At 70.5% G+C, this 115,343-nt stretch carries 92 protein-coding genes, 1 pseudogene and 1 riboswitch (2 of these 94 cut by a window edge); of the genes and pseudogenes, 50 read left to right on the plus strand and 43 right to left on the minus strand.

Annotation, left to right across the window (positions count from 1 at the left end; all coding sequences use genetic code 11):
- A protein-coding gene (locus ACIBH4_RS20125) for a serine hydrolase domain-containing protein (protein ID WP_399172562.1) crosses the window boundary here: on the plus strand, positions 1 to 1,182 show its 3' portion. 174 nt of this gene lie to the left of the window's left edge; the window shows 1,182 of its 1,356 coding nt (coding positions 175-1,356); its start codon lies off the left edge, out of view; the stop codon is at positions 1,180 to 1,182.
- 146 nt (positions 1,183 to 1,328) lie between these two features.
- Here the strand turns inward: ACIBH4_RS20125 and ACIBH4_RS20130 are convergent, their stop codons facing one another.
- From ACIBH4_RS20130 to ACIBH4_RS20150, 5 genes are all read right to left on the minus strand, one after another.
- Entirely contained in the window at positions 1,329 to 2,705 is a 1,377-nt protein-coding gene (locus ACIBH4_RS20130) for a xylan 1,4-beta-xylosidase (RefSeq protein WP_362507590.1), read from the minus strand.
- Between the two features lie 214 nt (positions 2,706 to 2,919).
- Positions 2,920 to 3,963: an ankyrin repeat domain-containing protein gene (locus ACIBH4_RS20135; RefSeq protein ID WP_362507593.1), complete on the minus strand. Its 1,044-nt coding sequence runs from the start codon at positions 3,961 to 3,963 to the stop codon at positions 2,920 to 2,922.
- Positions 3,964 to 4,137: 174 nt separating this feature from the next.
- On the minus strand, positions 4,138 to 5,451 hold the full coding sequence (locus ACIBH4_RS20140) for a phosphotransferase (protein ID WP_362507596.1): 1,314 nt from the start codon (positions 5,449 to 5,451) through the stop codon (positions 4,138 to 4,140).
- Between the two features lie 4 nt (positions 5,452 to 5,455).
- The gene (treS, locus tag ACIBH4_RS20145) at positions 5,456 to 7,159 is read right to left on the minus strand and encodes a maltose alpha-D-glucosyltransferase (protein ID WP_362507599.1); all 1,704 of its coding nucleotides are present in this window, start codon (positions 7,157 to 7,159) and stop codon (positions 5,456 to 5,458) included.
- Positions 7,160 to 7,205: 46 nt separating this feature from the next.
- Entirely contained in the window at positions 7,206 to 9,326 is a 2,121-nt protein-coding gene (locus tag ACIBH4_RS20150; protein ID WP_362507602.1) for an alpha-1,4-glucan--maltose-1-phosphate maltosyltransferase, read from the minus strand.
- A 351-nt stretch (positions 9,327 to 9,677) separates the two neighbouring features.
- On the opposite strand from ACIBH4_RS20150, the gene glgP reads away from it, so the two are divergent.
- The 14 genes from glgP to ACIBH4_RS20220 all read left to right on the plus strand — a co-directional run bounded on the left by glgP (position 9,678) and on the right by ACIBH4_RS20220 (position 30,208).
- The gene (gene glgP / locus ACIBH4_RS20155; RefSeq protein ID WP_362507605.1) at positions 9,678 to 12,260 is read left to right on the plus strand and encodes an alpha-glucan family phosphorylase; all 2,583 of its coding nucleotides are present in this window, start codon (positions 9,678 to 9,680) and stop codon (positions 12,258 to 12,260) included.
- A 651-nt stretch (positions 12,261 to 12,911) separates the two neighbouring features.
- Positions 12,912 to 15,029, plus strand: a complete 2,118-nt coding sequence (locus ACIBH4_RS20160) for a glycogen debranching N-terminal domain-containing protein (protein WP_362766386.1) — start codon at positions 12,912 to 12,914, stop codon at positions 15,027 to 15,029.
- 75 nt (positions 15,030 to 15,104) lie between these two features.
- Positions 15,105 to 16,235, plus strand: coding sequence for a glycosyltransferase family 4 protein (locus ACIBH4_RS20165; protein ID WP_362507611.1), 1,131 nt, complete (start codon positions 15,105 to 15,107; stop codon positions 16,233 to 16,235).
- A 65-nt stretch (positions 16,236 to 16,300) separates the two neighbouring features.
- Positions 16,301 to 17,071 (plus strand): enoyl-CoA hydratase-related protein, encoded by a 771-nt coding sequence (locus ACIBH4_RS20170; protein ID WP_362507614.1) that lies wholly within the window; start codon positions 16,301 to 16,303, stop codon positions 17,069 to 17,071.
- A gap of 87 nt (positions 17,072 to 17,158) precedes the next feature.
- Positions 17,159 to 17,557 carry a hypothetical protein gene (locus tag ACIBH4_RS20175; protein WP_362507617.1) on the plus strand — a complete coding sequence of 133 codons (399 nt, stop codon included), beginning with the start codon at positions 17,159 to 17,161 and terminating at the stop codon, positions 17,555 to 17,557.
- Positions 17,554 to 18,780, plus strand: a complete 1,227-nt coding sequence (locus tag ACIBH4_RS20180; protein ID WP_362507620.1) for a DUF6395 domain-containing protein — start codon at positions 17,554 to 17,556, stop codon at positions 18,778 to 18,780. The genes ACIBH4_RS20175 and ACIBH4_RS20180 overlap by 4 nt, the downstream gene beginning before the upstream one ends.
- A complete protein-coding gene (locus ACIBH4_RS20185; protein ID WP_362507623.1) occupies positions 18,765 to 19,619 on the plus strand; it encodes a M55 family metallopeptidase in 855 nt (284 codons plus the stop codon). The genes ACIBH4_RS20180 and ACIBH4_RS20185 overlap by 16 nt, the downstream gene beginning before the upstream one ends.
- A 232-nt stretch (positions 19,620 to 19,851) precedes the next feature.
- Positions 19,852 to 21,498 carry an FAD-dependent oxidoreductase gene (locus ACIBH4_RS20190; protein WP_362507626.1) on the plus strand — a complete coding sequence of 549 codons (1,647 nt, stop codon included), beginning with the start codon at positions 19,852 to 19,854 and terminating at the stop codon, positions 21,496 to 21,498.
- Between the two features lie 73 nt (positions 21,499 to 21,571).
- On the plus strand, positions 21,572 to 22,123 hold the full coding sequence (locus tag ACIBH4_RS20195) for a YbaK/EbsC family protein (protein ID WP_362507628.1): 552 nt from the start codon (positions 21,572 to 21,574) through the stop codon (positions 22,121 to 22,123).
- A gap of 131 nt (positions 22,124 to 22,254) precedes the next feature.
- The gene (locus tag ACIBH4_RS20200) at positions 22,255 to 24,675 is read left to right on the plus strand and encodes a protein kinase (protein ID WP_362766383.1); all 2,421 of its coding nucleotides are present in this window, start codon (positions 22,255 to 22,257) and stop codon (positions 24,673 to 24,675) included.
- Positions 24,675 to 26,636, plus strand: coding sequence for a serine/threonine-protein kinase (locus ACIBH4_RS20205; protein WP_362766380.1), 1,962 nt, complete (start codon positions 24,675 to 24,677; stop codon positions 26,634 to 26,636). The genes ACIBH4_RS20200 and ACIBH4_RS20205 overlap by 1 nt, the downstream gene beginning before the upstream one ends.
- A gap of 109 nt (positions 26,637 to 26,745) precedes the next feature.
- Positions 26,746 to 28,128, plus strand: a complete 1,383-nt coding sequence (locus ACIBH4_RS20210; RefSeq protein ID WP_362766377.1) for a serine/threonine-protein kinase — start codon at positions 26,746 to 26,748, stop codon at positions 28,126 to 28,128.
- Between the two features lie 328 nt (positions 28,129 to 28,456).
- Positions 28,457 to 29,236: an electron transfer flavoprotein subunit beta/FixA family protein gene (locus tag ACIBH4_RS20215; RefSeq protein ID WP_362766374.1), complete on the plus strand. Its 780-nt coding sequence runs from the start codon at positions 28,457 to 28,459 to the stop codon at positions 29,234 to 29,236.
- Between the two features lie 18 nt (positions 29,237 to 29,254).
- Positions 29,255 to 30,208, plus strand: a complete 954-nt coding sequence (locus tag ACIBH4_RS20220) for an electron transfer flavoprotein subunit alpha/FixB family protein (RefSeq protein ID WP_362766371.1) — start codon at positions 29,255 to 29,257, stop codon at positions 30,206 to 30,208.
- 79 nt (positions 30,209 to 30,287) lie between these two features.
- Here the strand turns inward: ACIBH4_RS20220 and ACIBH4_RS20225 are convergent, their stop codons facing one another.
- Together ACIBH4_RS20225 and ACIBH4_RS20230 are read right to left on the minus strand one after the other, a co-directional pair.
- Entirely contained in the window at positions 30,288 to 31,490 is a 1,203-nt protein-coding gene (locus ACIBH4_RS20225) for an MFS transporter (protein WP_362507646.1), read from the minus strand.
- A gap of 181 nt (positions 31,491 to 31,671) precedes the next feature.
- A complete protein-coding gene (locus ACIBH4_RS20230; protein ID WP_362766368.1) occupies positions 31,672 to 32,178 on the minus strand; it encodes a TetR/AcrR family transcriptional regulator in 507 nt (168 codons plus the stop codon).
- Between the two features lie 111 nt (positions 32,179 to 32,289).
- On the opposite strand from ACIBH4_RS20230, the gene ACIBH4_RS20235 reads away from it, so the two are divergent.
- Positions 32,290 to 33,453 carry a cysteine desulfurase family protein gene (locus ACIBH4_RS20235; RefSeq protein ID WP_362507652.1) on the plus strand — a complete coding sequence of 388 codons (1,164 nt, stop codon included), beginning with the start codon at positions 32,290 to 32,292 and terminating at the stop codon, positions 33,451 to 33,453.
- 169 nt (positions 33,454 to 33,622) lie between these two features.
- On the plus strand, positions 33,623 to 34,693 hold the full coding sequence (gene mnmA, locus ACIBH4_RS20240) for a tRNA 2-thiouridine(34) synthase MnmA (protein WP_362507655.1): 1,071 nt from the start codon (positions 33,623 to 33,625) through the stop codon (positions 34,691 to 34,693).
- 218 nt (positions 34,694 to 34,911) lie between these two features.
- On the opposite strand, the gene ACIBH4_RS20245 is transcribed toward mnmA, so the two are convergent.
- Together ACIBH4_RS20245 and ACIBH4_RS20250 are read right to left on the minus strand one after the other, a co-directional pair.
- Positions 34,912 to 35,553 (minus strand): MBL fold metallo-hydrolase, encoded by a 642-nt coding sequence (locus ACIBH4_RS20245; RefSeq protein ID WP_362507658.1) that lies wholly within the window; start codon positions 35,551 to 35,553, stop codon positions 34,912 to 34,914.
- Between the two features lie 9 nt (positions 35,554 to 35,562).
- Entirely contained in the window at positions 35,563 to 36,117 is a 555-nt protein-coding gene (locus ACIBH4_RS20250) for a MarR family transcriptional regulator (protein ID WP_362766365.1), read from the minus strand.
- 90 nt (positions 36,118 to 36,207) lie between these two features.
- Here ACIBH4_RS20250 and ACIBH4_RS20255 point away from each other — a divergent pair, with 90 nt between their 5' ends.
- A complete protein-coding gene (locus ACIBH4_RS20255) occupies positions 36,208 to 36,621 on the plus strand; it encodes a nuclear transport factor 2 family protein (RefSeq protein ID WP_362766362.1) in 414 nt (137 codons plus the stop codon).
- 274 nt (positions 36,622 to 36,895) lie between these two features.
- Here ACIBH4_RS20255 and ACIBH4_RS20260 read toward each other — a convergent pair whose 3' ends face one another.
- From ACIBH4_RS20260 to eccD, 6 genes are all read right to left on the minus strand, one after another.
- The gene (locus ACIBH4_RS20260) at positions 36,896 to 38,323 is read right to left on the minus strand and encodes a WXG100 family type VII secretion target (protein WP_362766359.1); all 1,428 of its coding nucleotides are present in this window, start codon (positions 38,321 to 38,323) and stop codon (positions 36,896 to 36,898) included.
- Positions 38,324 to 38,327: 4 nt separating this feature from the next.
- On the minus strand, positions 38,328 to 38,699 hold the full coding sequence (locus ACIBH4_RS20265; RefSeq protein ID WP_362507664.1) for a hypothetical protein: 372 nt from the start codon (positions 38,697 to 38,699) through the stop codon (positions 38,328 to 38,330).
- Positions 38,700 to 38,815: 116 nt separating this feature from the next.
- A complete protein-coding gene (locus ACIBH4_RS20270; protein WP_362507667.1) occupies positions 38,816 to 39,121 on the minus strand; it encodes a WXG100 family type VII secretion target in 306 nt (101 codons plus the stop codon).
- A 22-nt stretch (positions 39,122 to 39,143) separates the two neighbouring features.
- On the minus strand, positions 39,144 to 39,458 hold the full coding sequence (locus tag ACIBH4_RS20275) for a WXG100 family type VII secretion target (RefSeq protein ID WP_362507670.1): 315 nt from the start codon (positions 39,456 to 39,458) through the stop codon (positions 39,144 to 39,146).
- A 108-nt stretch (positions 39,459 to 39,566) separates the two neighbouring features.
- The gene (gene eccB / locus ACIBH4_RS20280; protein WP_362507673.1) at positions 39,567 to 40,994 is read right to left on the minus strand and encodes a type VII secretion protein EccB; all 1,428 of its coding nucleotides are present in this window, start codon (positions 40,992 to 40,994) and stop codon (positions 39,567 to 39,569) included.
- Between the two features lie 146 nt (positions 40,995 to 41,140).
- Positions 41,141 to 42,526, minus strand: coding sequence for a type VII secretion integral membrane protein EccD (eccD, locus tag ACIBH4_RS20285; RefSeq protein WP_362766357.1), 1,386 nt, complete (start codon positions 42,524 to 42,526; stop codon positions 41,141 to 41,143).
- 395 nt (positions 42,527 to 42,921) lie between these two features.
- On the opposite strand from eccD, the gene eccCa reads away from it, so the two are divergent.
- The 3 genes from eccCa to ACIBH4_RS20300 all read left to right on the plus strand — a co-directional run bounded on the left by eccCa (position 42,922) and on the right by ACIBH4_RS20300 (position 48,322).
- Positions 42,922 to 46,887, plus strand: a complete 3,966-nt coding sequence (gene eccCa / locus ACIBH4_RS20290; protein WP_362507678.1) for a type VII secretion protein EccCa — start codon at positions 42,922 to 42,924, stop codon at positions 46,885 to 46,887.
- Positions 46,888 to 46,985: 98 nt separating this feature from the next.
- Complete coding sequence (locus tag ACIBH4_RS20295) at positions 46,986 to 47,369, plus strand: hypothetical protein (protein ID WP_362507681.1); 384 nt, start codon at positions 46,986 to 46,988, stop codon at positions 47,367 to 47,369.
- On the plus strand, positions 47,366 to 48,322 hold the full coding sequence (locus ACIBH4_RS20300) for a hypothetical protein (RefSeq protein ID WP_362507684.1): 957 nt from the start codon (positions 47,366 to 47,368) through the stop codon (positions 48,320 to 48,322). The genes ACIBH4_RS20295 and ACIBH4_RS20300 overlap by 4 nt, the downstream gene beginning before the upstream one ends.
- A gap of 260 nt (positions 48,323 to 48,582) precedes the next feature.
- Here the strand turns inward: ACIBH4_RS20300 and ACIBH4_RS20305 are convergent, their stop codons facing one another.
- The 3 genes from ACIBH4_RS20305 to ACIBH4_RS20315 form a co-directional block, all read right to left on the minus strand.
- Entirely contained in the window at positions 48,583 to 48,921 is a 339-nt protein-coding gene (locus ACIBH4_RS20305) for a YbaB/EbfC family nucleoid-associated protein (protein WP_362766355.1), read from the minus strand.
- A gap of 29 nt (positions 48,922 to 48,950) precedes the next feature.
- Positions 48,951 to 51,185, minus strand: coding sequence for a serine/threonine protein kinase (locus ACIBH4_RS20310; RefSeq protein WP_362766352.1), 2,235 nt, complete (start codon positions 51,183 to 51,185; stop codon positions 48,951 to 48,953).
- A gap of 100 nt (positions 51,186 to 51,285) precedes the next feature.
- Positions 51,286 to 52,557: a S8 family serine peptidase gene (locus ACIBH4_RS20315; protein ID WP_362766349.1), complete on the minus strand. Its 1,272-nt coding sequence runs from the start codon at positions 52,555 to 52,557 to the stop codon at positions 51,286 to 51,288.
- 261 nt (positions 52,558 to 52,818) lie between these two features.
- On the opposite strand from ACIBH4_RS20315, the gene ACIBH4_RS20320 reads away from it, so the two are divergent.
- The 3 genes from ACIBH4_RS20320 (at position 52,819) to ACIBH4_RS20330 (ending at position 58,349) form a co-directional block, all read left to right on the plus strand.
- Positions 52,819 to 53,823 carry a methionine synthase gene (locus tag ACIBH4_RS20320; RefSeq protein ID WP_362507696.1) on the plus strand — a complete coding sequence of 335 codons (1,005 nt, stop codon included), beginning with the start codon at positions 52,819 to 52,821 and terminating at the stop codon, positions 53,821 to 53,823.
- A gap of 138 nt (positions 53,824 to 53,961) precedes the next feature.
- Entirely contained in the window at positions 53,962 to 56,142 is a 2,181-nt protein-coding gene (gene ligA, locus ACIBH4_RS20325) for an NAD-dependent DNA ligase LigA (RefSeq protein ID WP_362766346.1), read from the plus strand.
- Positions 56,143 to 56,267: 125 nt separating this feature from the next.
- Positions 56,268 to 58,349: an EAL domain-containing protein gene (locus ACIBH4_RS20330; RefSeq protein WP_362507702.1), complete on the plus strand. Its 2,082-nt coding sequence runs from the start codon at positions 56,268 to 56,270 to the stop codon at positions 58,347 to 58,349.
- A gap of 187 nt (positions 58,350 to 58,536) precedes the next feature.
- On the opposite strand, the gene ACIBH4_RS20335 is transcribed toward ACIBH4_RS20330, so the two are convergent.
- Positions 58,537 to 59,952 (minus strand): ATP-binding protein, encoded by a 1,416-nt coding sequence (locus tag ACIBH4_RS20335; protein ID WP_362766343.1) that lies wholly within the window; start codon positions 59,950 to 59,952, stop codon positions 58,537 to 58,539.
- A 465-nt stretch (positions 59,953 to 60,417) separates the two neighbouring features.
- Between ACIBH4_RS20335 and gatC the strand changes: the two genes are divergently transcribed.
- From gatC to gatB, 5 genes are all read left to right on the plus strand, one after another.
- Entirely contained in the window at positions 60,418 to 60,717 is a 300-nt protein-coding gene (gene gatC, locus ACIBH4_RS20340) for an Asp-tRNA(Asn)/Glu-tRNA(Gln) amidotransferase subunit GatC (RefSeq protein ID WP_350947603.1), read from the plus strand.
- Positions 60,714 to 62,204, plus strand: a complete 1,491-nt coding sequence (gene gatA, locus ACIBH4_RS20345; RefSeq protein WP_362507709.1) for an Asp-tRNA(Asn)/Glu-tRNA(Gln) amidotransferase subunit GatA — start codon at positions 60,714 to 60,716, stop codon at positions 62,202 to 62,204. The genes gatC and gatA overlap by 4 nt, the downstream gene beginning before the upstream one ends.
- A 70-nt stretch (positions 62,205 to 62,274) precedes the next feature.
- Positions 62,275 to 63,363 carry an AAA family ATPase gene (locus ACIBH4_RS20350; RefSeq protein ID WP_362766340.1) on the plus strand — a complete coding sequence of 363 codons (1,089 nt, stop codon included), beginning with the start codon at positions 62,275 to 62,277 and terminating at the stop codon, positions 63,361 to 63,363.
- Positions 63,360 to 63,929: a hypothetical protein gene (locus ACIBH4_RS20355; RefSeq protein WP_362507715.1), complete on the plus strand. Its 570-nt coding sequence runs from the start codon at positions 63,360 to 63,362 to the stop codon at positions 63,927 to 63,929. Before ACIBH4_RS20350 ends, ACIBH4_RS20355 begins: the two co-directional genes overlap by 4 nt.
- A 116-nt stretch (positions 63,930 to 64,045) precedes the next feature.
- On the plus strand, positions 64,046 to 65,551 hold the full coding sequence (gene gatB / locus ACIBH4_RS20360) for an Asp-tRNA(Asn)/Glu-tRNA(Gln) amidotransferase subunit GatB (protein ID WP_362507718.1): 1,506 nt from the start codon (positions 64,046 to 64,048) through the stop codon (positions 65,549 to 65,551).
- 240 nt (positions 65,552 to 65,791) lie between these two features.
- On the opposite strand, the gene ACIBH4_RS20365 is transcribed toward gatB, so the two are convergent.
- From ACIBH4_RS20365 to ACIBH4_RS20385, 5 genes are all read right to left on the minus strand, one after another.
- On the minus strand, positions 65,792 to 67,930 hold the full coding sequence (locus ACIBH4_RS20365; RefSeq protein ID WP_362507721.1) for a peptidase domain-containing ABC transporter: 2,139 nt from the start codon (positions 67,928 to 67,930) through the stop codon (positions 65,792 to 65,794).
- The gene (locus tag ACIBH4_RS20370) at positions 67,927 to 68,274 is read right to left on the minus strand and encodes a hypothetical protein (protein WP_362766337.1); all 348 of its coding nucleotides are present in this window, start codon (positions 68,272 to 68,274) and stop codon (positions 67,927 to 67,929) included. The genes ACIBH4_RS20365 and ACIBH4_RS20370 overlap by 4 nt, the downstream gene beginning before the upstream one ends.
- Positions 68,259 to 69,263: a TIGR04500 family putative peptide maturation system protein gene (locus ACIBH4_RS20375; RefSeq protein ID WP_362766335.1), complete on the minus strand. Its 1,005-nt coding sequence runs from the start codon at positions 69,261 to 69,263 to the stop codon at positions 68,259 to 68,261. Before ACIBH4_RS20375 ends, ACIBH4_RS20370 begins: the two co-directional genes overlap by 16 nt.
- On the minus strand, positions 69,260 to 70,282 hold the full coding sequence (locus tag ACIBH4_RS20380; RefSeq protein WP_362507730.1) for an MvdC/MvdD family ATP grasp protein: 1,023 nt from the start codon (positions 70,280 to 70,282) through the stop codon (positions 69,260 to 69,262). Before ACIBH4_RS20380 ends, ACIBH4_RS20375 begins: the two co-directional genes overlap by 4 nt.
- 151 nt (positions 70,283 to 70,433) lie before the next feature.
- Positions 70,434 to 70,571 carry a putative ATP-grasp target RiPP gene (locus ACIBH4_RS20385; protein ID WP_350947614.1) on the minus strand — a complete coding sequence of 46 codons (138 nt, stop codon included), beginning with the start codon at positions 70,569 to 70,571 and terminating at the stop codon, positions 70,434 to 70,436.
- A gap of 413 nt (positions 70,572 to 70,984) precedes the next feature.
- On the opposite strand from ACIBH4_RS20385, the gene ACIBH4_RS20390 reads away from it, so the two are divergent.
- Positions 70,985 to 71,368 (plus strand): SH3 domain-containing protein, encoded by a 384-nt coding sequence (locus tag ACIBH4_RS20390; protein WP_362507733.1) that lies wholly within the window; start codon positions 70,985 to 70,987, stop codon positions 71,366 to 71,368.
- Between the two features lie 178 nt (positions 71,369 to 71,546).
- Here ACIBH4_RS20390 and ACIBH4_RS20395 read toward each other — a convergent pair whose 3' ends face one another.
- Both ACIBH4_RS20395 and ACIBH4_RS20400 read right to left on the minus strand, forming a co-directional pair.
- Entirely contained in the window at positions 71,547 to 71,864 is a 318-nt protein-coding gene (locus ACIBH4_RS20395; protein WP_362507736.1) for a multidrug efflux SMR transporter, read from the minus strand.
- Positions 71,865 to 71,869: 5 nt separating this feature from the next.
- Positions 71,870 to 72,601, minus strand: a complete 732-nt coding sequence (locus tag ACIBH4_RS20400; protein ID WP_362507739.1) for an SDR family oxidoreductase — start codon at positions 72,599 to 72,601, stop codon at positions 71,870 to 71,872.
- An 83-nt stretch (positions 72,602 to 72,684) separates the two neighbouring features.
- Between ACIBH4_RS20400 and ACIBH4_RS20405 the strand changes: the two genes are divergently transcribed.
- The gene (locus tag ACIBH4_RS20405; protein WP_362507742.1) at positions 72,685 to 73,266 is read left to right on the plus strand and encodes a TetR family transcriptional regulator; all 582 of its coding nucleotides are present in this window, start codon (positions 72,685 to 72,687) and stop codon (positions 73,264 to 73,266) included.
- Positions 73,267 to 73,503: 237 nt separating this feature from the next.
- Here the strand turns inward: ACIBH4_RS20405 and ACIBH4_RS20410 are convergent, their stop codons facing one another.
- Genes ACIBH4_RS20410 through ACIBH4_RS20420 form a run of 3 tightly spaced genes read right to left on the minus strand, consistent with a single transcriptional unit; the run spans position 73,504 to position 76,655 of the window.
- On the minus strand, positions 73,504 to 75,000 hold the full coding sequence (locus tag ACIBH4_RS20410) for a tripartite tricarboxylate transporter permease (RefSeq protein WP_362766332.1): 1,497 nt from the start codon (positions 74,998 to 75,000) through the stop codon (positions 73,504 to 73,506).
- Positions 75,001 to 75,690: a tripartite tricarboxylate transporter TctB family protein gene (locus tag ACIBH4_RS20415; RefSeq protein WP_399172581.1), complete on the minus strand. Its 690-nt coding sequence runs from the start codon at positions 75,688 to 75,690 to the stop codon at positions 75,001 to 75,003.
- Positions 75,690 to 76,655, minus strand: coding sequence for a tripartite tricarboxylate transporter substrate binding protein (locus ACIBH4_RS20420; protein ID WP_362507751.1), 966 nt, complete (start codon positions 76,653 to 76,655; stop codon positions 75,690 to 75,692). The genes ACIBH4_RS20415 and ACIBH4_RS20420 overlap by 1 nt, the downstream gene beginning before the upstream one ends.
- A 171-nt stretch (positions 76,656 to 76,826) precedes the next feature.
- Between ACIBH4_RS20420 and ACIBH4_RS20425 the strand changes: the two genes are divergently transcribed.
- The 8 genes and pseudogenes from ACIBH4_RS20425 (at position 76,827) to ilvC (ending at position 88,921) form a co-directional block, all read left to right on the plus strand.
- Positions 76,827 to 78,527 carry a sensor histidine kinase gene (locus ACIBH4_RS20425; RefSeq protein ID WP_362765741.1) on the plus strand — a complete coding sequence of 567 codons (1,701 nt, stop codon included), beginning with the start codon at positions 76,827 to 76,829 and terminating at the stop codon, positions 78,525 to 78,527.
- Between the two features lie 53 nt (positions 78,528 to 78,580).
- A complete protein-coding gene (locus ACIBH4_RS20430) occupies positions 78,581 to 79,219 on the plus strand; it encodes a response regulator (protein WP_399172638.1) in 639 nt (212 codons plus the stop codon).
- 375 nt (positions 79,220 to 79,594) lie between these two features.
- Positions 79,595 to 81,373 (plus strand): VanW family protein, encoded by a 1,779-nt coding sequence (locus tag ACIBH4_RS20435; RefSeq protein ID WP_362507760.1) that lies wholly within the window; start codon positions 79,595 to 79,597, stop codon positions 81,371 to 81,373.
- Between the two features lie 84 nt (positions 81,374 to 81,457).
- Positions 81,458 to 82,366, plus strand: a complete 909-nt coding sequence (locus ACIBH4_RS20440; RefSeq protein ID WP_362507763.1) for a 2-hydroxyacid dehydrogenase — start codon at positions 81,458 to 81,460, stop codon at positions 82,364 to 82,366.
- 383 nt (positions 82,367 to 82,749) lie between these two features.
- On the plus strand, positions 82,750 to 85,410 hold the full coding sequence (locus ACIBH4_RS20445; protein ID WP_362507766.1) for a GGDEF domain-containing protein: 2,661 nt from the start codon (positions 82,750 to 82,752) through the stop codon (positions 85,408 to 85,410).
- A gap of 224 nt (positions 85,411 to 85,634) precedes the next feature.
- A pseudogene (locus ACIBH4_RS20450) lies at positions 85,635 to 87,374 on the plus strand (acetolactate synthase large subunit); the annotation flags it as partial.
- Between the two features lie 2 nt (positions 87,375 to 87,376).
- Positions 87,377 to 87,901, plus strand: a complete 525-nt coding sequence (ilvN, locus tag ACIBH4_RS20455; RefSeq protein ID WP_362507769.1) for an acetolactate synthase small subunit — start codon at positions 87,377 to 87,379, stop codon at positions 87,899 to 87,901.
- A 39-nt stretch (positions 87,902 to 87,940) separates the two neighbouring features.
- Positions 87,941 to 88,921 carry a ketol-acid reductoisomerase gene (gene ilvC / locus ACIBH4_RS20460; protein ID WP_362508255.1) on the plus strand — a complete coding sequence of 327 codons (981 nt, stop codon included), beginning with the start codon at positions 87,941 to 87,943 and terminating at the stop codon, positions 88,919 to 88,921.
- Between the two features lie 134 nt (positions 88,922 to 89,055).
- On the opposite strand, the gene ACIBH4_RS20465 is transcribed toward ilvC, so the two are convergent.
- Entirely contained in the window at positions 89,056 to 89,949 is an 894-nt protein-coding gene (locus ACIBH4_RS20465) for a CAP domain-containing protein (protein ID WP_362765735.1), read from the minus strand.
- Positions 89,950 to 90,318: 369 nt separating this feature from the next.
- Between ACIBH4_RS20465 and ACIBH4_RS20470 the strand changes: the two genes are divergently transcribed.
- Positions 90,319 to 91,698 carry an MFS transporter gene (locus tag ACIBH4_RS20470; protein ID WP_362765732.1) on the plus strand — a complete coding sequence of 460 codons (1,380 nt, stop codon included), beginning with the start codon at positions 90,319 to 90,321 and terminating at the stop codon, positions 91,696 to 91,698.
- A gap of 136 nt (positions 91,699 to 91,834) precedes the next feature.
- Here ACIBH4_RS20470 and ACIBH4_RS20475 read toward each other — a convergent pair whose 3' ends face one another.
- The gene (locus tag ACIBH4_RS20475) at positions 91,835 to 92,371 is read right to left on the minus strand and encodes a DUF1707 and FHA domain-containing protein (RefSeq protein WP_362507778.1); all 537 of its coding nucleotides are present in this window, start codon (positions 92,369 to 92,371) and stop codon (positions 91,835 to 91,837) included.
- Between the two features lie 88 nt (positions 92,372 to 92,459).
- Here ACIBH4_RS20475 and ACIBH4_RS20480 point away from each other — a divergent pair, with 88 nt between their 5' ends.
- The 3 genes from ACIBH4_RS20480 to ACIBH4_RS20490 all read left to right on the plus strand — a co-directional run bounded on the left by ACIBH4_RS20480 (position 92,460) and on the right by ACIBH4_RS20490 (position 96,557).
- A complete protein-coding gene (locus ACIBH4_RS20480; RefSeq protein WP_362507781.1) occupies positions 92,460 to 93,005 on the plus strand; it encodes a PadR family transcriptional regulator in 546 nt (181 codons plus the stop codon).
- Between the two features lie 152 nt (positions 93,006 to 93,157).
- On the plus strand, positions 93,158 to 93,865 hold the full coding sequence (locus tag ACIBH4_RS20485) for an ABC transporter ATP-binding protein (RefSeq protein WP_362507784.1): 708 nt from the start codon (positions 93,158 to 93,160) through the stop codon (positions 93,863 to 93,865).
- Between the two features lie 88 nt (positions 93,866 to 93,953).
- On the plus strand, positions 93,954 to 96,557 hold the full coding sequence (locus tag ACIBH4_RS20490; protein WP_362765729.1) for an FtsX-like permease family protein: 2,604 nt from the start codon (positions 93,954 to 93,956) through the stop codon (positions 96,555 to 96,557).
- A gap of 218 nt (positions 96,558 to 96,775) precedes the next feature.
- On the opposite strand, the gene ACIBH4_RS20495 is transcribed toward ACIBH4_RS20490, so the two are convergent.
- Complete coding sequence (locus ACIBH4_RS20495) at positions 96,776 to 97,630, minus strand: hypothetical protein (RefSeq protein WP_362507790.1); 855 nt, start codon at positions 97,628 to 97,630, stop codon at positions 96,776 to 96,778.
- A 284-nt stretch (positions 97,631 to 97,914) separates the two neighbouring features.
- Between ACIBH4_RS20495 and serA the strand changes: the two genes are divergently transcribed.
- On the plus strand, positions 97,915 to 99,504 hold the full coding sequence (serA, locus tag ACIBH4_RS20500) for a phosphoglycerate dehydrogenase (RefSeq protein ID WP_362507793.1): 1,590 nt from the start codon (positions 97,915 to 97,917) through the stop codon (positions 99,502 to 99,504).
- A 595-nt stretch (positions 99,505 to 100,099) separates the two neighbouring features.
- On the opposite strand, the gene ACIBH4_RS20505 is transcribed toward serA, so the two are convergent.
- Complete coding sequence (locus tag ACIBH4_RS20505; RefSeq protein ID WP_362765726.1) at positions 100,100 to 100,708, minus strand: C40 family peptidase; 609 nt, start codon at positions 100,706 to 100,708, stop codon at positions 100,100 to 100,102.
- Positions 100,696 to 100,929: riboswitch (cyclic di-AMP (ydaO/yuaA leader) on the minus strand. It overlaps the preceding gene by 13 nt.
- A gap of 140 nt (positions 100,930 to 101,069) precedes the next feature.
- On the opposite strand from ACIBH4_RS20505, the gene ACIBH4_RS20510 reads away from it, so the two are divergent.
- Positions 101,070 to 102,116, plus strand: a complete 1,047-nt coding sequence (locus ACIBH4_RS20510; RefSeq protein ID WP_362507798.1) for a 3-isopropylmalate dehydrogenase — start codon at positions 101,070 to 101,072, stop codon at positions 102,114 to 102,116.
- 174 nt (positions 102,117 to 102,290) lie between these two features.
- Positions 102,291 to 103,385: a branched-chain amino acid aminotransferase gene (locus tag ACIBH4_RS20515; protein WP_362765722.1), complete on the plus strand. Its 1,095-nt coding sequence runs from the start codon at positions 102,291 to 102,293 to the stop codon at positions 103,383 to 103,385.
- Positions 103,386 to 103,648: 263 nt separating this feature from the next.
- Here the strand turns inward: ACIBH4_RS20515 and ACIBH4_RS20520 are convergent, their stop codons facing one another.
- Both ACIBH4_RS20520 and ACIBH4_RS20525 read right to left on the minus strand, forming a co-directional pair.
- A complete protein-coding gene (locus ACIBH4_RS20520) occupies positions 103,649 to 104,239 on the minus strand; it encodes a Uma2 family endonuclease (RefSeq protein ID WP_362507804.1) in 591 nt (196 codons plus the stop codon).
- Positions 104,240 to 104,341: 102 nt separating this feature from the next.
- Entirely contained in the window at positions 104,342 to 104,995 is a 654-nt protein-coding gene (locus ACIBH4_RS20525; protein WP_362507807.1) for an O-methyltransferase, read from the minus strand.
- Between the two features lie 288 nt (positions 104,996 to 105,283).
- Here ACIBH4_RS20525 and cimA point away from each other — a divergent pair, with 288 nt between their 5' ends.
- Positions 105,284 to 106,858 (plus strand): citramalate synthase, encoded by a 1,575-nt coding sequence (cimA, locus tag ACIBH4_RS20530; protein WP_362507810.1) that lies wholly within the window; start codon positions 105,284 to 105,286, stop codon positions 106,856 to 106,858.
- 187 nt (positions 106,859 to 107,045) lie between these two features.
- On the opposite strand, the gene ACIBH4_RS20535 is transcribed toward cimA, so the two are convergent.
- Positions 107,046 to 108,725, minus strand: a complete 1,680-nt coding sequence (locus ACIBH4_RS20535) for a heparinase II/III family protein (protein ID WP_362507813.1) — start codon at positions 108,723 to 108,725, stop codon at positions 107,046 to 107,048.
- Positions 108,726 to 109,182: 457 nt separating this feature from the next.
- Between ACIBH4_RS20535 and ACIBH4_RS20540 the strand changes: the two genes are divergently transcribed.
- On the plus strand, positions 109,183 to 109,779 hold the full coding sequence (locus tag ACIBH4_RS20540) for an HD domain-containing protein (RefSeq protein WP_362507816.1): 597 nt from the start codon (positions 109,183 to 109,185) through the stop codon (positions 109,777 to 109,779).
- 32 nt (positions 109,780 to 109,811) lie between these two features.
- Here ACIBH4_RS20540 and ACIBH4_RS20545 read toward each other — a convergent pair whose 3' ends face one another.
- The 7 genes from ACIBH4_RS20545 to ACIBH4_RS20575 all read right to left on the minus strand — a co-directional run bounded on the left by ACIBH4_RS20545 (position 109,812) and on the right by ACIBH4_RS20575 (position 113,716).
- A complete protein-coding gene (locus ACIBH4_RS20545) occupies positions 109,812 to 110,234 on the minus strand; it encodes an antibiotic biosynthesis monooxygenase (protein ID WP_362507819.1) in 423 nt (140 codons plus the stop codon).
- A gap of 61 nt (positions 110,235 to 110,295) precedes the next feature.
- Entirely contained in the window at positions 110,296 to 110,883 is a 588-nt protein-coding gene (locus ACIBH4_RS20550) for a hypothetical protein (RefSeq protein WP_362507822.1), read from the minus strand.
- 5 nt (positions 110,884 to 110,888) lie between these two features.
- Positions 110,889 to 111,701 carry a DUF6286 domain-containing protein gene (locus ACIBH4_RS20555; RefSeq protein ID WP_362507826.1) on the minus strand — a complete coding sequence of 271 codons (813 nt, stop codon included), beginning with the start codon at positions 111,699 to 111,701 and terminating at the stop codon, positions 110,889 to 110,891.
- Positions 111,701 to 112,381, minus strand: a complete 681-nt coding sequence (locus ACIBH4_RS20560) for an Asp23/Gls24 family envelope stress response protein (protein ID WP_362507829.1) — start codon at positions 112,379 to 112,381, stop codon at positions 111,701 to 111,703. Before ACIBH4_RS20560 ends, ACIBH4_RS20555 begins: the two co-directional genes overlap by 1 nt.
- A complete protein-coding gene (locus ACIBH4_RS20565; protein WP_362508282.1) occupies positions 112,378 to 112,566 on the minus strand; it encodes a hypothetical protein in 189 nt (62 codons plus the stop codon). The genes ACIBH4_RS20560 and ACIBH4_RS20565 overlap by 4 nt, the downstream gene beginning before the upstream one ends.
- On the minus strand, positions 112,563 to 113,009 hold the full coding sequence (locus tag ACIBH4_RS20570) for a hypothetical protein (protein ID WP_362507832.1): 447 nt from the start codon (positions 113,007 to 113,009) through the stop codon (positions 112,563 to 112,565). The genes ACIBH4_RS20565 and ACIBH4_RS20570 overlap by 4 nt, the downstream gene beginning before the upstream one ends.
- A gap of 212 nt (positions 113,010 to 113,221) precedes the next feature.
- Positions 113,222 to 113,716 carry an Asp23/Gls24 family envelope stress response protein gene (locus ACIBH4_RS20575; protein ID WP_399172592.1) on the minus strand — a complete coding sequence of 165 codons (495 nt, stop codon included), beginning with the start codon at positions 113,714 to 113,716 and terminating at the stop codon, positions 113,222 to 113,224.
- Positions 113,717 to 113,940: 224 nt separating this feature from the next.
- Between ACIBH4_RS20575 and ACIBH4_RS20580 the strand changes: the two genes are divergently transcribed.
- Positions 113,941 to 114,717: a fumarylacetoacetate hydrolase family protein gene (locus ACIBH4_RS20580; protein WP_362507835.1), complete on the plus strand. Its 777-nt coding sequence runs from the start codon at positions 113,941 to 113,943 to the stop codon at positions 114,715 to 114,717.
- Positions 114,718 to 114,745: 28 nt separating this feature from the next.
- A protein-coding gene (gltX, locus tag ACIBH4_RS20585) for a glutamate--tRNA ligase (protein WP_362508261.1) crosses the window boundary here: on the plus strand, positions 114,746 to 115,343 show its 5' portion. It continues 734 nt past the right edge of the window; only the first 598 of its 1,332 coding nucleotides appear in the window; its start codon is at positions 114,746 to 114,748; its stop codon lies beyond the right edge, outside the window.

Below are 115,343 nucleotides of genomic sequence, written 5' to 3' on the forward strand. Positions count from 1 at the left end.
GGTCTGCTCTCGCTGGACGATCGGGTGGTGGAGGTGTTGCCCGACCACGTCCCGGCCGACATCTCCGAGCAGGCACGCCGCCTCACCGTTCACCACCTGCTGTCCATGACGACCGGACACCGCACCGACAGCCTCGCCGAGGCCTGGCGACTGGAACCGCACGACCTGGTGAAGGGCTTCTTGCGCGTACCGTTTTCCAAGGCCGAGGGAACACGGCACGCCTACGACAACCCGACCACCTTCGTCCTGGCCCGGATGGTGGAACGGGTCACCGGCCGCGGCCTGCCGGAATTTCTCGATGAGCGCCTTTTCGCGCCGATGGGCGTCGAGCACGCCGAATGGGACCGGGTGGCCAGTGGTGCCGCCTTCGGATTCCACGGGCTGCATCTCACGACCGAGGCCGTCGCCGCCTTCGGCGAACTGCTGCTGCGCGGCGGCCTGTGGGGCGATCGGCGGCTCGTCCCGCGCGAATGGGTGCGGCTCGCGACCAGACGGCACATTGACACCCTGCCATTCGAAGACGGGTCGGGGAACGCCGACTACCTTCGCGGTTACGGCTACCAGTTCTGGATGTCGCGTCACGGTTACCACGGTGACGGCTCCTTCGGCCAGCTCTGCGTGGTCGTCCCGTCGCACGATCTCGTGGTCGTCGTGACTGGCGCCAATACGCAGGCACAAGCCGTGTTCGACGCCTTGTGGGAGTGTCTGCTGCCCGGCATGGACGGCGCGGGAAGCACCCGCGACGATGAGATCCTCACCGATCGGCTGCGGCGGCTGTCACTCGCGCCAGTGCCGGGCTCGGCCGCCCCGGAGCGTTCTGTCAGGGCGAGGCTCGACGCCTCCGCCGAAGACTCGGCCCTGCCCGATGCGACCACGGTGACCGTCCATCCCGTGGACGGTGGGTGGCTCCTGGGAATCGGGTCGTCCCTCGACGTCGAGGTCGGCCACGGCCGATGGCGGGAAAGCTCACCGCTCGGCCGCCCCGTCGTCGCGGCCGGCGCCTGGCAGGGCGACACGTTCGTCGCCGACCTTTACCTCATCACCACCCCGCACCGGGTCCGGCTGGTGGTCGACGCCGAAGCGGGCACAGCGGTCGCGACGTGGAACATCGTGCCCCTGACCGGACCTGGTCTGGCGTTGCATTTGCGGTCGCCGCTGATGACACGGCCCGACGTCGCGTAGGTGACATCAGCTGGGCTCTCAGGTGTCGGTCCGGTTCGGACTCTGATCGATCATCGATGGGCGACTGGTTTCCTGGACATCGAAACCCTGCATGCCCGGTATCCCACCGTGCGCCAGCACAACTACGCCGAATGAGCATGACAGTACTAGCGGTCGCTCCACTTGATCTCGTGGGGGAGCAGGGTGAACGACCTGCCGTCCACGGTCGTGGTGATCTTCGCGTCGACGGTGTTGACCATCAGCAGCCGCCGAGGCTGCGCGAGCACCCGGACGCCGGGGTCGGAGGAGGTGACGGGCTCCAGTTCGGCTCCGGCGGGGAACCAGGTGGTGAAGTCGGCGATGAGTTTGCCGGTCGGCAGTTCGGCGCCGGTCCGCGGGTCCCACATGCACCCCTGGCAGGCGCCCTCCTTGGTCTGCGGATTCCAGTACAGCGCCGTGGCGGCACCGCTCTTCGCGAACTCGATCATCGAGGCGGCCTGGACGGCGAGCCGCATCGGCTCGGGCCAGGTGGTCTTGTCCTCGGGAACGAAGTACCACTCCGACCACCAGACCGGCATGTCGCCGGTCTTCTCGCGCAGCCAGGTGGTGACCGCGCTGAACTTGCCCAGCGCGCCGAACGCGTCGGGCAGCATCTCGTGGGCGTCGGTCAGCGAGGCGCCGTCGACCACGACGAAGTCGGCGCCCTTCTTGTTCTTGAACCAGTATTCGAAGGCGTCCAGGGCGTTCTGGTTGACGACCCCCCACGGCCCCCGCAGCTCGGATTTTCCTGTCCTGTTGCTGTCGAAGCCGAGATAGGGACCGCCGACCATGGCGTCGGGCCGGACCGCCTTCACCGCGTCGTAGACCTTGTTGTAGAGCTCGGTGTATCCCTTGAAGTCCGCGGGCTTGGAGTGGTCCTTCCAGAAGCCCTTGAACTCGTTCCAGACCATGAAGTACTTGACGTCGCGATACTTGGTGGCGACGGCCGCCGACAGCTTGGCGAAGTCGTCGAAGTGCTTGGGGTAGGGGGCGTCCTCCAGGTGCTCGCTCCAGCCCACGTCCGTGGTCGGGCCCTCTGGTCCGCCCTTCATCCAGTCGGGGGCGCAGCAGAGCGTCATGATCTGCGTGCCGCCGGACAGCCTCATGAGGTTCGTCCTGCTGTCGAGGTCCTCCCAGTAGAACTCTTTCGGGCGGGGCTGGGGGTTGAGCGCTCCGAATCCCATGATGTGCTGGTTCTGCAGCATCGGGGTTCTGGCGAGCGTCCCGGCCACGACCCGCTCGAACTGCTCGGTGACGTTGTTGGCGCTCACCCCCGTGTGGGTGAGCCCCCAGCGGGGCCACCCGGGGTCGACCGGCGGCGCCTTCCCGATCGCGGTGTCGAGCACCGCGGGTGGGGTGGCGGACTGCCGTACGACGGGGACCGCCTCGTCGGCGGTGTCGGTGGAGGAGCACCCCGCCGCCACCAGCGCCGTCGCGACGGCCACCGCCATGGCGATCACCCGGCCGGGACGTCGCCCTGTGGATCTCCCGCTGTCTGCTGGCACCTGAACATCCTGCCCGATCTTCGACATCCGCTTCACGCCGAGGGTTCCACAGGCGATGTAAGAGCGTCGTACAGGAATGCCGTGCGTGGGTTAAGCATCCCGGCCAACCTGCGGAAACATCCTCCGCGGGCTCCGACTTCGCGGGCGGGACGCCGACCGTCTCGTCACACCGGCCGGCTGGAGGCGCGGAGACGGGTCCCGGGTCGCCATCGTCCTACTTCTCGTGCCGGTGGTGCTGGGCGGCCTCCAGCAGGGCTTCGGCCTGGTGATGGCCGGGGCCGGCGCCGGGGTGCGGGCGGGAGTGGCGGCACCATTCCAGCGCCGTGCGGTGCTCGACCGGGTCGCGCAGGTGCGGGTCGGCGCCGCGCCGCAGCAGGTGCTCCACGCTGGCCGCTCGGCCGTTGCAGGCGGCCAGGCGCAGCGCCTGGCGCCGGTAGAGGAGGTCTTCGGCGTCGATCGGGGTGCCCGCCTCCAGCAGCTGGTCGATCACCGTCAGCCGCTGGTGGTCAGCGGCCATCGCCAGCGCGCGGACGCGGTCGTCCGGCGGGGTGTCGGCCCGCAGCCAGTCCTCCACGTCTCCGGCCGCGGCGGCCTCGCTGAGCCCGGTGATACGGGCGCCGGCCGCCAGCAGGACGTCCAGGACGTCGGTCATGCCGAAGACGGCCGCGTGCAGCAGCGCGGTGCCGCCCGGGACGCCGCCCGCGTGCGGTGCGGCGGTGGCCTCCAGGTCGGCTCCCGCTTCGATGAGGACGGCGGCGACCTCGGCGTCACCGTAGCTGGCCGCGGTGATCAGGGGGGTCTCCGGCTCGCCGGGCTCGCCGTCCACGGGCGCGCCGGCCTCGATCAGCGCGCGGGCGGTGGCGCCGGTGCGGGGCAGCGGCCCGTCGAGGCCGCGACGGGTGGCGTCGAAGCGCAGCATCGCGATGTAGCCGAGTGGGCTGGCCCCGCGGGGGTGGTCGCACCAGTTGCGCAGGCTCTGCTTCGCCTGCTCGGGGTGTGCGGCCAGCAGCGCCCGCAGCCGGGCCAGGTCCCGCTGGTTGAGAATGTCGCGCCGCTCGACCTCGGTCTTCAGCTTCGCCCAGCCGGCAAAACCGTAGCTGCGGGCGATCGCCAGCTGGGCAGCGTTCAGCGTTGGAGTCTCGGTGATGGAGGCGAGGCGCGCACTCGCGGCGTCCTGGCCGGCTTGGGCCGCGCGTAGTAGCTCTTTGGCCTGGCGGCGCAGCTGGGCGAGGTCGGGGCGGTCGGGAAGCTGGGGCATGACGTCTCCCTGGCGAGCCGGTGGTCCGCGTACCGGGCCGATAGGAGATCGTCGGCGTACTGAGTGCTGTGCTGCGGTGAGGTGGACTCTGTCCTGCCCGCGAACCCGGAGGCGCCCCCAGCGCCGTGGACTCCACCATAGTCGAGGTGCGGCCCAGCGAACCCCGAACAGCTCCTAGCGGCCCGGTTGGAAGGCCGACATCGGGATGTGCAGCCAGGTCGGCCGGTTGCGGGACTCGTAGACCACCTCGTACGCGGCCTTGTCGAGTTCCAGGGCGCGCAGCAGGACGGCGTCCTCGGCGCGCAGGTGGCCGCCTCCTGCGGAGTAGCCGGCGAGGAAGGAGGAGCGGTTGAGTTCGGCCCACTCCACCGCGCGGGGGTGGAGCTCGTCGGGGTTGGGGTGGTCGGCGAGCAGGTGGCGGGCGGCGTAGTCGAAGGAGCGGAGCATCCCGGCCACGTCACGCAGCGGGGAGGACAGGGCGCGGCGCTCGGCGATGGGCTGGCCGGGCTCGCCCTCGAAGTCGAGGATGATCCAGTCGTTGTTGGTGCGCATCACCTGGCCGAGGTGGTAGTCGCCGTGGACCCGCTGGACGGGCATCTCCCCGGCCACGTCCGAGACCCGCTGGTAGGCCTCCTCGGCGACGTGGGCGTGCTCGCCGAGCGCGGGCACCTCCTCCACCGCGACGTTCAGGCGGCGGCGGAACTCCTCGACCATCCGCTTGACCTCCTGCGACTCGATCACGTCGGTCGGGAAGGCGGCGGCCATCTCCAGGTGGACGGTGGCGGTGGTCACGCCGAGGCGGTAGGCCTCCGAGCTGAAGTCGCCGCCCGCGTCGGAGGCCGAGGGTTCTAGGGAGCCGTACAGGTCGCGGACGCTGGCCAGGGCGAGGGCCCAGCCGTCGTTGGCGTTCGTCAGGAACTCCTGGGTCATCGCCAGCGTGGTGGTCTCGCCGTCGAGGTCGGTCTCGATCCAGCCGTACGGCTGGGCGATGTGCGTGCCGTCGCGGAGGGCGAGGGCGGTGACGATCTCCAGTTCGGGGTTCACCCCGGCGGTCAGGCGGCGGAACAGCTTGCAGATGTAGGTTTCGCCGTACACCAGCGAGGTGTTGGACTGCTCGGCGCCGAGGACCAGGCTGCGCTTGGAGGTGTCGATCTCCACCCCTTCGAGGTGGCGGAAGCGGAGGGCACCGAGGTCGCGGCCTTCGGCCATGCCTTCGAGCAGGGCGGCGGTGAGGTCGGCGTCGTAGGCGGCGTCGTAGTAGCCGTCGCCGATGTGGGCCGGTTTGAAGCGGGCCCACTCCGGCGCCTCGCTGCCGAGCAGCAACTGGTAGCGGTCGCGTGCCCCCGACTGGTGAACGGAGATGATCAGATGGCGCAGGCGTGGTGACAGCTCCACGTCCGAGTCGACGACGAGATCGTCGATTGGGCGCCCCTTACCGGCGAACCATCGTTGATGGGTGATCCAGCCGGTAAGGAGCTCCGTCAACACGGCTTTACGCCTCCTGAGATGCGGGTGGCAGGGTGAACCAGTAGAACCCATGCCCAGGAAGCGTCAAAAGATACGGAAGCTCGCCAATCGATGGAAAAGGAACTCCGCCCATCGTCTCCACGGGGACCGATCCCTCGAAGCGGCGCAGGTCGAGCTCCACCGGCTGCGGGAACCGGGACAGGTTGTTGACGCACAGCATCCGGTCGTCGCCGAGCTCGCGCACGAAGGCGAGAACGCTCGGGTTGGACGAGTTCAGCTCGGTGAACTCGCCGAGGCCGAAGACCGGGTGCCGCTTGCGGATGTCGATCATCCGCTTGGTCCAGTGCAGCAGCGAGCCCGCGCTGCGCTGCTGCGCCTCGACGTTGAGCGCCTGGTAGCCGTAGATCGGGTCCATGATGACCGGGAGATACAGACGGCCCGGGTCGCAGTCGGAGAATCCCGCGTTGCGGTCGGGGCTCCACTGCATGGGGGTACGGACACCGTCGCGGTCGCCCAGCCAGATGTTGTCCCCCATCCCGATCTCATCGCCGTAGTACAGCACGGGAGATCCCGGAAGGGAGAGCAGCAACGCCGTGAAAAGCTCAATCTGGTTGCGATCGTTCTCCAGCAGCGGGGCGAGCCGCCGCCGGATGCCGACGTTGGCCCGCATCCGGGGGTCCTTGGCGTACTCCGAGTACATGTAGTCGCGCTCGTCGTCCGTCACCATCTCAAGCGTGAGCTCGTCGTGGTTGCGCAGGAAGATGCCCCACTGGCAGTTCTCCGGGATCTTCGGCGTCTGGGCCATGATCTCGGAGATGGGGTAGCGCGACTCCCGCCTCACCGCCATGAAGATGCGCGGCATCAGCGGGAAGTGGAACGCCATGTGGCACTCGTCGCCGCCGGTGGCGGCGTCGCCGAAGTACTCGACCACGTCGGCGGGCCACTGGTTGGCCTCGGCGAGCAGCACCCGGTCGGGGTAGAGCCGGTCGATCTCCGCCCTGACCCGCTTCAGATATTCGTGGGTCCTGGGCAGGTTCTCGCAGTTGGTGCCGTCCTGCTCGAAGAGGTACGGGATGGCGTCCATGCGGAAACCGTCGATGCCCAGGTCCAGCCAGAAGCGCAGCACCTCCAGCATCGCGTCCTGCACGTCCGGGTTCTCGTAGTTGAGGTCCGGCTGGTGCGAGAAGAAACGGTGCCAGTAGTACTGGCCACGGACGGGGTCGTGGGACCAGTTGGACGTCTCGGTGTCGATGAAGATGATCCGGGCGTCCTTGTAGAGCTCGTCGTTGTCGTTCCAGACGTAGAAGTCGCCGAACGGCCCCTCGGGGTCGTGGCGGGAGGCCTGGAACCACGGGTGCTGGTCGCTGGTGTGGTTCATCACCAGGTCGGCGATGACCCGCATGCCGCGCTTGTGCGCCTCGTCGACGAGTTTCACGAAGTCTCCGAGGTCGCCGAAGTCAGGAAGGATCTTCATGAAGTCGGCGATGTCGTAGCCGCCGTCACGCAACGGCGACTCGTACAGCGGAAGCAGCCAGAGGCAGTCGACACCGAGCCACTGGAGGTAGTCCAGTTTCTGGATGAGACCGCGGATGTCTCCGGTGCCGTCGCCGTTGGAATCGGCGAACCCCCGGATGAGAACCTCGTAGAAGACGGCACGCTTGAACCAGTACGGGTCGCGCGGTTTTTCCTCGTCGAAGGTGTTCGGAATTGGTTCAGGTAGCTGACTCACCAGTGGACTCCCCGCTGTTCTGCCGGTATACGCGTACCCGGCCGGCTCACCGCTGGTTCGCCGCCGCGGCACGCAGAGTGAAGACGTGCGCTGGGTGGATGTGGGGATCGAGGCGCACGTAGTTGTCCTGCCGCCAGCGATACGACTCGCCCGAAAGTTCGTCGTCCACGACGAACTCGGCTTGCCAGTCGAGACCGAGGGCGGGCATGTCCAGCGACACCGTCGCCTCGTGGGTGTTGTGCGGATCCAGGTTCACGACGACGAGGACAACGTCGCCCATGCCGTGCCGTCGTGTGGCCGTGTCATAGGCGCCGGGCAACCGCTTGGAAAAGCAGATCACATCCGGGTGGTTGACGCTGTGAAAACGTAGATTACGCAGTTCCTGGAGCGCCGGGTGTGCTCTTCGGAACAAGTTGAGTTGCGTGATGAACGGGGCCAGGCTACGGCCTTCCCGCTCAGCCTCAACCCAATTGCGGGGTTTGTACTGATATTTCTCACTATCTAGGTATTCTTCACTACCCGGTCGAACCGGTACATTCTCCGCAAGTTCATATCCCGCGTACACGCCCCACGTCGGCATCGCCGTGGCCGCGAGCACTGCTCTGATATGAAATGCCGGGACTCCCCCGTGCTGAAGGTATTCATGGAGAATGTCCGGAGTATTGACGAACACGTTCGGCCGCATGTAGTGCGACGTCTCATGGGACAGCTCGCCCAGGTACGACTCGACGTCCGTGCGCGAGTTCTTCCACGTGTAGTACGTGTACGACTGGTGGAAGCCGACCTTGGCCAGCATCCGCATCATCGCGGGGCGGGTGAACGCCTCCGCGAGGAACAACACGTCGGGATCGGTGGCGTGGATGTCGGCCAGCAGCTTCTCCCAGAAGGAGACCGGCTTGGTGTGCGGGTTGTCCACCCGGAAGATCCGCACCCCGTGGTCCATCCAGAGCCGCACGACCCGCCTGATCTCCTCGTAGATCCCCTTGGGGTCCTTGTCGAAGTTCAGCGGGTAGATGTCCTGGTACTTCTTCGGCGGGTTCTCCGCGTACGCGATCGAGCCGTCGGCGCGGATGTTGAACCACTCCGGGTGCTCCTTGACCCACGGGTGGTCGGGCGCGCACTGCAGGGCGAGGTCGATGGCGATCTCCATGCCCAGCTCGCGGGTCTTGGCCACGAAGGCGTCGAAGTCCTCGAACGTGCCCAGGTCGGGGTGGATGGCGTCGTGGCCGCCCTCCTCCGAGCCGATCGCCCAGGGCGAGCCGGGGTCGTACGGCTCGGGCGTCAGGGTGTTGTTGCGCCCCTTGCGGAAACTGTGCCCGATCGGGTGGATCGGTGGCAGGTAGACGACGTCGAAGCCCATCTTCGCCACGGCGGGCAGCCGCTTGGCGGCGGTCTGGAAGGTCCCGGACTTGGGGGCGACGCCCTGCTCGATGATCGCGCCCTCGGAGCGCGGGAAGAACTCGTACCACGACCCGAACAGCGCCCTGCGGCGGTGCACCAGGACCGTGCGCGGAGCCGACCTCGTCACCAGGTCACGCAGCGGGTGGGCGCGCAGCAGCGCCGCGGTCTCGGGAAGCTGGGCGACGGTGAACCGGGCGCGCGGGTCGATCTCGGTGTCGCGCAGTCTGGCCGCGACCGACTGGAGCGCGGCCCGGTGCCCGCAGACGTGCTGCTGCGCCTCCTTGGCGCGCCTCGCCGTCCTCGCCGCGGGGGTCCTGCCGCTCACCGGCCCGCCGGTCGCCGTCGTACCGGTCGCGGGCCCGCAGTCGGCGGCCCGCACCGCTCTCGCCGCGCGGTCGAAGAGCCGGGCGCCCTCCTCGCACATCAGGTCGGCGTCCAGGCCCCGAGGGATCTTGATGCCCGCGTCGTGCAACCAGGTGGCCAGGGGATCGCCCCACGCCTCCACCCGGAAGCGCCACTCACCCTCGGTGGGCAGCGTCACCTCCACGCCCCACCGGTCGGTGCCGGGGGCGAGCTCGCCCATGGGCAACAGGGGGCCGCGCCCGCCGTCGGGGCCGGTGAACACGACCCCTGCCGCGACCGCGTCGTGTCCCTCGCGGAACACGGTCGCGGAGATCTCGAAGGTCTCACCCGCGGCGGCCTTGGCGGGGCGGCGCCCGCAGTCGACCGTGGGGTGGATGTCCTGAATTGGGATTCGTCCGATCATCGCGTCTCAAGGTAGCGGCGGCACGCCCGGTGCCGCCGGGAAGTAAGCAAGGAAGGATCTTCGTTTGTGCAAGCATCACGGGGCGGTCGGTCTCGTGGCAGGCCAAGACCCCGCCCTGCTGGGACGGCCGGTTCCCGAGGGAGTACATTCTGGCTCGTATCTCCGGTGCCCCAATAGTCCATCTTCATGCCTGCCGATGGATAGAGTGCGGGACCTCTTACTCTTCCGCGAGTTGTCCTAACAGTCGATCACCTCTCTTTGATGTGTTTGGGGTGGATTGATAGCGGTGAGGGGGAGACCCGTGAGTGTTGAGGTCGCCCTCGTGGCGCTGAGTAACTAGGGTCTGGCAGCGTGAGAGCAATCCGTAGGTTTACCGTCCGCACCGTCCTGCCGCCGGAGCTGGCCTCCCTCGGCGAGCTCGTCCTCAATCTGCGCTGGTCGTGGCACCCCGAGACATTGGATCTGTTCGGTGAGGTCGATCCGGCCATCTGGGGACGCGTCGGGTACGACCCCGTCGCCCTGCTGGGCGCGGTCGAGGCCGACAGGCTCCGTGAGCTCGCCGCCGACCGCCGCTTCCTGAGGCGGCTCGCCGACGCCGCCGACGACCTCCGCGAGTACATGACCGCGCCCCGGTGGTACCAGACCATCTCCGAGGCGCCCGAGGCCATCGCCTATTTCTCTCCCGAGTACGGCATCGCCGCCGCCCTGCCGCAGTATTCGGGCGGGCTCGGGATCCTCGCCGGAGACCACCTCAAGGCCGCCAGCGACCTCGGCGTGCCCATCCTCGCCGTCGGCCTGCTGTACCGCCACGGCTACTTCACCCAGTCGCTCTCGCCCGAGGGCTGGCAGCTGGAGCACTACCCCTCCCTCGACCCCGGTGGCCTGCCGCTCACCCTCCTGCGGGAGGAGGACGGCACCCCGGTACGCATCAAGATCAGTCTTCCCGAGCAGCGCACGCTGCACGCCCAGGTCTGGGTGCTCCAGGTCGGCAGGGTGCCGCTGCTGCTGCTCGACTCCGACGTGGCCGAGAACGACAACGCCGCCCGTGACGTCACCGACCGCCTGTACGGCGGCGGCGGCGACCACCGGCTGCTGCAGGAGCTGCTGCTCGGCGTCGGCGGCGTCCGCGCCATCCGCGCGTACTGCAGGGTCACCGGGCACGCCGAGCCCGAGGTGTTCCACACCAACGAGGGCCACGCGGGCTTCCTCGGCCTGGAGCGCATCCGCGAGCTCACCGAGGCGAGGCTCTCCTTCGACGAGGCGCTGGAGGCGGTGAGGGCCGGGACCGTCTTCACCACGCACACCCCCGTGCCCGCCGGGATCGACCGCTTCCCCGCCGAGATGATCGGACGCCAGTTCGGCGGCGACAACGCGTGGCCCACGGTCCCCGTCGACCGCATCCTCGCGCTGGGCGCCGAGGAGGAGCCGGGCAAGTTCAACATGGCCGCGATGGGCATGCGGCTGGCCCAGCGGGTCAACGGCGTCTCCGAGCTGCACGGCGCCGTGAGCCGGGAGATGTTCAAGAGCCTGTGGCCGGGCTTCGACACAGAAGAGGTCCCGATCGGGTTCATCACCAACGGCGTGCACGCCCCCACCTGGGTCGGCCGGGAGATCATGGAGCTCGCCGGTAAGGAGCTGCCCACCCTGGTCGACCGGGCCCAGGGCTGGGAGAGCATCGCCAAGGTCTCCGACGGCGACGTCTGGGGCATCAGGGGACGGCTGCGCGAGAAGCTGGTCGTCGCGGCCCGCGCGCGGCTCCGCCAGTCGTGGATCAACCGGGGCGCCTCGCCGGCCGAGCTCGGCTGGATCGACGACGCCCTCGACCCCGAGGTGCTCACCATCGGCTTCGCCCGCCGGGTGCCCTCGTACAAGCGGCTCACCCTGATGCTGTCCGACCCCGACCGGCTCCGCGCGCTGCTGCTCGACCCCGCGAGGCCGGTGCAGATCGTGATCGCGGGCAAGGCGCACCCGGCCGACGAGGGCGGCAAGAAGCTCATCCAGCAGATCGTGAAGTTCGCCGACTCCGAGGACGTGCGGCACCGCATCGTCTTCCTGCCCGACTACGACATGGCCCTGGGCCAGCTGCTCGTCCAGGGCTGCGACGTGTGGATGAACAACCCGCTGCGCCCGCTGGAGGCGTGCGGCACCTCGGGGATGAAGGCCGCGCTCAACGGCGGGCTCAACCTGTCCATCCGCGACGGCTGGTGGGACGAGTGGTACGACGGCACCAACGGCTGGGCGATCCCCACCGCCGACGGCGTCGCCGACCCCGACCGCCGCGACGAGCTTGAGGCCGCCGCGCTGTACGACCTGATCGAGCACGAGGTCGCCGACCGCTTCTACGACCGGGCCGACGGGCTGCCCCGGCGCTGGCTGGAGATGGTGCGGCACACCCTGGCCTCGCTCGGCCCCAAGGTGCTCGCGGGGCGGATGCTCAGCGACTACGTGGTCGACCTCTACGCCCCGGCGGCCAAATCCGCCCGTGCCCTCTCCGGTGAGGGGTACGAGCAGGCGAAGGGTTTCGCGGCGTGGAAGCTCAAGGTCGGCAGGGCCTGGCCGGGCGTGCGGGTCGAGCATGTGGAGGCCACGGGCCTGGGCGACAGCACCCCGGAACTCGGGACCTCCCTGGAGCTGAAGGCCACCATCGCGCTCGGCGAGCTGGAGCCCGGGGACATCCGGGTCCAGGCGGCCTACGGCAGGGTCGGAGACCACGACGACCTCGCGGACCCTTCCTACACGGACCTGGTCGTCGAGACCGAGGGCGACGACGGCAGGGCCGTCTTCGCCGGGACCGTCCCCCTCGACCGCACCGGGCCCTTCGGTTACACCGTCCGGGTCGTTCCCGACCATCCGCTGGTGGCCTCGACCTCGGAGCTCGGCCTGGTCGCGGTGCCGGAGGAGCCCGTCGGCATGACCAACGGCACCCTGCGCTGACCGCGTGATCACCCGGCGCTCGCCGGGTGACGGGACCTCCGTGGTCCTCCCTGAGAACAGGGAGGACCACGGAGGTTTTCGCGTTCCGGCCCGCTGAGCGTTCCGGCCCGCTGAGCGTTCGGCCCGCTGAACGGTCCGGCAGGTGAGCGGTCCGGCAGGTGGGCGTTCGGCTCGCTGAACGGCCTGGCCCGGCGAGTGTGCGAGCCGCTGAACGTTTCGGTCCGGTGAACGGTGGTGTATGAGTCGCGCATGAATCAGGGGTGAATCGCGCTTGAACGGTCGTACCCGACACGGATGGCCGAGAAGTGTTCTCGTTCGGCCGCCGCGCGTGGTGAGGTGGGTATGGTTCGGGCACTCGACCTGGCGCCCAGCAGAGGTTCCCGGCGCCGTGACCCCGGAGCGCGCCTGATCGTACGGCGGCCCGGCGGCGCGTGGCCCGCGGAGGTCGGTGCCGCGGGCCACGCGGAGGGGACCGCGGCGGGAGTCGCGCGGAGGGGCCGGTCGCCGGCCTCCGGCGCCAACGTCACGGCGATTCGGACAAAATTCCTCTTAAAGTGCAAAATGCGGCTATATGCGTCTTTTCTGTAGTTCTTTCTTGTTTGCGAGGGGGATGGGTAGATAACCGACATCTAGCGCACTCGGGGGAGAGTAGTGGACGCATGGACGTTGAAGGGCCAGCCGGGCGCACTGGGTAACACCGCGGTCACGCTGGTCGAGGGCGGCTCCTTCTGCGTGTGCGCCCGTAACGGTGACATCCTCCCCGGCGGGGCGCAGGGGGTCTATCACGCCGACACCCGGATCCTGTCGCGCTGGGAGCTGAGGGTGGACGAGATGGCCGTGGAGGCACTCAGGGTCCTCCCCGCCGAGCCCTACCACGCGATGTTCCTCGGCAGGGCGGCCCCCCGCCCCGGGCGGGCCGAGAGCAGCCTGCTCGTGCTCAGGGACCGCTACGTCGGGGGCGGCCTGCGCGAGGACCTCACCCTGCGCAACCTGTCCGGCGAGCCCGCCGGATGCGTCGTCGACATCCACGTCGCCTCCGACGTGGCCGACCTGTTCGAGGTGAAGGCCGGCCGGATCCGGCACGTGACCGACGTGGAGATGACGGCCGACAGGACGGGACTGCTGATCGTCTCCTCCTGCCGCTCGCGCGGCACCAGGGTGGTGGCCGAGCCGCCGCCGTTCGCCGTGCCCGGTCTGCTCATCTTCCGCGTCGTCGTGCCCGCGCGGGGTGAGTGGACCGCCAGCCTGCAGGTCAACCCGATCCTGGAGGGCGAGGAGTCGCCCGCGTGGTTCTCCACCCACCGCCCCCTGGAGCACGCGGAGCCCGCCAGGCGCCGTGCCGACTGGGAGCGTCTCAGCCCGATCATCGTCACCTCCGACCGTGTCCTGACCCAGGTGCTGGAACGCTCCAAGGCGGACCTCGGCGCGCTGCGGCTCTTCGGGGCCGGCATGCCGGACGAGCCGCCGACGATCGCCGCGGGCGCGCCGTGGTTCATGACCCTGTTCGGCCGCGACTCGCTGCTCACCTCGTGGATGGCCCTTCCGATGGACCCGTGCCTGGCACTGGGCACCCTGAGACGCCTGGCCAGGCTGCAGGGCACCGTCGACGACCCGCTGACCGAGGAGGAGCCCGGCAAGATCCTGCATGAGCTCCGTTTCGGCACGCGGACCGGTGCCTCGCCGCACGCGGGCCGCGCCTACTACGGCTCGGTGGACTCGACCCCGCTGTTCGTGATGGTCACGGGCGAGCTGCGCCGGTGGGGCGTGTACGGGGAGGCCGTCGAGGAGCTCACGCCGAACGTCGACGCCGCCCTCGACTGGATCCGCAGATCCGCCGACCCGTTCCTGTCCTACCGGCGCAAGACCGACCACGGGCTGATCAACCAGGGGTGGAAGGACTCCTTTGACGGCGTCAACTTCGCCGACGGCACCCTGGCCAACCCGCCCATAGCGCTGGCCGAGGTCCAGGGCTACGTCTACGCCGCCTACATCGCCCGTGCCCACTTCGCCCACCAGGCGGGTGACAGCGCCCTGGAGGAGCGGTGGACGGCCCATGCGGAACGCATCAGGGACGCCTTCAACGAGCGCTTCTGGCTGCCGGACCGGGGCTACTACGCCATCGGCCTCGATGGCGCGGGGCGCGCCATCGACAGCCTCGCCTCCAACATGGGCCACTGCCTGTGGACCGGCATCGTCGACGAGAGCCGGGCCTCCCACGTCGCCGAGAGGCTGCTCTCACCGGAGATGTTCACCGGCTACGGGGTGCGGACCCTCGCCACCACCATGGGCGCCTACAACCCGATGAGCTACCACAACGGCTCGGTCTGGCCACACGACAACGCCCTGATCGCGGCCGGCCTGATGCGCTACGGCTTCACGGGAGAGGCCCAGCGGATCGCCCTCAGCCTGCTGGACGCGGCCGAGGTCTTCGGCTGGCGGCTGCCCGAACTGTTCTGCGGATTCGACCGGGCCGAGTTCGGCTGGCCGGTGCCCTACCCCACCTCCTGCTCCCCGCAGGCGTGGGCCGCGGCGAGCCCCATCCAGCTGGTCAGGAGTCTGCTGCGCTTCGAGCCGTGGATCCCCTACGGGCGGGTGTGGCTGGATCCCGTCGGGCTGGAGGGCCTGCGGATCCAGGGACTGCCGCTCGCGGGCACCAGGGTCACGATCGAGGTCGGCCCTGACGGCGCCACCATGTCGGGGCTGCCGGAGGGGATCACCTTGATCGACGAGTCGTGCGGCCCGCTCACCGCCGCGGGGCGGGTCCACTGATCGTTCCTCCCGCGTCCTTTCGGGTTCCGAGTCCGTCCAGCTTTCAGGTTCCGTGTCTCTTCAGGTGAGGTGGCCATGGTTTCTTCGAGAATCGCTCCCGGATGGTCCGACGGCATGCGCGTCCTGATGGTCGCGCCGCCCTGGTACGACGTGCCGCCCCGGGGCTACGGGGGCATCGAGTCGATGGTGGCCGGTCTCGTCGACGGGCTGACCCGGCGCGGGCACGACATCACGCTGGTCGGTGCAGGCAGGGCGGGGACCCGCGCGCGTTTCCTGAGCACCTACGGGCGGGCGCCCTCCGAGCGGATCGGCGAGCCGCTGCCGGAGATCCTGCACGCGGCGAGGGCGTACGCGATGACCTCCGGGCTCGTCGTGGACGTGATCCACGACCACTCCCTCGCCGGGCCGCTGACCGCGCCCGCGCGGGTCGTCCCGACGGTGATCACCTGCCACGGGGATGTGGGGGGCGAGTTCGGCGAGTACTACCGGGTGCTCGGCGCCACCGTGTCGATGGTCGCCATCTCCGAGGCCCAGCGGCGCATCGCCCCCGACCTGAACTGGGCGGGGGCGGTCCACAACGGGGTCGATGTCACGGCCTTCCCCTTCAGGGAGCACAAGGAGGACTGGGTGCTGTGGCTGGGCCGGTTCAACGAGGACAAGGGCGCCCACCTCGCCATCGACGCCGCCCGTGCGGCGGGGCGGCGCATCCTGCTCGCGGGAAAGCTCACCGAGAAGGTCGAGTGCGACTACTTCGACGAGTACGTCAAACCCAGGCTCGGCCCCGACGCCGAGTACGTGGGTGAGGCCGGCACCGCGCGCAAACACGAACTGCTGGCGGCGGCGAGGTGCCTGATCTTCCCGATCCTCTGGGAGGAGCCGTTCGGCATGGTCATGATCGAGGCGATGGCCTGCGGCACCCCCGTGGTCGCCCTCTGCAGGGGCGCCGTGCCCGAGGTGGTCGTGGACGGGCTGACCGGATTCATCAGGAGCGATCCCTGCGAGCTCCCCGCCGCCGTGGAGGCGGTGGACGTGCTCGACCCGCGTGCCTGCCGTGCCCGGGTGGAGCGCTTCTTCGGCGTGGAGGTGATGGCCCGCGCGTACGAGGCGATCTACCGCAGGACGATCGCCGGGCTGCCGAGGCGGGCGGCGGAGCACCCGGGCAGGAGCGCGGGGGAGAGCAGGGACCTGGCCATGCCCGTCAACTGAGACGCGCCCTATGGTGGATCGCGGTACGGGGACCGAAGGGGATCCCGGCAGGCGGAAGGACGTCCATGGGTGAGTTCGTGCGGGTTGAGACGGCCGACGGGGTCGCGACGATCAGGCTCGACCGGCCGAAGATGAACGCGCTCAACCGGCAGGTCCAGTTGGAGATCGCCGAGTGCGCCCGGCAGGTGGACGCCGACGACGACGTGTACGCCGTGGTCGTCTACGGGGGGAAGGTCTTCGCGGCCGGCGCCGACATCAAGGAGATGACCGCCATGTCGTACGCCGACATGGCGGTCCACTCGCGGGTCCTGCAGGACTGCTTCACCGCCGTCGCGAGGATCGGCAAGCCCGTCGTCGCGGCCGTGACCGGCTACGCGCTCGGCGGCGGCTGCGAGCTCGCCCTGTGCGCGGACGTCAGGATCGCCGGGGAGTCGGCCAAGCTGGGTCAGCCCGAGATCCTGCTCGGCATCATCCCCGGCGCCGGAGGCACCCAGCGGCTGCCCCGGCTGGTCGGCCCGGCCAGGGCGAAGGACCTCATCTTCACCGGGCGTCACGTGTCCGCGGCCGAGGCGCTGGGCATCGGCCTGGTGGACCGGGTCGTACCCGACGACGACGTGTACACCGAGGCCCTCGCCTACGCCGCCCGGTTCGTGGGAGGCCCCGCCCTGGCGCTGCGTGCCGCCAAGCAGGCCGTGGACCGCGGCCTGGAGACCGATCTCGACACCGGTCTGGAGATCGAGCGCCTGCAGTTCTCCGGCCTGTTCGCCACCGACGACGCCGGGATCGGCATGCGCGCCTTCGCCGAGAGGTCCACGGCGAAGTTCACCGGCCGCTGACCTGTCCGGTGAGGTCGGCCGGGCTTGATGGGATAGGTCCTAGCTGATCAAGAATTGCCGGTATCGTGCCGGATTATGGTGCGGTTGGTGAAGCGTGCGCTGGTGCCCGCTCCGCTGCGGCGGGCGGTTCTCGGCTGGTTCGACTCTCGGTACATCTCCAGGGCCGACCACAGGCAGGACGTGAAGGACGCGCTCTGGGAGGTGCAGACGCTGGCCAGGGAGGTCACCGCGCTGCGCGCGGAGGTCGTCGAGCTGCGGGCGCGGGTGGCCGGGGTCAAACTCGACCCGGTGCGGGCCGGGCGCTGGGACGACGCCCACCGGCTGGCCCAGGAGACCGCGGTCGCGCTGGACGGCGTGCTCAGGAACGAGGTGCTGCTCTGGCAGGCCGTGGACCGCGCCACCGGGACCTCCGGGACCGCAGGGGCACCAGAAGGTGCGAAAGGCGCGGGAGGCGTGGGGATCGCCGGGAGGGGGAGCGGCGCGTGAGAGTGGCCTGGACGGCCGACGGCGACACCTGGCACCTGGTGTTCCGGCTGGACCCCGAGGACGACGTCACCGGCCACTGCGCCGACGGCCAGGCACTGAAACTGGCCACGAACACCTTCAGGGCCGAGCTGCCACGGGCACCGCGTGACATCCACCCCGACCTGCTCGCCCTCGCCGCGTGGACCGTGATCGCGCCGTGGACCCGGCGCCGCGTCACCTTCGACCGGCCGATCTCGCCGGAACTCGCCGGGGCGATCGGCGAGGGCTGGGGGGTCGAGGCCGGTCCCACCGGGACTACCGGGACGCGATCCGGCGGCAGACTCGCGATCTCCTACAGCGGCGGGGCCGACTCGGTCGCGGTGGCCGCGATGCTGCCCGACGCGCCGTTCGTGCACTTCCAGCGGGTCTCCCACCCGCGCGTGCCCAACCGGTGGACCCACTACCGATCCGACGTCCTGGCCTCGCTGGCGGAGAAGACCGGCCGCGAGCTCACCGTCGTCCGCTCCGACCTGGAGTTCACCCTCGCCGAGCCTCGTCCCGGCTACCCCGAGCATCACGCGGTCGCCGTGGGCGCGCTGCTGATGGCCGACGAGCTCGACCTGGGGGGCCTCGCCCTGGGCTACGAGCTGGGGTCGCGCTGGCTGGGGGGCGCCCGCTACGTGCACCGATACACGCCCGACAACCTGATGTGGGCCCCGCACGGCGCCTGGGGCCGGGCGTTCGCCGCAGCCGGGCTGCACCTCGTGCTCCCGGTGGGCGGGGTGAGCGAGGCCGTCACGATGCGGCTCGCCCTCGGCTCCGAGCTGCGCGAACAGCTCCGCTGGTGCCTGCGCGGGGTGGGCGGTCCCTGCGGGACCTGCGGCAAGTGCCTGTACAAGGAGCTCATCCAGGCCGCCGTCGAGCGCCGTCCGCTCCGTACCACGATCACCGTGGGCCGCCCGGTCGCCCGCAAGTGGCAGCAACCGCCCCCGTACGGCGGGCAGGAGATGATCGAGTACGGCTGCGCCAGGGTGCCCGGCATCGAGGACACGGTCTTCGCCGCGGCGGCGCGGCACCTGCGCGCGACCGAGTCCTCCACCGCCTGGCTGGACCGTTGCTACCCGCCCGCGATCGCGGAGATTCCCGAACCGTGGCGCAAGCAGGTTCACGACTTCGTGGACGGGGAGATCGGTTTCATGAGCGAGGACGAGGCGCGCCGCGTCGAGACGTGGGGGATGCCGTGAAGGTCTACGTCTCGGTCGACATGGAAGGCGTCACCGGACTTACCGACCCCGAGGAGATGCACGCCGGAGGCCGGGGCTACGAGCGCGGCTGCGAGCTGATGACCGGCGACGCGAACGCGGTCGTCGCGGGGGCGTTCGACGCCGGTGCCACCGCCGTGCGCGTCAACGACGCCCACGGCTCGACGAAGAACCTCAGGATCGACCTGCTCGACGAGCGGGCGACCCTCCTGCGGGGTCCCGGCAAGCCGCTGCGGATGGGGCAGGGGCTCGACGCGAGCCACCGGGCGGCCTGCTTCGCCGGCTACCACGCGCGGGCCGGCGTCCAGCACGGGGTGCTCAACCACACCTGGATGGGCAAGGAGATCCACAACATCTACCTCAACGGCGAGGTCTGCGGGGAGACCCGTCTCGTCGCCTCCTTCGCGGGGACGCTCGGCGTGCCGGTGGTCCTGGTGACCGGGGACGAAGCCGTCTGCGAGGAGGCGAGGGAGCTGCTCGGCGACGTGGAGACCGTCGCGGTCAAGAAGGGCATCGACAGGTTCGCCGCCGAACTCCTGCCGCCCGCCGTCGCCCAAGCCCGGATCCGCGAGGCGACGGCCCGCGCGCTCGACCGGGTCGCCGACTTCCGCCTGTGCGCCCCCGAGCCGCCGTTCGTCCTCGGTGTCGAGTGGAACTCCACCGCGATCGCCGCCGGATGCGCGATCATCCCCGGTGTGACGGCGGCGGGCCCCCGGCACACGGAGTTCACCACCGACGACTTCTCGCAGATCATGGCCCTCCTCGGGATCTTCGCGATGATCGGCGGCCATGTGGCCTGCGGCAGCGGCGCGTACGGGTGACCCTTCCGATGACCGCTCGCCGCCCTTTTCGCTCCCCTTTCGCCACCTGGATCCCCCGATCCGGATAACCTGCGACGCGCGATTCCCCTCACCTTGGTGGCCCCCTTCGCCCTGATGACTCCCACCCACCCGACGACTCCCCTCGCCCTGGCGCCCCCCTCGTCCTGACGCCCCTCTTCGCCCCGGCGAACCCCTTCGACCCGACGGTGCCCGATGTGCTGTGACAACCCCCATGAGTGACGAGACGGGTCCCGAGCGGCCCGACACCTCCTCCGCGGTGCCCGCCGCCGCGAAGACCGCGCCACCCGCCGGAGCGGGCCTGACGCGCAGGGCGCTGCTGGTCGGTGTGGGCGCCGCCGGGGGCGCCGGGGCGATGTTCGCGGCGATGGGTGCGCTCGGTCTCGCCCCGGAGTCCCAGGACAGGGACTTCACGCCACCGCAGCGCTCCGACTTCTCCCTCACCGGCAGGGCAGCGGCCAAGGTGGTCGTCCTCGGTGCGGGCGTCGCCGGGCTGACCTGCGCCTACGAGCTGGGCAAGGCCGGGTACGACTGCACGATCCTGGAGGCGTCCGGCCGGGTGGGTGGCAGGACCCTCACGCTGCGCGCGGGCGACCGGCTGGACGAGCTGGGCGGTGAGACGCAGACCGCGGCGTTCGGGGAGGGCATCTACTTCAACGCGGGGGCCGCGCGGATCGCGCCCTGGATGGTCACCATGGACTACTGCCGCGAGCTGGGCGTACCCGTTGAGATCTTCGTCAACAACAACGCCTCCGCGTACGTCTATACCCAGGGCATGACCGCCCCGGCCAGGGCGCGCGCGGCCCGCGCCGACATGTACGGCTACGTCGCGGAACTGCTCGCCAAGGCGAGCAACGCGGGCGCGCTGAACCGGCGTCTCACCGCGGACGACCGCGAGCGGCTGGAGGAGTTCCTGCGGCGCTTCGGCGACCTCGGCCCCGACCTCGCCTACCGGCGGGACTCCACGCGGCGCGGGTTCGAGACCTACCCGGGGGTGAGCGAGGGCGTGCCCGTGGACGCGGCCTCCTCGCTGCGCGAGGTGCTCGCCGCGGGCACCGGCAGATACGTCACCATGGACTTCGGCTACGACCAGGTGATGCCCATGTTCCAGCCGGTGGGCGGCATGGACGCGATTGTCGTCGCGCTCGCCGACGCGGTCGGCCGCGACCGGATCAGGACGGGCACCCGGGTGACCGGGATCAAGAACCTGCCCGACGGCGTGGAGATCACCCACCGGAGCGGCACCGAGGACGGCGTCGTCCGCGCCGACTACTGCGTCGCGGCCCTGCCGCCCCACCTGCTCGCGCGCCTGCCGCACAACCTCGGCACCCCGATCACCGCAGCCCTCCGCACCCCCGTACCCGTCTCCGCGGGCAAGATCGGGCTGGAGTACGGGAGACGCTGGTGGGAGATCGACGACCACATCTACGGCGGTGCCACCGAGACGGACCTGGACATCACTCACATCTGGTACCCCTCCCACGGCTACCACTCCCGCGGCGGCCTGGTGGTCGGCTACTACAACAGAGATGAGAACGCCGACGTGTACACCGGCCTCTCCCACCGCGAGCGCCGCAACCGCGCGCTCACCCAGGGCAAGAAGATCCACGGGGAGAAGTACCGCGCCGAGCTGCGCTCCAGCGTCTCGATCTCCTGGGGGCGCCAGCCGCACATCGAGGGCGGCTGGGCGAGCTGGCCCTCCTACGAGGGCGCGTTCGCCCTGCTGCAGCGCCCCGCGGGCCGGGTCCACTTCGCCGGAGACTGGCTCACCCATCTCACCGCCTGGCAGGCCGGTGCGATGGAGTCCGCGAGGAGAGCGGTCACCGATCTGCACCACCGGGTGCTCCAGACGACCTCCTGAGTGTCACCGCACGGTCGTAAAGTCTTCGGTGCGGGAGAATTTCCAGGGGAATTCCTAGGGAGACGAGACGGCGATGACGATCGGGACGTTGGACTGGACGAGTGCCGCCGAGCGGCCTGACCTGCTGGCCGAGCCGGTGGCGCGGGCCGTCGGCGAGCTTGGCGGGTTCGGCGGCGGAGTCGGTGGGCTCGCCGGGATAACCGTCGCCGAGATCGACCCGGAGCTCGCCGACACGGCGGCCTTCTGCGAGCGCTACGGGGTGGGCATGGACGAGTCGGCCAACTGCGTGATCGTGGCGGCCAGGCGCGCGGGGGAGACCCGCTACGCGGCGTGCATGGTGCTCGCCACCACGAGGGCCGACGTGAACGGGGTGATCCGGCGCCACCTGGATGCGCGGAAGATCTCGTTCGCGCCGATGGACGACGCGGTCACGCTGACCGGGATGGAGTACGGCGGGATCACCCCGCTCGGGCTGCCCGAGGACTGGCCGGTGCTCGTCGACGAGGCGGTGGCGGCCCACCCGGGGGTCGTGATCGGCAGCGGTGTCCGCCGCTCCAAGCTCGCCGTATCCGGCTCCCTGCTGGCGGGGTTGAAGACGGCGCGAGTTCTTCACCTGGCGAACTGACGCGAAAATGAGATTAAGTGGGAGAGGAAATCGGGAAACCGTCGAGGTTCTGTGAACGTTATTCAATCGGGAAATGTGGCCCGATGGTTCATCTCGTGGGCGGGATCTAAGCCGATATGGTGCTTCATGCCATGAATCAGGACGACCGATTGGGCCCTTACCGGCTGCTGAGGCGGCTCGGCGAGGGCGGTATGGGCGTGGTTCACCTAGCCGTCGACCCGCAGGGCCGGCAGGTGGCGGTGAAGGTCCTCCGTGCGGAGGTGGCGGGCGACGACGTCGCGCGTCGCCGTCTTTCGCGCGAGGTCGAGACGATGCGGCGGGTGCGCAGCGAATACATCGCGGAGGTCATCGACGCCGACGTGACCGGTCACCGCCCGTACATCGTGACGCGATACGTCGCGGGCAGTCCGCTGGACGAGGTGATCAAGCAGGACGGCCCCATGGAGCTGCCCGCGCTGCTGCGGGTCGCGCACGGGGTGGCGTCGGCGCTGGCCGCCGTCCATTCGGTCGGGGTGATCCACCGCGACCTGAAGCCGGGCAACATTCTCATCCTGGACGGCGAGCCGGTTCTCATCGACTTCGGCATCGCGCAGGCGGTCGACGCCACCCGGCTCACCCAGACCGGCATGTTCATCGGCACCCCCGGCTATCTCGCCCCCGAGATCATCGAGGGGCACGAGGCCGGGCCGGAGGTCGACGTGCACGCCTGGGCGGGGACCCTGGTCTTCGCCGCCACCGGCCAGCCGCCCTTCGGCAAGGGCACGCTGGAGATGATCTTCTACAACATCACCGCGGGCAAGGCGAACGTCGACGCCGTTCCGCAGGCGCTCCAGCCGGTCCTGCGGGCCGCCCTCCAGCGCGACCCGGCGAGACGGCCGTCGGCCGCCGAGCTGGCGGAGCGGGTGGGACGACTGCTGCCCACCTCCGGCAGGCCCCGGGTGCCCGACGAGATCACCACGGTCGCGGAGTTCGACGACCCCGCCCCCGGCTCCCGTACGCCCGGCACGTCCGGCTTCCCCGGTGCCTCGGGCACCTCGGGACGTCCCGGAGCCTTCGGTGTCCCCGGTGTCCCCGGTGTCCCCGGTGTCCCCGGTGTCCCCGGCACGTCCGGCGCCCCCGGCGCGCGGTCCGGTCAGGGCGGGCTGCCGGGTCAGGGTGATCACGGTCGTCAGGCGGCCCGGCAAGGTCAGGGTTCCACGGGATCCGGGTCCCCGGTCCCGCACGTTCCCGGCCGTCAGGGTGCCGCCGTCGAGCCCGGTGACGTGCCGACCCCGGTGGCGTCACGTCCCGCGGTCCCGCAGCCCACCTCGTGGCCTCCCACGCCCGTGGCCCAGCCCCACGAGTACGTCTCGCTGCTCGGTGCGGAGCAGCCCGACCCGTGGCCCACCCGCAGGGTGACGTCCGAGGAGCTGCGCCAGGCCGCGGCGGCCCAGCAGGCCGCGCACGACCTGCCCACCGGCATGCTCGCCCCCGAGGACGTCCCCACCCGCACCCCGGGCGTCGTCCCCGGAACGGTGCCCGGTCCGTCCACTCCCGCCGTCCACGACCAGGGCGCCACCGCGCCGGTCTCCGACGGGGACATCCCCACCCAGCGGGTCCGCCCCCAGGACCTGCAGGAGTACATCCGCCAGTACACCAACCAGCCCGGCCAGCCCGGCCAGCCCGGCCAGCCCGGCCGGCAGGCGCAGGCGGGTCAGCACGGCCAGCACGGCCGGCAGGGCCGGTCGCCGCTGCCGGGCGGCCGGACCTCGCCGCCCTACCCGCAGCGGCAGGCACCGCCCGACCAGCAGCAGACCCCGCAGGTCCGCACCCCCACGCCGCCGCCCTATCCCTATCCGCACCCCCAGCCGCAGCACCAGCAGCACGCCCACCAGCACGCACAGCACAACCAGCAGCCCCAGCAGCCCGTTCCGGCGGCGCTCCACCCCGGCCAGCGCCCGGGTCACGCGTTGCAGCGCTCCAAGGCGTACGGGGTGGCGGGCGTGCTGATGCTGGTCATCATGACGGTCGCGGCGGTCATCGCCCCGGTGATCGTCGCCGCGCTGGTCATCCCGGTGGCGATCCTGCTGCGCGCCGCCGACATCGCCCAGCCCGCGCTCAACGCCAGAAGGGGCGCGGGCGAGGCGGCCGCCGACGTCCTGCGGGTGCTCGGCCAGCCGGCCGCGCTCCTGAAGTCGATCGGCATCACCGTCGCCCTCGTGCCGTACGCGCTCATCCTCGGCCTGCCGGTGACGCTCCTGCTCGCCGTGCTGGTCAGGGACATGCCAGAGACCAACGCGCTGAGTTGGGGCGTGGCCGTCGCGCTCTGGACCGTCTGCGCCGGACCCGGTGTCGAAGGCCCCAGCCGCCAGATGAGACGTACGCTGGCATCACTGCTGCCGTCGCGCGGCGCGGCCATGATCGCCGCCGCGGGGCTGGCGGTGGTGGCGGGGCTGATGGTCTTCCTGGCGATCGGCACCGTGGGGGAAGCGGCACGACGGGCGGTGTGGACGCCGGTCGACGTCGGGACGGTGGTGACCGAACTGGAACACCTACGAAAGAAGGCGGCGTGATGACCGGCGACACGCGGGCGCCCGAGCGGCTGGGCCCGTACCGCCTGCTCAGGAAGATCGGCGAGGGCGGCATGGGCGTCGTCCACCTCGGGCTCGACGAGGACGGGCGCGAGGTGGCCGTCAAGGTCCTGCACCCGCACGTGGCCGCCGACCTCAAGGCCCGCGACCGGCTCACCCGCGAGGTGGAGACCATGCGGCGGGTGCGCAGCCCGCACGTCGCCGAGGTGCTCGACGCCGAGCTGACGGCGAGGCAGCCCTACATCGTGACCAGGTTCGCCCCTGGCCGCACGCTGGAGGAGACCGTCCTGGAGGACGGTCCGCTCCCCGCGGACCAGCTCATCCGGCTGGCGCAGGGCATGTGCGCGGCGCTGGTGGCCATCCACGCCGCCGACGTCATCCACCGCGACTTCAAGCCGTCCAACGTGATGATCGTCAACGGTGACCCGCTCGTCATCGACTTCGGTATCGCGCACCTGGTCAACGCGACCCGGCTCACCCAGACCGGCATGTTCGTCGGCACCCCCGGCTATCTCGCTCCGGAGATCATCCGCGACTCCGAGATCACCCAGGCGGCCGACGTGCACGCGCTGGCCTCGACGGTCTTCTTCGGTGCGACCGGCAAGCCGCCGTTCGGCACGGGCAGCTTCGAGGTCGTCTGCTTCAACATCATGGAGGGCCGGGCCAACGTCGATCTGGCCCCCGCGTGGCTGCGGGGCTGGCTCAGGCGGGCCCTCGCCGTCGACCCCACCGCGAGGCCGTCCGCGATGGAGCTGCACAGGATGGCCCGCGCCCTCGACCCGAGGGTGACGGCCTTCCACGAGACGCCGCCCACCGCCGTCCTCGACGGCGGGACGAAGGTTCTCAACACCGACGGCACCAGGGTCCTGGACGGCGCCCCGCCGCCGCCCCCGCCTCCGCAGGGCACCCGCGTGCTGCCGCAGGACAGCGGTTACGCCGACCTGCTCCCGCCGGTCGAGTACGCCAAGCCGGAGCGGCGCGAGCGCAGGCCGAGGCAGGAGACCGGGCAGGAACAGGGCCAGGGATCCGCCACGACGGCACCGCCCCCTTATGTCCCGGCTTCCAAGCCGCCGCCCTACGTCCCCGCGCCGCCCTCGGCGCAGGCCAGGGCGGCCGCACCGCCGCCCTTCCCCGACCAGCGGGTGGCCGGGTATCCGGCGCCGCCGCCCACCGGCCAGGCGCGGCCCTACCCGCCGCCGGTCCAGGCGCGGCGCGAGGCCCCGACCCAGGACCGGCCCGCGCCCCGCACCCCTCCGCAGGAGCGCTACCGTGCGAGCCATCCGCTCGCCGCGGCGCTGCTGCTCACGATCCTGGTGGCGCTCGCCTGCATGCTGCCCGTGGTGGTGAGCGTCTTCGCGCTGGCCGCCGCGCTCTGCCTGCGGGTGGGCGAGCACCTCTTCGGCGAACTGGCCCAGCGCCGCTCCATCCGGGGCAGCAGTGCGAGCGACCCGCTGCTCGCGGTGCTCGGCACCCCGTGGGCGTTGATCAGGTCCGCGTTCGGGACGCTCGTCAGCGCGGTGCTGTCCGCGATGTTCGGCATGTGCGTGTGGGGCTTCCTCGTCTACGCCGGAGACATGAACAAGAACTTCGCGGCCGCCTACGCCGCGGGTGCCTTCGTGGCGGGGCTGTTCGTCCTGCCCGGTGGCGGCAAGCCGCGCAAGGCCGTCGCCCGCGCGCTGAGCGGGGTCATCCGCAGCCCCGGCGCGGGCATGGTGACCACGATCGTGCTGGGCACGCTGGCGTTCTTCGCGGTCATGACGGCGTGGAGCGTGGTCCCCTCCTTCTCGCCGTGGCAGCCCCCCACCGAGGTGGTCAAAGACCTCACGGCCCAGTGGCGGCAGACGGCGAACGAGGGCACGATGGGCGCGCTCGACCTCGTCGGGGGTCTCTTCGACGACCTGATGACCAGCCTCGGCCTCGGCTTCCTCACCTTCTGGAGATAACGGCACGTTCCGCAGGCAACGGGGCCATCGGCGGGTTTTTCCGGCCGGTGACCGGTGCGCGATCGCCCTCTCTGCTGCACGATGGAGGTGACCGGCCGGAAGGAGTCGCATGGTCGCGGCTGACGGTGAACGTCTTGGCCCTTACCGCCTGTTGTCGAGGCTGGGCGCCGGAGGTTTCGGCGAGGTCCATCTGGCGCTGGATCCGGGTGGACGCACGGTGGCGGTCAAGATCCTGCACCCCCACGTCGCGGCGGACGAGACGGCCCTGACCAGGCTGGCCCGCGAGGTGGAGACCATGCGGCTGGTCCAGGGGCCTCGGGTCGCCGAGGTCCTGGACGCCTCCCTGGAGGGGCCCCGCCCCTATCTGGTCACCCGTTATGTGCAGGGCCGCCCCCTCAGCGCGGTGGTCGCCGCCGACGGGCCCGTCGGCGGCGACGATCTCGTACGCCTGGCGCGCGGCCTGGCCGAGGCCCTCGCCACCGTGCACGCCGCCGGAGTGGTGCACCGCGACCTCAAGCCCGCCAACGTGATCCTGACCGACGGCGAACCGGTCGTGATCGACTTCGGCATCGCCTCCGCGCTCGACTCGCCCTCGGTCACCGCCTCGGGGGCCGTGCTCGGCACCCCCGGCTATCTGGCGCCCGAGGTGCTGGAGGGCGCCGAGGCCGGTCCCGAGGCCGACGTCTTCGCCCTCGGGGCGACGCTGGCGTACGCGGCCACCGGGCGGCACCCCTACGGCACGGGGCCGGCGTCGGCGGTCGGCTACCGCGTCGTCCACCATCCTCCCGACCTCGACGGCGTTCCCGGATGGCTGGAGCCGACGCTCGGCAGGTGCCTGCTGCGCGTTCCCGCCGACCGGCCGTCCGCGGACATGATCGTGGAGTGGCTGGACGGTACGCCGGTCGTCCGACCGGCCGGACACCGCCACGAGGAAGCCGGCGCGAGGAAGAGCGTCCGGGGCAAGGGTGTGCGGCGGCGGAGGGTCGGGTTCCGTGACCCTCCGCCGTTCGTGGAGGCGGACCTTCCTGACGCCGGGGCCCGGCACGGGGACGTCTCCGTGCCGGAGAGCAGGCGGCCCGCGGACACCGGGATGCAGGATCTCAGCACCCGGGAGTGGCGGCCGGGGGAGCCGCGCCGGGCGGCGGGCAGGCCCTCGCCGGAGGAGGCCTTCGCGCGCCGCAGGGTGGTCGTGCACCGTCGCTGGGTCGTCGGCACCGGTCTGTTCGTCTCCCTGCTGGCCGCGACCGCGAGGGAACCGCTGCCGGAGGTGGCGCTGCTGCTGCTCACCGGGTACGGCTCGGTGATGCTCGTCGACGCGGGCATCGCCCTGTTCGCCCGTCGCGACCGCGGGCGCATGATCCTCGACCTGGCGGCGGGGGCCGGGGCCGTCGCGCTGGGAGCGGTTTTGAGCACGTTCTTCAGTACGCTCACCCTGGCACTGGTGCTGGGCACCGTCGTCTTCGTCCTGGTCGGGATCCTGGTGGCGAGCTGAGCGGGCGAGGGCTGTCCCGCTGTGTGGAACCCGCCCGCGAACACCGGAACATAGCTCGGTATGGTAGGGGAGTGTTCCTCGGGGAAGGTTACGGCTGCCCGATGTGAGCCGTGCAACCTGGCGGTTTGCGCCTAAGCTACTCGTGGGTAACATAATTGAGGGGGGGCCGGGGCGGGCACGTACCGACCGGGCAACCCACTGCCACGCCGCCCGAGAGCATTTGGCAGTCTTGGCAGCGCGTGCACGTACCCCGCGTGCACGTACCGCATTCGGCGTCAACCGCAGCGACGCGGTGGCGTACGCGAACACGGGAGGTCGGCCACCGGCCATGAACATCGTCGTCTGCGTGAAGCAGGTCCCCGACACGGCGACCGAGCGCAAGCTGAGGTCCGATGACAATACGCTCGACCGCGACGCCGCCGACGGCGTCATCAACGAGCTGTGCGAATACGCGGTCGAGGAGGCACTGCGCCTGAAAGAGGCCCACGGCGGTGAGGTGACCGTCCTCACCATGGGCCCCGCCAAGGCGAGCGACACCATCCGCAAGGCTCTGGCCATGGGCGCCGACAAGGCCGTCCACCTGGTGGACGACGCGCTGCACGGCTCGGACGCCCTGGGCACCTCACACGCCCTGGCACAGACCCTCAAGAAGATCGGTTTCGATCTGGTCGTGCTCGGCTCGGAGTCGACGGACGCCCGCACAGGCGTCCTCGCCGCGATGCTGGCCGAGCGCCTCGGCGTGCCGCAGCTCACCTTCGCCAACCAGGTGCAGGTCGACGGGAGCGCCATCTCCATCCAGCGCGTCACCGACTACGGCTATGACAAGGTCGAGGCCTCGCTGCCCGCCGTCGTCTCCGTCGTGGAGAAGATCAACGAGCCGCGCTACCCGTCCTTCAAGGGCATCATGGCCGCGAAGAAGAAGCCGGTCGAGAAGCTCGGCGTCGCCGACGCCGAGATCGACGCCTCCCAGGTGGGCCTGGCGAACTCCTGGAGCGAGGTCGCCGAGTTCGCGGTCGCCCCGCCTCGCGCGGCGGGCACGGTCGTCAAGGACGAGGGCGACGGTGGCGTGAGGGCCGCCGACTTCCTCGCGTCGAAGAAGTTCGTCTGAGAACGGGGGTTAGGTGAAATGTCCGAGATTCTCGTTCTGGTCGAACACGTCGAGGGCCAGGTCAAGAAGGTCACCCTTGAGCTGCTGACGCTCGCCAGGAAGCTGGGCACCCCGGCGGCGATCTGGACGGGCGCGGGTTACTCTCCCGAGGCCCAGGCCAGGCTGGCCGAGTACGGCGCGGAGAAGATCTACGTGGCCGACTCCGCCGAGGTGAGCGACTACGTCGTGGCCCCCAAGGCGGAGCTGCTCGCCCACCTGGTGGGCGAGAAGTCGCCGGTCGCGGTGCTCGTCGCCGCGACGGCCGAGGCGAAGGAGATCGCCGGCCGACTCGCCATCAAGATCGACTCCGGTGTGCTCACCGACGTCGTCGGCATCGAGGACGGCCTGGTCGCCGACCAGTCCATCTTCGGCGGCGGCATCAACGTCCGCTCGCGCGTGACCAAGGGCATCCCGATCGTCGCGGTGCGCCCCAACGCCACTCCCGTCGAGGCCGCCGCGGGCGCGGGCGTCGAGGAGCACGTCACCTTCACCGTGTCCGACGCCGCCAAGGGCGCCAGGATCGTGGAGCGGGTCAAGGAGGAGAAGGGCGCTCGCCCGGAGCTCACCGAGGCCGCGATCGTGGTCTCCGGTGGCCGGGGCGTCGGCTCCGCGGAGAAGTTCTCCATCATCGAGGAGCTGGCCGACTCGCTCGGCGCGGCCGTCGGCGCCTCCCGCGCCGCCACCGACGCCGGCTGGTACCCGCACCAGTTCCAGGTCGGCCAGACCGGCAAGACCGTCTCGCCGCAGCTGTACATCGCGGCGGGCATCTCCGGGGCGATCCAGCACCGGGCCGGCATGCAGACCGCGAAGACGATCGTCGCGATCAACAAGGACCCCGAGGCGCCGATCTTCGAGCTCGCCGACTACGGCGTCGTGGGCGACCTGCACCAGATCGTCCCGCAGCTGACCGAGGAGGTCACCAAGCGCAAGTGACCCGCTCGGGTCACCCGCGTACGACAGGCAGGAAGACGGGAGGGGCACCGCACGTCGCGTGCGGTGCCCCTCGGCGAGTTCAGGCCGCCATGGACAGCTCGCGCCTGGGGGTCTCCAGCGCGACGGTGACCGCGCGGGAGCGGGGCAGGAACCACGCCGCGACGGCGATCAGGACGCCGAGCACCACGGCGATGCCGAGGCCCACCCTGAGCGTGACCAGATCGGAGAGGAAACCGATGATCACTGGGCCGAGCAGCAGTCCCGCGTAGCCCATCGCACCGGTCTGGGCGATGGCGGGTCCGGGATCGCCGGTCGCGCCGCCCGCCAGGGACATCGCCATCGGCGAGACCGTCGCCACGGCCACGCCCACGAACAGCATCGCCGACAGGGCGATCGGCGCCGTGGGGGCCGTGATGACCACGGCGAAGGTCGCGGCGGTGGCCAGACCCGAGGCGACCATCATGCCGCGGGCCCCGAAGCGGATCCGGACCCGGTCGCCGGTGAGACGTCCGGCGAGCATGCCCGCCTCGAAGATCGGATAGCCCAGGGCGGCGAGCGCCTCCGGCGCACCCAGCACGTTGCGCAGGTACAGGCCGTTCCAGTCGGCGACCGTACCCTCCACCATGAACGCGCAGAAGGCGATCACGCCGAGGAGGTAGACCACCGGAGGCATCCGGCGCCTCGCCGTGCTCCGGCCCTCGGCCGAGTGGCCCGAGGTCGCCGGAGGGTCGGGCAGGTAGGAGCGGCTGACGAAGGCCGTCACGGGGAGCGCGAGCAGCGCGACCAGGGCGAGGTGGACCGTGAACGAGAGTCCCGCCATGATCGCCACGGTGCCCAGCAGGCCCGCCGAGATCGCCCCCACGCACCAGCCGGCGTGCATGCCGTTCATCAGCGGACGGTCGTAGGCGCGCTCGACCGCCGAACCCTGCGCGTTCATCGCGACGTCCACCGCGCCGAACGCCATGCCGAACAGGCCGCTCGCGACCAGGGCGAGGGGGAACGAAGGCGCCACCGCGAGCAGCGCCAGGGTGATCGCGGTCAGGGGAGCCGCGACCCGCAGGATGCTCCGGCTGCCGAAGCGTGCCATCACCCCGCGCATCGACTGCATGGTGATGAGCGCTCCCAGCCCCCACACGAGGAGGGTGACGCCCACCGACGCCTCGGACAGGCCGAGTTTGTCGGAGAGCGCCGGAATGCGAACGGTCATCGATCCGCACAGCAGCCCGGCGAGCACGAATGTGAGAACCGCCCCGGTTCGGGCCGCTCTCAGGTCGCGGGTCATGACTTAATCCCTTCAATAAATGTTTTGACAAACCGGGGAGCGGGCATGCCGAAGACGGTCGCTTTCGCACGCGAAAGCGACCACCAATCTTTAAGGGCCTACCTGCTCGGGTGAATGATCGGAACGGATGCCCACCGGCCGGCGCGTCACGGCGCCAGGATGATCAGGTGGGCGGGGGTGCTCAGGCGGGCAACAGGGCGAGAAGGCGCTGTTTCAGCCCTTCGAAGTGCTCGGCGTCGTAGAGATCGGGGTCGTGGCTCGCCACGTCCCACAGTCCCTCGCAGGCCAGGCGCACGATCTGCGCGGCCCCCGGGTCGGGCTCGCGGTCGAGCCCCTCGCGGTGCCATCGGGCCATCGCCACCCGCAGCGGCGCCAGAAGATAGAGATTGCCGGAGGCTCCCGTCACCACGGCCCAGCGCCGCAGCCTGCCGCTCTGCACGGCGGCGAACGTGGCCGCCAGATAGTTCTTGGTGTAGGTGTCGTGCCCCTGCGCCGTGATGAGCTCGTCGAACTCCTCGATCAGCCGCTCGACCATGCCCTTGATCAGGGCTTCCTTCGTGCCGAAGTGATAGAGCAGACCGCCCTTGCTGCATCCGGCGCGCTCGGCGACGGTCGCCAGGGTGAGCGCCTGAGAGCCCTGGTCGCAGAGCAGATTCTCTGCCGCGTCCAACAGCTCTTCCCGTCTCATGGCGGTTACTGTACCGTCTGGACGGTTTAGTGGTCAACTCGGGGATCGGGTCCCGGGCGGGCGCGGATACCCTTGGAAGGTTGACAGCGAGTGGGGGAGGGGAATGCGGTCGTGAAGCCCGCCTATCTCGATCACGCGGCGACCACGCCGATGCTTCCCGAGGCGATCGAGGCGATGACAGCCCAATTCGGCCGGGTCGGCAATGCGTCGTCCCTGCACGCCGCCGGCCGCCGCACCCGCCAGGTCGTCGAGGAGTCGAGGGAGACCATCGCCGCCGCGCTCGGCGCCAGGCCCAGCGAGGTCGTCTTCACGGCGGGCGGCACCGAGGCCGACAACCTCGCCGTGAAGGGCCTGTACTGGGCCCGTCGCGCCGGGGGCGCCGACAGGATCCTGATCAGCGCGGTGGAACACCACGCCGCCCTGGACCCCGCGCACTGGCTGAGCGATCACCAGGGCGCGACCGTCGAACTGCTCGACGTCGACGAGTTCGGCCGGGTGCACCCGCAGACCCTCCGCGACGCCATCGAGCGTGACCCGGCGAGCGTCGCCCTGGTCAGCGTGATGTGGGCCAACAACGAGGTCGGCACCATCCAGCCGGTCCACGAGCTCGCCGCGATCGCCCGAGAGCACGGCATCCCCTTCCACACCGACGCGGTCCAGGCCGTCGGCCAGCTTCCCCTGGACTTCGCCGGCTCGGGGGTCGACGCTCTGACGATCTCCGGGCACAAGGTCGGCGGCCCGATGGGCGTCGGCGCCCTGCTGCTCGCCAGGGGCGTCGACCCGATGCCGGTGCTGCACGGCGGCGGCCAGGAGCGCGACATCCGCTCCGGCACGCTCGACGCCCCCTCCGTCGCCGGCTTCGCCACGGCGGTGCGGGCCGCGGTGGCCCGGCAGGCCGAGACCTCCGCCCGGCTGACCGGGCTCCGCGACGACCTCATCCGCAGGGTCCGCCAGGCGGTGCCCGGCGTGATCCTCAACGGCGACCCGGTGAGCCGCCTGCCCGGCAACGCCCACTTCTCCTTCCCCGGCTGCGAGGGCGACGCCCTGCTCATGCTGCTGGACGCCAAGGGCGTGGAGTGCTCGACCGGTTCGGCCTGCTCGGCCGGGGTGGCCCAGCCCTCCCACGTGCTGCTCGCGATGGGCGCCGACGGGGTGAGGGCGCGCGGCTCGCTGCGCTTCTCCCTGGGGCACACCTCGACCGAGGAGGACGTGGACCGGCTGATCGAGGTCATCGGCCTCGTCGTCGAGCGCGCCCGTCGTGCGGGGATGAGCTGATCCATGCCGTACGGGTGCCCGTCGTACGGACCGCGCGCCGAATCTCGGGCGGAAGCGGTTCGTGTTTCCGGGGCTCCCGGTCCCTCGGCCGGGCGCGAGCCGGATCATGGCCCGGGGGCCTCCTGATCCGACGGGGGTGGGCGCCCGACGCGGGTAGGCTCAAGAGGTTATGAGTCTTCGTGTGCTTGCCGCCATGTCCGGTGGCGTCGACTCCGCAGTGGCGGCCGCCCGCATCGCCGAGGCGGGCCATGACGTCACCGGTGTCCACCTCGCCCTCTCCGCCAACCCTCAGTCCTATCGGACCGGCGCCCGCGGGTGCTGTACGGTCGAGGACTCGCGAGACGCCCGCAGGGCCGCCGACGTGATCGGTATCCCCTTCTACATATGGGACATGGCCGAGCGGTTCCACCGAGACGTGGTCGAAGACTTCGTCAGCGAGTACGCCGCCGGGCGCACGCCCAACCCGTGCCTGCGCTGCAACGAGAAGATCAAGTTCGAGGCGGTGCTCGACCGGGCCCTCGCGCTGGGTTTCGACGCGGTGGCCACCGGGCACCACGCGCGGATCACGGACGGTGTCCTGAGCCGCAGCCCCGACCAGGGCAAGGACCAGTCGTACGTCCTGGGCGTGCTCACCAGGGAGCAGCTCTCTCACGCGATCTTCCCACTGGGTGACTCCACCAAGGCCCAGGTCCGCGAGGAGGCCGCGCGGCGTGGCCTCATGGTGGCCGACAAGCCCGACAGTCACGACATCTGTTTCATCGCCGACGGCGACACCCGAGGCTTCCTCGCCGACCGCCTCGGCGCGGAGCACGGCCCGATCGTCGACGAGTCCGGCGAGGTCGTGGGTGGCCACGAGGGTGCCTACGGCTTCACGATCGGCCAGCGCAAGGGCCTGCGCATCGACCGCCCGGCCCCCGACGGCCGCCCGCGCTACGTGCTCTCCATCGAGCCGGTCTCCAACACCGTCACCGTCGGCCCGCGTTCGTCCCTCCAGGTCACGGCCATCGTCGCGGAGCGGCCGGTCTGGAACGGCCCGGTGGACGAGCCGCGCGAGCCACTGGCCTGCACGGTCCAGCTCCGCGCCCACGGCGAGGTGTACGGCTGCCGTGCCCAGCTCTCCGGCGGGGAGGTCCACATCACGCTGGACGCCCCGGCCACCGGGGTCGCGGCGGGGCAGGCGGCCGTGCTGTATCTCGGCGACACCGTGATCGGCTCGGCCACCATCGCCTCGGCCTCCTGAGCGCGTTCTCCGGAGTGCGTTCTCCGAGCCCGTTCTCCGAGCGCGTTCCCTGAGGGCGCGTTCTTCGATCCGCGTTCCGGGCCGTCGCGCGGGCGTGTCCTCGGCGGTCACGTCCTCGCGAGCCCGGCGTGCGGAACCGGCGCGGGTTCGCCTACCGGGCCGGCAGCGTCACGTCCCCGCGAGCCCGGTGGGAGAGCGGCTCTCCTGCCGAGGGATTCCTACGGCAGGGTGACCGACTCGCCGGGCTTGAGGCGGCGCATGTCGGCCTTCTGTTTGTCCGACTCCATCTCCAGCCACATGTCGACCAACCGGAGCCCGATGTCGTTGATCAGGCCGTCGTGGGTGGAGAAGGCGCGGGCCGGACGGACCTGGCGGAGATACTCGACCATCTCCGACGCCTTCATCCACGGCGCGTTGGTCGGCACCAGGAGCGTGGGCACCTCGACACCCGGAAGGGTGAACGCGTCGCCCGGGTAGAAGACCTCCTCGTCCACCAGGAAGCCGACGTTGCGCACGATCGGCAGGTCCGGGTGGTTGGGGGCGTGCCACTCACCGACGGCCTTCACTCCGAAACCGGCCGTGTCGAAGGCGTCGCCGTGCCGTACCACCTGGATCTTGGCGGGAACGTCGGTGAGCGTGGCGGCCACGCCCTCGTTCGTCCAGACCTCCAGGGACGGGTTGGCCTCGGCGGCCCGGCGCAGTCGGTCGGCGTCCACGTGGTCGAAGTGCTCATGGGTGATGAGCACGGCCTGTGCCCCGTCGAGCGCGGACTCCTCACTGAAGGAGCCCGGGTCGATCACGAGGACGGAGTCGTTCTTCTCCAGTCGGACACACGCGTGCCCGAATTTCGTGAGTCTCATCCCTTCACCCTACGGGCGAGGCGGATCATCGCCCCGAGGGGGCGCCGTCGCGCCTCCTGCGCGGTCTCCGGTGGCGATGCTGCGGAGCAGTCGCGCCAGCAGGCCGGAGAGCTGCTCGCGCTCGGCCGCCGACAGGCCGGAGAGCATCCGTTCCATACCGCGGAGGTGGTCGCCCACCGCGTCGCCGACGAGTTCGCGCCCCTCGGGAGTGAGCCGAACCCGTACCCCGCGGCCGTCGGAGGGGTCGGGTGCGCGGACCAGCAGACCCGCCGACTCCAGGCGGTCGACGCGGTTGGTGGTCGCGGCCGGTGAGAGCAGCATCGAGGAGGACAGGGCTCCGGCCGACAACCCCTCGGGGACTCCGGAGCGGTACAGGGTGGCGAGCACATCGAACTCTCCCCGGTTGAGACCGTGGGCGCGCAGGGTCGTGGCGATGGCGGTGCCCGCGAGGGTGTCGGCGCGGGTCAGGCGGCCGAACAGGGCCATCGGCAGGGGATCCACGTCAGGCATCTCCCTGTTCCACTGCTCGATCATCCGCTGGACACCGGCGTCCGGGTCTTCCATGCGTTCTCCTCACGTCTCGGTTCCAATAGTTTGACATCGAAATACCTTAATGCAACTATTTCTACATCGAAATTCTTTGAGAGGATCACCATGAACGACGCGCAGCGCAACGCACAGGCCGTACGGGATCTCTACGACGCCCTCACCGTGGGGGACCTGGAGGGTGCGGGGAGGGCACTCACCCCCGACTCGGTCCTGCACGTCCCCGGGCGAGGCGCCAACACCGGCGACTACGTCGGCCGCGACGCCGTGCTCGGGTTCGTCGCCCACGCGTTCGCCGCCACCGGCGGAACCCTCAAGCTCACCGTGCACCGCGTGCTGTCGGACGACGAGACGGCCGTTGCCCTGACGACCTACACCGCGTCCCGGCCCGACCGCGACCTTCCGCTGGAGAACAACCTCGCCCACGTCATGACGATGCGCGACGGCAGGATCGCCGAGGGCTGGTTCCACAGCCGTAACCAGTACGAGGTCGACGCTTTCTGGGGCGATGAGAGCGCCTGAGCAGGACGCGCTCCGGGCCGTGGTCTCGGGGGAGGGCGGTGCGCCCCGAAGGGGCATGCCGGGGATGTCCGGTGGATCGGGCCGGAGTCGTGAGGGCCGGTCCGGCGGGTCCACGCCGGAGTCGCGCGCGGGGGTGTTTCGCGGGCCTCGCGGGTTTCTTAGGACGGGACCGGAGTCGTGTGAGGGGGTGCTCCACGGGCTTCGCGGGGCGAGGCCGGAGGGCGGAACACGCGCGGGAGACTGCCGTTGGAGGCGGTGCCCCCGCGCGGTCCGATCAGTTGATCACGGGCGGTGCGGTACCGCGGTCACCACCCCACACGTCCTCGTCCTCGGTGAGCCAGGTGGAGCGTTCGCGGTCCTGGTCTCCCTGGCCCGCCGCGCCACTCATCGGCATGAACGGCATGCCGCCCATGCCGCCACGGCCGTCGGCCCTCGGGCCGCCGACACCACCGACGCCTCCGAGACCGCCGCCGGCCCCGGTGGTGCCGCCGTTGCCGACCCAGGAACTCGGCCCCGCCGGACCGTTCTGGCCGAACGCGGTGGGACCCGCGCCTCCGCCACCGCCCCCGGTGTAGGGGGGCAGACCGGTTCCGGGGCCGAGCCCGGTTCCGGGACCGACTCCCGTGCCAGGACCGAGTCCGGTGCCGGTGCCGGGGCCGCCGGGCACTGTGGGCTCGAAACCGGCCAGTTTGGTGTTGCGAGGATCATTCGGATCCAAGCCCGCGCGCGGGTCGTTCGGGTTCGGAAGTGTCGGGTCGGTGTACCCGGGCGGAAGGTTGCCGTTGCCCGGCAGGCCCGTGCCGGGAACACCCGGACCGGGAAGACCCGTGCCGGGAGCACCCGTGCCTGGGAGACCCGTACCCGGAGCGCCCGCGCCGGGACCGCCGGGATAGGCCGGGATGGAGGGGTTGGAGACGCCGGGATAGTCGCTCCCACTCGGATAGCCGCTCCCCGGGCCTCCCGGATAACCGCCCGAGAAACCGGGCAGCCCTCCGACGCCGCCCCCGCCGTAGCCGCCGGGTATGCCACCGCCCCCGGCGTAACCCCCACCTCCCGGGTAGCCTCCCAGGCCGCCCGGGTAGTTCTGGTTGGTGAGCGCGGGGTCGACCGCGCCGCTCAGCTGGGGCAGGTCCTTCTCCACGGTCGCGGGAATGCGGTCGTAGAGATTGACCAGCTCCTGGTTGAGGGCCATCAGGTCCTCGCGGGCGAAGTCGTTCGTCGACTTGTTGGTGAAGAGGTACGTGTTACCGACCTTCCCGACGGCGATGTCGTCTCCCGGAAGGAAGTCGACCCCGTCGAGGAACCCCATCGAGGGCCTGCTGTTGGCGTACTCGATGTACTTGGGAAGGACCTCCCTGCCGTAGTGGGTCAGTGGTGGCCCGAGCTGGCCGCAGCGGGTGGACAGCTCGTTGACCGTCTTGTGGACCAGTTGGAGCGCGTTCTGCGCCTCGATCGAGGCGTCACCGCTCCAGACCTGGGCGAGTTCTCCGGCGATCTGCCGGATGAGGGTGTGGCTGGCGCGCAGTGTGGACGCGGCGGAACTGTAGGCGTGGCCCGCGTCCTCGATGGCCCGCGGGTTGGTGTTCTGCAACATCATCTTGATCTCTTCGGCGCTGTAGCCGCTGTAGTGGCCACGGCTGCCGATCCCAGGGGGGCCCTCACCGTCGAACTTGATGTGGTGAAGCGCGTGGTCGTTGCCCATCGCCTCAGCTCGCCTTGTTCGTGGTGCTGGCCTGCTCGGCGTCCTGGTAGTTGTAGGCGGCGACGCGCAGCAACTCGATCGCGGCCCGGTATTTGACGATGGTGTCCTGGTAGACCGTGCCGACCTTCATGTGGGCCTTGCCCGCGGTCCTGGCGACGTCCTTGGCGGTGTCCCAGGTGCCGAAGTGGGCCTCGGTCAGGTTGGTCATGGCCCGCATGTCCTGCAGGGCGCCCTCGTTCGAGCCCTCAAGGCGCGCGACGTCCTCCTCAAGGGCCTTGAGGAGCTGCTTGATCCGGTCGCGCTTGATCTCGACGGCCGGGCGGTCCTTGTCGAGGCCCGGCCAGGGGGGCGCGACTCTGTCTTCGGGAGGTAACATGCCTCTCTCCCCGTTACTGAAGGGGCCGCGGCAGCGCCGCGACCCGGTTGGTTCTCCCCGGTGACGTGGGTCGCGGCAGCGCCGTGACCCGCCCCGTTCGTGGGGTCAGCGTGGGGTCAGCGTCCGTCGAACATCGTGACGTTGACCTTCTCGGTCGTCGCGAAGTTCTCCCTGCCGATCTCGATGACGCCACCGAGACGCTGGAGCAGTGCGGCCATCCGGCCGGACGCGGCGTCCCACTGGGCGCGGGCGCCGTAGTAGGCCGTGCGGGCGTCGCCCTCCCAGTCGCCGAGCAACCGGTCGAGGTCCCCTTCCAGGTTCTGGAGGGTCCCTTCCAACATCTGCCACTGCCGCGCGAAGTCCGCGGCAGAGCGGTCCATCTGGCCGAAGTCGACAAGAGTGCGGTCAAAGTCGCTAGCCATGGTGATCCCCGTTTCTGAGCTGTCAGCTGTTGATGTCGGCCCCGAGCCGCTGCGAGACGGCGGTCTGGTTCTCCTGGGCCGTCTCGTAGTTCTTCTGGATGTTCTTGAGCTTGATCGACAGGCCCTCAAGCTCGCGCAGGATGTTGGTCATCTCGGTGCTCCAGGCGTTGAACACGCCGTCGAAGGAGACCGCGGACTGGCCGTCCCAGCCGGAGCGCAGCTCGCCCCTGTGGCCCTCGAGCTGGGTTTTGATCTGGTTGATCGTGCCCTTGGCGTCGTCGGTCTTCTGTGACGCTTCGCCAAGCCGCGAATGGTACGCGGTGGTCCTCTGAACCACGTGACACCTCCATGGTGTTCGACTGACATGGGTCTTTCGATCATTACAAAGTGGACAACCATCGCATCTCTCACCTGTAACGAACAGATGTACCGTTGGTAACGGGGATCACGGTTGTCCCACGGGCACCGGGACTCCCGCCGCCGTCCGGCTGAGCGCGGGTCCCTGCGGGATCAGATGCACGATGTGCGCCGGCAGCGGCGCGACGTCCGCCGCCGTGTAGCCGAGGCTCGCCAGCGACTCCGTCGCGGTGATCGCGTGCCGTCGCCCCTGGTCGCTGACGAGGAAGACCGAGGTGACCGCGTCCAGCCTGCCGTTCCCCGGCAGCACGCCCACCAGCGACGCGGTGCCCGGTGGGAGCACGACCTGGTCCACCGAGTCCTGGTCGAAGCGGCCCGCCGGCGGCGCGGGAATGCGCGTGGTGCTGCCGACGGTGAGCCGCGCCCGCGTCGATCCGCGCTCGGTCTCGGCGTAGACCGCGCACACCGGCGAGGCGGGATCGGGGGCGATGACCCGGGGCATGGTGGCGGGAAGCCCCGCGGGATCGAAGCGGGTGGCCGAGCGCCGCATCCCGTTCGCGGTCGCGGCGTCGATCTCCACGGCGCGCACCGGCGCCCTGCCGTACGCCCTCTTGCTCGCCGGGTCCTGGAGCAGGAGTTCGGCCTGGGCGGGGGTGAGCGCGGCCAGGCCGTCGGGGAGCAGGACGTACCACTTGGCGGTGTCCCCCGACGTGGCCCGCACGGTGTAGATCCGGCCCGCGGCGGAGCGCCCCCCGTCGGGGCCACGCATCACCCTGCCGCGGGCCGCGAGCGCCGGGGCGCTGAAGTCGGGGCCGATGGGCAGCGCGTTGAGCCAGGCCGCGGGGACCTGCCGGGGCTGCTCCTCGGTCAGCGCCCGCAGGCTCTTCTGCGGCACCCGCATCCGCCGGTCCGACCAGAGCAGCCAGGTCTGCGAACCCTCCTGCACGACCATCGCGGTGTCCTGCCCGAGCGGGGTGCCGCCGACCGCGAAGCCGCCGACGAGCGAGGTGTGCGGGGTAGGCGTCCCCGCGGTGTCCACGCCCTCGACCACGCAGGCCGACCAGGGGGCGCGGACGAGCCGCTCGCGGGGCGGCAGCGACTCGGGGGCGCCGGGAATGCCGACCAGGAGCCCACGGGGGAAGCTCGCGAGTGATGCCGTGGTAACCGTGCGGACCTTCACCCCCTGCCCGCCGCCGAGCAGCAGCCTGGCCGAGGTCACGTTGGCGACCGGGATCATCTGCCCCCGCGTCGCGCTGTAGACGAAGGTCGCGCCCGACTCCTCCTCGACGATCACCGTCCCCGGCTCGGTGAGCGCGGTGGCGCCGCCGGGGCGCAGCAGCCCGTAGACGCCGAACGCCACCGCCACCAGCACCGCGACCAGGATGCCGCAGAACGTCGCGACGTTCTGCCTGCGCATCGGCGACTCCGGCACGTCGGGCTCGCCCTGGAGCAGGGCCATGCCCAGGCGCTGGGTCATCAGCTTGTGCGCCTGATAGAGATCACGACGGGTCTGCATCCCACCTCCGCCTCGCCGGGTGCGCGGTCGCCGACAGCATAGAAGCGTGATCGACGATCAGTGCAAAGGGCGCGAATGGTGAACGGTGCTGGTATCTGGCGTTTACCACTGTCGGCGAGCTCGCGGTCGGGATGCGCTACCGCCGGTCAGCCCGACAAACCCCTGATGGCCGCGTACACGTCCATCACCCCGAGCGCGAGCGGGATCAGGGCGAGGATCAGGCAGAACTCCAGGATGTCCCCGGCGCGACCCCAGAACGGGGAGGGCCGCCGCTGGGGGAGGAGGAGCGCCATCCCGCCCGCCACCGCCGTCGCGCACACCAGGCCGATCGTGACCGCCGGAGCCGAGCCGGGCGTGGTGAACGCCACGCCCAGGATGAGTGCGAGCAGCCCGGTCAGCCCCGAGCCGAGCAGCCAGAGACGCTGACCGGTCCCCTGGAAGACGCGGGCGCGCATCAGCAGTGCGAGCGAGAGCGTGACCAGCGTCGCGGGGGCGGTCCACCCGCTCACGGTGAGCAGGGCGGGCAGCGTGCCCAGTGCCACCAGGGCGACGCCCGCGGTGAGGCCGGTCGCGAACCGTTCGGCCTCCGTCGCGCGGCGCCGGATGTCCGCGCCGTCGATGTCGTCGGTGTCGGCGCGCAACTCCTCGGCGTTGGCGGGCAGCGCGGGCAGCGGGAGCCGCGCCAGCCGGAAGGACGTCGTCGGGATGAGCGGTGCGCAGGCGAGGGTCACCGCGGCGGCCACCGCGGCCACACCGGCGGCGGGCGCCCCGGTGAACATGACGATCGCCGAACAGATCGTCCCGATGACCGCGGCCAGTCCGACGCCGAAGAAGTTGGGCAGGCCCTCGGCGACGACCCAGCCGGTCACGGTGGCGACCAGCGCGGTCACCGCGAACCCGGCGAGCAGGTTGGGCGCTCCGAAGGCGGCGGAGCCGGCGGGGGGAGCGGGCGCGCAGGCCCCGGCGAGGAAGGCGTGGGGCAGCGCGGTGTAGCCGATGATCGCGCCGGCACGTCCGTCGCCCAGGGCTCTGGAGAGCGCGGCGCCCGCCACGACGGCGAGGATCGCGCACGCTCCGGCGAAGGCGACGACCGGGCCCCAGGGAGGGCCGCTCACCGCGAGCACCACGGCCGCGGCGACCATCGACAGCGCCGCGGTGCCCAGCCCCACGCCCCTGGTGTGCGCGGGCCGCCAGCGCCCGGTCCTTTCCTTGACGCCGGTCGCCACGGTGTCGGCGACGTCGTCGAAGACCGCCTCGGGCAGCTGGGACGAGCGGGGCAGCAGGTAGAGGACCTCGCCGTCCCTGATGCCCAGCTCGTTCAGGCCCGCGCCAGAGGGCATGGGTGCCGCGCCGATCCGCTGGAGTCCCCATCCTCCGACCGGCGCGACCTCCTCGGCGCTCTCGCCGGTGGCGGCGAGCAGGTCGGGCAGCAGATGGGAGAGGGGAAGGTCCGAGGGCACCGCCAGGTCGACCCGGCGGCGCGGGGTGACGACGGTGATGCGGCACAGGGAGATTGCGGTCACCTGGTTCACAGGGCGCATGCTAGCCACCTCCGCGATCATCCGGCACCCGGCGGGGTGGTGAGCTACCGGAATGCGGGCCAGTGCTCCGGCCTTCAGGCCGGAGGCGAAGGCTCGCGCGGGAGTGCCCGCTAGGGTGCGAGCGTGCCCTGACCTGAGTGGTTTCGCCGTCAGATCAGGGGCGATGCGGTAATGTGTTCGAGTCGCCGCCGGGCGGGCGGAGACGCTAAACGACTGTGGAGGCCCGGTAAGACCACCGCTCGCGGTGGCTCAGGTCGACGAAGCAGGAAGCCTCAGAGGTGCCGCGTGAACGCGCGGTGCGGGCTGAATCCCCGGCCTTCAGGCAGGGGAGCGCGTCAAGGTGATCCGGACTGCACGATATTTGCTTAACTCACATCGGGGGCGAAGTGGGCATAGTGGTCGTTCGGCGTCCCGAGCGACGCCCACCTCCGGCACCACCGCGCGGCGAGATCCTCCTGGAGTCGCCGCCGGAGATCCCGGAGACCACCTCGGCGGGGTTCACGCAGGTGCTCATGTACCTGCCGATGGTGGCGGGCGGCGCCGCGATGGGGCTGATGTTCGCCGGGGGCGGCGGCGGAAACCCGATCATGTACGTGGCGAGCGGCATGTTCGCGCTCTCCATGGTCGGTATGACCGTCGGTCAGATGGGCAGGGCGGGCGGGGAGCGCAAGCAGCGGATCAACGGCCAGCGCCGCGACTACTTCCGTTACCTGTCCCAGACCCGCGCCAAGGTGAGGCGCGCGGCCGCCAGGCAGCGCGAGGCGCTCGACTGGAACGGCCCCGCCCCCGACGCCCTCTGGGCGATCGCGCTGAGCGCCCGCCTGTGGGAGCGGCGCCCCTCGGACGCCGACTTCGGCGCCGTCAGGGTGGGCACCGGCTCCCAGCGCCTCGCGATCCAGCTCATACCACCGGAGTCCAAGCCGGTCGAGGACCTGGACGCCATGTCCGCCGGGGCGCTGCGCCGCTTCGTCCGAGCCCATTCGACGGTGGCCGACCTGCCCATCGCCATCTCCCTGCACTCCTTCGCCAGGGTGAGGCTCACCGGTCCCGAGGCGGCCGTCCGCGACATGGTCAGGGCGCTCGTCGGCCAGCTCGCCGTCTTCCACTCGCCGGACGAGCTCAGGATCGCGGTGTGCGCGTCCAGGGAGTGGATGGCCCACTGGGAGTGGGTCAAGTGGCTCCCGCACGCCCTCCACCCGCACGAGACCGACGCGGCGGGGCCCGTCCGCCTCATGACCGAGGACCTGGGCGAGCTGGACAGGCTGCTGGGCGCCGACTTCAAGAACCGGGCACGGTTCAAGCCGGGCATCTCCCCCGACGCGCTCCCGTACCACATCGTGATCATCGACGGCGGGCACGTCCCGCAGGACTCCCCGCTGGGCGCGGACGCGATCGAGGGGGTCACCCTCATCGACCTCGACGGCACCACCACGCCGGCGGGCGAGAAGACGATGCTCAGGCTGCGCGTCACCGAGGACCTGTTCAGCCGGGTCACCACCGACCAGGCGGGCAAGGAGGTCGTCACCCCGCTCGGCAGGCCCGACAGGTTCTCGTACCTGCAGGCGGACGGGCTCGCCAGGCGGCTCGCCCCGCTGCGCGGCTCACCGGCCGGAGCCGGGGGCGGCGACGCGCTCGCCGCCGACACCACGCTGGCCGAGCTGCTGGGACTCGGCGACCCCGCGGGGCTGGACCCGGCGCTGCTCTGGCGTCCCAGGGCGCCGCGCAACCGGCTGCGGGTGCCGATCGGCGTCGGTACCGACGGGCGCCCGGTCGAGCTGGACATCAAGGAGTCCGCGCAGGGCGGCATGGGCCCGCACGGCCTCGTCATCGGCGCCACCGGCTCGGGAAAGAGCGAGCTGCTGCGCACGCTGGTGCTCGGACTGGCCGTCGCGCACTCGTCGGAGGTCCTGAACTTCGTGCTCGTCGACTTCAAGGGCGGCGCGACCTTCCTGGGCATGGACTCCCTGCCGCACGTCTCGGCCGTCATCACCAACCTCGCCGACGAGCTGCCGCTCGTCGACCGCATGCACGCCGCCCTGCACGGCGAGATGGTACGGCGCCAGGAACTGCTCCGCGCCGCGGGAAACTACGCCTCGCTGCGCGACTACGAGCAGGCCAGGGAGCAGGGGGCCGACCTGAGCCCGATGCCCACGCTCTTCGTGGTGCTGGACGAGTTCAGCGAACTTCTGTCGGCCAAGCCCGAGTTCATCGAGCTCTTCGTGATGATCGGCCGCCTCGGCAGGTCCCTGGGGGTTCACCTGCTGCTGGCCTCGCAGCGGCTGGAGGAGGGCAGGCTGCGCGGCCTGGACACCCACCTGTCGTACCGGATCGGCCTGCGGACCTTCTCGGCGATGGAGAGCAGGGTGGTCCTCGGCGTGACCGACGCCTACGAGCTGCCCTCGGCGCCGGGCAACGCCTTCCTGAAGTTCGACACCACGGGGATGGTCCGTTTCAAGGCCGCGTACGTCTCCGGGCCCTACACCCCCGAGCGACGGGTCGTGCGGCGCGAGCGCGCCGAGGGGCGGCAGATCGTCCCCTACGGTCCCGCCTACATCGCGCCTCCCCTCCAGGCCGAGCCGGAGGAGGAACCGGAGAGCGTCGCCACGGGGCGCGACACGCTGCTCGACGTCGTGGTCCGCAGGCTGGGCGGGCAGGGTCCGCCCGCGCACCGGATCTGGCTGCCGCCGCTGGCCGAGCCGCCCTCGCTGGACCAGCTCCTGCCGCCGCTGTCCGTCACCCCGCGGCACGGGCTGACGACCGCGCACTGGCAGGGGCGCGGAGGGCTGCACGCGCTGCTCGGCGTCGTCGACCGCCCCTTCGAGCAGCGGCGCGACCCGTACTGGCTCGACCTGTCGGGTGCCGCCGGGCATCTGGCCGTGGCAGGGGGGCCGCAGAGCGGCAAGAGCACCGTGCTTCGTACGCTGATCGCCGGTCTCGCCCTCACCCACACCCCCGCCGAGGTGCAGTTCTACTGCCTGGACTTCGGCGGCGGCGCGCTCGCCTCGCTGGAGGGCCTGCCGCACGTCGGCGGGGTGGCCAACCGGATGGACACCGACCGGGTCCGCCGTACCGTCGCCGAGGTCACCGCGCTGCTCGCGCGGCGGGAGCGGGAGTTCGCCGAGCTGGGCGTCGACTCGATCGCCGCCTACCGGCGCCTGCTCGCCGCGGGGACCGTGGATCCCGGCGGTTTCGGGGACGTGTTCCTCGTGGTCGACGGCTGGCTCACGGTCCGCCAGGAGTTCGAGTCGCTGGAGCCCACGATCACCGAGCTGGCCGCCCGAGGTCTCGGCTACGGCATCCACGTGGTCGCCGCGACCAACAAGTGGTCGGAGTTCCGGCCCTCCATCCGCGACCTGTTCGGTTCCCGGGTGGAGCTGAGGCTGGGTGACGCCTACGAGTCGGAGGTGAACCGCAGGACCGCGATGGCCGTTCCCGAGGGCGTGCCGGGGCGCGGCCTCACCCGCGAGGGCCTGCACTTCCTGAGCGCGCTGCCCCGCGTCGACGGCGGCGACCAGAGCGAGGACCTGCCCACCGCCACCCGGGCGATGGTCGAGTCCGTCGCCGCCGCCTGGCAGGGTCCACCCGCTCCCAGGGTGCGGCTGCTGCCCGCCGTCCTGGCGCCCGAGAGCCTGCCGGGCCCCGAGGAGACCGGTGCGCGCATCCCGCTGGGCATCGACGAGAGCACCCTCTCGCCGGTGCTCGCCGACTTCGACGCGGATCCGCACCTGGTCGTGATCGGCGACAACGAGAGCGGCAAGTCCAACCTGCTGCGCCTGGTGGCCGAGGGGGTCGTGGCCCGCCACGAGCCCTCGAAGGCCCGCCTCGTCGTGATCGACTACCGCCGCTCGCTACTGGACGCCGCCTACACCGAGCACCGCATCGGGTACGCGGCCTCCTCGACGGCCGCCACCGAGTTCATCGGCGAGCTCAGGGATTCGCTGATCAAGCGGCTCCCCCCGGCGAACCTCTCGCCGGAGGAACTGCGTTCGCGCGGCTGGTGGAAGGGGGCGGACATCTACATCGTCGTCGACGACTACGACGTGGTGGCCTCGGGCGCCAACCCGCTCGGCGGGCTGCTCGATCTGCTGCCCCAGGCCCGCGACATCGGCCTGCACCTGGTGCTGGCCCGCGCGATGGGCGGCGCGGGACGCGCCATGTTCGACCCGGTGCTCCAGCGGCTCAAGGACATGGCCACCCCGGCCGTGATGATGTCTGGCCACAAGGACGAGGGCGTGCTGTTCGGGGTGCGTCCCCACGCGCTGCCGCCGGGACGCGCCTATCTCTCCGACCGGAGGAACGGTGTGCGCCTCATCCAGACCGCGTTCGTCTCACAGCCCGATACGGATAAGTGAACGGGAAGAAACAAAGGAGAACATTCCGCGTAACATCTCGCGTAACAATGGATGAATAGTTTCACCCCGAAAACGTGCGTAACGTTCAGGGGGCTCTCTTGTCATTTCCTCCGGAGCCGACGGATATCAGTCCGGCCGATCTGAAAAGACGTAAGGAAGACTTTCACACCGAGAGCGACGAGCTCGCCACGGCCTTCGCCAAGGCGATGGCCGACCTCGACGCCCTGGGCGCCTTCTGGGGCAACGACGAGGTCGGCCGGAAGTTCGCGGGTGCCGCGGGCGGCACCGGCTACCTCGCCGCCCGCGACGAGGCGAAGAGCCATGTCGAGGGCATCGGGAACGGCTACCGCAAGATCGGCGACAACCTGGGTCTGGTCGGCGAGAACGTCACCGGGGCCAACTGGGCGACGGTCGGGGAGATGGTCAAGGCGGTCGTCGGCCCCGAGATCAGTGCTCCCGGCGGCAAGGCCGAGCTCGAATGAGCGGCCTGGGCCTGCCCGCGGGTCCCCTGGGGGCGGTGGGGGCGTTCGCCAAGGCCAACCCGGTCAAGACCGCGATGGGGGCGGGCTCCCTCGGGGCCGCCGCGTTCGTCACGTCCATGCTCGGCGTGGGCTGGCCGGAAGGTGATCCGGACAAGCTACGCACGGCAGCGGATATCTGGGACAACCTTGCCAACACCATCGAAGGCTCCGGCACCGACGCGAACGGTGTCGCCGAGCAGGTCTGGAAGAACAACGGCGGCGCGGCCGTGCGGGAGTTCAGCACGCTGTGGACCGGCACCTTCCGGCCCTATCCCGGTGAGGTCGCCACGTTCTGCCGGGCGATCGCGAAAGCCTGCCGCGACTACGCCCAGGCCGTGGAGATCACCCGGTACGTGCTGATCGTGCTCGCCGTCCAGGCGTGGATGAACATGGTCTACACGGTGGCCTGGGGCTGGGCCACGGCGGGCATCGGGGCGGCCGTGCAGAAGCAGATCATGGACAGGTTCTTCAAGGGGCGCGCGATCCTGCAGATGAAGATCTTCAAGATCAGTGTCGAGAAGATCATCTATAACTCGTTCTACTACCTGGGTGACAGCGTGGGCTACGCGGGCGGCCAGCAGGTGCTGCAGTGGAGCATCTTCGAGCTCGCCGGGGTGAAGAAGGACCTCACCGGCAACGACGTCACCGGAGAGGGTGAGAACACCAAGCAGTTCGGCCGGGGCTTCGTCAGCAACATGGCCTTCAACGCCGCCTTCGACCTGACCAAGATCGGCCCATGGGGCAGGGCGTTCCCCAACGACGCGGCGGGCAACCTGATGTCCCGGCTGGTGGGCTCGGGGACGTACACCGTGGCGGACAACACGGTCCAGGGGGATCCCGCCCTCCCAACCTGGGAGCAGTGGGTCTCCAAGGTGATCGTGCACGGCTCCCGCGCGGCCAAGCCACCGGCCTGAGCGGGGCCGTAGCCTCGTCGGGCCTCGTTCGGGCATCGCCGTGGCCCCGCCGCGTTTCGGTCGGACCTGCGGTGGTCCCGCTGGTTTCGACCGCGGTTCGGTCGGACCTGCCATGGTCCCGCCGCGGTTCGGCCATGGCTCTGCCGTGGCCCCGCCACGGTCCGGCCGGACCTGCCCTGGTCCCCTCATGGATCCGGCCCCGGACAAAGCCCGGGGCCGGATCCACGACCAGGGTGAACCGGGGCCGACCGGTCACCTGGTCAGAGGGGTTGGTTCCTGAAGGGGTCCTCCAGGAGGGAGTTCAGCAGCGCGCCGCTCTGTTCGGCCGCGTCCCTGACGGCCTCGCCCGAGGCCGCCAGGATCGCCTCCGCGAGGGCCTCGGAGCCCAGGCGGAGAGCACGCGGGTCGATGCGGAGGGCGGCCAGCGCGCCGCTGGCCAGCACCTCCACCGACACGTGGCCGTCGGCCGCCCGGCCGTGGCCCCTGGCGTCGGCCAGGCTCCGGCCGACCTCCTCCATCCGGGTCGTCTGCTCCCCGATCACCGTGAGGAGCCGGTCCGCCTCCGGATCCCCGGTCGGCGAGTACGGTTCGTCGGACATGCCCGGCATGCTCTCCCGCTGGCCGCGCATTACCGGCAGTTCCCCCAGTCGACGGAGGCGGAGTCGGCGGATCCACCGCCGCCGAAGCGCACGCACTTGCCCTGGGCGGAGACGATGATCGGGCCGATGTAGTACTCGTGGCTGCCTCGTTCGGTATTGGCCCGGCTGCCCTGGACCTCAAGGGTGGCCCAGAGCGGGGACGCGACCCCCACGTTCTCGTTCTTCAGGGTGACCACGCAGGTGTTCTTCGTGGCGGCGTTGAAGAGCTGGTAGACCGTCCCGCCCGTGAACGGGGACTGCCGCTGCACGACGAAGCCCGGCCCGCAGACCTTCTCCGGCGTGTGGGGGTTGGCGCGCCGCGCCGGCGCGGACGACGAAGGACTCGGGGGCGAGAACGTCCACGAGGGCCTGGCCGTCTGGGAGGGCCTGAACGTCCACGAGGGCCGTGCCGTGTGCGAGGGCTTCCGGGACGGCGGGGTCGGGGACGACGTCGGCCTCGCGGCCGGATGGGTCGGCGTGAGGGTGGGGGTCGCCTGGGGCGCGGTCGGCGTCGGTTCGGGGGTGCCGGGCGGGGCCGGGGTGGGGGTGGGGCTCGGCTCAGGGGTCGGCGTTCCGGTCGGGGGTCCCTCCGGCTCGACGGTCAACGACGGGGTCGGTGTCGGTGCCGGGGTCGGCTGGGCCGCGGGGGCGGACGTCTCCGCCTCCGAGGGCAGTCCGGCCGTGGGGCTCGGCACCCCGGGCACGTTCGGAGCCTCGGTGAGCGGCGCCGTCGGCACGGGCGGAGGGTTGGTGTACATGCCGATGTCCGGCACCTGAGGCGGCTCGGCGGGGGCGTCGCTCGGCAGTTGCAGCGGCCCCACCTCGGCGACCTCGGGCTCTGGCGTCGTACCCCAGGGTACGGTCACCTTGCCCGAGGGGTTCTCGCCGGTGTTCTGTACGGGGTCCTGCCCCTGCGGCTCGTTCCGTGACCGGTCCACCAGCCCGAGCGAGACCTCGGGGAGCGCGCCGTCGGCGGAGGCCCGCTGCTCGCTCAGGGCGGTGTACCGTCCGGCGGCCCAGATCCCGAGCCCGGAGAGCAGGACGATCACACCGACGCAGGCGGCGAGCGCCATCGAGAAGTTGCCCGTCCTCGGACGGTCCTTGACCGCCTTCGCGGGTGCCGGGTCCGAGGCTCCGGGAGCGGCCGACGCGACCTGGGGAAGCTGCGGAGCTCCCCAGACCGACGTCGCGGGCTCCACCTGTCGCGGTGCGGCGGCACCGGGAACCTTCTCGCCCCGTGATGAGTCGTCTTCCCCCGTGATCCCCGTGCCCGGCCGCGCCCCCACACCGATACCCGGTGCCCCGATCTCCGTTCCGATGTCCGAGGCGGTGCCGGGGACGCCGGGGAGCCCCAGGACGCCGGAGACAGGGCCGGGAGGAGGGGGGGTCGCGGGACCGGTGGCGATGTCGGGGAGGGGAGCCGGCGCGTCCGGGACCTCCGGCTCGCCCAGCAGGCGCAGCATGGCGGCCTTGGCGTCCGGGCGCTCACGAGCTCGCCCGTCCAGGCAGGAGGCGAGGAGTGGCCTCAGCTCCGCGGGCACGCCGGTCAGGTCCGCGTGTCCTTCCAGGACCTTCTCGGGAAGCCCGCCGAAGGGCGGCCGCCCGGTCGCGGCGTGGACGACCGTGGCCGCCCAGGCGAAGAGGTCGGCGGGCTTGCTCGCCTCCGGCGCGGAGGTGGCCTCCTCGCGAATGTGCTCGGGGGCCCGGTAGTCCGGCTCCCGCTCGCCCGTGACGGGTTCGAGCCCGATGTCGAAGACGCGGGGACCGTCCGGGCCGAGCAGCACGGTGTCGGGGGTGAGGGACCCGTGGGCGAGGCCGGACAGGTGGAGGGCGGTCAGCGCGGTGAGCGTGCCGGCGGCGAACCGCTCCAGCGCGTCCCCGGTGAGCGGCCCGCCCTCGGCCACCGCCTGCCGCAGCGTGGGTCCCTCGATGTGCTCGCGGACCACGTACGGGCGGTCGTCGAACCAGCCGACCTCCAGCAGTCTCGCGGCGTGGGCTCCGGACGCGCGCTTGGCGGCGTGCAGTTCGTTGGTGATCCGCTCCCGTGTCCGGGGGTCGGGGGCCCCGGGTTCGGCGGGGAGGAGGCGGATGACGCGGATGATGTCGTCGTCGGGAAGATGTCCCAGGTAGGCGGCGTGTCCTGGATCCTGGGCGAGCCGGCCGACCAGGATGTACACACCGATGCGCTTGGGATCTTCAGCCAGTAATGGGTACAAATGCCCCATTGCATTCCTTTCAGCACAGCTGTCAATAAAGCCGCTTTAAGCTAATCGGGCACCATCCAACCAAATTTGTCGCACCAGATCGTATTTTTAGTCCTGTTCGTTACGTTTGATGGTCAATGGTTCCTGGTCGCCAACCCCTGCGGCGCCCCATCGGTATCGCGATGCCCGCCACGGTGACCAGAACGCCGACGACGAGCGCTCCCAGCGCGACCCAGATCGAGATCGAGATTGCCCGGGAATCCTCGGGAGGCGCGGGCCGCACCACGTTCCCCGGCAGCGGGGCGGCGAGGCGCGGCGCGAGCGCCACCTGCTCGGACGGCAGGATCGCCGAGACCGCCAGCAGCGGGTTGACCATCCCCGCCCCGGTGCCCGCCCCCGCGCCGCCGTCGGCGGTCAACTCGACGCGCCGCCGCACCCGCACGTTGTCCAGTCCAGGGTGGCGGGCCCGGACCAGCGCGACCACCCCGGCCACATACGGGGCGGCGAAGCTGGTCCCCTCCAGGTCCTCGCGGTAGGTCCGCCCTGCCCAGGTGCTCGTCACGTTCCGGCCAGGAGCCAGGACGGAGACGGGGGTGACGGCGTTGGAGGAGTCGGCCCTCGCGCCGTCGGGACCGGCGGCCCCGACCGAGAGGACCCCCTCGTAGGCGGCCGGGTAGGCGGGCGCGGGGGTGCCGTCCTCCTTCTGCACGTTGCCGGCCGCGGCCACCACGACCGCGTCCATGGCGAGGGCGTAGGCGACCGCGTCGCGCAGGTCGGCCTGGTCGCCCGCCTGGACCGACACGTTGATCACGTCGGCGCCCAGTTCGGCGGCCCGCACGATGGCCGCGGCCAGCCGGCCCACGTCGCCGGTACCGTCCGAGGTCTGCTTGATGGAGATCAGCTTCGCCTGCGGCGCGACCCCGGTGAAGGGCACCCCCTTCATCTCGGCCGCCGCGATGATGCCCGCCACCGCGGTGCCGTGGCCGAGACAGTCGCGGGCACCGGTCGCGGTCAGGTCGATCGACCTGACCCTCCTCAACTGGGGATGCCTGGTGTCCACCCCGCTGTCGACGACCGCGACGGTCACCCCGGCCCCCTTGGTCAGCTCCCACACCTCGGGGAGGCTGAGCCTGCGCTGGGCCCAGGACTCCCCGATGCTGGTCGTGCCGCGCCGGGGGTTGCACCTGGCGGGCGCGGACGTCCCCGAGGTTCCCGCCCCGCCCCTCGCCGTCGAAGCACCCCCCGCGGTCGCCGTACCCGCGCTGCCCGCCGAGGCCGTCCCCGCTGTCGAGGTGGTCCGCACCGCGGTCTCCGCCTCCGTACCCTTCGCCACGGCCGGTGGCGCGGCGACCGCCGCCAGCACCAGCACCGTGACGAGCATCCGACCGATCACGAAACGCCCCCAGAACGAACCAGCACGAACGGTCCCCCGAGCGAAACGGCCCCGCACCGAGACGCTTCTGGAGCGATAAGGCCCCAGAAAAGGGTGAATACCGGGCAGCACCCTACTCAGCTTGATCGCACGCCGTCACGGTGCGGCGGGATCGCCACGGCCGGAGGCGCGATCCGGCGGCCATAGGCTGGCCTGGGCGGGGGAGCCGAGCAGGCGCCGGTGGGTTCCCGCCCACGTCCCCACGCGAAACCAGGAGCAGTCTTGAGCCAGTACCCATGGGGCGAGGCCACCGCGACCGGCATCGGGTCGCATCCGGGTGAGGATCACGCCGAGGCGGTCAGGGTCGCCTTCGGGGAGTCACCCGCGCTGCCGTACCTGCCGGAACTCCCGGCCCGCGGTGTCGGCGCCGACATGATCGGGCGCACCGCGTCACTCCTGCTGGACCTGCCCGTCGAGGTGCAGCCGTCCGGCTGGCGGTTCGCCGACCGGCCGGGCCGCGACTTCAAGCGCGCCCGCGACCATCTCGTACGCGACCTCGACGGACTGGAGGAGGTGGCCCAGGGATACGAGGGGCCCTTCAAGATCCAGGTGTGCGGGCCGTGGACGCTGGCGGGGGCGATCGAGCTTCGGTACGGCGACAAGACGCTCGCCGACCCGGGGGCGGTGCGCGACCTGGTGGAATCCCTGGCGGAAGGGCTCGCCGCGCACGTCGCCGACGTGCGCGGCAGGGTGCCGGGCGCCTCGCGGATCGTGGTGCAGATCGACGAGCCCGGGCTGCCCGGCGTCCTGCGGGGTACGGTGCCGACGGCCTCGGGCTTCGGGCGGCTCGCCGCCGTCGACCGCCAGATCGTCGCCGACCGGCTCGGGGCGGTGCTCCCCGCGGAGACGTTCACGGTCGTGCACTGCTGCGCACCCGGCGTGCCCTTCGGGGTCCTGCGCACGGCGGGCGTGGGAGGGGTCTCGCTGGACGCCCACCTCATGAGGAGACGCGACGAGGACGCGATCGGCGAGACCGTCGAGGCCGGGACCGCCCTGTTCCTCGGTGTCGTACCGGGCGTGGACTCCGCGATCCCGGACGTCGGCGCGGTCGCCGAACCCGCCGTCGGGCTCTGGCACCGCCTCGGCTTCCCCTCCTCGACCCTCGCCTCGCAGGTCGTGCTCACCCCCGCCTGCGGGCTGGCCGGGGCCTCGCCCGCCTACGCCAGGGCGGCCCTGGCCACCTGCCGCAAGGCCGCCGCCGTGCTGCGGGACGACCCCGGCGAGTGATCTCGCGCGGGCGCCCGGACGGGAGCGGCGCGGGCTTGTCCAACTCGGAGCAATGACGGGGTCGCGTTGTCGGTGCCCGAAGATACGTTTGTCATGGGCCACGACTGTCTCGGGTCACGACGATGGGAGAAGCGGGCGATGGGCGCTGAGGTCGAGGGTGTGCCGGTGTCGGCGCTGGAGCGGCACGCGGAGCTGACCGAGCTGGTCGAGGAGGCCAACTGGCGTTACCACGTGCTCGACTCGCCGACCGTGAGCGACGCGCAGTACGACGGATGGATGCGTGAGCTGCGCGAGCTGGAGGAGCGGAGCCCGAGCCTTCGCACGCCCGACTCGCCCACCCAGAAGATCGGCGCGCCGATCTCCAGCGACTTCACCCCGGTCAGTCACCTGCAGCGCATGGAGAGCCTCGACAACGCCTTCAACGCCGACGACCTCGCCTCCTGGCGGGCGAGGGCCGAGCGGCTGGCCGAGCGCGACCCCGCGCCCTACCTGTGCGAGCTGAAGATCGACGGCCTGGCGATCGCGCTGCTCTACGAGAAGGGGCGCCTCACCAGGGGCGCGACCAGGGGTGACGGCCGCGTCGGCGACGACGTGACGGCCAACGTCCGCACGATCGCCAACATCCCCCACCGCCTGACCGGCGACGACGTGCCCGACGTGGTGGAGGTGAGGGGCGAGGTCTACATCCCCGTCGAGGAGTTCGAGAAGCTCAACGAGCAGCTGGTCGAGGCGGGCAAGGCGCCGTTCGCCAACCCGCGTAACTCCGCGGCGGGCTCCCTGCGGCAGAAGGACCCGCGCATCACCGCCCAGCGGCCGCTCTACATGATCGTTCACGGGGTCGGCAGGTGGGAGGGCGCCACCGCCCCCCGCACCCAGTCGGAGATCTACGAACGGCTCGGAGGGTTCGGCCTGCCGGTCAGCGACCTCTACCGGGTCGTCGACGATCTCGACGGCATCAACGCCTTCATCGAGTTCTACCGCGAGCACCGTCACGACCCGGCCTACGAGATCGACGGCGTCGTGGTCAAGGTCAACCGCATCGAGCTGCAGAACAACCTGGGCTCGACCAGCAGGGCCCCGCGCTGGGCGATCGCCTACAAATACCCGCCGGAGGAGGTCAACACGAAGCTCCGCGACATCCAGGTCGCGGTGGGCCGCACCGGCAGGGTCACCCCGTACGGCGTCATGGAGCCGATCGTCGTGGCGGGTTCCACGGTCGAGCGGGCCACGCTGCACAACGCCTCGGAGGTGGCGCGCAAGGGCGTGCTGATCGGTGACACCGTGGTGCTGCGCAAGGCGGGCGACGTCATTCCCGAGATCGTCGGCCCGGTCGTGGACCTGCGTGACGGCGCCGAGCGCGAGTTCGTGATGCCGGAGCACTGCCCGGAGTGCGGCACCCTGCTGGCGTACGAGAAGGAGGGCGACGCCGACCTGCGCTGCCCCAACACCAGGGCGTGCCCCGCCCAGCTCCGCGAGCGCATCTTCTTCGCGGCCGGGCGCAGGGCGTTCGACGTCGAAGGGCTGGGCTACGTGGCGGCCACCGCGCTGACCCAGCCGTTGCCGCCGCAGGAGCCGCCGGTCCGCACCGAGGCCGACCTGTTCGACCTGACGATGGAGCGGCTGCTGCCGATCAGGTCGGTGGTCCGCGACCCCGACACCGGCCTGCCCAAAACCGATGCGGAGAGCGGGGAGCCGAAGGTCGTCACCTTCTTCGCCAACCAGAGCGGCGAGCCGAGCAAGAACGCGGAGAAGATGCTGGAGCAGCTGGAGAAGGCGAAGACCCAGCCGGTCTGGCGGGTGCTCGTCGCGCTCTCCATCCGGCATGTCGGCCCTCCGACGGCCCAGGCGATCGCCGACGAGTTCCGCTCGATCCCCGCGATCGCGGAGGCGTCGGAGGAGGAGCTCGCCGCCGTCGAGGGCGTCGGCCCGCGCGTGGCCGCGGCGATTCACGACTGGTTCACGGTCGACTGGCATCGGGAGATCGTCGACAGGTGGGCCGCGGCCGGAGTCCGGATGGTCGACGACCCCCCGGCCGAGCAGCTCCCGCAGACCCTGGCCGGTCTCACCTTCGTGGTGACCGGCACACTCACCGACTTCACCCGTGACGAGGCGGGCGAGGCCCTGGCCGCCCGCGGCGGCAAGGTCTCGGCGTCGGTGTCGAAGAAGACCTCCTTCGTGGTGGTGGGGGAGAACGCCGGTTCCAAGTTCGACAAGGCGGTCAAGCTCGGTGTGCCGATCCTCGACGAGGCGGGTCTGCGGGTCCTGCTGAGCGAGGGGCCCGAGGCGGCGTCGGAGCTCACGGTGAAGCCCGAGGAGTAGGGGTCACCCCAGACTTGTGTCTCAAAAACGTGTGAATTGTCAGTGACAGAACGTGCGCAATCGGTTTCGCGAAGTGGCCCGTAGGCCGTACTCTCCCATAGTGAACTAATGGGGGTTTTTTACTCATGGCCGACCCAATCGACACTCGCGACACCGGACCGCGACCGGGAACGCCCCTGTGGGCCTATCTCGCCGCCGTCATCACGATGGGGTTCACCGCGCTCGTCGTATCCCTGCTGGGCACGAACGTGGCCGAGAGCGCGGAGCTCGTCCGCAGCCCGCTGTTCTGGATGCTCGCGGCCCTCATCGTGCTGGGCGAGCTGCGGCCGGTGGTCCTGTCGTCGTCGATGACGGTGGGGGGCACCTACCCGTCGACCATGTTCACCTTCGCCGCGCTGCTCCACTACGGCCTGCCGGTCGCCGTACTGCTGCAGGCGGTCGCCATGATTGTCAACGGGGCCGTCACCCGCAAGGCGATCCATCGGATCATGTTCAACATCGCGCAGGTGACGATGGCCTGCGGCGCGGCCGGGCTGGTGCTCGGGCTGTTCGGCGACCGGGCCGTCACGGTGACCGCCTGGGTGCCGACGGGCTCCGACCTGCTCGCGATCGGGCTGGCCGGGCTCGCGTACTTCGTGGTCCGGGCCCTGCTGGTCTCCGGCGCGGTGGCGCTGCACGAGCGCAGGTCGATCTACCGGGTGATCAGGACCACCATCGGCCACCAGAGCCTCGTCTACACGGGGCTGCTCGGCCTGGCCCCGCTCGTCGTGGTGGTGATGAACCACTCACCGGCCCTGGTGCCGCTTTTCCTGGCGCCGATGGTGGCGGTGTACTTCACCGCCACCATGTCGGTCCGCCGCGACCACCAGGCGACGCACGACGTGCTGACCGGGCTGCCCAACCGCAAGATGCTCGTGCTCAGCACGGAGGAGGCGCTCGCCGAGGCGCGCGACGGCGAGCGGGTCGGCCTGTTCCTGCTCGACCTCGACAGGTTCAAGGAGATCAACGACACCCTCGGGCACCCGGTCGGCGACCGGCTCCTGCAGCTGGTCGCGCACCGCCTCACCCACAGCGTCCGGCCCGGCGACGTGGTCGCCAGACTCGGCGGTGACGAGTTCGCCGTCCTGCTGCCCTCGGTGAGGGACGCCGCTGCGGCGAGGGAGGTGGCGGCCCGCCTGCGGGTGGCGATCACCGAGCCGGTCCGGCTGGAGGGCATGAGCTTCGACCTGGACGCCTCGTTCGGCATCGCCATCTACCCCGACCACGCGCCCGACTTCGAGATGCTCCTGCAACGCTCCGACGTGGCGATGTACCTCGCGAAGGAGAGCAGGAGCGGGGTCGAGATCTACGCCGCCGACAAGGACCGCAACAGTCCGGAACGTCTCAATCTTCTCGGCGACCTGCGCAGGGCGATCGACCGCTCCGAGCTCCGGCTGCACTACCAGCCCAAGCTCGACCTGGCAGGAGGGCAGGTCAGGGGTGTGGAGGCGCTGCTGCGGTGGCGCCACCCCGAGCGGGGGATGATCCCTCCGGGGGAGTTCGTGCCGATGGCCGAGCAGTCCTACCTGATGCGCCATCTCACCGGATACGTCATCGACGCCGCGCTGGAGCAGGCCGCCCACTGGTGGCACACCGGCCTGCACGAGCAGATCTCCGTCAACATCTCGGCCCGCGACCTGCTCGACTGCGCTCTCTCCGACCAACTGGGGGAGGGGCTGGCGCGATACCGGCTGCCGCCCAAGGCGATCCAGCTGGAGGTCACCGAGCGCATCCTGATGACCGACCAGGCCTACACCGACGGGGCCGTTCGAGCCCTCACCTCGCTGGGAGTGCCGCTCGCGCTGGACGATTTCGGCACCGGCTACTCCTCGCTGGTGCGCCTGCAGCGCCTTCCCGTCGCCGAGGTCAAGATCGACTCCTCGTTCGTCCGCCGCATCGGCGAGTCCAAGGACGACGAGCGGATCGTCCGCTCCATCATCGACCTGGTCCGCTCCCTCGGGCTGCGCTCGGTCGCCGAGGGCGTCGAGTCGGAGGAGGTCGCCAAGCGTCTGGCCGACATGGGCTGCGATCTCGGCCAGGGCTGGCTGTTCGCCGAACCCATGTCCGCTGCTGACGCGACCGTATGGTTGCGCGAACATCGAGCCATCGCCACCCACGACCTCGGCTTCCTGCGCCGCACCGAGATCCTCGACCCCCAGAGGGCCTAGGTCGGCATCGGGGCGGCATCGAGGACGGGCCGCCATGCCGTCGGGGACGTCCACGCACCCGGATGTCCCGGCCGTACGGCCCCGCGTTCCGCACGTGCCCCCCGATCGGCACGGGGGTGATCACCCGCTGGGCGGGAGCGGATACGGCTGCCGGCTCGCGACGATGCGGTGCGTACCGGCGACGGGGTCAGCTCCAAGCCCGGATGAGATCGTCGGGGCCGTACGCGGCGGTGAGACCGGTGCAGGAGACTCCGCCGTGTGAGACCGCGACGAGCGGAACGAGCTCGTCCGTCAGGACCGCTCGGTGTCTGGCCAGGGCGGCGAGGTCGTGGTCGTCGAACGAGGCGTTCTCCAGCCACTTGATCGACCCCAGGAAGCACAGCCGCCGGGCGATCGGCCCCCTGTCCGCACCCACGAGGTCGATCTCCACGTCGTTGCTCCTGGTCCAGTAGGAGCCGATCGCCGGCGCCTCCGGCAGCCGGTCGTCGGGGAGCAGCCGGGCCAGTGACTCGCGTATGAGAGGTTCCACGGCTCGGCCCCGCCAGGTGCTCCACTGCGAGGCGAACCGCCGTATGGTCAGGTCACCCCTGCGACGCTCTATCTCGGGCATGTGCGGCCGGACGAAGTGGAGCCAGAAGCGCAGGTAGGGGTCGGTCACGCGGTATCGGCGCTCTTTGGAAGGGCGGGTGGACAGCGGCAGGTCACCGGTGACGATCCCCTTGGAGGTGAGGAGCTCGGCCGCCCTGGAGAGGGTGCTGTGCGAGATCCCGCCCGCGCTTCTGGCGATGTTGGTGAACGTGCGCTCGCCGCTGCCGATGGCCCGGAGCACCTCACTCGCCTGGGCGGTGGAGGGGAACTCGGCCGCGAGGGAGCGCTCGGCGGACACCAGAAGGGCCGAGACCGGGTTCGTCAGGGCGGCGTGCAGATATTCCCAGAGCGACGCCCCACGAGGCCACTCCCCGCAGATAAGGGGGAGACCGCCGGTGACGAGGGCCGCGTCGAACGCGTCGGCGGCCGTGAGGCGGAGCATCTGCTGGATCTCACGGGGGTTGAGGGGCCCGACGACCATCTCGGTGCCACGCTGGTGGAAGGGGCGCTCGTAGCTGTTCAGCGCCTCCATCATGGACAGGTCGGATCCGATGAGGATCAGCAGCACGGGCTTGCGGCTGAGAAACCGGTCCCAGGCGCGCTGGAGCAGTCCCTCGAAGGCGTCGACGCGGTCCATGAGATAGGGGACCTCGTCGATCACGACGATGGACGGGTTGTCGTCGGGAAGCGCGTCCGCCAGTAGTTGCAGTGCTCCGTTCCAGGTGCCGGGTGCCGCATCGGAGAACGCGTTCCTGCCTGGCAGGTCCGACATCGCGACGTCGGCCGTGATCTGGTGGAGCTCGCTCTGGGCGTCCGCCCGTGCCGAGGTGTAGAAGAGCGACGGCAGGCCGCTGCGGGCGATGAACTCCTCGGCCAGGGCCGACTTGCCGATCCGCCTGCGTCCCCGGATCAGCACGCACCGCCCGGGACGCCCGGTCGTCGCCTCCGTCCGGACGCGGTCGAGCAGGGAGGCGAGAGCCGCCAGCTCGCGCTCCCTGCCGATGAACTCGCCCACGCCTCCTCCAATACTTCCATTGGCGATACTATCGCTGAAGATACTATCGACAGCGATAGTATCTTCAGCGAAGATGGAAGCGTACTTCCAACAAGTGCGCTTCTGTGCGATGAGGAGCGTGGTCCGCGTTCCCCTCCGGAAGGGCGCACAGCCGATCGTTCGCACGGGACGAGACGGGCGACTCCCTCCGGCGCGTAAGGTTCTCGCCGGATGTCGCCCGAGTCCGTGATGAAAGACGATTCGCGATCGGTGGCCCGCCGGGACCGTGGTCGTGGCCCCGTCCGGACCCGCACCGGCGGACTTCAGGAGGCTTCCCGCGAGAGGCGACGGCCGGGATACGGTCTGACCGCCTTGAGTAAGAGATCTTCGCTTGGTTGCGGCGGTGTAATGAGTCGGGACCCTCAGGTCGCGAGCCATAGGATGACAGTGTCCAATTGCCATTCCACGAAACGGGTTCAACGACTCATGTCCGCCATAACCCGCGACGAGGTCGCTCACCTCGCCCGGCTGTCCCGGCTGGCGCTGGCCGACGAGGAGCTCGACCACTTCGCCGCCCAGCTCGATGTGATCATCGGTGCGGTCGCCCGCGTCGCCGAGGTGGCGGCCGACGACATCCCGCCGTCCTCGCACGCGCTCCCCCTCACCAACGTCTACCGTCCCGACGAGGTGCGACCCAGTCTGACGCCGCAGGAGGCGCTGTCCGGCGCCCCGGCGGTCGAGGACGACCGCTTCCGCGTCCCGCGCATCCTCGGGGAGGAAGCATGAGCCTCATCCGCAAGTCCGCCGCGGACCTCGGCGCGCTGATCGCGAGCGGCGAGGTCTCCGCCGTCGAGGTCGCCCAGGCCCACCTCGACCGGATGGCCGCCGTCGAGCCGAAGGTGAACGCCTTCCTCCACGTCGACGCCGAGACGACCCTGGAACAGGCGCGCGCCGTCGACGCCCGCAGGGCCGCCGGCGAGGAGCTCGGCCCGCTGGCCGGGGTGCCGATCGCGCACAAGGACGTCTTCACCACCAGGGACATGCCGACCACGGCCGGATCGAAGATCCTCCAGGGCTGGAGGCCGCCGTACGACGCGACCGTGACCCGCCGCCTGCGCGAGTCCGGGCTGGTCATCCTCGGCAAGACCAACCTCGACGAGTTCGCGATGGGCTCCTCCACCGAGAACTCGGCGTACGGCGTCACCCACAACCCCTGGGACCTCTCCCGCATCCCCGGTGGCTCCTCGGGCGGCTCCTCCGCCGCGGTCGCCGCGTACGAGGCCCCGCTGTCCACCGGCACCGACACCGGCGGCTCGATCCGCCAGCCCGCCGCGGTCACCGGCATCGTGGGCATGAAGCCCACCTATGGCGGTTCGTCCCGATACGGCCTGATCGCCTTCGCGAGCTCGCTCGACACCCCGGGCCCCTTCGCCCGCAACGTGCTCGACGCGGCGCTGCTGCACGAGGCGTTCTCCGGGCACGACGTGATGGACTCCACCTCCGTCGACGCCCCGGTGCCCTCGGTCGTCGAGGCGGCGCGCAACGGCGACGTGGCGGGGCTGCGCATCGGCGTGGTCAAGGAGTTCGGCGGCGACGGCTACCAGGCGGGTGTGCTCGCGCGCTTCCACGAGACCGTGGAGCTGCTGGAGTCGCTGGGCGCGAAGGTCTTCGAGGTCTCCTGCCCGTCGTTCACCACCGCGCTCCCGGCGTACTACCTCATCGCCCCCTCGGAGTGCTCCTCCAACCTGGCCCGCTTCGACGCGATGCGCTACGGCCTGCGCGTCGGCGACGACGGCACCCGCAGCGCCGAGGAGGTCATGGCCCTGACCCGCGCCCAGGGCTTCGGCCCCGAGGTCAAGCGCCGCATCATCCTGGGCACGTACGCGCTGTCCAGCGGTTACTACGACGCCTACTACGGGCAGGCGCAGAAGGTCCGCACGCTCATCGCACGCGACTTCGAGGCCGCCTTCCAGCAGGTGGACGTGCTCATCTCGCCGACGACGCCCACCACGGCGTTCCCGATCGGCGAGCGCGCCGACGACCCCATGGCGATGTACCTGGCCGACCTGTGCACCATCCCGACCAACCTGGCGGGCAACGCGGCGATCTCCGTGCCGTGCGGCCTGGCCGACGAGGACGGACTGCCCGTCGGTCTGCAGATCATGGCCCCGGTGCTCGGCGACGACCGCTGCTACCGGGTCGGCGCCGCGGTGGAGAGGGCACTCCAGAGCCGGTGGGGCGGCGACCTGCTGTCCAAAGCGCCGGAGCTGTAGGGCTTTTCCGGGACCGTGGGGCGAGGGTTCGTGGGGCTAGGGGGAGACAGGTGACAGGGAGAACGGTGGCATGATCACTCGGATCGAGATCGACGGGTTCAAGTCCTTCTTGAGCTTCGATCTCGATGTGCCGCCCTTCCTCGCGCTGGTCGGTCCCAACGCGAGCGGCAAGTCGAACCTCTTCGACGCCGTGGGGTTCGTGGCGGCCGAGATCGAAGGTTCCGGGGGGCTGCTCGGGGCGACCCGAGGGCTGCCCGGAGAGCAGTTCCACCGGGTCGCCCACGGCTCGGCGGTGCCGGGGTTCGTCGTCTCGGTGGAGGCGCTGGTCACCCCGGAGCCGGGCTCCGTGGTCCCGGTCAGGTTCGACGTGGGCGCGGAGATGGTGCTGAAGATCCCCAGATCCAGCGGTGCCGTCGTCAGCCACGCGGTCCAGCGGATCCCCGAGGAGCTGCTGGAGCTCATGGTCGAGGACCCCGACCCGGAGGGCACACCTCGCCGTACGGTCCAGTCGTGGCGCCGATACTCGCCGTCACCGGCGGCGATGCGCCGCCGGTGCCCCTCGGCCGACCGGGGGCCGCTCGCGGCCGACGGCGCGAACCTGGCCGCGGTGCTCGGACGGATGGCGGGCACGGGGGCGCTGGCCGACCTCGCGGCCGACCTTGCCGGGGTGGTTCCCGACGTCATCGGCCTGGTGCCGCGCGTCGAGCGCGGGGAGTGCTCCTTCGAACTGCTCGTCGACGGCCAGGGAGTGGTTCCCGCGGCGCTGCTGTCCGACGGCACCCTGCGGATCCTCGGTCTCCTCACCGCCCTGCACGATCCCGACCACCCGGGCACGCTGCTGGTGGAGGAGATCGAGAACGGTGTCCACCCGGCTCGTCTCGGCGAGCTGCTCCGGCGGGTGCGCCGCCGGATCACCGTGCCCGGAGGTTCCGAGCCGCTGCGGCAGCTCATCCTCACCAGCCAGTCCCCGATCGTCGTCGCCGAGGTCTACCGGACCGAGCCGGACGCGCTCACGTTCCTCGACACCGCGGTCCGCGTCGACCCCGACAACGACCGGGTCTCGCGGGTGACCGTGGCCAAGTCGATCCAGCCGGACGGCGAGCCCGGAACGTTCGTCTCGCCCCGGCAGGTCCGCGAATACCTGGGAGCGGCGGCATGAGCAGCCGCCCCCTGGTGCCGGGACTCATCGCGGAAGGGGAGGTCGACGAGGGTTTCCTCGGCATCGTGATCTCCAGGCAGCTGCGCGAGCTCACCTGGATGTCGCCGTACGCCGTCGACGTCGAGGCGACGAAGGTCGTCTCCTGCGACCGGGAGCACCTGGTCGCCGCGCTGGAGGAGCTCGCGGCCGACTGCCACCTGGTCTTCACGCACGAGGACGAGCGGGAGCGCCGCCGCAGAGACGGTGTCCGCTATCACTCGCACTACCTGGTGCCGGTGATCGGGCTGGGTGAGACCGAGGGCTGGATGCTCGCCGACCCCGCCGCGTGGGCGAAACTGGAGGGCAGCGACCTCGGCAGGCTGCCCACGCGACCCCGCGACGTCGAGAGGATCTCCGACCCCGCGGGGGTGCTGGCCACGACCGTCCCCCGGCGTGGCAAGCCCGCCCGCGACTACTTCGAGTACATAGGACGCAACATCGACCTCGCCGTTCTGGCCCAGGTGCCCGCCTACGCGAACTGGGTGGCCGAGACGAGGAACGCGTTGAAGGGACTTGGATATCTGTGACGTTTTCTATGGAAATGGTGAACGACAATTGAGCGCCGAGAGAGCCCGACGCAGTGAGCGTAGTGGCGCGCGAGGAACGAGCGCTCCGCGTAGCGAGCGAGGAGTGGTGAACGACAATGAGCGCTGAGACGTTGATGCCGTACGACGAGGCGCTGGAGCGCTTCGAGCCGGTGCTCGGCCTGGAGACACACGTCGAGCTGGGTACGGCGTCGAAGATGTTCTGCGGCTGCCCGACCGCGTTCGGCGCCCCGCCGAACACGCACGTCTGCCCGGTCTGCCTGGCGCTGCCCGGCTCGCTGCCGACGGCGAACGCCGCCGCGATCGAGGCGACGATCCGCATCGGCCTCGCGCTCAACTGCTCCATCGCCGAGTGGTGCCGCTTCGCCCGGAAGAACTACTTCTATCCGGACATGCCGAAGAACTACCAGATCAGCCAGTACGACGAGCCGCTCTGCTTCGACGGTTACCTCGACGTCGAGGTCGACGGCAAGACCGTCAGGATCGAGATCGAGCGTGTCCACCTGGAGGAGGACACCGGCAAGTCCACCCACGTGGGTGGCGCGACCGGCCGCATCCACGGCGCCGACTACTCGATCGTCGACTACAACCGGGCGGGCATCCCGCTGGTGGAGATCGTCACCAAGCCGATCCCGGGGACCGACAGGCTCGCCCCCGAGGTCGCCCGCGCCTACGGCACCGAGCTGCGCGAGCTGGTGCGCGGTCTCGGTGTCTCCGACGTGCGCATGGAGGAGGGCTCCATGCGCTTCGACGTGAACGTCTCCCTCATGCCGCGCGGCTCCTCGGAGTGGGGCACCCGCACCGAGACCAAGAACGTCAACTCGCTGCGCAGCGTCGAGCGTTCCGTACGGGGTGAGATCGAGCGCCAGGCCGCGATCCTGGCCGACGGCGGCCGGATCATCCAGGAGACCCGCCACTTCCACGAGAACACCGGCACCACCACCTCGGGACGGTCCAAGGAGGAGGCGCAGGACTACCGCTACTTCCCCGAGCCCGACCTGGTGCCGATCGCCCCCGACCCCGCCTGGGTCGCGACCCTCAAGGCCGCCCTGCCCGAGCTGCCGGGCACGCGGCGCAAGCGGCTCCAGCAGGAGTGGGGCGTCTCCGACCTGGACATGGCCTCCATGCACAACGCCGACGCCATCTCCCTGGTCGAGGCGACGGTCGCCGCGGGCGCCCCGCCCGCGGACGCCCGCAAGTGGTGGATGGGCGAGCTGGCCCGCCGCGCCAACGAGGCCGGGCTCCCGCTGAGCGCGCTGAGCATCACCCCCGACCAGATCGCCAGGGTGTGCGCGATGGTCGCCGGGGGAGCGCTGAACGACAAGCTGGCCCGCCAGGTGCTTGAGGGCGTGCTGAACGGCGAGGGCTCTCCCGACGAGGTGGTGGCCGCCCGCGGCCTGCAGATCGTCAACGACGAGGGCGAGCTCATGGAGATCATCGACCAGGTCCTGGCGAGCAACGCCGACGCGGCCGACAAGGTCCGCAGCGGCAAGGTCGCCGCCGTCGGCGCCCTGGTCGGCGGCGTCATGAAGGCGAGCAGGGGCAAGGCCGACGCGGGCCGCGCCCGCGAGCTCATCCTGGAGCGCCTCGGCGTCTCCGGCTGACCGGGCGATCCGCGTGCGGGGTTTCCCGGAGGCTCACGCGACGGGCTGAGAGTGGCCCGCGCGTGAGGCTTCCGGGAAGCCCACGCGGAAGGTGCCGCGAGGATCTCGCGCGACGGCGTCCGAGAGGTCGCGCCGGAGGTTCCGTGAAAAGATCGCGCGACGGCGTCCGAGAGCCCGCGCCGGAGATTTCACGGCCGGTCCGCGCGAAGGTCTCTTCGATGTCGCGCGGGGTGCGTGAGGTTAGTTCGATGTGGTCTGGGCGGTTACGAGTTCGGCGTACCTGCCGGCGGTGGCCATCAGTTCGTCGTGGGTGCCGCGTTCCACGACGCGTCCGGAGTCGATCACCAGGATCAGGTCGGCGTCCCTGATCGTGCTCAGCCGGTGGGCGATCACGATGCGGGTCTGGGTGAGCCAGAACAGGTTGGACTCGATGGTCGCCTCGGTGGCGCTGTCCAGGTTGCTGGTGGCCTCGTCGAGCAGCAGGATCTTCGGCCGCGGCAGGATCGCGCGGGCGAGCGAGAGCCGCTGACGCTGGCCGCCGGAGAGGCCGCCGCCGTCGGTCAGCATCGTCTCGTACTTCATCGGCATCGCCATGATCTCCTCGTGCAGCGCCGCCACCTCGGCCGCGGCGACGACCCGCTCCAGGGGGGCGTCCGGGAGGTTCAGTGCGATGTTCTCCCTGATCGATCCGCTGAACAGGGAGGAGTCCTGGCCGACCACGCCGAACTGGCGGCGCAGGGTGCGCAGGTTGAGCTCGGAGGCCGGAACGCCGTCGTACAGGATCTCGCCCTCCACCGGGGTGTGCAGGGTGAGCAGCAGCCTGGCCAGCGTGCTCTTGCCGGAGCCCGAGGCGCCCACCAGCGCGACCTTCTGACCCGGCCGGATGGAGACCGAGACGTCCCTCACCACCCACGGGCCGCGGGGGTCGTGCCGGAAGCCCACGCCGCGCAACTCCACCGCGCCGCGCAGCCGGAGCACCTCGATGCCTTCGCTGGGTTCGGGTTCCGAGGCCAGGATGTCGGAGAGCCGGTCGAAGTGCGCGCCCGCCTGCTGCAGGCTCTGCAGGCCGGTCATGAGCGAGCCCAGCGGGGTGAGGGCGCCGAGCGCGATGGCGTTGAGCGCGATCAGCGCGCCCACGGTCAGCTCCCCGTCGAGGACCCGCCACGTGCCGAGCCACAGCAGGCCGAGCGGGGCGACCACCCGGATCGCGGACAGCGCCGCCTCCACCAGGCCCCGGGTGAGGCCGCTGCGCACGTCGGCGTTGAGCTGCTCGGTGAAGTGGGCCGACCACTGCTCCACCGCCCGGCTCTCGGCCCCGGAGGCCTTCAGCGTCTCGATGCCGGTGATCGCCTGGATGAGGCTGCTCTGCGACGCGGAGTAGGCGGTCAGCTCCCGCTGGGTGAGGAGGTTGATCCGGCGGGTGGTGGCCAGCACCAGGAGCCCCTGAGCCACGATCACCCCGGTCAGAGCGAGCCCGAAGACGGGATCCCAGACGTAGACGAGTACGAGGTAGCCGATGGCGAGCGGGCCGTCCAGCAGCGCCGCCACGATCTGGCCGGTGAGGATGTCGCGCAGTGTGGAGACGCTGGCGGCCCTGGTCAGCAGGTCGCCCTTGCCGCGCTGCGCGAAGTACCGGTACGGCAGCGTCACCAGGTGGCCGATCACCCCCTCGGTGAGTTCCTGGTCGGCGCGGGCTCGTACCGCCACCAGCAGCGCCGCCCGCAGGTAACCGATCACGAACTGGGCCACCCCGGCCAGCAGCACGGCCCCGCCGAGGAGGGGGAGCAGGTCGGCTCCCCGCGAAGGAATGACCTTGTCGATCAGCAGCTGGGAGAGGAGGGGCAGGGCCAGGCCCAGTAGTTGCAGCAACAGCGAGGCGGCGATGACCTGCGCGAGCAGGCCGCGGCGGCGCCGGAACAGGGTGCGGACGAACTCGCGCCGCCAGGCGCTCGCCATCGAGGACGTGCCGCGATGGAACCCCTCGCCGGGTTCGAAGACCAGCAGTACGCCGGTGAACCCGGCGCCGAACTCCTCCGCGGTGAGGCGGCGGCGGCCCTGCCCGGGGTCGACGAGGTCCACCCGGTCGGGTGACCAGCGCTCGACCACCACGAAGTGGTTGAACTCCCAGTGTGCGACCGCGGGCAGCGGCACACGCGCCAGGTCCTCGGGGGCGAGGGAGAAGGCACGCGCCTTCAGGCCGTGTTCGCGGGCACCCTCCACGATGGCCTTGGCGCTCAGTCCGTCCCTGCCGACCTGGAGCCGTTCGGACACCTGGTGCAGCGTGGTGCGGTGGCCGTGGTGGCAGAGCACCATCGCCAGGCACGCCGCGCCGCACTCGGTGACGCTGTTCTGCAGCAGGACCGGTACGCGGTTCCTCATCCGCCCGCTCCCAGCACGAGCGTGATCAGCGTGGCACCGGCCGCCAGGATGGCGGCCACCACGATCCACAGCAGCAGGAACGACGGACCGCTGATCACCAGCGGCATCCTGGCGGCGGCGCGGGACCGGGCATGCCGGCGCAGCGCCTCCTCCCGGTAGATGGGCCGCCCGTGGCCGCTCCCCGAGGGGGGACCGGCCGGTGAGGACGGTGTCGGCGCGGCGGGGCCGGCCGCGGAGGGGGGCCGCGTACGGTACCCCTCGTTGTCCTCCCAGTGCCTCACCCGGTGCCGGCCGGGCGCCGGGACGGCCTGTGTGCTGTCCGGATCGATCACGACCAGTGCCACTCGATCGTGGCCGAGGCGCGACGTTCCGCCAGCCAGCGGGCGAACGCGGCGCGTCCGGCGGCGGCGAGGGTCTCGGCGTCGTCGGTGGCCGGGCTCCTGGACAGGACGGCGCCGGTCAGGAAGCCGCCGTCGTGCAGCTCCACCGGGCCGACGACCCGGCCGGGCACCGCACCGCGCAGTGCCTCGGGCAGATCCGTCTCCCAGCGGGTCGCGAAGGTCACCACCGTCTCCTCCGCTGGCGTCCCCTCCCCGAAGGAGGTCAGGGCGGCGAGGAGGTCGGCCGTGGCGGCGGCGGTCACCTTCTCTTCGCCGGTGATCCACACGGCCCTGACCCGGGCGAAGGCGCCGGGGTTCGCGGCCAGGTGGCCCGGGGCGAGTTCCGCCTCCTTGTCCCGGCGGAAGCGGCGGCGGCGGGCGATCCCGGTGATGTACGCCTCGAACTGCTCGCCGGACATCCCGGCCTCGGTCATCCAGGCCAGGGTCGACGCGCGGTCGTGCAGCCCTCTGCCCCTGCGGAACTCGTCGGCCGTCGCCTGGAGGTCGGCGGCGGTGAGCGGTTCGGCGCCGGCGGCTTCTTCGGCGGCCTCGACGAGCAGGCACTGGTCGACGATCTCCTGGTACGGCGACGCGTCCCTCCGGGAGAGGGAGCGCAGCATGGTCAGCGCCTGGGGAACCGTCACGTCCACGTCGTTGACGCTGACCAGATACCCGGCCGCCCAGTGCGTCGAGTGGTCGATCAGCCAGGGCACCCCGTCCTCGGGAGGGGCGGTCAGCGCGACCGTGCCGCCTTCGGGATGGTCGAGGAGCAGGTCGTAGTCGACCACCGGGGTTCCGGGGCGCCGGTCGACGACGAGCTGTGCCCGGATCTCCGGGTGCCGCGCCGCCCACTCGCCGACGGCACGGTGGGCGTCGGCGACGCTCGCGTCGCGGCGGGGCAGCGTACGGAGCAGGGAGACCCCGGATCGCAGGGCCTGCGCGAAATCGGTCACGGTTTCTCTCCGTTCATGAGCCAGCCCGCGATCGCGTCGCTGACGGGCAGTCCGCTCCACAGCTCGACGAACCCCCACGCGCCGTTGGAGTTCAGTTCCAGGAAGACGTACTCGCCGCCGGGGGTGACGATGAGGTCCAGGGCCGCGTAGGTCAGGCCGACGTCGGCGACCAGCCGGGCACAGCGCGACGCCACCTCGGCGGGCAGTTCGTGCACGCCGTACCTGACCCGGTCGTTGTCGTAGTGCCGCCAGTCGTCCCTCGCCGTCCTGGAGGCCGACGCGTCGATCTCCGCGGCGAACACGCGCTCTCCCACGACGATCACCCGCAGCTCGACCGCCTTGGGGACGTAGGGCTGCAGGATCACCGGCTCGTGCTGGAGGCGGTGCCGGGAGGTCAGGTGGCGGCGGGTGACCACGGTCGTGAACGCGCGGTGTTCGGCGCCGTCGACCTGGAACGGCTCGGCGGTGATCTGCTTGGCGACCAGCCGCTCCGCCGATTCGTACGCTTCTGCGAGTTCGGCGGGGTCGTTGGTGTAGACCGTGTCGGGTACGGAGAAGCCCAGCTCGATCGCACGCGCCATGTGGAAGATCTTGTTGTGCGCGCGGCGTTCGTCCGCACGGCGTCCGGGCAGCCAGCGCGCGGGCAGGAGGCTCCACACCCCGTCCAGCATGAACTCCGCCTGCCGGTCGACGTGCGCGCGGTGACTCGGCTCGGCCACGGTGTCGGCCGCGGAGGGCGCGCCCGGACGGCTGCGCCAGACCGCGGTGATCCGGGACAGGTCGATCGTCTCCGCGCCGGTGTCCAGCAGCAGCCGTCGTTCCCCGCCGGTGAACGACGCGGTGATCCGGCTGCGGCTCGGGAAGTCACCGGTGTCCCACCACAGCACCGGCGTCCCCGAGCAGGTCGCGGTGGTGTTCGCGTCGCCGTTCGCTCCCACCAGGTGAGCGCCGCGCCGCCGGAGTGCGGCCACGACCCTCTCGACCGCCCCGTCACCCCGCCTGCTGATGATCAGAATCACTGTCCGGTCCCGTCTCGAAGGCGCGGCGGAACGGGCCTCCCGTCCCGCCGCGCCGTGTTCGTCCGATGCGCCGTCCGCCGAGGGCCGGCCCGCCTCACCGGGGGTGAGGTCCCGTCGGCGGGCCGGCCCGATCAGCCGCTGGATCCGCGGACTAGTACTGCCACCACTCGCACGGCAGGTCCTTCTTCCACGCGCTGACCGACCACTTGCCGCCGGACACCTCGCCCAGCTCGGCCTCGGCGAGCTCGGCACCCTCGAAGGGCAGGTCGTCAATCGTGATCTTCGACATGATCATTCCTCTCGGCCGCGTCGTCGCGGCCCCGACTGGTCCTCCGGCCTCGGTGTAGAGAGCCGGTCACCGGGTTCCCGCTTTCGGCCCCCGGTTCTACGGAGGAACCTAGGAACGATCACTTGTGGACCACTTGTGTTCCGCTTGGGGGCACGAGGGGCCGGGGGCCGTGGCCGCCCGGAGCAAAGCCCGCAACGCCACCTGGACCACCGGCGGAACCGGCCCGGTGACGGATGTCGAGGATCCTTTCGGTCGCCTGCGTGCCCCTAATCGGAAGGGCCTCTTTTATGTGGTAATTCACATTTCTGAAACTGAACAGGTGTTGACGAAATTCTTGATGGCTTGCACAGTAATCACTGCAGTCTCACCTTTAACTCCGGCATGACCTGACCTCACGATCGGAAGAACGTCGAATGAAAAAGCTCCTGGCATTCGCCGCCGCGACGTTGACGGCCGCCGCAGGGATGGCCGTTGCGGCCGTTCCCGCTCATGCGGACCCGGTGAGCAGTGCTTTCGTCCTGTCGGCGGCCCCGGCCGTGGACGCGGTGGTTGTGGCGGACGGGGTGCGCCTGCGATCGAGCCCGGGAGGGTCGACGGTCATCGGCTATCTCTACTACGGCGATTACGGGCAGATTCTCAACCCGAACTCGACGGGCGGCTGGTGCAACTTCCGGCTGGGCGCCAGGTCGGCCTCGGGATTGCCCTCCGGCACCACGGGATGGGTTTCGTGCAGCTATCTGGCAAGGGAGGACGGCTGGAAATTCAACGGACCGGCCGTCGACACCCTGCGGGAATAGCCTCCTTTCCCGGACAAGACCCGGCCGCCCGGCTCCCCACAACCGGGCGGCCGTTTCCCGTTTCCCGTTCCCCCGTTTCCCGTCGCGGGCCCTCGCGGGCGTGTCGTAGGCCCGTCGTGGGCCCGTCGTGGGCCCGGCGCAGGGGTCCGGCAGCACGTCGTGACGCCCCGCCGTCGCGTCATCCGTCCAGGAGTTTGAGGCCGATGACGCCGACCAGGATGAGCGCGAGGCAGCCGAGCCTGGCGGGCGCCGCGCTCTCGCCCAGGGCGACGACGCCCACGGCGGCGACCCCGAGCGCGCCGAGTCCGACCCAGACCGCGTACGCGGTGCCCAGGGGCAGGGTCCTGAGCGCGAAGGTGAGCATGACGAAGCTCAGGACCGCCGCCGTCACCCCGAAGAACGCCGGCCAGAACCGGGTGAACCCGTCCGAGCGTTCGAGCGCGGTGGCCCAGACGATCTCCAGTGCGGCCGCCGTGAGAAGCAGAACCCAGGCCATGGCGGTCAGGCCGTGCTGCCCGCGTCGACGGTGATGGTGGCGCCGGTGATGTTCCTGCCACCCTCTCCCGCCAGGTGCGCGACGGTGGCGGCGATGTCGCCGGGGTCGCAGTAGCGGGCCAGGGCGGTGAGGCGCCGTTCCTCCTCCGCCTCGGGGCCGTCGGCGGGGTTCATCTCGGTGTCGGTCGAGCCGGGCTGGACGAGGTTGGCCGTGATGCCCCGCGGGCCCAGGTCCCTGGCGAGGCCCTTCGTCAGGCCGACCAGTGCGGACTTGCTCATCGCGTAAAGGGTCCACCCCGGGTACGGCACGCGTTCGGCGAGGCTGCTGCCGATGCAGATGATCCGGCCGCCCTCGCCCATGTGCCGGGCGGCGGCCTGGGCCAGCACGAACGAGGCGCGCGAGTGGATCGCGAGCGTGCGGTCGACCTCGGCGAGCGTCACCTCCTCCAGCGGTCCGAACGGGGCGATGCCTGCATTACCGACCACGATGTCGATCCGCCCGAACTCGGTGATCGTCCGTTCGACCGCGGCGACGAGCGCGCCCGCGTCGGTGGCCTCCGCCGCCATGGCCAGCCCACGGGCGCCGGCGGCCTCGATCTCCTTGACGACCGCCGCCGCCCGCTCCTCCGAGCGCGCGTACGTGATCACCACGTCGGTGCCCTCCGCGGCGAGGCGTACGGCGATGGCGGCGCCGATCCCACGGCTTCCCCCGGTGACGAGGGCGACCCTGCGTGTCATGGTGTGCTCCTTAAGCGGAATTGGTTCCGTTTAACCATAAAGCGGAACTTATTCCGCTTACAAGCCTCCAGTAGCCTGTGATCGTGGACGTCGTCACGAATCCCCGCCGCGAACGGGTCGACGCGGCGCGCAACCGGGCGAAGATCCTCGCCGCGGCCGCCGGCATCGTCGCCGCTCACGGCGTCGAAGGGCTGTCGATGGCGGAGGTCGCCGCCGCGGCGGGGGTCGGTGTCGGCACGCTGTACCGCAGGTTCGGCGACCGCTCAGGTCTGGCGTACGCGCTCATCGACGAGCGGGAACGCGAGTTCCAGGCGGCCTTCATCGAAGGACCGCCGCCCCTGGGCCCCGGTGCCGACGCGCCCGCCCGCATCCGCGGCTTCCTGCACGCCCTCGCCGACAGGACGGTGGAACAGCTGGACCTGCTGGTGATGGCCGAGACGGCGACACCGTTCGCCCGCTTCGGGGGCGCCTACGACGCCTACCACGCCCACCTGTCGATGCTCGTCACCCAGGCCAGACCCGGCTCCGACGCCTACGTCCTCGCCGACGCCCTTCTCGCCCCGCTCGCCGCGCCGCTGCTCGCCCACCGCCTGCGCGAGCACGGGGTGACGGTCGAGCGCGTCAAGGCGGGGCTGGACGACCTGCTGGCCGCGTTCACTCCCTGAGCGCGCGGGCTCCTCGGTGGTTCGAGGGTGGGGCGCGCGGAGCGTGGGCCCGCGAGAACCACCGGAGGACGCCCGCGTGAGACCCTGCGACGGAGGCAGGCCACTCCACCTGACCGGGCGGGGAACGTGCCCGCGACCGTCATCGGAGAACGCAAGCCGAAACAGGCGCGGGAAAGGAAACGGGCACGGGCGTCCGTCCGTGCCCGCGTGTGCCGCATCCGGTGCGGCCGGTTCCGATCAGGCGCTGCGGCGACGGGCGGCCACCCTCCTGATGAGGGGCGTGAACAGCGCCAGAAGCGAGATGACCAGCAGCGTCGCCGCGATCGGGCTCCTGACCAGGACCGTCACGTCACCCGCACCGATCGCGAGGGCCCGGCGGAGCTGGATCTCGGCCATCGGGCCCAGGATCAGGCCGATCACCGCCGGGGCCACCGGCAGGCCGAAGCGGCGCATCGCGAAACCGAGCATGCCCAGGACGTAGAGGATGACCAGCTCCACCCAGGAGGAGTTCAGCGCGTAGACGCCGAGCGCCGCGAACAGCACGATCCCCGAGTAGAGGTAGGGCCGGGGGATCTGCAGCACCCGCGCCCAGAGCGGGGCGAGCGGCAGGTTGAGCACCAGCAGCATGGTGTTGCCCACGAACAGCGAGGCGATCATGCCCCAGACCAGCGCCGGGTTGTGGTCGAACAGCTGCGGGCCCGGCTGCAGCCCGTACTGCTGGAAGGCCGCGAGCAGGATCGCGGCCGTCGCCGAGGTGGGCAGGCCCAGCGTGAGCAGCGGGACGAGCGTGCCCGCCGCCGAGGCGTTGTTGGCGGCCTCGGGACCGGCGACCCCCTCGATCGCGCCCTTGCCGTACTCCTCGCGGGCGACCCCGCGTGCCAGCCGCTTCTCGACCGAGTACGACAGGAACGTGGGGATCTCCGCGCCGCCGCCGGGCAGCGCGCCGAACGGGAAGCCGAGCGCGGTGCCGCGCAGCCACGGCCGCCAGGAACGCGACCAGTCGGAGCGGCCGAGGAACGCCCGGCCGACCGGGATCACCTCCGGCCGGTCGTGCCGCAGCCGCGAGGCGACGTAGAGCACCTCGCCCATGGCGAAGAGCCCGACCGCGACGATCACCACGTCGATGCCGTCGAGCAGCTGGGGGACGCCCAGGGTGAGCCTGGCCTGCCCGGTCTGCTGGTCGATGCCGATGAGCCCGATGACCAGGCCGAGGCCGAGCGAGGCGAGCCCTCGTACGACGGAGCGGGACAGCACCGACGACACGGCGGTGAACGCGAGGACGGCGAGCGCGAAGTAGTCCTCGGGGCCGAAGGAGATCGCGAAGTCCACCACCAGGGGCGCGGCGACGACCAGCAGCGCGGTGGCGATGGTGCCCGCGACGAACGAGCCGATCGCGGCCGTCGCCAGCGCCTGGGACGCCCGGCCGCGTTTGGCCATCTTGTTGCCCTCAAGGGCGGTGATCATCGAGGAGCTCTCGCCGGGCGTGTTGAGCAGGATCGAGGTGGTCGACCCGCCGTACATGCCGCCGTAGTAGATCCCCGCGAACATGATGAACGCGCTCTCCGGAGGGACGGTGAACGTGATCGGCAGCAGCAGCGCCACGGTCATGGCCGGGCCGATGCCGGGCAGCACGCCCACCAGCGTGCCCAGCGTGACGCCCACCAGCGCGTAGAGCAGGTTCACCGGGGTGAGCGCGGTCACGAAGCCGTCCAGCAACAGCCGCAGGGAGTCCACTCAGATCACCCCGGACAGCAGTCCGGCCGGCAGCGTCACGCTGAGGCCTTTGACGAACAGCAGGTAGGTGAGGAAGGACACCAGGATCGCGACGGCCCCCGCGCGCAGCCGCCGGGTCGCCCCGAGGGTCACGGACAGGCCGAAGAAGAGCAGCGCGCCCGCGATGATCCAGCCGAGCAGGTCCAGCAACCCGGTGAAAGCCAGGAAGATCACGCTGACCAGCGCGACCGTACGCCAGTCGGCCCGCGCGGCCGAGTCGGCGTCTTCGGCGTCCTCGGGGTCGCCGTGACCTCCCCTGAGCACGTCGACCACGTAGAACAGCCCGATCAGCAGCATCGCCCCCCCGACGAGGGCGGGGAAGAACCGGGGGCCGAGACCGAGGACGGAGCCCGCGGCGGTGACGTCGGCGGTACCGACGATCACGAACACCCCCAGCGCGAGGACCAGCACCGCCGGCCCCAGCTCGGGCCGCCGCCACGACCACCCGGCCGCGGTCTCGGTCGCCGCCCCGCCTTCCGAGGGCGGGGCGGAATCCAGGACGGGATCGGGACCGGAATCCGAGCCCGGCCCCGGGGACACACCGGTACCGCCGTCGCCCGCGCGGGCGACGGCGGCTGGTTCGGATCCGGATCCGGATCCGGTGCCGGTGCCGGTGCCGGTGCGATCAGACGGGTCTTCTACGGGAAGCATCAGGAGACGAGGCCCATCTCCGCGATGATGCCCTTGACCTTGGTCTGTTCGGCCGCGAGGAAGTCGGCGAACGGCTGACCGGTCTGGAAGACGTCGGCCCACCCGTTCTTGAGCACCGCCTCCTTCCACGCGGAGGAATCGTGCATCTTGGTGACCAGGTCGGTGAGGCTCTTCTTCGCCCCGTCGTCCAGCCCGCCGGGCGCGACGAAACCCCGCCAGTTGGCCAGCTCCACGTCCAGGCCCCCCTCCTTGAGAGTGGGGGCGTCGACGTTGCCGAGCCGCGCCGGAGAGCTGACGCCGAGAGCGCGCAGCTTGCCGGACTTCACGTGCTCGGCGAACTCGCCGATGCCGGAGATCCCCATCGCGACCTTCTCACCGAGCAGCGCGTTGAGCGCCTCGCCGCCGCCGGAGTGGGCGATGTAGTTGACCTGCCTGGGGTCGATGCCCGCGGCCTTGGCCATCAGGCCCGCCACGATGTGGTCGGTGCCCCCGGCGGAGCCGCCCGCGATGGCGATCTTCGTCGGGTCCGCCTTCCACGCCGCCACCAGCTCGCCGAGCGTCTTGTACGGTGACCCCGCGGGGACCACGACGATCTCGTACTCCTCGGTGAGCTTCGCGATCGGCGTGGTGTCGGCCAGGGTGACCTTCGACTTGTTCTGCTCGATCGCGCCGACCATGACCAGGCCCATGGTCATCAGCAGGTCACCGTTGCCCTTCTCGCCCGCGAGCTGGGCCAGGCCGATGGTGCCGCCCGCGCCGGGCACGTTGTAGACCTCGATCTTGCGCGACGGCTCGGCGGTCTTGAGCGCCTCGCCGGCGACACGGGAGGTCTGGTCCCAGCCGCCTCCGGGCGAGGCCGGAGCCATGATTCTCAGCGCGCTCGTTCCCGAGCCACCATCGGAACCGCAGGCGGTGAGGGCGGCGAGGGACAGCACCGCGAGGGCGGCCAGTCTCCGAAGTCGCATGGTCAGCTCCAAACAAACGTCAATAAAGCGTGGTGAGGATGGTGACCCCGGGAGGTCGCCCTGTCGATGCTTTGCGTGGTTGCCGTCGTATCGGTCGTATTGGTCACGCGTCCTCGACCGCGCCGTTATCTCGGGCTGCTTTCATCGAGGTCTCCGACCAGGAGTCAACTCGTGCGACGCTTACTCGACGCCTCGCTCGGCACCCAGCTCTTCGTGTTGCAGACCGTCATCGTGTTCCTCGCGGTCGCCGGCACGGCAGGTGTCTGGATGGAGCACACCCGCGCCCTGCTGGACCGTCAGTACCGGCAGCGCGCCCTGGCGATCGCCGAGTCGGTGGCGGGGCTTCCCCAGGTGCGCGAGGCGTTCGCCCTGCCCAGGCCCGAGCTGAGCCTGCAGCCGATCGCGCTCGGGGTGCAGGCGGCGACCGGCGCCGACTACGTGGTGATCGCGAACCGCGACCAGATCCGCTACGCCCACCCCAACCCGAGCCTGATCGGCAAGAGGCTGTCCACCGACGGCTCGGAGATCCTCACGAACGGGCGGCGCTGGACCGGCGTCCAGACGGGCACCCTGGGCCGCTCGGTACGCGGCAAGGCCCCGATCTTCGACTCCTCGGGACGGGTCATCGGCCTGGCCTCGGTCGGGATCCTGGAGGAGCGCCTCGCCGACCAGCTCGGCGAGGCGCTCCCGCCGCTGCTGTGGACGGTCCTCGCCGTCCTCGTCGCCGGGTCGGGCGCCGCCGCGCTGATCGTCCGGCGGGTACGCCGCCAGACGTTCGGCCTGGAACCGGGAGAGATCGCGGCCCTGCTCGAACAGCGCGAGGGCGTGTTGCACGGCGTCAAGGAGGGGGTGCTCGCCCTCGACCTCCAGGGACGGGTCACGCTCGTCAACGACGCGGCGCGCGAACTGCTCGGCCTCTCCCGGCACGACGTCGGCCGGAGCCTGCGGGAGATGCCCCTGTCCGACCGGATGCGGGACGTGCTCGACGGCGTGGACCCCGGCGACGACAGGGTGGTGCTCCACCGAGACCGGGTGCTCGTACTCAACCGGACCCCGGTGGCGGTACGGGAACTGCAGAGCGGCTGGGTGGTCACCCTGCGGGACCGTACCGAACTGGTGCGCCTGACCCGCGAGCTCGACCGGGCGAGCACCACGACCGGCGCGCTGCGCGCGCAGGCCCACGAGTTCGCCAACCGGATGCACACCGTGGTCGGCCTGCTGGAACTCGGCGAGTACGAGACGGCCGTCAGCTACATCACCCAGACCACCGAGGCCTACAGCAGGCACGCCTCGGGCATCAGGGAGAAGGTCGCCGACCCCACGCTGGCCGCCCTGCTGCTGGCCAAGTCGGCCGAGGCGGCCGAGCGGGGCGCCACCCTGGTGCTGTCCGACGACTCCCGGGTGGAGGAGGGCATGCTCGGCGACCCGCACGACGCGGTCCTGGTCGTCGGCAACCTGGTCGCCAACGCCCTCGACGCGCTGCAGGAGACCGGGGGAACGGTGGAGGTCTCGGTCCGTACCGAGGTGGACGGGCTGTGCGTCCGGGTCGGTGACTCCGGTCCCGGGATCACCCCCGGCCTGGTCCACGAGGTGTTCAGGGAGGGCTTCACCACGAAGGCGGCCCACGCGGGGCCGCGCGGCCTGGGCCTCGCCCTCACCCGCCAGACGTGCTCACGCCGGGGTGGCTGGGTGCGGGTGCACAACGCGGGCGGCGCCGTCTTCACCGCGCTCCTTCCCACCAGGGAACCCGCCCCGCCCTCCGCGGAAGGAGCCCTCGGCGGGTGGGTCGATCGAGCGCCGCCGGCGCCCGCCCCGCCCCCTGCGGAAGGAGCGGGGGAGCCCGCCTCCACGGAACGGAAGGTGCCGAGTTGACCGGGGACACGCACGTGGGCGACATTCGCGTCCTGGTCGTGGACGACGACTTCATGGTGGCGAGGATCCACGGCGGCTACGTCACCAGGATGCCGGGCTTCACGGTCGCCGGTGTCGTCCACACCGGGGGCGCCGCGATCGCCTCGGCCGCGGCGCGCAGGCCCGACCTGGTGCTGCTCGACATCTACCTGCCGGACATGTCGGGACTCGACGTCCTCAGGAAGCTCAGGGGGGCCGCGCAACCGGTGGACATCCTGGTGATCACCGCCGCGCGCGACGTCACCACGGTCCGGGCGGCGATGCGCGGCGGCGCGGTCAACTACCTGATCAAGCCCTTCACCGCCCGCGCCCTGACCGAGCGCCTCGAACAGTACGCCGAGACCCGCAGACGCCTCGCCACCCTCGGGGACGAGGCCCGCCAGGACGAGGTCGACAGGCTCTTCGGCGCGGTCAGGGGGGTTCCGCCACCGCTGCCCAAGGGGTTGTCGGGCACCACGTGCTCCCTCGTCGCCGAGGCGCTCAGGGAGAGCGGCGGCGACCTGTCGGCGACCGAGACGGCGACGGTGACCGGTCTGTCCAGGGTGAGCGCCCGCCGGTATCTGGAACACCTGTGCGCGGTGGGCCAGGCGGAGCTCCGCCCGAAGTACGGCACGGCGGGGAGACCCGAGCATCGCTACCGATGGACAGGATGATTTGTTATTTCATTCTGGGCGGAGGCTGACCAATGTGGTTTAAGGTTGCCGGAGGTGGAAGCTGCGAAGCAGGAGGATGCGGAGGCCGTGCGGAACGCCGGAGCGTCTGTGAACCCACCGACGGACCCCTTTGAGGCAATGCCCCTTCCTTCACGCCCCGTGCCACCGGGCGCCCGCGACCCGCGACGAGCTCCCGGCACTCAGGCCGCCCAGCCCCAGGGGGGTTCGCGCCTTCCCCCCGGTGTCTCGCCCGACATCTTCGGTCCCACCGGCCACGGAGGATCCTCGGGCCCCGGCAGGCCCGGCCCCGGTGGTCCGCCACCGCCCCGTGGGACGACGCTTCCCCCCGCGGCCCAGCCCCCGCAGCCCTGGCAGATGGCCACGCCGGAACGCCCCTTCCGGCGCGACGAGCCGACGCTCGTCCCCGGTGGCGACGGCGGGTTCCCGCAACCGGAAGGGCTCCGCTACGAGGAGCCGCCTCCGCGTCGCCGTAAGGCCCGCAGGCTCTTCCTGATCGTTTTCGCCGTGCTCTTCGTCGTCGCGCTCGCCTACGCGGTGCCCGCCGTCATCATGTCCGGCAAGATGCTGCCGGGCACCACCGTGCGGGGCATCGACATCGGCGGCCTGACCGCGACCGAGGCGGCCGACAAGCTCAGGGACCGTCTGTCGGGCAAGGCCGGCGAGAAGATGACCCTGCTGGCCGCGGGCAAGCGTTACGACTTCGACCCCGCGAAGTCGGGCCTGGAGTTCGACGTGGTCGCCACCATCGCCCAGGCGCCCAGCGGATTCCCCAGCCCCGCCGAGGTCTGGCGGGCCTTCACCGGCACCACAGACCTGGAGCCCAAGGTCTCCTCCGATCTTGAGAAGATGAGAGCCGCGGTCGCCGGCCTGGCCAAGAGGGTCGACCTCAAGGTCCGCGAGGGCTCGGTCACGTTCGAAAACGTCAAGCCCGTCGTCGTCACGCCCCGCGACGGCCGGGAGCTGGAGCGGGAGGCCGCGGTCGCCGCGATCACGAAGGCCTTCCTCGGCCCGGAGAAGGAGGTCCGCCTCCCGGTCTCGGTGATCAAGCCGATGGCCGGAGCGGAGACGGTCAAGCAGGCCGCGGCCAGTGCGCGGAAGGCGCTGTCGGGACCGGTCACACTGACCTTCGCCGGCAAGCAGACCCAGCTGCCGGTGGAGACCCTCGCCGCCCACCTGTCCTTCAAGCCGGACAGCTCCGGCGGCATGAGCCCGAAGTTCGACGCCAAGAACGCGGTGGCCTCCGTGGAGGGGGACCTGATCGACTCGGCCCTCGCCCCTCGCGACCCCACGTTCCAGATCGTCGGGGGAAAGCCGAAGCTGGTGCCCGGACGCAAGGGCAAGGGCGTCGACGACGAGCGGCTCGCCACCGACGTGGCGAACATGGTCGCCCGTGACGGCGACCGGACGATCCCGGTCTTCCTCGCCACCGTCAAGCCGAGGATGTCCGACGCCGACGCGCGCAAGCTCGGCATCAAGGAGCGGATCAGCCAGTTCACCACCCCCTACACCTGCTGCCCGCCGCGGGTCACCAACATCAGGACGATCGCCAAGCTCCTGGACGGCCACCTGGTGAAGCCGGGTGAGACCTTCTCGCTCAACGGCGTCATCGGCCAGCGCGACACGGCACGCGGCTTCGTCCCCGCCCCCATGATCCAGGGCGGCAGGCTGGTCGACTCGGTCGGCGGCGGCATCTCCCAGTTCGTCACCACCATGTACAACGCGGTGTTCTTCGGCGGCCTTGAGGACGTCCAGCACATGGCGCACGAGTTCTACATCTCCCGCTACCCGGCCGGGCGCGAGTCCACGGTCTCCTGGCCCCAGCCCGACTTCCGCTGGAAGAACGACTCGCCGTACGGGGTGCTGGTGAAGACCTCCTACAACGACAGCGGGGTCACCGTCGCCTTCTGGAGCACCAAGCGTTACGAGATCGAGTCGATCTCCTCGGAGAGATACAACGTCACCCCGTTCAAGAGCGAGACCGACAGCGGCCCCACCTGCATCCCGATGGTGGGCCAGAACGGTTTCACGATCGACGTCTGGCGCGTCTTCAAGCAGGACGGCAAGGAGATCAAGCGCGTCAAGAAGACCACGGTCTACCGTCCCGAGCTCGACCTGAAGTGCGTGTCCGAATAATCACGGTGCCGGCGCGCCCTGCGCGGCCGGACGGTGCGGTCGCGAGGGGCGGCGCCACCGGCCGTACGGCTGGATAATGCGCACATGAAGATCTGGGTACCTTCCAAAGCCGTCGCCGATGTCCTGTGTGATCTCCCGGAAGTGGAGTGCGTCGTCTACGACGGCACGGAGCCGGTGCCCGAGGGCGTGGAGGAGGCCGAGGTCTGGATCCCGCCGCTCACGCCGTTGACGGATCTTCCCGGTCTGCTCGCCCGCATGACCGGCCTGCGACTGCTGCAGACCGTCACCGCGGGTGTCGACGCCTACCGGCCGCACGTGCGGGAGGGGGTGACGCTCTGCAACGCCAGGGGTGTGCACGACGCGGGCACCGCCGAGTGGGCGGTGGGCGCCATGATCTCCGTGCTGCGGGAGTTTCCCGGGTTCGTCCACGCGCAGCGCGAGGGCGAGTGGACCTACCACCACACCGGGGTGCTGGCCGACTCCACGGTCCTGATCGTCGGCTACGGCTCGATCGGTGAGGCGCTGGAGCGGCGGCTCGACGGCTTCGAGGTCGACGTCGTCCGGGTGGCCAGGACCGCCAGGCCCGGTGTGCACGGCCTGGACGAGCTGCCGGGGCTGCTGCCGGAGGCGGACGTGGTGGTGCTGCTCGTACCCTCGACGCCCGAGACCACCGGCATGGTGGACGCCGGGTTCCTGGCGGCGATGAGGGACGGCGCCCTCCTGGTGAACGCGGCCAGGGGCACGGTGGTCGACACGGACGCGCTCGTCGCCGAGCTGCGGGAGGGCCGGCTCCTCGCCGCGCTCGACGTCACCGACCCCGAGCCCCTGCCGGAGGGCCACCCGCTGTGGACGGCACCGGGGGTTCTCATCACCCCGCACGTCGCGGGCAGCAATCCGGCGTCCGTACGGCGCACGCTGAAGCTTCTCCGCTCCCAGCTGTTGCGTTACCTCGCGGGTGAGCCGCTCAAGAATGTGATCACGGGTTCGTACTGACGGGCGGGGGAATCCGGGCCGCGTCCCTGCGGCGCACGCCGAAGCCTCTCCGCTCCCAGCCGTTGCGTCACCCCGCGGGTGAGCCGCTCAAAGATGTGATCACGGGTTCGTACTGACCGGCAAAGGAATCCGGGCCGTGGCTGCCCCGTGACCTGCGGTGCGTACCGTCGGTAAAAGCGATCACCGTTGCTCGCGTGGTTATCAGATCGGTGACGACTACGGCGTTGTCACCACCCGCGCGGGTCGGACGGCACACACTGGCCCTGTGCCGGTACGAGCGCCGAGGACGAAGGACGACGCGCTCGCACCGGCAGCGCGGGCGCAGCGAGCAAGGGAAGCTGCGAAAGCGAAAAACACCAAACGACATTGATGGGCAGACGACATTGATCCGCTGGCGTGACCCCCGGGTACCGCTGACCGCCGCCGCCGCAGGCGTGGCGGGGCTCGTTGCCGCGCTCGTCAGCGGCGCTCCGGCCGTGGTCGTCGAGGCGGTGGCGGGCGTCGTCACCGCCGCGGCGGCCGCGGGTTCGCTGTTCGCCGCCGCCTCCAGACTCACCGACCGGCGCAGGGCGCTGGCCTGGCGCTGGCTGGCCGGAGGATCGCTCACCTGGCTGGCAGGGGTGGGGGTGCGGCCGATCGCGGAAGGCACGCCCTTCGTGGTGACCTTCGCCGATCTGGTGCTCCTGGCCGGTACGGCGATGCTCGCGGTCGGCACCGCGCTGTCGGCGGCGAGACCCGCGCGGGGGCACGCCCTGCTGCGTGACCTCGCCGACTCCTACGTGTGCGCCGCGGCCATCATGGTGATCGTCTGGGTGTCGCTGGTGGGTCCGCTCTACGGCACCGGCGGTGACGCGGGCGACGCCGCGGTCACCTTCGCCTCGCCGCTGTTCTGCCTGATCCTCGCCAGCGTCGTGGGCCCCGCCGTGGTGCCGATCCGGCGCTCGGCCTGGCCGGTCGGCCTGGCCGCGCTCGCCGTGCTCGCCGCGATCGCGACCTCCGAGACGATCACTGCGGTGGCCCGGGTGAACGGCGACACGCCGTCCCTGACCTGGGTGTGGCTCGCCCCCGCCGCGTTCCTGGTGCTCGCCGCGGTCCCGTGGAGCGGGCCCGCGACGCGCTCTCCCGAGCCCAGTGACGACGAGCCGTTCGTCAGGGAGAGCACGTCCTCGCTGATCGCGGCGGTGCCGCTGTTCCTCGTGGGGGCGGCCACCGTCGTCGTGCTCCTGCGCGTGATCAGCGGCGGGGTGCAGGGACCCCCGGCGGTCCTCGCCTCGGTGTGCGCGTCGATCGTCGCCGTCCTGACGGTACGCCTGTTCGTGATGCTGATGGAGACCGGGCGGATGCGGAGCCTGCTGCATCTCGGCGAGCGGCAGCTGCGGGACCTCGCGGAGAGCGCGGGAGACGTGGTCATGCTGTGCGGCTACGACGGCGTGGTGCGGGAGATCGGCGAGGGCGTCGAGATCACGTACGGCTACCGTCCGGACGACCTGGTCGGCCGGAAGATCTTCGACTACATCCACCCCGAGGACGTGCCGGGGATCCAGGCGGCGCTGAGCGCGATGAGCCTGGAGGAGGAGGCCGAGGAGGGGCCGGGCGCCTGCATGGTCGCCTGCCGGGTCCGGGCCTCCGACGGGACGTGGCGGCCCGCCGAGTCGGTGGCCACCCGGCACGTGCGCGGCGACGACCTGCTCCTCGTCACCACCCGCGACATCAGCGACCAGGAGGCCCTGCGCAGCCAGGTCGCCCATCTCACCTTCCACGACGGCATCACCGGCCTGCCCAACCGGGCCTACTTCGAGGAGCGCACCCGGGAGGTGCTGGCCCGTCCCGGCGCGAGCAACGTCGCCGTGGTCTTCCTGGACCTGGACGGCTTCACCGCGGTGAACGACTCGGTCGGCCACGCCAGCGGCGACTACCTGCTCGGCCAGGCGGCCCGCAGGCTCCGCGCCGCCGTACGGGCCGACGACACCCTGGCGCGCTGGGGCGGCGACGAGTTCGCGGTGCTGCTCGAGGCGCCGGTCGACGCCCAGACGGCGGTCGACCTGGCCGAGCTGCTGGTCCGTACGGTCTCGTCCGAGCCGTTCCGGGTCGCCGACCGCGACGTCGCGCTCACCGCGAGCGTCGGGGTGGCCTTCTCCACCGCGGACGTCTCCTCCGCCGACCTGATCCGCAACGCCGACGTGGCGATGGCGAGGGCGAAGGAGCTGGGCGGGCGCAGGGTCGAGGTGTTCGCCGCGCACATGCACGCCGACGTGGTACGACGCCTGGAACTCGCCGCCGACCTGCAGCGGGCGCTGCTGGAGAACCAGTTCGCGATCGAGTACCAGCCGGTGGTCGACCTGGCCACCTCGCGCGTCACCGCCGTCGAGGCGCTGGTGCGCTGGTGCCGGGGCGGCGAGTTCGTCCCGCCCGAGCAGTTCCTCGGCCCGGCGGAGGACACCGGCCTGATCGTGCCGCTGAGCGAGTGGATCCTGCGCGAGTCCTGCAGGGAGGTGGCCGCCTGGCGTGCCTCCTCCTGGGAGATCGGGCTCTCGCTGAACCTCTCGGCCCGGCAGATCATGGCGCCGCGCTTCGTGGAGACCGTCGAGGCGGTCCTGGCCGAGAGCGAGCTGCCGCCCAGCGCGCTCACCCTGGAGGTCATCGAGGAGATGCTGGTCGAGGACGCGGAGGAGACCATCACCCGGCTCTCCGAGCTGCGTGCCCTCGGCGTCCGGCTCGCCATCGACGACTTCGGCACCGGGTACGCCTCGCTGGCGTTCCTGCGGCAGCTCCCGGTCGACATGATCAAGATCGACCCGTCCTTCGTGTCCGGGCTCGGCCGTGACGAGACGCTCACCCTGCTCACCCGTACGATCGTGCGGCTGGGGCACGACCTGGGGTTGATCGTGGTCGCCGAGGGCATCGAGCGGCCCGAGCAGCTGGAGTTGCTGCGCGAGATGGGCTGCACCCGCGGCCAGGGGTTCCTGGTGGCGCGCCCGATGGCCGCGCGCGGCGTCGACTCGCTGATCCGCACCAGCCTCTCCACCCTCGGGACTCCCGCGTGACCTCACATCTCGGACTCTGAGATATGTGTCCCATGAATTTGACGCGGGGGTACTCCGTCGGCCAAGGTGGAGGCATGCAGATTCACCGTGGGATTCTCGTAGTACTTCGCCGGCGCGCGGGCCGATAGCGAATCACTACGACCTGCGCGCCGCCCCAGCTCCGCCGTCCAGGCGGGATGGGGCATTTTTTATGCCATTAAGCATGTTCAGCCACAAGGAACGAGCCGATGACCGAACAGATGACAGGAGCCCAGGCCCTCGTGAGGGCGCTGGAGCTCGTCGGGGTCGACACCGTGTTCGGGATCCCGGGCGGCGCGATTCTCCCCGCCTATGATCCTCTCTACGACTCGACCAAGGTCCGGCACGTGCTCGTACGGCACGAGCAGGGCGCGGGGCATGCGGCTCAGGGATACGCGCAGGCCACCGGCAAGGTCGGGGTGTGCATGGCCACCAGCGGTCCCGGCGCCACCAACCTGGTCACCCCGATCGCCGACGCCTACATGGACTCGGTCCCGATGGTCGCGATCACCGGTCAGGTGGCCAGCGCCGCCATCGGCACCGACGCCTTCCAGGAAGCCGACATCTCCGGCATCACCATGCCGATCACGAAGCACAACTTCCTGGTCATCGACCCGAACGAGATTCCCAGGACGATCGTGGAGGCCTTCCACATCGCCTCGACGGGGCGTCCCGGGCCGGTGCTGGTCGACATCGCCAAGGACACGCTCCAGGCGAAGATGACCTTCGAGTGGCCGGTCGCGATGCAGCTGCCCGGCTACCGTCCGGTGACCCGGCCGCACTCCAAGCAGATCCGCGAGGCGGCGAAGCTGATCGCCGAGGCGAGGCGGCCCGTCCTCTACGTGGGCGGCGGCGTGCACCGGGCGGGGGCGTCGGCGGAGTTGCTGGAGTTCGCCGAGCTGACCGGCATCCCCGTGGTCACCACCCTGATGGCGCGGGGCACCTTCCCCGACAGCCACCCGCAGCACATGGGCATGCCCGGCATGCACGGCTCGGTCTCGGCGGTCGGCGCGCTGCAGAAGTCCGACCTGATCATCGGGCTCGGTGTCCGCTTCGACGACCGGGTCACCGGCCAGCTGTCCAGCTTCGCGCCGCACGCGAAGGTCGTCCACGCGGACATCGATCCGGCGGAGATCTCCAAGAACCGGCACGCGGACGTCCCGATCGTGGGCGACTGCAAGGAGGTCATCTCCGACCTGATCGCCGCGGTGCGCGGCGAGGGGCGCAAGGGTGACTACGCCGACTGGTGGACGGCGCTCAACGCCTACAAGGCGACCTATCCGCTGGGCTACACCGAGTTCGAGGACGGCTCCCTCGCCCCGCAGTACGTCATGGAGCGGCTGGGCGCGCTCGTCGGCCCGGACGCGATCTACACCGCGGGTGTCGGCCAGCACCAGATGTGGGCCGCGCAGTTCATCGGCTACGAGAACCCCGGCACGTTCATCAACTCCGGCGGCGCGGGCACGATGGGCTTCTCCGTCCCGGCGGCGATGGGGGCCAAGATGGGCCGCCCCGACACCACGGTGTGGGCGATCGACGGCGACGGCTGCTTCCAGATGACCAACCAGGAGCTCGCCACCTGCACGATCGAGGGGGTGCCGATCAAGGTCGCGATCATCAACAACGGTAACCTTGGCATGGTCAGGCAGTGGCAGACGCTGTTCTACAACCAGCGTTACTCCAACACCGACCTGCAGACGGTCCGCCGCATCCCCGACTTCGTCAAGCTCGCCGAGGCCTACGGTTGCGTGGGGCTGCGCTGCGAACGCCCCGAGGACGTGGACGCGACGATCAAGAAGGCCATGGAGATCAACGACGTGCCGGTGGTCGTCGACTTCGTGGTGCACCAGGACGCCATGGTGTGGCCGATGGTCGCGGCCGGGACCAGCAACGATGACATCAAGTTCGCGCGCGACATGGCGCCGGTCTGGGACAGCGAGGACTAGGCATGAGCAGGCACACGCTCTCCGTGCTGGTGGAGAACAAGCCCGGCGTGCTCGCGCGCGTCGCGGCGCTGTTCAGCCGCAGGGGTTTCAACATCGACTCGCTCGCGGTCGGCCCGACCGAGCACGCGGACATCTCCAGGATGACCATCGTGGTCAACGTCGCCGACCTGCCGCTGGAACAGGTCACCAAGCAGCTCAACAAGCTCGTCAACGTGCTGAAGATCGTGGAGCTCGACCCGGCGCAGTCGGTGCAGCGCGAGCTCACGCTGATCAAGGTGCGGGCCGACTCCGACAACAGGTCCAGCGTGCTGGAGCTGGTCAACCTGTTCCGGGCACGCTGTGTCGACGTCTCCTCCGACGCGGTGACCATCGAGGTCACCGGCACTCCGGACAAGCTGCAGGCCTTCATCAAGGTCCTGGAGCCGTTCGGCATCAAGGAGCTCGTCCAGTCGGGCATGGTGGCCATCGGCCGCGGTGCCCGTTCCATCACCGACCGTTCTCTCCGGGCCCTGGACCGGACCGCGTAACGCTTACGAGAAACCCGAAAGGTTAAGCAAGTGACTGAGATCTTCTACGACGACCAGGCCGACCTGTCGATCATCCAGGGCCGGCACGTCGCCGTTCTGGGATACGGCAGCCAGGGCCACGCCCACGCGCTCTCGCTGCGCGACTCCGGCGTGGACGTGCGGGTCGGCCTGCCCGAGGGCTCCAAGAGCAAGGAGAAGGCGGAGGCCGACGGCCTGCGCGTGCTCACTCCCTCGGAGGCCGTCGAAGAGGCCGACCTGACCATGATCCTCGCGCCGGACCACATCCAGCGCCACCTGTACGCCGACCACGTGGCCCCGAACCTCGTCGAGGGCGACGCGCTCTTCTTCGGGCACGGCCTCAACATCCGCTACGGCCTCATCGAGGCGCCCGAGGGCGTGGACGTGGCCATGGTCGCTCCCAAGGGTCCCGGTCACCTCGTACGCCGTCAGTACACGGCGGGTCGCGGCGTGCCGTGTCTCGTCGCGGTCGAGAAGGACGCGAGCGGAAACGCCCTGGAGCTCGCCCTGTCGTACGCCAAGGGCATCGGCGGCACCCGCGCCGGCGCGCTGAAGACGACCTTCAAGGAGGAGACCGAGACCGACCTGTTCGGTGAGCAGGCCGTGCTGTGCGGCGGCGTCTCCGAGCTGATCAAGGTCGGTTTCGAGACCCTGATCGAGGCGGGCTACCAGCCCGAGGTCGCCTACTTCGAGTGCCTGCACGAGATGAAGCTGATCGTCGACCTGATGTACGAGGGCGGCATCCACAAGATGTACTGGTCGGTCTCCGACACCGCCGAGTACGGCGGCTACTCCCGCGGCCCGCGCATCGTGACGCAGGAGACGAAGAAGGAGATGCAGCGCATCCTCGCCGAGATCCAGTCCGGCGAGTTCACCAAGGAGCTGGTGGACGAGTTCGACGGCGGCCAGAAGAAGTTCACCGCCTACCGCGACGAGCTCGCCGAGCACCCGATCGAGAAGACCGGCGCCAAGCTCCGCCCGATGATGAGCTGGCTCAAGTAAAGGTTCGGGTGACGGCGCTCATGTGACGGCGCCGAGCCGAAAGCAGCGGCCCGTGCCCCTGGTGACGAGTTCTCGTCACCAGGGGCACGGGCCGTTTCACACCGGGTGCCTCGCGGTCCGGTTGTGCCTGATCTCTAGTGCTTGGCGAAGTTCTGGGTCCAGTAGATGCCCCGGGAACTGTTCGCCACGCCCACCCCGAGGTGGGTGTAGGCGCAGTTCATGATGTTGGCCCGGTGCCCGGAGCTGTTCATCCAGGCGGTGACCACGTCGGCCGGGGTGCGCTGGCCCATCGCGATGTTCTCGGCCCAGGCGCGCATCGGGCTGAATCCGCTCGCCCTGATCCGGGCGGTCATGTCACGGCCGTCCTGCGAAGTGTGGCTGAAGTAGTTCTTGGCCGCCATGTCGTCCGAGTGGCCCTGCGCGGCCGAACGCAGCTGCGGGTCGGAGATGAGCGGGCCACAGCCGCCCTTCTGCCGCTCGGCGTTGGTCAGGCGCACCACTTCCTCGGACAGGGAGGATCCCGGTGCGGAGCTGGGAGTGGAGCTGGGGGCGGTGGTGGGCTTGGTGGGGGTGGCGCTGGCCGACGGGGTCGGGGTCGGCCTGGGGGTGGTGGTAGTGGTCGGCGCGGGGGTGGGGGCCGGGGCGTCGGTGGGGGAGCAGCCGAGCCTGACGGGCTTGGAGCGGCCGCTGTTTCCCCGGTAGTCGGTGACGACGGCGTAGTAGACGCCTGGAGCGCAACGCAGTCTCACCGTCACCCGTCCGTTGGTGCCCTTCCGGGACGCGCTCTTCACGATCGGGTCGGCCCCGGGCACGGCGCGCTTGACGCGGATGCGGACCAGGGCGGTGTCGTCGCAGCCGAGTCGCGCGGCGGAGGCCTGGATCCGTCCCGCCGCGGTGACGTACGGCTTGGCGGCGTACACACGGCACTCGGCCTGGGGAGCGGACGCGGCGTGAGCCGTGGCGATCGGCGTGCTGATGGCCGCCAGGCTCCCGAGGCAGAGCAGTGCCGCCCCTAGCGGTCTGCGCATGTCGGTTCCTCCGGTTGGTTAGACGCTGGATGGCCCCCGCATTCTGTCGGTGACAGATCCGTCTTGTCAGCAAATTCCGGACATTTACTGTGAGCCCCAGGTAAACCAGAGTGATCGCATAGGCGTCTGTGGTCGGTGGTGCTCCTGTCGGCAGCAGGGACGCCCGAGAGCTGAAATATCCCTCCACGGACCGCCTGAGCTGGATATATGCCGTATGGAGGGATGCGGCCCCGTGGAGATCACCCGGGCCGGACGGCGGCCCCGCCGCCGGACTATCTCGGACCGACAAGAGGCGAAATATTCTCGCCTTCCGGCGATCGCGAGGTTCCGGGGCCTACCGGGCGCACACTCGCTGCGATTGAATGTGGCATGGTCTCCCCGGCGCCCTCACCCGCCGTCGTCACCGTGTCGCGCGGCGTGCGCGTCGGCTACGGTGTCGGCTCGATCTGCACGGCGACCTTCTCCACGGTCCCCGGATTGCTGCTGCTGTTCTACATGACGAACGTGCTCGCGGTTCCCGCGTGGATCGCCGGCATCGTGGTCTTCCTGCCCAAGCTCTGGGACATGTTCATCAACCCCTGGGTGGGGCAACGCTCCGACCGGACGGTCTCCCGCTTCGGCGCTCGCCGTCCCTGGCTGCTCATGGGCGCGGTCACCCTGCCGGTGACGTTCGCCCTCACCTTCGCGGGCCCCCCGCTCACCGGCCTGTCCGCCGCCCTGTACGTCGCCTTCTTCTACTTCCTCACCGCGACGGCCTACGCCTTCTACGAGGTTCCCTACAAGGCGATGCCCGCGGAGATGACCGACGACTACCACGAGCGCTCCTCGCTGCTGCAGTGGAAGATGGTCTTCGTCGGCCTGGGGATCCTGCTCTCCGGGGCGGTCGCGCCGGTGATCGCGGGCACCGAGGCCTCCGGCTACCGGACCATGGGTCTGGTCGTCGGAGCCGTGCTGCTGCTGTCGATGCTCGGCGCCTTCTTCGGCACGGCCCGGGCCCCGATGATCGCGCGGGCCGAGACGGAGCCGTCGATCGCCGCCCAGTTCGCCGCCGCCCGCTCGAACACGACGTTCATGGTGCTGCTCGGCCTGAGCTGCGCCCAGATGTTCGCCGCCGGAGCCATGCTCGCCGGAGCGCCGTACCTCGCCACCTACACGCTGGGTGACCCGGCGGCGACCACCACGCTCTTCCTGGGCATCGTCGGCCCGTTGCTGATCACCATGCCGCTCTGGGTCCGGCTGTCCAAGCGTTACGACAAGCGCGGCGCGATGATCCTGGCGTCGGCGCTGTTCATGGTGGGCGCCGTCGGGATGGCCTTCGCCGGTCCGCTCGGCTGGGCGTACGCGCACGCGTGCGTGTTCCTCGTCGGCATCGGCTACGCCGGGTTGCAGCTGCTGCAGTTCTCGATGCTCTCCGACGTGATCGTCCACGACGCCCTGGTCACCGGCAAGCGCAGGGCAGGGGTGTTCACCGGGCTCTGGACAGCCGCGGAGACCGTGGTCTTCGCGTTCGGCGCGCTCGTACTCGGCTGGCTGCTGGGCGCGACCGGATTCGTCGAGTCCGACCCCTCCACACCGGTCGCCCAGCCCGAGTCGGCGACCACGGCGGCACTGTACGGCTCAACGCTGCTGCCCGCGATCCTGATGGGGCTCAGCATCCTGCTGACCATGCGCTACGCCCTGACGGCGGCGAAGATCAAGGAAGCCCAGGAGGCTCAGGAGGCCGGAGCGGCCGAGGTTCAGGAGGGCTGAGAGGGCTCCCACCCAAAGCCCGTAGTCGCGCACGGGTCCCGGCCAGGGGACGCGGTGTGCGGCTCAGGGCGGCCCGGACGCGGGTCCAGGGCGGAGATCAATCCAGGGACGGCCGGGAGGTGGCCGGCCAAAGCGTCTAAGGCGTGATCATCAGGAAGCCGCAGTCGCCGAAGGAGACGACGTCGCCCGGCCGCACCTTGGCCGGGCCGACCAGGCGCCAGTCGTTCAGGCGGGTGCCGTTCAGCGAGCCGAGGTCGACGAGGACCCAGCCCTCCTCGTCGCGGCGGAGCTCGGCGTGCACCCGGGAGACGGTCAGGTCGGCGAGGACCAGATCGCAGGCCGACCCCCGGCCCACCACGTAGCGGGTCCTGCCGTCGCCGGGCAGCGCGAGCCGGGGCAGTCGAGGGCGCCGCCAGGCCGACTCCACCCGCTTGGTGAAGTCGGAGGCCGAGGCGACGGCCTCGGTGACCATGCGGCGAAACCGGCCGCGTTGCGGCAGATCGGCGACCAGATTGTCGAGCTCGCCCTGGTTGCGTGCGCGCAGGGCCATGTCGACGCGGCCGAGGAAGGTGTCGTGCGACAGATGCCCCTCGACGGCACGGTCGCGCAGCTCGTTGATCGCGCGATCACGGTCCCCGTCGGAGGCACGGGCCGGGGGATGCGTCGAGCTCATCCTCCGAGTATCGGCCCCGAGGGCGGAGCCTGTCCAGAATATGCAGATCTCTTGCGTCATGAATACTGCGTATGCATACTCGGTATCCATGGCGATCCGACAGGGGCTTCTCGCCCTGCTGAGTCAGGGGCCTCGTTACGGCTATCAGTTGCGTGCCGAGTTCGAGGCGTCGACGGGGGCGACCTGGCCGCTCAACATCGGCCAGGTCTACACAACGCTCTCCCGCCTGGAACGCGACGGCCTGGTGAGCCCCGGTGAGCAGGACGAGCAGGGCCGGGTCGTCTACTCGATCACCGAGGCCGGTCTGGCCGAGATGGGGCGATGGTTCAGCACCCCCGTCGCCCAGTCGGACCGGCCTCGGGACGAGTTGGTCATCAAGCTCGCCCTGGCGGTCACCGCCGCCACGGACGTGCGGCCGATCATCCAGGCCCAGCGCACCGCGACCATGCGCACGTTGCAGGCGTTCGTCCAGGCCAGGCGCGCGAGCGTCGAGAACCCCGCACAGCGGCTGGTACTCGACTCGATGATCTTCCAGGCCGAGGCCGAGCAACGCTGGCTCGACCACTGCGAGGCCGTGCTCACGGCCTCGCCTCGGCCGCGAAGGCCCGCGGCCGCGGAAAACCCGGACGCATAGGTTCCGGACGCATAGGTCCCGGACACGGAAGTTCCGGATGCGAGATCCCCGTGCGGGTGACCTCCCGACGCGTGATCCCCAGACACAGGAGACGGACAGTTGACATCCTTACCACGACCACGGCCAGGGACCCGCGCGCCGGGGGTGCCCAGATGACCTTCGAACCGGTCGTCCGGCTCGCGGACGTGACCCGCACGCACGGCGACGGGCCACAGCGCGTGACGGCGCTGCGCGGGGTGAGCCTCGACGTCGGCGCCGGAGAGCTCGTCGCGGTGATGGGCCCCTCGGGATCAGGTAAGTCCACCCTGCTCAACCTCGCCGGGGGCCTCGACCTGCCCACCTCGGGCTCCGTGGTCGTGGAGGGTACGCCGCTGGCGAGCCTGCGGGCCGGGGAACTGGCCGGGCTCCGGCGCAGGCACGTCGGTTACGTCTTCCAGGACCTCAACCTGATCCCGTCGCTCACCGCGCTGGAGAACGTGACCCTCCCGCGCGAGCTGGACGGGATCGCCTTCGGGAACGCCCGCCGCGAGGCGATGGAGGTGCTCACCGAGGTCGGTCTGGGCGAGATCGCCGACCGTTTCCCCGAAGAGATCTCCGGCGGCCAGCGTCAGCGGGTCGCCATCGCCCGCGCGCTGGTGGGGGAGCGGCGGCTGATCCTGGCCGACGAGCCCACCGGCGCGCTCGACACCCCGACCGGCGACGACATCCTCCAGCTCCTGCGCACCCGCTGCGACGCGGGAGCCGCCGCGCTGCTCGTCACCCACGAACCCCGCTACGCCGCCTGGGCCGACCGGGTGGTCTTCCTGCGCGACGGCGAGATCGCCGACTCCACCGTCACCCCCCTGGAGAGCGCCCGATGAGCGAGCGAACGGACGCGCGGGACACGTGTGCGGATCTCCGGCCACCGTACGGCGAAGCGGCCCTCCGGTCACCGGGTGGGGCGGTCGCATGAGCGCCCTGCTCGCCGCGCTGCGCATCTCCCGCAGGGACATCCGGCGCGCCAGGGGGCGCAGCGCCCTGATCATGGTCATGATCGGCCTGCCGGTCCTCGTCATCACGGGCCTCCTGGCCTTTCTCGAGACCTCGAACATCAACCCCCGCGAGGGCCTCACCGCGAACATCGGCGCCGCCGACGCCCGGATCACGGTGAGCGGAGTCCGGGGAAAGGTGGAACAGGACGTCGAAGGTCGGGTATGGGTGGGTTCTGGCCAGCCCCCTCACACCGCGACGCGGCCCTGGACACAGGGGGAGGTGGCGAAACTCCTGGAGCCCGGCACCCGGCTCCTCCCGTTGAACGAGGGCAGCGTCGACTACCTGAGCAGTGATGGCCGTGACCACGTCTCCGTGCTGGAGACGGACCTGCGGGACCCCATGACGACGGGCATGTACCACCTGCTCCGGGGCCGCTTCCCGGCCTCCGCCCAGGAGATCGCGGTGACTCCGGAGATCCTGGAGAGGGGAGCCCGCCTCGACGCCCCGCTGCAGGTCACGCGGGACAGGAAGGCGATGAGGGTCGTCGGCGTCGTCGAGCACCCGCACCGGACCCGCGGGGCGAAGATCGTCGGACTCCCCGGCACCCTGCTCTTCGCCGGCCACGGCCTTCGCGGCACCGGCTGGCTGGCCGATGCGCCGCAGCCGGTCACCTGGGCCACCGTCCAGCGGCTGAACGCGGCCGGGCTGCTGGCCGGGTCCCGCGCCGTCATCGAGGATCCGCCCGACCGCGTCTGGCTCTTCACCCCTGACTCCTACCAGGTGGACAGGACCGTGGCGATCGGGCTGGCCGCGGTCATGATCGTGCTGGAGGTGGTGCTGCTCGCAGGCCCCGCCTTCGCGGTCGGCCTGCGCCGCCGCCGCAGGGAACTCGCACTGATCACCGCGCAGGGCGGCTCTCCGGCCCACCTGCGCCTCATCGTCCTGGCCGACGGCGTCGTCCTCGGCGGCGGGGCCGCGCTCGCGGGACTGATCCTGGGCCTGGGCCTGGTCGCGCTCTCGGCCGCGCTGGGGGCGGGCAGGCTGGTCGGCGCGGTCGGCCCGTTGGAGATCCCTTGGATTCCGGTCGTGGCCGTCGCCCTGCTCGGGGCGGGCAGCGGGCTCATCGCGGCCCTGATCCCCGCGGTGCAGGCGGCCAGGCAGGACGCGGCGGCGGTGATCGGCGGGCGCCGGAGCGCGGTGCGCGACCGGGTGGGCCGCCCGGTGCTCGGCCTGGTCCTGGTCGCCGCGGGGGTCGCGGCGACCGTCTTCGCCGTCAGGTACGACGTCATCTGGGTCCTCGCCGCCGCGGTCCTGTCGCAGCTGGGACTGGTCGCGCTGACGCCGAGGTTGGTCAAGGGGGCCGCGAGCCTGGTCGCGCGGCTTTCGCTGCCCTTACGCCTGGCCGCACGCGACGCCGCCCGCCACCGCGTTCGCACCGCGTCCGCGGTCGCGGCGGTCATGACCGCCACGGCCACGGTCGTCGTGGCCGGCATCGCGACCACCAGTTCCTTCGCCCAGCGCCGGGACGCCTTCCAGGTGATCGCCCCAGCAGGAACCACGAGGATCGACGGCGAGGGACTCGACGCCGACCGCTGGAGTGCGCTGAGGGCCGCCGTCGAGCGGACGCTGCCCGGTGTGCCGCTCATCGAGGCCGCCAAGCTCAGGAACGCCGAAGGGGAGAACGTCGAGATGGCGATCCAGCGAGCCGACGAGTACGGTCCGCAGTACTCCGTCGCGGGTCTTCCGATCGGGGACGAGCGGCTGCTCACCCTCGTGCAGGGGCGGCGGGACCCGGCGGCGGCGGCCGCGTTCGCCTCGGGCAAGGCCGTGGTGTTCGACCCCGGGATGGTACGGAACGGAAAGATCACCCTGATCCTGGAAGGGAGGAGAGGGGAAGCCGATCCTGTTGAGATCGCGGTTCCCGCCGTCCTGGCCCGTCCCGCCGACCCCGGGTACGGTGTGGCGGTGCTGCCGCTCTCCGTCGCGGAGAACGCCGGGCTGAGAGCCGAACCGCGCGTCCTGTACATCGACCCGGCTGCGCACAGGCTCACCGCCAAGCAGGTGGCGACGCTGGAGTGGGATCTTGTGACGGCGGTCCCCAAAGCCGAGTTCTACGTCGAGGTCACGAGCGGATTCCAGGACGACAACACCTCCTGGCTGGTGCTGCTCCTGGGGGCGGCGCTCGTCCTGGTGCTCGGTGGCACTTTCGTCGCCACCGGGCTCGCCGCGGCCGACATGCGGCCCGACCTCGCGACGATGGCCGCGGTCGGGGCGCCGCCGGGCACGCACCGGCTGGTCGTCGCCGGGCAGGCCGGATTCATCGCCGGGCTCGGTGTCCTGGTCGGCACGGTGGCCGGTTGTGTGACGGGGATCGCCGCCACCTGGCCCCTCACGGTTGGGGCACCCGGGACCGTCCTCATCCGGTCCGGCGAGCTCTCGTCCTTCTCACCGATGTCGCCGACGGTCGAGATCCCCTGGCTCCTCCTCGCGGCCGTGGTGGTCGGCCTGCCGGTGCTGGCCGCCCTGGTGGCGGGGGCGTTCACCCGGCCGAAGGTGACCCTGACCCGCAGAACCGGCTAGCCCCACGTGCCGCCGTCCGAACCGGAGACGCCCCGGCCCCGTCGGATCGGATACGGCTTCTGACCCGCAATGATGCGGCACATGCGGAAAACCGGGCTAGCGGCCGTGACGTCTCGTGGCGGACGAGGAGGCGCCTTCTCGCGCCACCTCGTCCGCGGCCGTTCTCCGGGACCGCCTTTCCGGCACGTCACCACCGTGGGACGCGCCGTGGTGACCGGTCAGTCGGTGACGTCGGCGCAGACCACGTGGGCGCCCAGCTCGACCATCCGCTGCTCGCTGCGCGCGTCGGCGACCCTGGCCATCAGGATCGGCGCCTCGCTCGCGGCGAGCTGGGGCAACCTGGCGCGCACCCCGCGGTGGATGTCCCTGACCACGTCCTCGGCCGCCGACATGTGGACCTTCACGTGCAGCATGATCCCCGGGGCGCCCGAGGAGGTGCCGGCCTCGGAGATCCACACGTGGTGGACGAGCGGGTAGTCGACGAGCAGGTGCGAGATCGCGGCACGCAGCGCGGGCAGGATCGGGTGGTCGCACCGGCGGTATCCCGGGTCCACCATCTGCATCGGGCCCGACAGGTGGGGCCGAGGCGCCGGGATCCACGGCTGGGAGGGCGCCGCCGGCACCGGCGTTCTCTGCGGGCGCGCGGGCGCGGGACGCGAGACCGTGGCCATCGCCCCGGTCGCGTACGCCGTCGGCGCCGCGCTCGACAGCGCGGGCGTGGGGCCGCTGCGCGTCGAGAGCAGGTATCGCTGGAGGTCCTCGATCGGCACGGCCGCGGCCGCCGGACCCGCCGCGTCGATCACGATCTCCCGCACGCCGGTGACGCGCTGGATGTCGAGGATGGTGTCGGCGTCGCACGCCGACAGCGAGTGGCTGCCGCGGTGCCGCGCGTAGGTGTCCGCCGAGGTGTATCCGAGCAGGACACGATCACCGGCCTGGGTCGTGCCGAGCACGACGGATCGGTCGGGTCGCACGGCAACCAGGAGTCCCCATTCGGCCAGCGCCGCAAGCAGCCGGTGCGGGTCGCCGTGCTGCGCGAGCACGTTGCCGAGAGCGGGGTTCCCGATGCTCATATGAGGAACGATAGGTAGTGGACCACGGCTTATCAGGGTAATCGCGAAGTTTTCTTGGGATCAATACCAACTTGAGTTTTGGTGCATGAGATCTGTCAAGGACGGGTAATCGCCTCGTGGGTCGCGAGGTCCCCTCACGTCCCACGAGTCGCCGGAGCCTTTCCGAGGGGTTCTCCGTCGGCGCGAGGCGTCTCGGATCGCGGGACACTCGTGAACGCGTTCACAAGCGCCGATAGACTACGTGAGGTCCGTGCACCCCTCACCGTCTAGTAAGGATCCAGCCTGTGAACAAGCCCGTAGTACTGGTCGCTGAGGAACTTTCCGAGGCTGGTCTCGCGGTTCTGGGCGCGGACTTCGAAGTCCGCCACACCGACGGCGCCGACCGCGCCCAGTTCCTGCCCGCCCTCGCCGACGTGGACGCGCTCATCGTGCGCAGCGCCACGCAGGTCGACGCCGAGGCGATCGCCAACGCTCCCAGGCTCCGCGTCGTCGCCCGCGCGGGCGTCGGCCTGGACAACGTCGATGTGGAGGCCGCCACCAAGGCCGGTGTCATGGTCGTCAACGCGCCCACCTCCAACATCACCAGCGCCGCCGAGCACACCGTCGCCCTCATCCTCGCCTCCGCCCGTAACGTCGCCCAGGCGCACTCCGCGCTCAAGGGCGGCGAGTGGAAGCGCTCGAAGTACACCGGGGTGGAGCTCGACGAGAAGGTCGTCGCGATCCTCGGCCTCGGCAAGATCGGCCAGCTGGTCGCGCAGCGCCTCCAGCCGTTCGGTGTCGAGCTGATCGCCTACGACCCCTACCTGCAGCCGGCCCGCGCCGCGCAGATGGGCGTCCGGCTGGTCTCGCTCGAGGAGGCTCTGAGCGAGGCCGACTTCATCACGGTGCACCTGCCCAAGTCCAAGGAGACCATCGGTCTCATCGGCGACAGGGAGCTCCACGCGGTCAAGCCGAACGTGCGCCTCATCAACGTCGCCCGGGGCGGCATCATCGACGAGAACGCCCTCTACTCCGCGATCAAGGAGGGCCGCGTCGCCGGCGCCGGCATCGACGTGTTCCCCAAGGAGCCGGTTACCGACAGCCCGCTCTTCGAGCTCGACCAGGTCGTCGTCACCCCGCACCTGGGCGCCTCCACCCACGAGGCCCAGGAGAAGGCGGGCACCCAGGTCGCGCGCAGCGTGAAGCTCGCCCTCGCCGGGGAGTTCGTGCCGGACGCGGTCAACGTCCAGGGCGGTGCCGTCGCCGAGGACGTCAAGCCGGGTCTGCCGCTCGCCGAGAAGCTCGGCCGGGTGTTCACCGCACTCGCGGGCGAGGTCGCCACCAAGCTCGACGTCGAGGTACGCGGCGAGATCGCCTCCCACGACGTCCGCGTGCTGGAGCTGGCAGCGCTCAAGGGCGTCTTCACCGACGTGGTCGAGGACTCGGTCACCTACGTCAACGCCCCGCTGCTGGCCAAGGACCGGGGCGTGTCGGTCGAGCTGGTCACCAGCTCCGAGAGCCCCGACTGGCGCAACGTCGTGACGGTCCGCGGCGTTCTCGCCGACGGCCGCACGGTCTCGGTCTCCGGCACCCTGTCCGGGCCGAGGCAGATCACGAAGATCGTCGAGGTCAACGGCTACCAGATGGAGATCGAGCCGACCGACCACCTCTCGTTCTTCACCTACACCGACCGTCCCGGCATCGTGGGCGTGGTCGGCCGCATTCTCGGCGACCACTCGATCAACATCGCCTCGATGCAGGTGGCCCGTGACGCCAAGGGCGGCAAGGCGCTGATCGCCCTCACCGTCGACACCGCGATCCCGGCCGAGGTGATCGACCAGATCAGCGCGGAGATCGGCGCCGACAGCGGTCGCTCGGCCGACCTGGCCGACTAGCCCCGTTTCCCGCGCGTGCCGCGTCGTCGCGGTTTGATCCAGGACGACATGCGATCACCCCGGACCGATCGGGGAGCGCGTGCGGGAAACGCGACGGTGGTCCACCGGTGTGGCCGCCGCCCCGATGACCGGGGCGGCGGCCACATCTCGTCTCAGTATGTGAGAAGTGTGTACGCCGGACGAGACGGTGTTTCCGTGAGCAGGTAACCTGGAATCAAATGCGCCAGGTTCTCGTAATTCTTACCTGCCGCGGCGAGGCCTGACAGGGGCAGGCCGGCGACTCGCCGCGGTGTCGTGGCGCTTGCCGGCTCCAAGCCCCCGTCACCGGTCCGTGATCCGGGCCCTCGACATCAGGCCTGGTCGGAGTCCCGACCGGAGACTTGACCACCTTCCTTGCTCGCGTGCGACCGAGACGAGATTCGCCATGTACGACATGTATCCCTGGAACCGTCCCGAGGAGACAGAGGACGAGGCCATCGACGCGCTCCAGACCGCTCTGGACCGCAGGGACAACGGTGGTGCCCCCACCCGCTGAGCCCGTTCTCGCCGTCACCGGGGTCTCCACGGCCTCCCGGCGGCGATCCTCCGGCGTGTCTCATCCGCCGGGCACGATTTCGGTCGCGAGCTCGACCCGCTTGGCCAGCTGGACCCCCTGCGGGTCGGGGCGGACCGCGCCGGAGAAGGCGGCGCGGCGCCAGGAGCTGAGCTTCTCCTCCTTGACGACGTCGCCGCTCCGCGGGGCGTGAACCATGTAGCCGGGCTTTGTGATCATGCCGACATGGCCGAGGCCGCTGAAGAAGACCAGGTCACCGGGCCTGAGATTCTTCCAGGCGATCTTCTTGGAGAAGGCGGCGTACTGGTCGTTGGTGACGCGGGGGAGCTTGATCCCGGCGGCGCCGTAGGCGCGGAGCATCAGGCCGGAGCAGTCGAAGCCGCCGTTGCCGGTGCCGCCCCAGACGTAGGGCGTTCCGCGCTTGGACATGGCCCACTTCACGGCCTTCTGCCAGGCGGGCCTGACAGCCATGGCCTTCAGCGTTTCCTTCAGCGTGGGGGTTTTGAGCGCCGCGGGCCCGGGGGCGGGGGGCGGGGAGGCGGCCAGGGCGGCGGTCGAGGTCGCGCACACCGCGGCGCCGGTGAGGATCAGGGAGGCGGAGATGGACAGGACGCGGGGGAGAACTGTGCCGGACAGGATGATTCCTTCCATAAGGCCGGCCGGGTGAGCTGTCGGGCTCGGGCGTGGAGGTCGCCCTACGGCGCGAGAACGCGCTGATTCGCCCCAAGGGATCCACCTGATGACGACCGGGAACGCGCTCCGGGGGAGGAGCGGCGTTCTCGGGATGCGGTAGATCCCGTAAAAAAGTGGTTCCCCGGCTCCGTGTGGGCTCGGTCAGGGGGTGGCCCGTACGGATTAGGCAGTGATGTGAATGGGAGGACAATAACGAAACCTCCCGAAACGGTCAATGCATAGCAAAAAAGGATAAAACGATCAGAGAGCTCGCCGTGTGGACACGTCCGCAGAGTGAGACCGGTGTTCGATCACCGAGACGGACCGGTAGGGTGCCTGCATGGATTCGCGTAACATTCGCCTGGCGGTCATCCCCGGGGACGGAATCGGAGTCGAGGTCGTCGCCGAAGGGCTGAAGGTCCTCGAAGCGGTCGGCACGAAGGTGGAGACCACCACCTACGACCTCGGTGCCAAGCGCTACCACGAAACCGGCGAGACCCTGCCGGACCCGGTCCTCGACGAACTGCGCGGATACGACGCGATCCTGCTCGGCGCGGTCGGCGACCCCAGCGTGCCCCCGGGCATCCTGGAGCGCGACCTGCTGCTCAAGCTCCGCTTCCAGCTCGACCACTACGTGAACCTGCGCCCGGTCAAGCTCTTCCCCGGCGTCGAGACGCCGCTGGGCAGGTCCGGCCCCGAGGACATCGACATGATCGTCGTCCGCGAGGGCACCGAGGGCCCGTACGCCGGAGCGGGTGGCGTGATGCGTAGGGGCACGCCGCACGAGATCGCCACCCAGGAGTCGCTGAACACCGCCTACGGCGTCGAGCGCGTCGTGCGTTACGCCTTCGACAAGGCGCTCGGCCGCCCCCGCAGGAAGCTGACGCTGGTCCACAAGACCAATGTGCTCACCTATGCCGGCGACCTCTGGGCCCGCACCTTCGACCGCGTCGGCCTGGAATATCCCGAGGTCCAGACCGACTACTGCCACGTCGACGCGGCCTCGATGTTCTTCGTCAGCCAGCCGGAGCGCTTCGACGTGATCGTCACCGACAACCTCTTCGGCGACATCCTCACTGACATCGGCGCGGCGATCGCCGGTGGCATCGGCCTGGCGGCGAGCGGCAACGTCAACCCCGACCGCACCGCGCCGAGCATGTTCGAGCCGGTTCACGGCAGCGCCCCCGACATCGCGGGCCAGGGCAAGGCCGACCCGACCGCCACGATCCTGTCGGTCGCCATGCTCCTCGACCACCTCGGCATGGCCGCCGAGGCCGCCAGGGTCGAGCAGGCCGTCGCCGACGACCTGGTCGACCGGGCTGCCGGACGGGCCGGCCGGACCACCCGCGAGATCGGCGACGACATCACCGCCCGAGTAGCCGGCTGAGGAAGCCGCCTCCCTCGACCCCGACGCGCCTGGCGGCTCACCTGAGCCGCCAGGCGCGTTTTTTGTTTCTCCAGCACTGCCGGTTTTCGGCATAGATGGAGTAGTTTCCCGTTACCCGGTCCGACGCAGAATGGACCCAAGGGTAAGCCAGACCTCAAGAGAAGGATCCGTGCGATGACCACCGCTCAGAAGCTCAGCTTCGACGTGCAGCTCTCCGACCACGCTCGCACCGCGGCAGAGCGCGAGCAGGTAATGGCGAGCCCCGGGTTCGGTCAGGTCTTCACCGACCACATGATCTCGATCGACTACACCGAGGGGGAGGGCTGGCACGACGCCAGGCTCATGCCGTACGGCCCGCTCAGTCTCGACCCCGCGACGTCGGTCTTCCACTACGCGCAGGAGCTTTTCGAAGGACTCAAGGCCTACCGCCAGGAGAACGGCGCGATCGTGACCTTCCGGCCGGAGGCGAACGCCGCCCGCTTCAACAGCTCCGCGCTGCGGATGGCCATGCCCGAGCTGCCCGAGGAGACGTTCGTCGAGTCGCTGGAGCTGCTCGTCCAGACCGACCGCGAGTGGGTCCCGACCACGCCGGGGCACAGCCTCTATCTGCGCCCCTTCATGATCGCCACGCAGCCGGCGCTCGGTGTCAACTACCCGTCCAGGAGCTACAAGTACATGGTCATCGCCTCTCCGGCGGCGGCCTACTTCGGGGGCGGGCAGGCCGTGACGGTCTGGCTCTCCACCGAGTACACCCGCGCGGCCCCCGGCGGCACCGGTTTCGCCAAGTGCGGCGGCAACTACGCGGCGGCCTTCGTCGCCCAGCGCCAGGCCGTCGAGCAGGGCTGTGACCAGGTGGTCTGGCTGGACGCGGGCGAGCACCGCTACGTCGAGGAGATGGGCGGGATGAACCTGTTCTTCGTCTACGGAGACCGCCTGCTCACCCCGGCACTCACCGGCACGCTCCTGCCCGGCATCACCCGTGACTCGATCCTCTGCCTCGCCTCCGGCCTCGGCCTCCAGGCCGAGGAGGGGCGACTGTCGGTCGAGGAGTGGCAGCAGGGCTGCGAGACGGGCGAGCTCACCGAGGTCTTCGCCTGCGGCACCGCCGCGGTCGTCACCCCGGTCGGCTCGGTCAAGGGCGCCGACCGCGCCTGGACGATCGGCGACGGCACCCAGGGGCCGGTCACCTCGAAGATCCGCGAGGAGCTCGTGGGGATCCAGTACGGGACCCGTCCCGACCCGCACAGCTGGGTCCACAAGATCTGCTGACCACCTTCCATCGACGTCGAGGGCGACGGAGCGTGCGGCTGGGTCCACACGATCCGTTGCCCCCGTTTTCCGCACGCGTCGCGTCGTCGCCGGTCAGCGGTCGTGTCCGATCCGGTGCGACGAGTGATCGCTTCAGGTTGATCGAGGTCGCGTACGGAGTACAGGGCCGATCCCGTGCAGGAGGGGCCCGGTCGAGGCGTCCGGGGACCTCGCTCGGCAGGAGCCCCGGCCTCCCACCCGGCCGGGTCTCCCACCGAGCGGGCCTACCCTTCGGTCAGCTTGCCGGTGTCGATCGTGAGGTTCCAGGGAGCGGGGAGCTCGAGGGGCTCTCCAAGGGTCACCTGGTGTTGCTGCTGGTAGCCCCTCTCCCCGGGATGGCTGAGGAGCCGGGCGAGATTCTGGGTGGCGTCGATCACCAGATAGAGCGGAACCCCCGCGATCGCGCAGTTTTCTGGTTTGGTGACGTGGTCGTCGCTCCGACTGCTGGGGGAGACCACCTCCACGACGAGCAGCGTCTCCTCCGCATAGACGTTCTCCTCGTCCCACATGCGGGGAAACTTCGGCACGACAAGGAGATCGGGCCGATAACGATCTTTCTGGACGCCCAGGAAGAGCTTGACGTCGTATACGGGGTGCCAGCCCTGTTCGGTGGCGAACGGAATGAGCTGGATCAACAACTGCAGGATGCTCTTGGCGTGGTTGAGTGTGGGCAACTCCCTCACCACGATCCGGCCGTTGATGATTTCGACCTTACGGTCGGGCCACTGGTCGCAGGTCCTCTGGTAGTGCGCTTCGAGCTCCTGATGGTTGGTGGACACGAGCTTCGCCTCGCGGCGTTCCAGGGTCTTGGCCATGAGCTCATCCTTCCCTCCGCGCGGGTGGGCGCAACGTGTTTGTCACATCGCTTACAGTAATCGGAAGGGTTTTCTTCTGCCCACGATTAGGGAAAGTTTTCGTCAGTGCTTTCGAATCATGGTGAGGCCGTCGGCGATGGGAAGCATGATCGAGGTGACTCGCTCGTCGGCGCTCACCATGTCGTTGAACTCGCGGATGTGTCGCACGGTCTCGTCGTCCCTGGTGGGATCGGCGACGTGCCCGCTCCACAGGGTGTTGTCGACGAGGATCACCCCGCCGGGGGCCAGACGCGACATGAGGATCTCGTAGTAGACGGGATAGTTGACCTTGTCGGCGTCGATGAACGCCAGGTCGACGGCCGGGTGTTCTGGAAGCTCGCGCAGCCGCTCGGCCGCGGGCCCGATCCTCAGCTCGATGCGGTCGGCGACCTGCGCCTTCTCCCAGTAACTCCGGGCGATCGCCGTCCACTCCTCGCTCACGTCGAAGCAGGTGAGCCCGCCGCCGGGGGCGAGCCCCCTGGCGAGGCAGATGGAGGAGTAGCCGGTGAAGGTGCCCACCTCCACCGCGTTCCTGGCGCCGCAGAGCTGGGCGATCATGGTAAGGAAACGCCCCTGGTCGGGGGAGATCTGCATGGACGCGTTGTCGCCGGTCAGCTCGCGGGTCTCGACGGCGAGGGCGTCGAGGACGTCGTCGGGCTGGCTGGTGTGCGCGAGCAGATACTGCCCCACGGTGGGGTCGAGGTAAGTCGCCTTCATGGGGCCCATTCTCGCCCGTGCCGGACGGCGACGGGGGTGATTCCAGGTCGTGTCCGGTGCCGTGCGGGCACGCCGTAGGTCTCGGATCCTGAGATCAATGTGTCAGATGGCGTCGGCGTGTGGCAGACTCCGAAGCATCATGTTCTACGGTCTGCTCATTATCGGCAGGCGCGCCGGCTGAAAAGGGACACCGCCGGCGCGCAGACCTCTCACGTCCGTGAGGGGTCATTTTTGTTTCCAGAAGCCGAAGAGCGCGCGGCGAATCATCGAACCGCGAAGGAGATTGACATGGCCGACGATCGTTTCCACGTGTACGACACGACTCTCCGTGACGGTGCCCAGCAGGAAGGGCTCAACCTCACGGTGGCCGACAAGCTGGCCATCGCGCGTCACCTGGACGGTCTGGGCGTCGGCTTCATCGAGGGAGGCTGGCCGGGAGCCAACCCCAAGGACACGGAATTCTTCAGGCGCGCTCAAACAGAGCTCGACCTGAAGCACGCGCAGCTCGCCGCGTTCGGCGCGACCCGCCGGGCAGGTGTGAAGGCAGCCGACGACCCGTTGGTGGCCGCGCTGCGCGAATCCGGCGCGCCGGTCGTGACCCTTGTCGCCAAGAGTCATGACCGGCACGTGGAGCTGGCCCTCCGCACGACCCTTCAGGAGAACCTCGCGATGATCCGCGACACGGTCTCCCACCTTCGTGCGGAGGGCCAGAGAGTCTTCCTCGACGCGGAACACTTCTTCGACGGCTACAAGTCCAATCCCGACTACGCGCTGGAGGTCCTGCGCACCGCCGCCGAGGCGGGAGCCTCGGTCATCGCGCTGTGCGACACCAACGGGGGCATGCTCCCCGACGAGCTGGCCGAGGTGGTGCACGCGGCCGTCGGGACGTCGGCGAGGATCGGCATCCACTGCCACGACGACACCGGCTGCGCGGTCGCCAACTCCCTGGCCGCGGTCAAGGCGGGCGCCACCCACGTGCAGGGCTGCGCCAACGGCTACGGTGAGCGCTCGGGCAACGCCAACCTCTTCACCGTGGTGGCGAACCTGCAGCTCAAGCGGGGATTCGACCTTGTGCCCAAGGAGGCACTGGCCGACATGACCAGGATCGCCCACGCGATCACCGAGGTCACCAACGTCACCCCCAACTCCCACGCCCCCTACGTGGGCGTCTCCGCCTTCGCGCACAAGGCCGGGCTGCACGCCAGCGCGATCAAGGTCGATCCCAACCTCTACCAGCACATCGACCCCGCCGAGGTCGGCAACGACATGCGCATGCTCGTATCCGACATGGCCGGACGCGCCTCGGTCGAGCTCAAGGGGCGTGAGCTGGGCTACGAGCTGTCCTCCGACACCTCGCGGGAGCTGGTGAACCGGGTCAAGGAGATGGAGTCGAAGGGCTACACCTTCGAGGCCGCCGACGCCTCCTTCGAGCTCCTGCTGCGCGACACCGTCGCGGGCGAGAGCAGGCGCCACTTCCAGGTCGAGTCCTGGAGGGTGATCGTCGAGCGGGCGCGAGGCGGCGAGGTCGTGAGCGAGGCCACCGTGAAGCTGCACGCCAAGGGGGAGCGGATCATCGCCACCGGCGAGGGCAACGGCCCGGTCAACGCCCTCGACCGGGCCGTGCGGCTGGGCCTGGAGCGGCTCTACCCCGAGCTGGCGGGGGTCGAGCTGATCGACTTCAAGGTGCGGATCCTGGAGGGTACGCACGGCACCGACGCCGTCACGCGCGTGCTGGTCACCTCCAGCGACGCGGCCGGGGAGTGGTCCACGGTCGGCGTCGACGAGAACATCATCGAGGCCTCCTGGCAGGCGCTTGAGCAGGCGGTGACCTTCGGGCTCCTGCGCGCGGGTCACGCCGTCTGACAGCCGCCCGCCACAGCCCTCGGGGGCGGCGGGCGCTGTCGGGAAAGGGCCGCTGGGAGACCTCCCCACGGTGAACGGGCGGGTGCCGGTAGGCATCCGCCCGTGTCGTCTCCGGCGAGGAGAGCCGTCAGGCTCGGCGGGAAGGCCGCCGGAGAGGACTCTTCTCGGGCGTCGGCGGGGAAGGCCGTCAGGAGAGGTCGGCACCGCGCACGCGGAAGCTCACCTGGCCCTCCGAGGTCTCCAGGCTGACCTTGCCGCCCGAGCAGGAGAGCGACGGCCTGTTGGTGCCGGGCACCACCACGGTCAGCACGGCGTTGCCCGAGGCGGGCGAGACGACCGTGGGGGCGGGGTGTCTCAGCAGGTAGGAGGAGGAGACCCAGCCCTGGTAGGGGTTCTTCTGCCCCTGGACCACCTTCAGTCCCGAGACCGGCTTGCAGGACGGCATCGAGACCTGGACGAGCGTCGCCTTCCAGCCCGTCTTGTCCTTCACCACGACCTGGCCGCCACTGCTGGAGACGGTGGACAGTTCGTGGGAGAAGTGCCAGAGGTTGCGGACCTTCGAGCCCTTGGGAACCGTGTCCAGCACGGCCATCACGTCCTCGCGGTGGTTGACGAGCACCGAGCGGGTCCTGGGCACGCCGTAGGCCCTGTCGGTGAGCCGGTAACTCTGCCGGTCAGTCCCGATCGAGGACCTGCTCAGCGCGGTGGCGGTCTTGCCGCGGAATTTCGCCCCGGCCACCATCGAGGTGTTGTGGGCCTCGGGGGACATCGTCCAGTGGCGGTAGCCGCTGTTCTCGTAGGAGTCGAAGCCGGCGTCGACCAGGACGTTACGGCCCTGGGCGTAGTAGGTCACGCCCAGGTGGTCCTCGTGGCCGTGATACTTCATGCCGGGCCCGAAGCGGATGGAGTAGAACGCCGACTCGGGCTTGTCCCAGGCGGTGCGCCCGTAGACGTAGCCGCCCCGGAACACCCGTACGGCCTGCTTCGGGTGGCTGTAGCCGACCGGCCGCACGTCCGCGCCGCCGTCGCCGATCGGGACCATGAACCCGTCGGGCTGGGTGGAGTGGGAGATGAAGTCCTCCAGCGACTTCCAGCGTCTGGAGATGTCGGCGGGCACCTTCCGCTTGCAGGCCCTGATGTCGTCCATCGCGACCTTCAGGCGGTCGTAGACGTAGAGCGCGTAGCGGGGGGCCTGCTCGCGCAGCGCGCCCTGGGAGTCGACGTCGAGCTTCACGGTCTCGGTGAGCCGCCTGATCGCGAGGCTGGACCACTGGTCGCGGCCGTAGCGGCAGCCGATGCCGAGCAGCGCGATGTCCTGGTCGATCCCGTGGTTGTGGCCCTTCTCGTAAAGCTTGGGGTCGGAGAGCATCTTCGCGTGCTCGGCCAGGCTGCCGGAGAGCCACGACCCACTGACGTGCTTGCTGAGGCAGACCAGGGCGGGGGCGCGCAGCGCGATCGGGTGCTCCTGCCAGGCGTACGGGCTGGTCTTCGCGCCGCCACGGGGGTTGTCCGCCACCCAGTCCTTCGCGATCTCGACGGCGCGCGCCAGGTACGCCTCGTTGCCGTTCGTCTCGTAGTCGGCGACGAGACGGCCCATCCAGCGCAGTGAGTGGAAGACCATGCTCCACGAGCGGTTGCGGTAGGGGTCGGTACGCCAGTTGACGTCCTTGCCGATCTTCACCGGGTCCAGGGCGAGGAAGGCGAGCTCGCCGTTCATGATGTCCGCCCCCGTCGGGGTGGCGGGGAGCCAGTCGCCCTGGCACTCGGTGGTGCGTTTCGCCTCCCTCGCCTCCGCGGTACCGGCTGTGACGCCGCAGGTCATCAGGAGGATGAGGGAGAGAGCGAGTGCTTGTGTGCGGCGGCGCACGCCAGTTCCTTCCGGGCCGAACGAGGGAGGTGGATCATGCTGTCCGAATCCCACCAAACCGGTCAAGCTGGGATGGTCCCTTCCGGAACATCGTTAGCAACTAGATGCGGGTCTCCCAGTTTCCTCACAGCCGTCACGCGATCCACAGAGGTCACAGCGTCGGTGCGGTCGGTGCGGTCGGTGCGGTCGGTGCGGTCGGTGCGGTCGGTGCCGCTCGTGTCGCCGTGCTGCCTGTATCGTCCGCGCCGCTCATGTCCGTGCTTGCCCATGCTTGCCCGTGCTTGCCCATGCTTGTCTGTGCCCGCTCGTGTCGCCGCGCCGCGTCCGGTGTCGCCTGCGCCGCTCTCCACCCTCACGGTACGGGCGATGGGCCCACGTTCGTTCCGTGGCGTGATTCCATCGATCGATGGCCCTCCGACCACTCGCGCAGGTCCTCGCGTTTCGGCAGGCTCGGGGCATGAGACTCGCCGACATCGTCATCCCCGGCACACCGGCCGCACGCGGCGCGCTGGAGGTGGCGACCGCCTACTGTTCGCCCGCCCTGCTCAACCACTCCGTCCGCGCCTACCTGTGGGCGGCGGCCTACGGCGCGATGAACGGTATCGCCTTCGACGACGAGCTGCTGTACGTCGCCTCGATGATGCACGACATCGGCCTCGTGAAAGAGTTCGACAGCCACACCGTGCCGTTCGAGGAGGCGGGGGGTCACGTCGCGTGGGTCTTCGCCGCCGGGGCCGGGTGGCCCGTGGAGCGCCGCATACGCGCGTCGGAGATCGTCGTACGCCATATGTGGGACAAGGTGGATCCCGAGCAGGACCCCGAAGGGCACCTTCTCGAACTGTCCACCGGACTCGACATCTCGGGGCGGGGAGTGGAGAACTTTCCCGCGGAGCTCCGCGCCGAGGTGCTGGAACGCCACCCCCGGCTGGGCATCGGCCCGGAGTTCACCGCGTGCTTCGTCGACCAGGCCGCGCGCAAGCCGGACAGTCTGGCCGGGCGGTTCGTTCGCGCGGGGGTCGCCGAGCGCATCGCCGCCAACCCCCTTGACCGCTGAGGACTCCCCACCGGGAGCCCTCGTCGCCCCCGTCAGGCTCCCGGTGCGGGACCGGTGTTCTGGACGACCTCGAAGGACCACAGCTCGGCTTCGGTGGCGGCGGGCCCCTGCCCGTGGCCGTGTCCCTGGGCCGGACCCGCGCCCTGGCCGTGCCCGTGTCCCTGGGCCGTGCCGTGGGCGTCGCCCTGTCCTGTTCCCTCGCCCGCCTCGGCGGCGGCCTGGGCGTGGCCCCGCTGGAAGGCCTGGCTCTCGGTCCAGCGTTTGAAGTCCTCCTCGGAGCGCCAGCGGGTGTAGACCAGATACCGGTCGCCGCCGTCCACCGGGCGAAGCAGCTCGAACCACTCGAATCCGTCTGCGGACTCGACGATCCCCGCCCGCCCGGAGAAGCGGCGTTCCAGCTGCTCGCGCATCTCCTCGGGCACCGTCAGCACGTTTATCTTCACGACCGAAGGCACATCGTCTCCTCGAAGCGTTGGTTTCCCTGATCACTCTATGATCGGCGCTCCGTCACGCGGGTCAGACGACGGTCCTTGAGCGGCGCGGCGCGTTCTCCAGGCTCACCCGGGCGACGGCGGGTATGTGTTCGGTCTCCAGGGCCTGGCGCATGTGCGGGATGACCACTCCGCCCAGCTGCTCGCGGACCGCGCTCATCGGCGCGTCCTCGGCGACCGTCATCCGCATTCGTACGGCCGGGTGCTCGCTCGTACCGACCATCGCGGCGGTGGCGTTGATGATCGCGGGGTGCGTGCCCGCCTCGGCGGCCGCCGCGTCGGTCACGCTGCCCGTGTCGACCTCGGTCACCCCGCCGGGGCCGCCGTCCAGGCGCATGCCGCCCAGCTTCCCGCGACGTCCCTGTGCGAGCAGCCAGCGCAGGCCGAACAGTGCAAGCACGATGCCCGCCGCCGCGATCAGCCACCACATCCACGGGTCGTAGGTGGCGAACGGCTGGCGTACCAGGCTGTCCACGAGCGGGCTGTCCGCGGGAGCCACCGTCCGCGGAAACGCTCCCGCGCCCCGTGCGATCGCGAGGGCGCTGAGGACCATCAGCGCCAGCCCCACGATCAGCAGTCCCAACCGGTTGCCCTGGGCGGTCTTGTCGTCCATGAGGCTCACTTCTCTCGCAGATGCACGTGGACGGGATACTTCCAGACGGGGGAGAGCGCGGTGATCCGCATGTTCACGGCCTCCCGTACGGCGTCGGCCAGCCCGCGGGTGTCCCGCATGCCGCTGTCGGCCGCGACGTGCACGGCCTTCCCGTGCAGCCGTACCCGGGCATGCTCGATCCCCTGCACCTGTTCGGCCGCGTGAGCCAGCGACCGGGCGAAGCCCCGGCGCTGCATGCCGATGGCCAGATCCTTGTCCCCGGTCCTCACCGGGATCATCGTGGGCCTCCCCGGGATGATCGCGAGCAGTACCAGCAGCAGGCCGAGCAGGCCGACCAGGCCCGCGCCCGCCATCATTCGCGGGTCGTTCCACGGTGTCGACGTCGCCCAGGCCAGGATCCGGTCGTACGGCACCAGGCGGAGCGGGCGGCCCAGCAGCGCGGAGATGACCTCCAGCGCGAGGAGGAGGCCGATCACGGTCATCAGGACGGCCGTGATGACCGAGGGAAGTACCCGGCGCGGGCGGAAGGCCCTGATCGCCGCGCGATCCGCGGAGGAGTTCTTCGCCACCGTGCCGTACGTCGGGGGCGCCGGTTCCGTCGTGCCGTACATCGGCGCGGCGGTGCCGTACGCCGGCGTGGTGGGTTCGGTGGTGCCGTGCGCCGGTGATGTGGCGGGTTCCGTGTCGCCGTATGCCCGTGGTGTGCCGGTGTCGTACTCCGGTGGTGCGGCCGGTCGCGCACGGGGTGGGGGCGTCGTCTCGCCGGCCGGTTCCGCGCCGGGGACCGGCTCCGCCGGGTCGGGTACCTGCCTGGCCATCATCGCTCCTCACGTAGCGGGACGATGTCCTCGGTGGGGTTGTCGTCGGGATCGTCGGTGGGTGTCGCGGCCCCTTGCGAGGGCCTGGCGACGGACTGCCCGGTGTCGCGCGCCGGGTTCTCCGCCGAGCGTTCCAACGGTGGCTCCTGCGGGTTCTCCGCCGAGCGTTCCGGTGAGCGCTCCTGCGGGTTCTCTTCGGCCGGTACGGCGTCCGGGGCCCGCGAGGTCTCACGGTCGCCGCGGGCGGGAGCCACGCTGGTGACGTTGACGTCGATGTGACCGACGTCCTTGCCGGTGAGGGTCATGACCCGTTCGGCGACGTGGCGTCTGACCTCCTCGGCCACCTCACGGATCGGGGCCGGATACTCGACCGTCACGTCGAGCTGGAGCGTCGCGAGCTCACCGTCGAGGGTGGCGTGGGTGCCGCCGCGAAAGAACAGCGGCTTCCACTCACCGACCTCCCGTACCCGTGGCACCTCTCCGGCCGCGTGGGCCGCGATGCGCGACACCACCTGGTCGGATATCTCGGTCCTGCCGCGTCGCTCGGCCGGTACGCCCCGCCATGACGGCTGGGCGGGCACGGCGGGCAGCCCGGTTTCGCCGGGAACGGGGTCCTCTCGCCCTGCGGGCGGCGCGGCCGTTCCCGAGGACGCGGGACGGTGCTCGACGGGGGTGTTCATCGCCGTCTCGCCGCCAGCCGGGAGAGGTCGACCTCTCCGGTCTCCGCGAAGCGACCGATGAGGAGTCCGATGGCGCCCAGTACGAGCACCAGCAGGAACGCGCTGAGGCCGCCGAAGGCCGCGGCGAAGCCCAGAAGGACACCGACGATCATGCCGACTACGGACCACACTGGGAAACTGCTCATCTCAAACCTCCGATATGGACGTTTACCGGTCGATCGCCCACCATTGGGGCGACCGCCGCTCGCACCGCGTCGGCGATCTCCGGAATCGGGCGCCCCAGCCTGACGACGACCGAGACCTCCACCTCGTTCTCGCGCAGCGCGACACCCGGGAACCGTTCGCCGGGCAGATAGGTCGCCACGGTCCCGAACGGCCCGCCCGACAGATCCGCGACGTCGGGGCAGCGCAGTACGGCGTCGGCGATCCTGTGGGCGAGGCCGGCCGTCTCGCGGGCCGGCGCCTCCTGCTCACGGGTGGCGACCGTCCCGCGCGGCGCACTCGTGGCCTCCCGGCTCCGACCGGCCGGTTCGCGGGCCGAGGCCTCCGGTCCGCGCGTGGGTGCGGCCTTCTGCCGGGGTATGGCGGGCGGCCTGCGGGACGGATCCTCGGGCCTGTGAGCCGGCATGGCCGTCGCGGGTGTCGGGGTGTCCGGTCTTCGTGCCTCCGGTTTATGCGCTTCCGGCCCGCGCGCGGGCTCTGTTGTTCCTCGTCCGGGTTCCCCGTGCGCGTGCGTGGGTGTCCCGCGGCCGGGATCAGCCGGTGCCGGGGGCGTGATGATCTCGCGGCCCGGGTCCTTCGGCTCGCGACCCGGTCCCGCCGCACCGCCTTCCGGGCCTCTCACCGGACGCGGGGCTCCGACTCGGACGACTCCTCCGAGGAGTCCCTGTCCTGGTCGGGCATGCGGACGTCGGAGACCTTGATGTTGACCTCGGTGACCTCAAGGCCGGTCATGCGCTCGACCGCCGTGATCACGTTGCGGCGTACGGCGGCGGCCAGGTCGGGGATCGCGATCCCGTACTCGACGACCACTTCCAGGTCGGCGGCGGCCTGCCGCTCGCCCACTTCGACCGATACGCCCTGGGTGGCGCTCCTGTCGGCGCCGACCATGCCGCGTACCGCGCCGAGAGCGCGTGCCGGGCCCGCTCCCATGTTGTGCACGCCAGGGATCTCCCTGGCCGCGAGGCCCGCGATCTTCGCTACGACCCCGCTGTCGATGGTGGTGGTCCCCTTCGGTGTGACCAGGCCACTCTGGGATCCGGGACTGTCGGTGCGTGCCCGGGGCACCGTGGCCTCGTCGCCCTTGGGCCTGTTCACCGTGCTGGCTTCAGTCACGTCCGTTCCTCCCCCCAAGGGAAGACCTTTCTGGCCCCCCGATACTTCTGAGGCGGTCATACCCCCCATATAGGCATAAATCAGGACATAGTCTTTCTTGGATTAAACATGGCAATATCCAGGAAATCGGACCTACAGGTACATGTGGCCTCGGCCCCCGGGCGGTGAGATGGGGCGGCCCCGGTACGGTCCGGCGGGATCCGGAGCCCGACTAGCCTTGTCGTGTGCGTATAGCGAGGTTCTCCACAGGAGACGGTGTCGGGTTCGGGGTGGTCGAAGGTGGCCCAGGGGAGGAGTTCATCTCCGGGATCTCGGGTCACCCGTTCGGGCCGATCCAGTTCACCGGCGAGCGATACTCGCTCTCCCAGGTCAGGCTGGTCGCGCCCATGCTGCCCAGCAAGGTCGTCGCGATCGGCAGAAACTACGCCGACCACGCCAAGGAGATGGGCGACGAGGTCCCCGACGAGCCGCTCGTCTTCCTCAAGCCGTCGACCTCGGTGATCGGCTCGGGTGAGGCGATCGCCTATCCGACGACCCTCTCCCAGCGGGTCGACTACGAGGGGGAGCTGGCGGTGGTGATCGGCAGGCTCTGCCGTGAGGTGCCCCGCGAACGGGCGCACGAGGTCATCTTCGGCTACACCTGCGCCAACGACGTCACGGCGAGGGACCTGCAGAAGAAGGACGTCCAGTTCACCCGGGCCAAGGGCTTCGACACCTTCTGCCCCCTCGGCCCGTGGATCCAGACCGAGCTCGACCCGAGCGACATCGGCATCGTCACGTCGGTGAACGGCGAGGTCAAGCAGAGTTCCCGCACCTCCAAGCTCATGTACGACATCCCCGCGCTGATCGCCCACGTGAGCGCGGTCATGACCCTGATCCCCGGTGACATCGTCCTCACCGGGACCCCGGAAGGGGTCGGCCCGCTCAGCGTCGGCGACGAGGTCAGCGTTTTCATCGAAGGAATCGGCACTCTCAGCAACCGGGTGGTCTCCCGTGATTAGGGTTCGTTTCGCCCCCTCGCCGACCGGCATGTTCCATGTCGGCGGCGCCCGCTCCGCGCTGTTCAACTGGGCCCTGGCCGAGCAGACCGGCGGAAAATTCGTGCTGCGCATCGAGGACACCGACGCCGCGCGCAATCGGCCCGAATGGACCGAGGGCATCATCTCGGCGCTCGCCTGGATCGGCGTCAACGACGACAGCCAGGCCTTCGAGGGCCCCTACTTCCAGTCGTCGTACGAGGAGCAGCACCGCGAGGCCGTGGCCAAGCTCGTCGCCGGCGGCCGGGCCTACTACTGCACCTGCACCCGCGACGAGGTGAAGGCGCGCACGGGCTCCGAGCACCAGGGCTACGACGGCTTCTGCCGCGACCGTGGCCTGAGCGAGGGCGCGGTCCGCTTCCGCACCCCCGACGAGGGTGTCACCGTGATCCAGGACCTGGTCCGCGGCACCGTCGAGTTCCCCAACAACGCGATGGAGGACTTCGTCATCGCGCGTGGCGACGGATCCCCGCTGTTCGTGCTGGCCAACGTCATCGACGACGTCGAGATGCGGATCAGCCACGTGGTCCGGGCCGAGGAGCACCTGTCCAACACGCCCAAGCAGCAGCTGCTCTGGGAGGCGCTCGGCA

This window comes from Streptosporangium sp. NPDC050284, assembly GCF_044459525.1.
In the GTDB taxonomy this organism is placed as follows: domain Bacteria; phylum Actinomycetota; class Actinomycetes; order Streptosporangiales; family Streptosporangiaceae; genus Streptosporangium.

Excerpts from the sequence above, each read along its gene's own strand:
- ACIBH4_RS20135 (WP_362507593.1), bottom strand. The coding sequence starts at position 3,963 with ATGCCCCAGCTTCCCGACCGCCCCGACCTCGCCCAGCTGCGCCGCCAG.
- ACIBH4_RS20150 (WP_362507602.1), bottom strand. The coding sequence starts at position 9,326 with ATGATCGGACGAATCCCAATTCAGGACATCCACCCCACGGTCGACTGC.
- ACIBH4_RS20165 (WP_362507611.1), top strand. The coding sequence starts at position 15,105 with ATGGTTTCTTCGAGAATCGCTCCCGGATGGTCCGACGGCATGCGCGTC.
- ACIBH4_RS20170 (WP_362507614.1), top strand. The coding sequence starts at position 16,301 with ATGGGTGAGTTCGTGCGGGTTGAGACGGCCGACGGGGTCGCGACGATC.
- ACIBH4_RS20190 (WP_362507626.1), top strand. The coding sequence starts at position 19,852 with ATGAGTGACGAGACGGGTCCCGAGCGGCCCGACACCTCCTCCGCGGTG.
- ACIBH4_RS20195 (WP_362507628.1), top strand. The coding sequence starts at position 21,572 with ATGACGATCGGGACGTTGGACTGGACGAGTGCCGCCGAGCGGCCTGAC.
- ACIBH4_RS20200 (WP_362766383.1), top strand. The coding sequence starts at position 22,255 with ATGAATCAGGACGACCGATTGGGCCCTTACCGGCTGCTGAGGCGGCTC.
- ACIBH4_RS20205 (WP_362766380.1), top strand. The coding sequence starts at position 24,675 with ATGACCGGCGACACGCGGGCGCCCGAGCGGCTGGGCCCGTACCGCCTG.
- ACIBH4_RS20210 (WP_362766377.1), top strand. The coding sequence starts at position 26,746 with ATGGTCGCGGCTGACGGTGAACGTCTTGGCCCTTACCGCCTGTTGTCG.
- ACIBH4_RS20215 (WP_362766374.1), top strand. The coding sequence starts at position 28,457 with ATGAACATCGTCGTCTGCGTGAAGCAGGTCCCCGACACGGCGACCGAG.
- ACIBH4_RS20220 (WP_362766371.1), top strand. The coding sequence starts at position 29,255 with ATGTCCGAGATTCTCGTTCTGGTCGAACACGTCGAGGGCCAGGTCAAG.
- ACIBH4_RS20225 (WP_362507646.1), bottom strand. The coding sequence starts at position 31,490 with ATGACCCGCGACCTGAGAGCGGCCCGAACCGGGGCGGTTCTCACATTC.
- ACIBH4_RS20230 (WP_362766368.1), bottom strand. The coding sequence starts at position 32,178 with ATGAGACGGGAAGAGCTGTTGGACGCGGCAGAGAATCTGCTCTGCGAC.
- mnmA (WP_362507655.1), top strand. The coding sequence starts at position 33,623 with ATGAGTCTTCGTGTGCTTGCCGCCATGTCCGGTGGCGTCGACTCCGCA.
- ACIBH4_RS20245 (WP_362507658.1), bottom strand. The coding sequence starts at position 35,553 with ATGAGACTCACGAAATTCGGGCACGCGTGTGTCCGACTGGAGAAGAAC.
- ACIBH4_RS20250 (WP_362766365.1), bottom strand. The coding sequence starts at position 36,117 with ATGGAAGACCCGGACGCCGGTGTCCAGCGGATGATCGAGCAGTGGAAC.
- ACIBH4_RS20255 (WP_362766362.1), top strand. The coding sequence starts at position 36,208 with ATGAACGACGCGCAGCGCAACGCACAGGCCGTACGGGATCTCTACGAC.
- ACIBH4_RS20260 (WP_362766359.1), bottom strand. The coding sequence starts at position 38,323 with ATGGGCAACGACCACGCGCTTCACCACATCAAGTTCGACGGTGAGGGC.
- ACIBH4_RS20265 (WP_362507664.1), bottom strand. The coding sequence starts at position 38,699 with ATGTTACCTCCCGAAGACAGAGTCGCGCCCCCCTGGCCGGGCCTCGAC.
- ACIBH4_RS20270 (WP_362507667.1), bottom strand. The coding sequence starts at position 39,121 with ATGGCTAGCGACTTTGACCGCACTCTTGTCGACTTCGGCCAGATGGAC.
- eccB (WP_362507673.1), bottom strand. The coding sequence starts at position 40,994 with ATGCAGACCCGTCGTGATCTCTATCAGGCGCACAAGCTGATGACCCAG.
- ACIBH4_RS20300 (WP_362507684.1), top strand. The coding sequence starts at position 47,366 with ATGAGCGGCCTGGGCCTGCCCGCGGGTCCCCTGGGGGCGGTGGGGGCG.
- ACIBH4_RS20305 (WP_362766355.1), bottom strand. The coding sequence starts at position 48,921 with ATGTCCGACGAACCGTACTCGCCGACCGGGGATCCGGAGGCGGACCGG.
- ACIBH4_RS20310 (WP_362766352.1), bottom strand. The coding sequence starts at position 51,185 with ATGGGGCATTTGTACCCATTACTGGCTGAAGATCCCAAGCGCATCGGT.
- ligA (WP_362766346.1), top strand. The coding sequence starts at position 53,962 with ATGGGCGCTGAGGTCGAGGGTGTGCCGGTGTCGGCGCTGGAGCGGCAC.
- ACIBH4_RS20330 (WP_362507702.1), top strand. The coding sequence starts at position 56,268 with ATGGCCGACCCAATCGACACTCGCGACACCGGACCGCGACCGGGAACG.
- gatC (WP_350947603.1), top strand. The coding sequence starts at position 60,418 with ATGTCCGCCATAACCCGCGACGAGGTCGCTCACCTCGCCCGGCTGTCC.
- gatA (WP_362507709.1), top strand. The coding sequence starts at position 60,714 with ATGAGCCTCATCCGCAAGTCCGCCGCGGACCTCGGCGCGCTGATCGCG.
- ACIBH4_RS20350 (WP_362766340.1), top strand. The coding sequence starts at position 62,275 with ATGATCACTCGGATCGAGATCGACGGGTTCAAGTCCTTCTTGAGCTTC.
- ACIBH4_RS20355 (WP_362507715.1), top strand. The coding sequence starts at position 63,360 with ATGAGCAGCCGCCCCCTGGTGCCGGGACTCATCGCGGAAGGGGAGGTC.
- gatB (WP_362507718.1), top strand. The coding sequence starts at position 64,046 with ATGAGCGCTGAGACGTTGATGCCGTACGACGAGGCGCTGGAGCGCTTC.
- ACIBH4_RS20365 (WP_362507721.1), bottom strand. The coding sequence starts at position 67,930 with ATGAGGAACCGCGTACCGGTCCTGCTGCAGAACAGCGTCACCGAGTGC.
- ACIBH4_RS20385 (WP_350947614.1), bottom strand. The coding sequence starts at position 70,571 with ATGTCGAAGATCACGATTGACGACCTGCCCTTCGAGGGTGCCGAGCTC.
- ACIBH4_RS20390 (WP_362507733.1), top strand. The coding sequence starts at position 70,985 with ATGAAAAAGCTCCTGGCATTCGCCGCCGCGACGTTGACGGCCGCCGCA.
- ACIBH4_RS20395 (WP_362507736.1), bottom strand. The coding sequence starts at position 71,864 with ATGGCCTGGGTTCTGCTTCTCACGGCGGCCGCACTGGAGATCGTCTGG.
- ACIBH4_RS20400 (WP_362507739.1), bottom strand. The coding sequence starts at position 72,601 with ATGACACGCAGGGTCGCCCTCGTCACCGGGGGAAGCCGTGGGATCGGC.
- ACIBH4_RS20415 (WP_399172581.1), bottom strand. The coding sequence starts at position 75,690 with ATGCTTCCCGTAGAAGACCCGTCTGATCGCACCGGCACCGGCACCGGC.
- ACIBH4_RS20420 (WP_362507751.1), bottom strand. The coding sequence starts at position 76,655 with ATGCGACTTCGGAGACTGGCCGCCCTCGCGGTGCTGTCCCTCGCCGCC.
- ACIBH4_RS20430 (WP_399172638.1), top strand. The coding sequence starts at position 78,581 with ATGGTGGCGAGGATCCACGGCGGCTACGTCACCAGGATGCCGGGCTTC.
- ACIBH4_RS20435 (WP_362507760.1), top strand. The coding sequence starts at position 79,595 with ATGGCCACGCCGGAACGCCCCTTCCGGCGCGACGAGCCGACGCTCGTC.
- ACIBH4_RS20440 (WP_362507763.1), top strand. The coding sequence starts at position 81,458 with ATGAAGATCTGGGTACCTTCCAAAGCCGTCGCCGATGTCCTGTGTGAT.
- ilvN (WP_362507769.1), top strand. The coding sequence starts at position 87,377 with ATGAGCAGGCACACGCTCTCCGTGCTGGTGGAGAACAAGCCCGGCGTG.
- ACIBH4_RS20465 (WP_362765735.1), bottom strand. The coding sequence starts at position 89,949 with ATGCGCAGACCGCTAGGGGCGGCACTGCTCTGCCTCGGGAGCCTGGCG.
- ACIBH4_RS20470 (WP_362765732.1), top strand. The coding sequence starts at position 90,319 with ATGGTCTCCCCGGCGCCCTCACCCGCCGTCGTCACCGTGTCGCGCGGC.
- ACIBH4_RS20475 (WP_362507778.1), bottom strand. The coding sequence starts at position 92,371 with ATGAGCTCGACGCATCCCCCGGCCCGTGCCTCCGACGGGGACCGTGAT.
- ACIBH4_RS20480 (WP_362507781.1), top strand. The coding sequence starts at position 92,460 with ATGGCGATCCGACAGGGGCTTCTCGCCCTGCTGAGTCAGGGGCCTCGT.
- ACIBH4_RS20485 (WP_362507784.1), top strand. The coding sequence starts at position 93,158 with ATGACCTTCGAACCGGTCGTCCGGCTCGCGGACGTGACCCGCACGCAC.
- ACIBH4_RS20490 (WP_362765729.1), top strand. The coding sequence starts at position 93,954 with ATGAGCGCCCTGCTCGCCGCGCTGCGCATCTCCCGCAGGGACATCCGG.
- ACIBH4_RS20495 (WP_362507790.1), bottom strand. The coding sequence starts at position 97,630 with ATGAGCATCGGGAACCCCGCTCTCGGCAACGTGCTCGCGCAGCACGGC.
- ACIBH4_RS20505 (WP_362765726.1), bottom strand. The coding sequence starts at position 100,708 with ATGGAAGGAATCATCCTGTCCGGCACAGTTCTCCCCCGCGTCCTGTCC.
- ACIBH4_RS20510 (WP_362507798.1), top strand. The coding sequence starts at position 101,070 with ATGGATTCGCGTAACATTCGCCTGGCGGTCATCCCCGGGGACGGAATC.
- ACIBH4_RS20515 (WP_362765722.1), top strand. The coding sequence starts at position 102,291 with ATGACCACCGCTCAGAAGCTCAGCTTCGACGTGCAGCTCTCCGACCAC.
- ACIBH4_RS20520 (WP_362507804.1), bottom strand. The coding sequence starts at position 104,239 with ATGGCCAAGACCCTGGAACGCCGCGAGGCGAAGCTCGTGTCCACCAAC.
- ACIBH4_RS20525 (WP_362507807.1), bottom strand. The coding sequence starts at position 104,995 with ATGAAGGCGACTTACCTCGACCCCACCGTGGGGCAGTATCTGCTCGCG.
- cimA (WP_362507810.1), top strand. The coding sequence starts at position 105,284 with ATGGCCGACGATCGTTTCCACGTGTACGACACGACTCTCCGTGACGGT.
- ACIBH4_RS20540 (WP_362507816.1), top strand. The coding sequence starts at position 109,183 with ATGAGACTCGCCGACATCGTCATCCCCGGCACACCGGCCGCACGCGGC.
- ACIBH4_RS20550 (WP_362507822.1), bottom strand. The coding sequence starts at position 110,883 with ATGGACGACAAGACCGCCCAGGGCAACCGGTTGGGACTGCTGATCGTG.
- ACIBH4_RS20555 (WP_362507826.1), bottom strand. The coding sequence starts at position 111,701 with ATGGCCAGGCAGGTACCCGACCCGGCGGAGCCGGTCCCCGGCGCGGAA.
- ACIBH4_RS20560 (WP_362507829.1), bottom strand. The coding sequence starts at position 112,381 with ATGAACACCCCCGTCGAGCACCGTCCCGCGTCCTCGGGAACGGCCGCG.
- ACIBH4_RS20565 (WP_362508282.1), bottom strand. The coding sequence starts at position 112,566 with ATGAGCAGTTTCCCAGTGTGGTCCGTAGTCGGCATGATCGTCGGTGTC.
- ACIBH4_RS20570 (WP_362507832.1), bottom strand. The coding sequence starts at position 113,009 with ATGCCGGCTCACAGGCCCGAGGATCCGTCCCGCAGGCCGCCCGCCATA.